Below are 115,343 nucleotides of genomic sequence, written 5' to 3' on the forward strand. Positions count from 1 at the left end.
GTTGCAGGACGCGGGGGGCATCCTCCTCTCCAACCCGCCCTACGGCGAGCGGATGCTGGGCCCGGCCCAGGTGAAGGCCATCCACCAGGCGCTGGGGAAGATGCACCGCTACAACAACCTCAAGTCCTACATCATCACCAGCGCCCCCCACTTTGAAGAGCAGTTCGGCAAGACCGCCGACCGCCGCCGCAAGCTCTACAACGGCGAGCTCAAGTGCCAGCTGTACATGTACTACAAATAGGGCGGGGCGGGCATAAAAATGGCGTGAAGAAGAGGGCCGAAAAGGGGACAATTTACAGATTGTTCACACCTGTCCTCTCCGCTCCCGTATAGTAGATAACAGAGCGAGAAAAGAGTTTGAAAAGCGAGGTAAATCATGGTCAAAACCAAACACAAGGTGTGGACGTATGCCGGCATCACCCTGCTGGTGATCCTCTACGTCCTCATCAACAACGTCAACCTAAACCCCCTCTACCAGGGCAGCGCCCTGTTTTACGCGGTGGTCATCACCCTCTACGTGGGCGCCTGGGGTGTTTTGAAGCTGGGCGGAATGCACTTTGTGCGGGACGAAAACAGCCCCCGGGTCAACGTGCAGTTCGGCGACAACCAGAAGTTCCCCAAGTGGGCCAAGTGGCTGCTGATCGCGGTCTGGGCCTTTCTGATCGTGGTCACCATCGCCTCCAGCGTCATCTTCAACGTCAACGCCTACAAAAACCAGATGACCGAGCCGATCGTGGGCGAGTTCACCGACGACATCCAGCCCATGGACCTGGCGAACATCCCCATTGTGGACAAGGAGCTGGCCAAGAAGCTGGCCGAGAAGAAGCTGGGCGAGAACCCCTCCCTCGGCAGTCAGACCCACATCGGCACCCCCACCATCCAGCAGGTCAACGGCAAATTGATCTGGGCGGTGCCCCTGCAGCACTCGGGGCTGTTCAAATGGCTGTCCAACCTGGACGGCACCCCCGGCTACATCATCGTCTCGGCCACCGACACCCAGGACGTGCAGTTGGTGGAGGGGCACAAGATCAAGTACCAACCCGACTGCTACCTCTTTGACGACCTGGAGCGGCACACCCGCTTCTTTGGCGGCGGCCTCTTCACCGGGATGACCGACTACTCCTTCGAGCTGGACGACGACGGCAACCCCTTCTGGGTCATCACCACCTACAAAAACCTGCGGGGCTTCGCCCTGCCCGAGGCCACCGGCGCCATCCTGGTCAACGCCACCACCGGCGAATCCCACACCTACACCCTGGCCGACGTGCCCGAGTGGGTGGACCGGGTGCAGCCCGAGAGCTTCGTCCTCAACCAGATCAACAACCGGGGCGAATACGTCCGCGGCTTCCTCAACTTCTCCAACAAGGACAAGTTCACCGCCTCCGACGGGCACATCATCGTCTACAACGACGGCAACTGCTACCTCTTCACCGGCCTGACCTCGGTGGGGGCGGACGACAGCACCATCGGCTTTATCATGGTGGACATGGTCACCAAGGAGAGCTACCAGTACAACCTGGGCGGCGGCGCCACCGAGGAGGCGGCCCAGAAGTCGGCTGCCGGCAAGGTGCAGCAGTACGGCTACTACGCCTCCTTCCCGCTGATCATCAACATCAACAACACCCCCACCTATTTCATGACCCTCAAGGACAACGAGGGGCTGATCAAGCAGTACGCCTTCGTCTCGGTGAAAAACTACCAGATCGTCGGCGTGGGCGAGACCATCTCCGCGGCCCAGAAGGACTATGTCAGCGGCCTCACCGCCGCTGGGTCTGAGGACTTGAAGGGGGACGAGACGACCCAGGAGGAGAAGGTATCTGGCACCGTCACCCGCATCGCCTCTGAGGTGAAGGACGGGCAGACCACCTACAAGTTCCTGCTGGACACCAGCGCGGGGACGATGTACATCAGCTCTGCCAATGTCAGCGAGGAGCTGGCCCTCACCAGCGCAGGCGACGCGGTGGAGGTCACCTTCTCCGGCAAGGTGGACAATGTGGTCACCGTGGTGGGCTTTGACAACAAGGCCATTGGCTAAATAAGCGCAAAAAACAGGGGAAGGCCGGACGGCCTCCCCTGTTTTTTCTGTCTGCAAAGTTCCCTGGACTGTTTTGTTTGAGGGAATAAAAGGAGCGGCAGGAGACGGGACGGTCGCGTGCGGGAGAGTTTGTTGCGGTGTGGCTTGCCCTGACCGCCCCCCGCCATCTGCGGTGCAGAGGGGAAGGCTGCTGTGTGTGGAGGGCCTGTTGCGGCGATGCTTGCCGACCGTCCTTCCTTGTCGTCTGCAGCGCAGAGGGGAGGTGGGGTAGAAGGGGGAACGGCTGTGTGCGGAAGGGGCCTGTTGCGGCGGGGTTCGCCGCCCATCCTTTCCCGCCGTCTGCGGCATGGGGTGGATGGGCGAGGTAGAACGGGGCGGCCGTATGAGAGAGACTTGTTGCGGGGGAACACGCCATCTAGTCCTTCCTGTTGTCTGTGCGGCAGAGTGGGGGCGGGGTAGAAGGGAGGACAGCTGCGCGTGGAAGGGCTTACTGGGTCAGAGGATTTTCTGCCTGTTCCTCCCCGCCGTCTGCGGCGCAGAACGGGGATAAGGGAGAAGGGGGGACGGCCGAATGTGGTAGGTTTGCTGCGATGGGGCCCCCCTGCTCATCCCCCCTTTTCGCTGTCTGCGGCGCGGAGTGGAGGTGGAGCCGAAGGGAGAACAGCCGTGCGTAGAAGGGCCTGTTGTGCCGGGATTTTTTGTCTACCCCTCCCCGCCGGCGGCGCAAAGTAGGGCGGGGCAGAAGAGAGGCGGCCGTGTGCAAAGGGGTTTGCTGTAGCGGGCTCCCCGATCACCCCTTCCCGCCGCCTTTGGCGCAGAGTGGGGGCGGAAGGGGGAACAGCCGCGTGCTGGGGGCTTGTTTCAGCGCAGAGCAGGCCGGACACTTGCGGCCCGGCAGAAAGAATTTGTGATTTTTGAAATCTTCTGCCCACGCGGGTTTATTGGCGGCCCCTTTTTTGGTATGATAGTACCGTAGTCAACTGCCCGCAAAAGGGCGGCTCTATTTTCCGCCCTCGGGGAGAGGGCGAGACGGCGCGGCAGCGCAAAGACGCCCCGACAAGCTGCTGCCCAACGAGGAGGAACGCGCTCATGCCCGCATTTGTCACCCATCACCTCTTTGCCGACCAGGTGTTTCACGCCCTGCCCGAGGGACAGACCAAGACGGCTGTCCGCCGCAACTACGACGCCTTTTTGTGGGGGGCCCAGGGGCCGGACATCCTCTTTTTCAATAAAATTTCCACCGTGCTCCCCCTCTGGGGCTCGGTGATGCACCACAAAAAGGTGAAGGAGAACTTTGCCGCCATGCAGCGCTACCTCATCCGCACCCGGCAGGGGCTCTTCTTTGAGGCGCAGCTGGCCTACGCCCTGGGCTTTTTGTGCCACTACGCCCTGGACAAGACCTGCCACCCCTACGTCTACTGCGTGCAGGCGGCCTTTCAGGAGGACCCGCGGGTCAGTTCCGGCGCCCACAACCGCATCGAGTCGGACATCGACACCGCCCTCTACCGCCGCCTCACCGGCCGCAGCGTGCGGGAGTACGCCATCCCCCAGTCGATGTTCGCCCCCCATGTGACCAAGGCCATCGCCCTCTATTTGAGCTATCTGCTGCGCGCGGTCTACGGGGCCAAGACCTCGGTGGAGAAGGTGGAGCAGAGCTTTCTCTGCGACGACTTCTTCATCTCCCTCTTTGTGGGGAAGGCGGCTTTCTCCCACAGGGTGGGGCTGGGGCTGGACAGGCTCACCGGCCGCCGGTACGCCTTTTCCGGCTACATGCGCCAGGAGCGGGAGAGCTGGGACTGCCTCAACCTGCGACACCAGCGCTGGTGCAACCTGCAGCGCCCGGTGGAAAAGAGCCGGGAGAGCGTCCCCGAGCTGATGGAGCGGGCACGGGGCGAGGCGGCGGAGATGATCGACGCTTTCTGCAAAAATGTGGCGCGGATGCGCCCGCGCACCATCTGCGGGGACGAGACCTTCGACAACGGCCACCCGGAGCGAAAGACCCTGCGGGAGGCCATCGAGGAGCGGGAGCTGACCCGGTGATTATCCCCATTTTTTGCGCGGGGAATCCGGCAGTTTGCTCTCTTGCAATCCCCTGGGGCATCGGGTAAACTAGAATCATCAATGATTGGGTAAAGGAGCCGTACTATGAAAATATTGGATTTTGGTTCGATCAACATCGACGAGGTCTTTCAGGTAGACCACTTTGTCCGCCCGGGCGAGACCATGTCCACCCTGGGGTACGCCAAGAACTGCGGCGGCAAGGGGCTCAACCAGTCCATCGCCCTGGCGCGGGCCGGGGCCGAGGTCTATCACGCCTGCATGGTGGGCGAGGGGGCCGACTTCCTGGTGGAGACCATGCGGGAAAGCGGGGTCGACGTCTCCCTGATGAAGAAGATCGACGCGCCGGCCGGCCGGGCCATCATCCAGGTCAACGAGAGCGGGCAGAACTGCATCCTCCTCTTTGGCGGTTCCAACCACCAGAACACCGAGGAGTACATCCGCTGGGTCATCGACCAGTTTGAGGCGGGGGACATCCTGCTTTTGCAAAACGAGCTGAATCTGACCGACACCATCATCAACTGCGCCGCCGAGAAGGGGATGCGCATCGTCCTCAACCCCTCGCCCATGAACGAGGCTCTGACCAAGGCCCCGCTGGAAAAGGTGGAGTACTTCATCCTCAACGAGGTGGAGGGCGAGGAGATCGCCGGCGGTCAGAAGGACCCCGAGGCCATCTGCGACGCGCTGCTGAAAAAGTACCCCGGCTGCAAGGTGGTGCTGACCCTGGGCAAACACGGCGTCATGTACAAAGACGCCGAGACCAAGGCCACCCACGGTATCTACGACGTGAAGCGGGTGGACTCCACCGCTGCCGGCGACACCTTCACCGGCTACTTCCTGGCCTGTTTGGCCGAGGGGCTCTCCATCGACGTGATTTTGGAAAAGGCGTCCAAGGCCTCCTCCATCGCCGTGGGCCGCCCGGGGGCCGCTCCCTCCATCCCTACCCGGCAGGAGGTGGACACCACCAGCATCGAGCCGCTCAACCTGTAAGGCGGCGCTATCTCTCACTGTCTTTTTGGCGGCCGCGGAGAGGAGGATTTTCCCCTCTCCGCGGCCGCTTTGCGTCCAAATAGGGCCACCCTTGAAAAGAGGAATCGAAAAAGTATAGATTTTAAAATTTGCGAAGGGTTGTGCAAAGGGGCGCAGTGTAGTAAACTAAAGAAGAACGAGTGTGTGAGAGAAGGGATGAGGAGAATGGATTTGACACTTCGCAGCTACCGGCCGGAGGACCTGCCGGAGATGATAGAGATTTGGAACCAGGTGGTGGAACAGGGGGACTCCTTCCCCCAGGACACCCCGCTGGACGCGGCTTCGGCCGATGCTTTTTTTGCCGCCCAGACCGACACGGTCTGCGCCCTGGACGGGGAAGGCCGGGTGGTGGGGCTCTACATCCTACACCCCAACAGCGAGGGGCGCTGCGGCCATGTGGCCAACTGCTCCTACGCGGTCAAGGCCGACTGCCGGGGGCAAAAAATCGGCCGCCAGCTGGTGGAGGACTCGCTGAAGCGGGCAAAAGAGGCGGGCTTTTTGCGGCTGCAGTACAACGCGGTGGTGGTGACCAACGAGCGGGCCATCGCCCTTTACGAAAAGCTGGGCTTCACCTGCATCGGGCGGGTGCCCAAGGCCTATCGGGCCAAAACCGGCGAGTACCGGGACACCTATATCTTCAACCGGGCCCTGTAAGGGCGCCCTGACGAAAAGGGGGAAACGACTGTGCAGATGGCGATCATCATTCTCAGCCGCTTTGAAAAGTTGGAGGAACTGCTGTTTTGTCTGGCAGAGGAGGGGGTGCGCGGCGCCACTGTCATCGAGTCCAGCGGAATGGCCAAGGTGCTGGGCCGGGAGGGCGGCCGCTTCTTCCAGAGCCTGCACCTCTACATCCCCGACCGGGAGGAAAACCGCACCATCTTCACAGTGGTGCCGGACGAGCAGGTGCCCCTGGTAGAGCGGGTGCTCACCGAGGTGGTGGGCGACCTCTCAGCGCCGGACACGGCGGTCCTCTTCTGCGTGCCGGTGGGCTACACCGCCGGGCTGGGGGAGAAAAAAGAATAGAGACAGACTTTATTATACTTGCGAGATGTTTTTATGAAAACGTTGGCGATAGTAAAAAAAGCAGATGGTGAGGTGCGGAGAATATCTGCTTTTCAAGCATATAGAGAAGAGCGGTTTCAAGGCAAAAGGCATGTCTATTTTTCAATCTACTACCCCGATGAAGAAATGACGCTTGTATATCTAAAAAATACAAAAACTGCTTTTTTTAGGTATAAAAAGGGGTCTAACTTTGCCGTTTCTAAAAACAACTCTCCTGATAATGGAGAAGGGGAAAGCTCTATACACTACATCGCTAAAGAGGCTTTATCTAGATTGACAAAGCTCACATTGGTCTCTAGTCAGACAACAATTACAGCATTTGTGTCAGGGAAGGCAACAGTTGAAAAAAGGTTTGATCTAGAGAATAAAACGTATTTCGCGGATGTTTATTTTAATTTGGAAAGGACAGAACCTAAAGAATATCGCTATAGATGGTATGATCAAATTGCTTTAGAAATATGTATTACACATAAAGTAGAACTGGAAAAGGCTGCAGATTTTGAAAAAAACATAATCCCACTATTTGAAGTTACACTGCCTAAAAAGACTTGCGAAAAATTTGATTTAGATAAAGCCAAAAGCGAGTATAGTGACAATGAGATTGAAAGTAGAATAGTCAATATGCAAAAAATGTTTGAGAAACAGATTTTTGGCTGTTTTCTTTCCAATCCCTTTTCGATGGAGTATTTAGAGATGCAACGGTATAAAAGTGAAATAGACAAATTTAAATCAAAACGAGATGAAATATATGATATAGTTAAAAATTTAGAACAAATAGTAGAGCCTTTAGGCATCAGAGTTGCAGATATAGCGCAAAGAGTGGAGCCTTTGGACGTTAAGACTATAGATATAACACAAAGAATAGAGTCTTTGGACGCCAAGGTTGCAGATATAGAGCAAAGAGCAGAGTATTTATCTACTGGAGGTACGGGCCTATGCCAGGGGCAAGAAAACTTGCTCTTTGAGAATGACCATTCTATTTTAGACCAAGAAAAATTGTTTAAAACGAAATGTAGCTGTACAGAACTACAGTATGGAGAAAACACTTCAGTTGGAAAAAAAGACACTAAACGAGGTGTCTTAGTACGCTTGTCCAACTGGATAAAGAGAGTTCTCGAAAAATAGTAAATCGAATTGGCTAATTAATACGGACAACTCGCCCCCGCATATAGATGGAAAAGCGGCCCATTTGCCGCCATCTCATCGAACAGGAGGGGGCTTTTTCATGTATACCGCACTGGTTTGTCTGGTTTTGGCAAACCTCTTGTACTTTGCGCTCCACATCTCCTCACAGGGGACTTTTCCCAAGCCCCTGGACAAGGAGGAGGAGACCGAGCTGTTTCACAAATTTGCCGCCACCGGCGACTTGGAGGCGCGCAACACCATCATCGAGCACAACCTGCGGCTGGTGGCCCACATCTGCAAAAAGTACTATGCCGCCGGGCAGGTGGACCAGGACGACCTGGTCTCCATCGGCACCATTGGGCTGATCAAGGCGGTGAGCACCTTCAACTGCGACAAGGGCATCCGCTTCGCCACCTATGCCGCCAAATGCATCGAAAACGAAGTTTTAATGAATTTCCGCTCCCAGAAAAAGACAGCGGGGACCCTCTACATCAACGACACCATCGAGTCCGACGGGGACGGCAGCTCCCTGACCTACCTGGACGTGGTGGCCGACTCCACCGACATTGTGGACACCATCGACCTGGGGCTGCGCTCGGCCGCCCTCATCGAGGGGGTCAACACCGCCCTCACCCCCCGGGAGCGCATCATCGTCAAGCTGCGCTACGGGCTGAACAACCAGCGCCCCAAAACCCAGAAGGAGGTCGCCAAGCTGCTGGGCATCTCCCGCTCCTACGTCTCCCGCATCGAGAAAAAGGCATTGGGCAAGTTGGAGCGGGCCCTCAAAAAACGGGGGGAGAAGGAAGAGGGATAAAGGGAAAAAAGGGAGGGCCGGTACGGCCCTCCCTTTCCATTCCCCCGGAAATATGGTATCATCGTCACAGACTGAAAAGAGAGGGGAGGGGCGGCCGATGGCCAAAAGGCAGACGCGCTATGTGGTGTTGGAGGCCCTGCGCCAGCAGGGCGGGGAATTTCTCTCCAGCACCGCCCTCACCGAGAAATTGGGGGTCACCCGGGCCGCCATCTGGAAGGCGGTGGTCGCCCTGAAAGAGGAGGGCTACCCCATCCGCTCGGTGACAGGGGAGGGCTATGCCCTGGAGGGGGAGGCGGACGTGCTGTCCGAGCGGGAGATCGCCCGCCGCCTCGCCACCCACTGGCTGGGGCGCGCCCTCTGCTGCCAGCCCCAGATGGAGTCCACCAGTGCCCACCTCAAGGCGCTGGCTGCCGGGGGCGAACTCCGCCACGGGCTGGTGGCGGTGGCGGGGGAACAGACCGGTGGCCGGGGCCGGGGCGGGCGCAGCTTCTATTCGCCCCCGGGCGGCCTCTACTTCTCGGCGGCCCTGCAACAGCCCCTCCCCCTCTCGGCGCTGCGGCTGTTGACCCTGGCGTCCGCGGTGGCCATCTGCGAGGGGATCGCCGACTGCTGCGGCCTGCAGGTGGACATCAAGTGGCCCAATGACCTCTACTGGGGGGGGAGGAAGCTGGGCGGCATCCTCACCGAGTGCTCCCTGGTGGGGGAGAGCGGCGAACTGGAATACGCCGTCTGCGGCGCGGGGCTCAACTGCGCCGCCACCCCCTGCCCGCCGGAGCTCCGGGGGGAGATCGTCTCCCTGGAAGAGGCGCTGGGCGGCCCTCCACCGGCTCGGGCAGCCCTGCTGGCCGCCCTTTTGCAGCGGCTGGAAGGGGCCTTTGACCAGCTGCTGCAAGGGGAGGGGAGCCGGTCCCTGCTGGAGGGGTACCGCGCCCGGCTCCTCTGGGTCGGGGAGACGGTGGAGGTCTCGCGGGGGAGCGAGCGGTACCGGGCGGTCTTTGAGGGGGTCGACGGCGAGGGCCGCGCCCTCCTGCAAACGGGCGGGGAGGTGCAGGCGCTCTCCAGCGGGGAGATCCGCCTCAAGAAGAGATAGCAGAAAGAGAGAGGAGCGGCAGCTGTGGCTGGATTGGGATTTTACCCGGGGGACATCTATTTCCCCCTTGTGGAGGAGATGGAGAAGTGGAGCGTGGTGGCCTGTGACCAGTACACCGCCCAGCCCGACTACTGGAAGCGGGTGGAGGAGCGGGTGGGGCAGGCCCCCTCGGCCCTGCGGATGATCGTCCCCGAGTGCTACCTGGGCACCCCGCAGGAGGGGGAGCGGGTGGCCGCCACGGCCGCCGCCATGCGCCGGTACGTGGAGGAGGGGGTCTTTCGGGCCGCCACCGGCTTTGTCTACCTGCGCCGCACCCTGCGCTCTGGTCGGGTGCGCCAGGGGTTGGTGGGGCTTTTGGACCTGGAGCAGTACGACTACCGCCCCGGCGCCCAGTGCCCGGTGCGGGCCACCGAGGGCACGGTGCTCGAGCGCATCCCCCCGCGGGTGGCGGTGCGGCGGCAGGCCCTGCTGGAGTGTCCCCACATCATGCTGCTGGTGGACGACCCGGAGGGGACGGTGGTCGAGCCCACGGCCCGGCGGCTGGGGGACTTGAGCCAGGTCTACGACTTCGATTTGATGGAGGACAGCGGCCACCTACAGGGGTTCCTCTGCGATGACGACGAGGCGGTGCGGGTGATGGGCGCCCTGCGGGCCCTGTCGCTGAAATCCCCCTTCCTCTTTGCCGTGGGGGACGGCAACCACTCCCTGGCGGCCGCCAAGGCCCATTACGAGGAGATTAAACGGTCCCTGCCCGCCGGGGAGGCGGCGGTGCATCCGGCCCGCTATGCCCTGGCAGAGGTGGTCAACCTCCACGACCCGGTCCTGGACTTTGAGCCCATTCACCGGGTGGTGTTCGATGTCGATGGCGAAAAACTGCTGGCCGCCCTGCGGGAAGAGCTGGCCGCCGCCCCCGGCGAGGGGGGCCAGGGCGTCACCCTCTGCCTGGCGGGGCGGGAGGAGCGCTTTGCCTTTGGCAGACAGCTGGCCAACCTGTCGGTGGGCACCCTGCAGGCCTTTTTGGACGGGTATCTGGCCCGAGAGGGGGGCCGGGTGGACTACATCCACGGAGCGGACGTGGTCCGCCGCCTGGCCCGGGACGAGGGGTGTGTCGGCTTTTTGCTGGAGGGGATGGAGAAGGAGTCGCTCTTCCCCGCCGTGGCGGCGGACGGCGCCCTTCCCCGCAAGACCTTTTCCATGGGCGAGGCGTGGGACAAGCGGTTTTACCTGGAGTGCCGCCCCATCGCCGCGGGATAGATCGGAGGGACAAAGCCAGGGGGCGAGACCCGGTGCACCGGGTCTCGCCCCCTGGCTTTGTTTGCGCAGAAGTCTTTTGCCGCGAAGGGGGGAGGGGGGCTGACCGGGCGGGGAGAGGGACTTACCCGCCGGGCTTGCGAAAGACGGCGGTAAAGGCCATCTCCCCCTCCCCCGCCTGGGCGAAGAGCTCGCCGTCCATCTTCGCCATCAGCTGGCGGCAGATGGCCAGCCCCAGCCCGCTGCCGGGCTGGTCTGCGGCGTTGGAGCCCCGCCAGAAGCTGTCGAAGAGATAAGGCAGCTCCCCCTCGGGCAGGGAGGAGCCGCTGTTTTTTACGGTGAGGAGGAGACAGTCCTCCTCCCAATCAAAGGAGAGGGCGACCCAGCCGCCGTCCCCGTACTTGATGGCGTTTTCCAGCAGGTTTTGTGCCACCTCCACCGCCCGGTCCAGATCCCCTTTCAAGAGGCAGTCGCTCCAGGGACCCACCCGAAAGTCGGTCTTTTGCAGGGCCAGCTTGTCCGGGTAGTAGGCGGTGAGTGCGCCGACGAGTTGGCGGAGGTAGAACTCGCCCGGGCGCACCTCCAACTGCAGCAGGTTTTCGCTGGAGGCGGTGACCAGCTGGGAGACAAAGGACTCAATCTCGTCCGCCTTTTGGCCGATGCGCCCGGCGATCTCCCCCCGCCGCTCCGGCCCGTAGAGGTCCTGGCGCAGGGCCTTGGCGTAGAGCTTGATGGCGCTCAAAGGGGTCTTGATGTCGTGGGAGAGGGAGAGGAGGAGGGACTTTTTCTCCCGCTGCAGGGAGAGTTCCGCCGCCCGCCGCCGCTCCAGCTCCTCCCGCAGCAGGTCCAGCCCCCAGAGAAAGCGCCCAAAGAGGCGGCCCCGGCTCTCGGGCAGGGGGGATGACAGGTTGCCCTTGGCCAGCTCAAAGGGCAGTTCGCGCAGCCGCTCAAAGGGTCGCAAAACGAGCCGCCAGACGACAAAAAGGAGGGAGAGCGCCAGGGCCGCCATGGCGATCATCCCCCCGTTGGCAGCCCAAAAGAGGGTGCTGTCGCCGCCGGTGGGGAGGCGGTAGTCGAAGCGGTAGCAGGTGTCGCCGATTTGGCGGACGGCCGCGTCCAGGTTTTCGCCGGCAAAGAAGGCGGCCGCGTCCTCCCCGGGCAGCAGGGGGGTCACCCGGGTGACGTAGCGGCAGTCTGTGAGGTCGACGGCCCCCTCGCCCCCGGCGGCGATCGCCCGCGCCAGCCGGCTGATCTCCACCTGGTGGGGGCGCGCCCCGCCGCCCCCCTCCCGGGCGGGGAGGAGGAAGGCCAGGTTGACGCCCAGAATGAGGGCGGCCAGCCCCAGGGCGACGGCGAAAAACAGGCGGCTAAAGCGCTTCATCGGCTTCCCCCTCAAAGCGGTAGCCCACCCCCCAGACTGTCAGGATGCGGGCGGGGTGTCTGGGATCGCGCTCGATTTTTTGGCGCAGCCACTGGATGTGCACCGTCAGGGTCTGGGGCTCGCTGAAGCTGTCTGTTCCCCAGATGCGGTCAAAGATCCACTCCTTGCGCAGGGATTTGCCGCGGTGCTCCACCAGCAGCCAGAGGAGGTCGAACTCCTTGGCGGTGAGGGCCAGGGGCCTTCCCGCCAGGGTGGCGGCGCGGCGCTGCCGGTCCAGGGCGAGGTCGCCGTCGCGCAGGGCGGTGCGCTCGTACCGCCGCTGAAAGATGCCCCGGATCTTGGCCAGGAGGATGTCCACGTCGTAGGGCTTTTCGATGTAGTCGTCCGCCCCCAGGCGCAGCCCGGCCAGTTTGTCCTCCTTTTCCGACCGGGCGCTCACCACCAGGATGGGCAGGTCCCCCTCCTGCCGCAGGGCGCGGCAGACGGCGAGGCCGTCCATCCCCGGGAGCATGACGTCCAGCACCGCCAGCCGGGCCCCCTCCCGGCGGGCCAGGGCCAACCCCTCCTCCCCGGTGGGGGCGAGGGCGGTCTGGTAGCCCTCGGCCTTTAAAAAGTCGCAGAGCAGTTCCCCCAGCTCCCGGTTGTCCTCCACCACCAACACGTCGATCACGGCGCGCCCTCCTCTCTTCTGCGGGGTTTACCAGCCCATCTCGATGAGCCAGTTGCTCAGTGCCCGCTCTCTGGCGCGGGGCTGGCTCTCCTCAAAAGTATACTCCCCTTTGATGTTTCCATCAACGAGGTAGACCACCCGGCCGCAGCGGGAGGCCACCTTCACGTCGTGGGTCACCAGCAGGAGGGTGGTCCCCTCCCGGTTGATCTCCTCCAACTTCTCCATCACCCCGTCCGAGGCGGCGCGGTTGAGGGCGCCGGTGGGCTCGTCGGCAAAGATCATCTTCGGCCGGTTGATGAGGCTGCGGCAGATGCAGGCGCGCTGCAGCTGTCCCCCCGAGACCTCGCTGATGTCGCTGTCGGCGGTCTCGACAATGCCCAGTTTGCGCATCAGGCCCTCCCCGCGGGCCACGATCTCCCGCCGGGGGCTCCGCTCCCTTTTGGACTGGCAGGCGGGGAGGATGATGTTGTCCAGTACCGTCAGATTTTTGAGCATGTACATCTGCTGGAAGATGAAGCCCATCTCCTCGAGCCGGGTGTCGGCCAGCTCCCGGGGGCGCATCCCCGCCAACTCCCGCCCGAAAAAGGAGACGCTGCCGGCGGTGATCCGGTCCATCCCCGAGACGGCGTAGAGGAGGGTGGACTTGCCCGAGCCCGAGGGGCCCATCACCGCCACCATCTCCCCCTCCTCCACGGTGAGGTCGACGTTTTTGAGGATGTTGTTCTGCCGCTTGTTGACAATATAGGTCTTGCAGAGGTCTTTGGTTTGCAGCGCAGTAGCCATGGCCGTTCGCTCCTTTTATTCAATGTTGTTGGTCTCGCGGGGGGAGATGCGGCGGATGGGGAGGGCCGCCAGGGCGCTGACGGTCAGGGTGACGGCCAGCACCAGCAGGGGGTAAAGGAGATAGACTTCCAGCGGGTGGACGACGAATTCGATGTGGCTGGCCCCCATCATCTCAAAGGCCTTGGCCGCCGAGAGCTGGGCGATGGGCCCCGAGAGAGCCGCCCCCAACAGGGTGGCCGCCGCCAGGATGATGCCGATGCGCAGCACCTGCCAGGCGATGATGGCCCCGTCCCGAAAGCCGATGCTCTTGAGCATCCCGATCTCGCCCTTTTCCCGGGTGAGAAAGCTCTTCATCATCAGCAGGGCCACCAGGGCGTTGATGGCGAGGATGACCGCCACGATCAGCTGCTTGACCTGGTCGACCTGCTCGGCGGTGTCCCCGATCATATAGCTGACGTATCCGGCCCCGGTGTAGATGCGCTCGCGCGGGAAGAGCTCTTTCAGCCGCTGGGCCCGGACGGCGATCTCCCCCTCGCCGGGGTGGTCGCGAAAGGCCACCTGGGTGGCAAAGCCGCCGAACCCGTAGTGGTAGTCGAGATCCTCCTTTTCCGAGAAGCGGATGCCCTCGCCCAGATTGTTCATCGACTGGTAGATGGCGGTGACCAGGAAGGACTTCTCCTCCCCGCCGATCTTGATTTTGACCCGGTCGCCGATCTGGGCGCCGACGGCGTCGGCAGTGATGTGGGTGAGGGCCACCTCGCCGGGCCCGGCGGGGGCGCTGCCGCTGGAATAGGTGTAGCGGCCGGCGTCGACACCGGTGCCTTGAATGGCAAAGGCGGAGGTGCTCTCCTCCCCCAGGGAGATGCGAAAGCGAAAGATGGTCTCGGCCCAGCAGTCGGCGGGCATCCCCTCCTGGGCCAGCGTCTCCTCGGTCTGGCGCAGGTGGGCGCGCAGCTTCTCCCGCCCGCCGGGGACCAAAAACTCCATGGTGCGCTCGTCGCTGTTCAGGTAGAGGTCGCTCTCGACCATCCCGAACAGGTCGATGAGATGGCCGCTGCCCAGTGTGTTGACGGTGTTCACCGGCACGATGATGAGGACGATGCCGATGGTGAAGGTGACCAGCAGGGCCGCAAAGCGGCGAAAGCCGCTGAGGATGTCCCCCAGGGCCAGAAAAGGGAGGACCGGCATCCGCCCGCGGGAGAGGCGCAGCGCCCCCTTGCGGTGGAACCGCTCGCCGCTCTTCCCGCTGCGGATGGCGTCGATGGGGGAGAGGGAGCCGATGCGCCGGGTGCAGAGGGAGCAGAAGGAGACGACCACCGCCACGATGAGGACACAGCAGAGCAGGTGGAGGAGGACCCCGCCGCCCCCGGCGGCGGGAAGGACGATGTTTTTGCCCACTCGCTCCAAAAAGAGGTTGCCGAAGGGGATGCTGGCGAAGAAGCCGGCGGTCGCCCCCGCCAGGGCGATGGCCAGGTATTTGACCAGGTAGAGGCCGCGGATCTTGCGGGCGGGGATGCCGATGGCCTTCATGATACCGATTTCGCGGTACTCCTCCTCCAGGGTGAAGGTGATGGTGAAGCGGAGGATGACCAGGGAGATGAGGATGAGGCAGGCGCTGACGGCCAAGAGGGCTGCGGCGACCACCATGTCCATGACGTAGGTGGTGGCCACCAGAGAGCGGTCGCAGGCCACCACCGCGGGAAAGCCCAGGCGGTTGTACGCCCGCTGCAGCGCCGGGGCGTCGCCGGTCTTGACCGAGTAGATGGCCCCGGTCTGGTTGTCCCAGTCGCCCTCCCGGGCAAGGGTCTGGTAGTCGCCCCGGCTGATGAGCAGCCGGGAGGAGCCCATCATGGAGGAGCCGAGAAAGGCGTCTTTGACGTTGCCGGCGACGGTGAAGTCCATCTCCAGCGCCCCGGTACGCAGGGTGATGGTGTCGCCCCGGACCAGACCGGCGTCCTCCATCACCTTGAGGGGGAGGTAGATGGTCCCGTCCTCGATGGCGGTGAGGGGGCGGTCGCCGCTGTCGAAGAGGGTCAGCTGGGCGTCGAGGGAGCTGAGGAAGCCGGTGTTTTGCAGTTCCAGCGCCTCGCCGTTTCGCCAGAGGTTTTGCCCCAGGTAGAGGTGCTCGCTGCGGCCCCAGCTCTCCACCAGTTCGCTCTCGTTTAAAAAGTCGATCAACTCGCCGTCATTCCCGCCGTTGTTGGCGGTGACAACCGTAAAATCCCCCAGACCGGCCCTGTCAAAATAGCTGTCCAGGGCGGTGGAGATGGCAATCAAGTTGCCGGTGCTGCTGGCGATGAAGGTCGCCGCCAGGGCGATGAAGACGAGGAGGATGGCGTTCATGGTCTTTTTGCGCCGCAGGTCCTTTTTTAAGATGTGCAGGTACATGAAAAAGCCCCTTTCTGCTCTCGGTAAGACCGAGTATAGGGCAGAAGATATTAAAGAATCCTTAAATCCCAAAAGGGCAGAAAAAAAGAGGGCGGCATCGCCCTCCCCCCTTTACGCCCGGCCCAGCCACAGCCAGGCGGCCATCCCCGCCAGCCAGAGCAGACTGAGGGCCGGGACCCCCCAGGTGAACTTTCTGTGGCGGGTCTTGTGGTGAAACCAGTGCATCCCCAAATAGAAGCCGGGCCCGCCCCCCAGCGCGCAGAGGGTGAGCAGCGCCCGCTCGGATATGCGCCAGCGGCCCTTGACGGCGGCACGCTTGTCCGCCAGGCAGGCAGAGAGGGCCGCCAGATTGACAGCGGCCAGATACCACCAAAAAAAGACCGACACAGCGCTCGCCCTCCTTTATAAAAGAGATGGTTTTTTACAAGTATACCAGAGGGGGGAGAGGGGGACAAGGGGACAAGGGGGAAATACCGGCAGCGGCGCACGGAGGGACGGAGGAGTAAACATTTGGAGATGGAGGAATATTTGACCATTTATCTTGACAAAATCTTCAAAAAGAGGTATGGTGATTGTGCAAAAGTGTAAGTTTTCGTTCTTTTTAAAAACATATTTTGTTTATTTTTGTATGCCAACTTGTGTTCGTCACAGGTTGGTTTTTTTGTTTGTTTCAGCCAAAACGGCGGGGCGAACGACAACCTACACCTTTTTAGCAGGGGGCGGCCGCTGCGGCCGCCCCCGCCAACAAACTCATTTTACAGGAGGGAAACCATGAAGATGAAGAGAGTGCTGTCGGTCCTGCTGAGCCTGGGACTGGTGGCGGCAGCGGTCCCCGCCCAGACCCTGGCCAAGGGGGAGGAGACGGTCCGCATCTCCAGCTCGCAGGAGCTGGTGGAGGCCATCCACAACCAGAAAGACGGGCAGACCTGGGTGCTGGAAGCGGGCCTTTACGACCTGGGAGACGACTGTCTGGACGTTGTGGCAAACATCAATGGGGTGGAGAAGGGGTTTGTGTTCCCCCTCTTTGCCAATGATTTGAGCATCCGCGGCGAGGGAGAGGTGTCGATCACCAGCTCATACGACCCCGCCACCGGCAACTGGGCCGGGCAGAACTTCGTCACCGTCGGCGGCAGCGGCGTCACCCTGGAGAACCTGACCCTCAAGGGGAACCCCAACAGCTTTTACGACAGCCAGTGCAACAAGGCCATCGAGCTGATGGGCGGCAAGGACCTGACCCTGAAAGACATTGCGCTGGGCGCGCTCCAAGCCCCTGACGGCTCTGTCAGCAGCGGCTCCATCTACATCAGCAGCGCCGATGCAGGCAACACCGTCATCGAAGGGGTGGAGATGGCTTCCTGGATCAGCGCCAAGTCGGTCACCTCGGGCTCGGTGGCGGTGAAAAACGTGACCCAGGACTTTGCCAACAACACCTATGCGGGCTATTCCGACGAGGTGTACGGCTACGCCTGGAACCCCGGCGTGAGCGGGGACAAGGTGTCCCTGGAGGGGCTGACCATCAAGGTCGACAACAAGTCGAACTTTGTCAAGCAGATTTCGGACAACCTGCGCCCCGGCACCACCGTGGAGCTGACCGAGGACATCGCCGTGAGCGAGATGGTCTACCTCCGCGCCGACGGGGTGAGCATCCGCGGCGGCGGCCACACCATCACCGCGGCCGGCAATTTCCAGATGGGGAGCCACGGCCAGATCAACCTCGTGAAGGTGGAGGCCGACGGCGTGACCCTAGAGGACTTGCAGCTGGTGGCTACCGCGGCCAACAAACACGCCCTGGACATCTGGGGCGCCGACGGGGTGACCCTGCGCAATGTGGAGCTGGACCACAGCGCCGCCAAGACGGGGGCGCCGCTGGTCAACAACAGTTCCAACGTGACCATTGAGGGGACCTTCCGGGCCGTGACCGGGGAGAACTCCTGGTACGGCGTGAACCTGGACGACAGATACGGCAAAGCCACCCTCACCTTCGCCGAGAGCGCGGCGGTCAGCTACGAGAGCAAGGCGGCGGGGGAAAAGCCCTTTGTCTACCTGGAACTGGCCACCACCAAGCCCAGCGAGGCCATTGTCAACCCGGAAAACGGCGGTCTGCTGCTGGACCCCGAGAACGGCCAGTTTGTAGAGCACAGCCACCAGTACGGCAGTTGGCAGAGCGATGAGGCCGAGCACTGGAAGAGCTGCGAGTGCGGCGCCGAGAGCGAGCGCGCCGCCCACACCTTTGTCTGGGTGCTCGACAAAGAGGCCACCGAGACCGAGGCCGGCAGCAAGCACGAGATGTGCAGTGTCTGTGGCTATGCCCGGGCGGCGGTGGAGATCCCCGCCACCGGTTCCCAGACCACCCCGCCGAACGAGGAGGAGCCCGGCGACACCCCGGCGGAGCAGCCCGGCGAGGGGGAGAAGGCCGACACCCCCACCACCGGCGACAGCGCTATCCTGCTGGGGGCCGGCCTGGCAGCCGCCCTCGGCGCGGCGGCCCTGGTGGTGCTGAAGAAGCGGAAGGCCAGCGCCCGCTAGGGAGCGGACAGACAGAGAGCCATAGAAAAGAGAAGGGGGGCGGCCGTCCCCCTTCTTTTTTTGCACAAAAACGGAGGAGGAGGGCGCTTTACATTTGAAAAACGGGGTCTTATAATACATGTGAACAATACGTTACAGCGAGAAAGACAGGTGATGACCCCGTGGCAAGCGGACCGTCCGGCGCGACACAGGACCGCGCCCAATTCCTCAAGATGACCACCGAACCGGTGGGATGGCTCATCGGCAAACTGGCCGTCCCCACCATCATCAGCATGCTGGTGACCTCCATCTACAACATGGCGGACACCTTTTTTGTCAGCCAGTTGGGCACCAGCGCCACCGGCGCCGTCGGGGTGGTGTTCTCCCTGATGGCGATCATCCAAGCAGTTGGCTTCACCCTGGGCATGGGCTCGGGGAGCAACATCTCCCGCCTGCTGGGGCAGGAGAAGAAGGACGAGGCCGACCGGGTGGCCTCCACCGCCTTTTTTACTGCCCTGCTCCTGGGGCTCTGCATCACGGTCATCGGCCTTCTGTCCATGAAAAACCTGATGCGGCTGCTGGGCGCCACCGAGACCATTCTGCCCTACGCGCAGGACTACGCCCGCTACATCCTCTTCGGCGCGCCCATCATGTGCGCCTCCTTTGTGATGAACAACGACCTGCGCTCCGAGGGGAAGGCGGTGCTGTCGATGATGGGGATCGCCACCGGCGGGGTGCTCAATATCGCCCTGGACCCCCTCTTCATCTTTGTCTTCGACATGGGCATCTCGGGGGCGGCCATCGCCACCCTGCTCAGCCAGTGCATCAGCTTTTGCATCCTCCTCTCCAACTACCTCTTTCACCGCAGCACCGTGCGCATCGCCATCCGCAAGGTGAGCCTGCGCTGGGACCTCTACCAAAAAATCGTGGTCACAGGCATGCCGTCCTTTTTCCGGCAGGCGCTGGCCTCCTTTGCCTCCATCTCCCTGAATGTGGCGGCGCGGGCCTACGGCGACCCGGCGGTGGCCGCCATGTCGGTGGTGGGTCGGGTGTTCATGTTCATCCTCTCGGCCATGTTGGGCTTTGGGCAGGGCTTTCAGCCGGTCTGCGGCTACAACTACGGCGCGGGCCGCTACGACCGGGTGAAAAAGGCCTATCTCTTCTGCCTGAAGGTGGGCTTCTGCGGGCTGCTGGTCCTCTCGGCGGCGGGCTTTGCCCTCGCCCCCAAAATCATGGCCATCTTCCGCCGGGACGACCCTGTGGTCATCGCCATCGGCGCCCTGGCCTTTCGCCTGCAGTGCTGCAGCCTGCCCCTGCACTCCTTCATCGTCATCAGCAACATGCTCTTTCAGTCCCTGGGCAAGGCCCGGCAGGCCACCTTCATCTCGGTGGCCCGGCAGGGGCTGTTCTTCCTCCCCCTCATCTACACCCTGCCCTCCCTCATCGGGGTGCTGGGGGTGCAGTGCAGCCAGCCCATTGCCGACCTGGTGACCGCCCTGGCCTGCGTGCCGATCGTCCTCCTCTTCTTCCGGCAGCTAAACGCGCAGATCGCCGCCATGCTCCGAGAGGGAACGGCTTCCCCGCAGGGAGAGCCCGCACCCCAGGTCCAGAAGGCCGATTGACCCGCCGCACAAAAAGAGTGAGAGCGCCCCGACAGTCTGTGTCGGGGCGCTCCTGTTTGTCCTTGACTCCCCCTTAAAATGGTGTAGAATGGCCTTGCGGGGATAAAAACACGGCCTGGTCGGGTAGTCCAGGCGCGGCGCAAGCCGTCAGTAACCTGCCTCCTTTGGTTGTCCCTTCTCCGCCGGGCGCGCCGACAGGCGCCCCGCAGGATATTCTCTTTAAAGGAGGGATCGTCTGTGGTACAGACAAGGGCGAAACTGACCGTGTACTTTGAAGACCCGTTCTGGGTCGGGCTCTACGAGCGGTGGGAGGATGGCCGGGTAGAGGTCTGCAAGATCACCTTCGGCGCCGAGCCCAAAGACTACCAGGTCTACGAGCGGATGCTCGAGGGGTGGAGTCGGCTGCGCTTCGGCCCCCCGGTCGCGGGGGAGGGCCCGGCGGACGACAGGCGGGTGAACCCCAAGCGGATGCAGCGGGTCATCCGCCGCGCGCTGGAAGGGCGGGGGAGCGGCACCAAGGCCCAGCAGGCGCTGCAACTGCAGCGGGAAGCGGGCAAGAAAGAGCGCCGCACCTCCACCCGCCAGCAGCGGGAGGCCCAGCGGGAGCGGCAGTTTGCCCTGCGCCGGGAAAAGCGGCGGGAGAAACACCGGGGCCACTAGGGACCCGCGCCCACAGGGCAAACGCGCCCGGCGGAAAAGGACCGCCGGGCGCGTTTCCGTCCCCTTTTGGGGGGCGGGGGATACAAAAAGGGCCTGCGCAATTTTGCGCAGGCCCTTTGTCGCACGAAAGGGGAAGGTTACTTGTTCAGGTTCTCCTCCAGGATCTCCAGCTGGTGAGCCAGCTCCTTGGGCAGGTGATCGCCGAACTTGCCGTAGAACTCGTGAATGCCCTTGGCCTCCTCTTTCCAGAGGTCCACATCCACGCTCAGCAGGCCCTTCAGGGTCTCCAGGTCGATGTCCAGGCCCTCGAGGTTGATGTCCTCGGGCTTGGGCTCGTAGCCGATGGGGGTCTCAACGGCGTCGGCCTTGCCGTCGCAGCGGTTGATGATCCACTCCAGCACCCGCATGTTGTCGCCGAACCCGGGCCAGATAAAGTGGCCTTCGTCGTCGGTGCGGAACCAGTTGACGTTGAAGATCTTGGGGGCCTTGTCGCCCAGCTTCTTGCCCATCTCCAGCCAGTGGGCAAAGTAGTCGCCCATGTGGTAGCCGCAGAAGGGGAGCATGGCCATGGGGTCGCGGCGGACCACGCCGACAGCGCCGGTGGCGGCGGCAGTGGTCTCAGAGGCCATGATGGAGCCGACAAAGACGCCGTGCTCCCAATCTCTGGCCTGGTAGACCAGGGGAGCGGTCTTGGCGCGGCGGCCGCCGAAGACGATGGCGGTCACCGGCACGCCCTCGGGGTTGTCGAACTCAGAGCTGATGCAGGGGCAGTTGATGGCGGGGGCGGTGAAACGGCTGTTGGGGTGTGCGCCCTTGACGCCGCTCTCGGGATCCCACTTGTTGCCCTTCCAGTCCAGGGCGTTTTTCGGCGGGTTCTTGTCCAGGCCCTCCCACCAGACAGTGTTCTCGTCCAGGTTGTGCACCACGTTGGTGAAGATGGTGTCTTTCTGGGTGGAGATCAGGGCGTTGGGGTTGGACTTCATGTTGGTGCCGGGGGCGACGCCGAAGAAGCCGTTCTCCGGGTTGATGGCCCACAGGCGGCCGTCGTCGCCGATGCGCATCCAGGCGATGTCGTCGCCGACAGTCCAGACTTTGTAGCCCTTCTGCTGGTAGAGCTCGGGGGGGATGAGCATGGCCAGGTTGGTCTTGCCGCAGGCAGAGGGGAAGGCGGCGGTCACGTACTTGACCTCGCCCTGGGGGTTCTCAAGGCCCAAAATGAGCATGTGCTCGGCCATCCAGCCCTCGTTTTTGCCCTGGAAGGAGGCGATGCGCAGGGCAAAGCACTTTTTGCCCAGCAGCACGTTTCCGCCGTAGCCGGAGTTGATGGACCAGATGGTGTTGTCCTCGGGGAAGTGGACGATGTAGCGCTTCTCCTCGTCGATGTCGGCTTTGGAGTGCAGGCCGCGGACAAAGTCGTTGGACTCGTCGCCCAGGTGATCCCAGGCGGCCTGGCCCATGCGGGTCATGATGGCCATATTCAGCACCACGTAGGTGGAGTCGGTCAGCTCGACGCCGACTTTGGACAGCTTGGAGCCGACGGGGCCCATGCAGTAGGGGATGACATACATGGTGCGGCCCTTCATGACGCCGTCAAACATGGCGCCCAGCTTCTCGTACATGACCTTCGGGTCCTCCCAGTTGTTGGTCGGACCGGCATCCTCTTTGTTGCGGGTGCAGATGAAGGTGCGGCCCTCGACACGGGCCACGTCGTTTTCAGCGGTGCGGTGAATATAGCAACCGGGGAGTTTTTCCTCGTTGAGCTTGACCATCTCGCCGGTGGAGACGCTCAGCGCGCGGATCTCTTCGAGCTGCTCCTTGCTGCCGTCGATCCAGACAACCTTGTCCGGCTTGCACAGCGCAACCATCTCGTCGACCCAGTTCAAGACATTCTTGTTGTTCGTCATAGGTGATATGCCCCTTTCTAAAGTGCGGTTTCGGTTGTAAAAAAACAACTTTTCCTGTTTACCATTATAGCGAAGAAAAAGCGAGATTTCAACTTGAAAACGCCGTTTTATTAGGTGAATTTGCATAATTATAGGAATTGCACATTGTGGTAAACGACGAACATGACGGTCATTGACAGAAAATTAACAGCATTCAAAAAATGCTTCTGGCTTTTTGGGGGCGTCTGTGATAAACTAAAAGTTATCGAAAAAACACAGGCGGCCAGGCCCGCCCTGCAAGGAGGACAACCCGTGCTACCCATTTTGTTGGCCGTTGCCATGGCCACCCTGGGCTATCTCACCCAGACGGGCAAACTCACCCTGTTTGTCACCTACTACAACCCCGACATGAGCGAAGAAGAGATGCAGGAGATGGAGGCAAAGCGCAAGACCAGCGCCGTGCGCAGCCTCTACCTCATGGGGGCGGCGGCCGCCGTCTCGGGGGTGCTCTCCCTGTGCAACCTCTACTTTTATAAAGAGCTGTTCATGGGCATCTACCTGGGGCTGTTTGTCCGCTTTCTCTGCAAGACCTTTGTCAGCGCCGGCACAAAGACCATGAAGCTGGTCTTTGTGCTGGCGGGCATCCTCACCGGGTTTCTCTACTTCTCGGTCAGCTTTACCTTTGCCTTTTCCCCCAACAGCTACACCGTACAGGACGGCACCCTGGTGATCGCCGGGGGCGAAAAGGGGGAGGTGCCCCTCTCTGGGGCCAAAATCACCCTGCAGAGCGAGCTGCCCCAGCGCCAAAAGGCCGAGAGCCAGGTGAAGGAGTTCAACGGCACCTTCCGCGGCCAGTACCTGTTGGCAAACGGCGAGAGCGCCCACCTCTACCTCAACGGCGGCAGCGGCTGCGCCGTGCGGCTGGAGGGGGAGAGCGGCATCTACTACTTCACCGGCGCCAGCGACGAGGAGACCAAGGAACTCTACGCCCTCCTGGGGGGCACCATCGTAGAATAGACGCCCAGTGCGTGGGGGAGGCCGGCCGCAAGGTCGGCCTCTCTTTTTGTAAAATGGGCAGCGGCAGGGGAAAATAGGCGGTGGAAGAAAAAATAGCAGGCGCCCCTTTCGGAACAGGCGGCCCAGTTGTGGGATGGGCTATCGGGTGCGCCTGCTGAAGCGGGTTTGGGCGGCGCGCTGGCCACCGTGAGCGCGGCGGCACAGGGCAAGGCCTCCAGAAAAGAGCCTGGGGCGGGCCTTTGCCGCCCCGGGGGCGAGCATCGAGCGCCGGCCGCCGGGGGAGGACTGCCCCCTGTCGGTGGGCATGCCCCGTCCCCTTTATCGCTGGGGGGACGAGTGGGGCTGGCGACAGCTGATTAGAAAAAACAGAGAGATCGCCCAAGCCCCGGACAGCAGACCGTGAGCAGAGCGGGCCATCCCGGCCCCGGCGCGGGGCGGCTGTAAACGGGGCCTCATCCCTTGCTTTGGCCGTCATCTCCCCTGCCGCAAACGGGAGGGGCCCAGGGGCGCGCCGGCCGGCAGGGGAGGAAGCTTGCAGACAGCGCCTCTCCCCCTGCTCTGGTCGCCGTCTCCCCTGCCGCAAACGGGGGGGGGGCCCAGGGGCGCGCCGGCCGGCAGGGGAGAGGGCTTGCAGACAGTGCTTCTCCTCCTACCCTGACAGCCATCTCTCCTGCTGCAAACGAGGGGATCAGGGACGCGTCGGATGGCAGGCGAGAGGGCTTGCAGACAGTGCCTCTCCTCCTACTCTGACAGCCATCTCTCCTGCTGCAAACGGGAGGGGCCTGGGGCGTGCCGGCCGGCAGGGGAGGGGGCTTGCAGACAGCGCCTCTCCCCCTGCCCTGGTCGCCATCTCTCCTGCCACAAACGGGAGGGGCCCAGGGGCGCGCTGACCGGCAGGCGAGGGGACTTACAGGGCCTGGGGTCGCCATCTAAATTCCCGATGGGAAAAGCGATTGCTTCTCCGCCCGGGTCGGGGTATCATGGGGGAGAGGGCCCGCAAGACCGTCGGCCCGCAGAGAGGAGAGATATTGTGTACTACACCTGTGGAAGTTGCACCGTTCACGGCTGCCAGTCCGGCGACTTTGAAAAGCTGCCCAAAAACTGCCCCATCCGCAACACCCCGCTGATGGAGGCCGCCTTCGCCAAGTACAGCGAAGAGGAAAACCACAAGTTCTACCTGGAGAGCTCCAAGATCGAGGCCACCGGCTACGGCCGCTGGCCCCGGGTGCGGGAGATCACCGAGTTTTGCAAGGCCATGGGCTACCAGAAGCTGGGGGTGGCCTTCTGCGGCGGACTTAAGGAAGAGGGGCGGGTCGCCTGCGAGATCTTTCGCGCCCATGGATTCACAGTGGTGTCGGCCATCTGCAAGGCCGGCGGGGTGCCCAAGGAACAGGTGGGCCTGGGGGAGGAGGACAAGGTCCACCCCGGCCGGTTTGAGCCCATGTGCAACCCCATCGCCCAGGCCATGCTCTTAAACGAGCAGCAGACCGAGTTCAACATCGTCATCGGCCTCTGCGTGGGGCACGACTCCCTCTTTTACAAATACGCCCAGGCGCCCACCACCACCCTGGTCACCAAGGACCGGGCCCTGGCCCACAACCCGGCGGGCGCCCTCTACTGCGCCCACTCCTATTTTAAAGACAAGGTCTAGCGCCGTTCCCAGGCCGCTGCCCCCCTGGGCGGCGGCTTTCTTTGTCCTAATTTTGATAAATTGCATATAAAATTGATATTGACTGATTGAAATATATAAAATATAATGGTGATAACACAAGTGAAGAGTGGAGGGATCGGTTTGCGTTATTACCAGAGCAAACCCGACTGGGACGAGACGGGGCGGCTGCGCCACATCGGCCTTGCGCGGGGAGAGGTGGCGCCGGCGGTGCTGATGCCGGGGGATCCGGGCCGGTGCGAGGCGATGCAGAGGTTGTTTGCTGCGCCCCATTTTGTGGGGCAGCGCGGCGCCTTTGCCACCTATACGGGGGAGACTTCGGGGGGCGCGCCCATCTCGGTCATGTCCTCGGGGATGGGTTGCATGAACGTCTCCCTGGCACTGGAGGAGCTCTCGCATCTGGGGGTGGACACAGTGATCCGGGTGGGGACCGGCGGGGCGGTACAGCTCCCCTTCTCCCCGGGGACGCTGGTCATCGCCACCGGCTGTGTCCGGGGAGAGGGGGCCTCGCAGGAGTACCTGCCCCCCGAGTTCCCCGCTGTGGCCGACTACCGGGTGGTGAGCGCCCTGCGCCGGGCCTGCCGGGAGCTGGAGGAGGAGCCGGTGGTGGGCCTCTACCGCTCGCACGACTGCTTTTATATGGAGTCCCCCGGGGCACACCCCGGCCTTTTTGAGCGCATTCAAATCTGGCGGGACACCAATGTGCAGCTGCTCGAGAACGAGAGCGGCACCCTGTTTTCCCTGGGGCACCTGCTGGGGATCAAGACCGGCTCCATCTGCATCGCCATGGGCAGTCTCTTTGACGAGCACCGGGAAGAGGCGCTGGCGGCCGCCGCCCAAAAAGACCCCCAGTGGCTGCAACGGCGGGTGGAGGTCGCCACCAGGGCGTCGATGCGGGCCGTCGAACTGCTGCGAGAGGGAGAGGGGGAGTAGACCGTGCCGTTTGCCAGCAAAAAATTGATGGACGAGAGGGGCAAGATCCACCATCTGGGCCTGGGGGTGGGAGAGGTGGCCCCGTCGGTGATCCTGACTGCGGAGATGGAGCAGGTCCCGGTGATCGCTGGGCTGTTGGAGGGCGCCGTGGAGATCGGCCGCAACCGGGAATACCTGACCTACACGGGGACGGCGGGCGGGGTGCCCGTCAGCGTCATGTCCACCGGGAACGGGTGCATGCCCATGGCCATTGCCGCGGAGGAGCTTTTTCACCTCGGCTGTACCACCCTGCTCAAGGTGGGGGCAGGCTTTGCCCTGCAGCCCGACTGTGCCCCGGGCGCGCTGCTGACGGCCACCGCGAGCGTGCGGGGAGAGGGGACCGTCAGGGAGTACGTGGGCCCCGAATATCCCGCCGTCAGCGACCCGGAGCTGTGGGAGGAGATCTTGGCCGCGGCGGGGGAGCGGGGGGAGCGCCTTCGCTCGGGCATCTTCCGCAGCCACGACGCCTACTACCTGGAAAGCCCCTTTGCCCCGGACGGCGGGGAGCGAGCGGCTCGGTGGCGCGCCCTCGGGGTGGAGCTGATCGAGCACGAGACCTCCGCCCTGTTTGTGTTGGGCACCATTTTGGGGATGCGGACGGGGGCCCTCTACGTGGCAAAGGGCAACCTGTCGGGGGGCGACGCCCTTTCACCGGCGCAGTTGGAGGGGCGGCTGCACACCTGTTACGAGATCGCCGTGCGGGCGATAGAGAGGATGGCGAAGAGAGATGGATAGGGGAACACTGCTCATAAAAAACTGCAAACTGGCTCGGTTCGACGACCTGACGGCGGCGGATGCGGACATCCGCATCGCGGACGGAAAAATCGCCGCGATCGGCCCCCTGACCCCGGGGGAGGGGGAGACGGTGCTGGAGGCGGGGGGGATGCTCTGCATGCCGGCCTTTGTGGACACCCACACCCACCTGGTGCAGTCCCTGCAAAAGGGGCACATGGACGGGCTGGCCATCACCAACTGGCTGGTGAAGATGCTCACCACCGAGCAGAGCTTGAGCGAGGAGGAGTACTTTTACGGCACCCTTCTGGGCCTTTTGCAGGGGCTGCGCTTTGGGGTGACCACCTTTCACGACATGATCCAATACCCCTGGGTGGATGCCGCCGCCGAGGCGTACAACAGGGCGGGGCTGCGGGTGGTGATGGGGCTGGGCGCCACCGATGTCGCCGAGAACGAAAAGACCTACATGGTGGGGCTGGACAACTCCCTGCGGCAGGCGGAGGACATCTACACTCGCTTTCACAACACGAACGGCGGCCTGATCCGGACCGATGTGGCACCGCTGGGGCTGCCCGCCTGCAGCAAGGAGCTGATGCAGGCCCTCAAGGCCTTCTCCCGGGATCGGGAACTCACCTTCCACACCCACCTGGCGGAGGGGCGGATGGAGACGGAGCAGATCCGCGCCCGCACCGGCTGGGGCGAGGGGGAGGCCCTCTACCGCTACGGCATCCTGGACGAAAAGACCATCCTCGCCCACAGCATCTGGCTGGAGGAGCGGGAGCTGGACATGATTGCCGAGAGCGGGGCCACCGTCGCCCACTGCCCCTGCACCAACATGAAGATCAGTGACGGCATCCCCCCCATCGACCGGATGGCGGCCAAGGGGGTGCACCTCGCCCTGGGGTGCGACGGCGAGGCGTCCAGCTCCAACCGGGACATGGTGCGGGAGATGCACGCCGGGGCGCTGCTGCAAAAGGTGGTCACCGGCCGGCCGCAGGCCCTGCCGGAATCCCTGTGCTACCGGATGATGACCGAAAACGGCGCCCGCGCCCTCGGCTTTGACGACCTGGGCCGGGTGGCGGTGGGCAACCGGGCAGATTTGATTTTGGTGGACATGCAGGAGGTCTCCCTGGTGGGGGAGGAGACACAGCTCTCCAACTTCCTGCACGCGGGCACCGGTTTTCAGGTGGACACGGTGCTGGTGGAAGGGGCGGTCCGCTTACGGGGCAAGCAGTTTGTGGACATCGACGCCGAGGCGATCATGGCCAGGTGCGAACAGGTGATCAGGGGGATCTATGAGAGACAGTGAACTGCAGAGACTGCGTCTGGACGAGGTGGACCGCACCCCCCTCTACCTGTTGGCCTACCGCAGGCTGCGGGAGCTGATCGCCTCCGGCGCGTTTGCCCCGGGCGAAAAGCTGATGAGCGAGGCGAAGCTGGCCGAGGCGATGGGGGTGGGGCGGACCTCCCTGCGCACAGCGCTGGTGCTCCTGCAGGAGGACGGCTATGTCAGCACCCGCCACGGCAGCGGCACCTTTGTCACCCAGCGGCTGCCCAGCCCGGAGGATGCGGCCCCCGCCGCCTGCCTGACGGTGCGCGAGCGGCTGGAGCGGTTACACCTCCCTCTGCAGGTGCAGCCCGGCCCGGTCCGGCTCGGCCAGCGGGACGACTTTTTGGACAGCCAGTTGGAGGCGGGCGGCGAGAGCCTTGCCATGGTGCCGGCTGCCTACTTTTTGGACGGCCAACTGGCGGTGGAGAGCCAGCTCTACGCCTGTGAGCGGGTGGCCCGTTCCCTCGCGGAGCTGGAACTGCTCTTTCACACCCGGGTGGATCACCTGACCAGCAGCTTTTCGGTCACCCATTTAAAGGGGGTGGAGTTTCACCACTCGCCCCTGTGGGGGGAGAAGCCGGCGCTGCTGATCTCCTCTCTGTGGTTGAGCGCGGACAACCGGCCGATCTGCTTTGAAAAGGACTATGTGGACACCGACGTCTTTCGCTACAAGATCCGCCTCGGCAGACAGTCCCCGTAGACAAAAAAGAGAGAGGGGCGGCGCAGCATTGCTGCGCCGCCCCTCTCTGACTGCCTTGGGGCAGGGGAGGCCGTATCGGGGGAGGGAGTCACCCCACAAAGGGGAAGATGAAGGCGCCCAGGACCCCGCAGCCCACCATCACCCAGATGGGGTTGGGTTTCCACTTGCGCAGGACGAAGAGGGCGGCGGCAAACATCGCGGCGCAGATCCAGTCGACGCTGGCGGGCGACCAGCTCACCGCGCCCCCCTGCCAGAGGGAGAGGATGAGGATGGACAGCCCCGCCGAGGCGATGAGGGCCACCACCGCCGGCCGCAGCCCCTTTAAAATCGCCTGCATGGCGTCGAGCTGGCGGTATTTGGTGTAGATTTTGGCCAGGGCGATGACAATGATGCAGGAGGGGATCACGCAGCCGATGGTGGCGACGATGGAGCCCCAGAACCCGGCGATGTGGGTGCCCACGAAAGTGGCCGAGTTGATGGCCACCGGCCCGGGGGTCATCTGGGAGATGGTGATGATGTCGGCAAACTGGGTCATGTCCAGCCAGTGGTGCAGGGTGACCACCTGGTTTTGGATCAGCCGCATGGAGGCGTAGCCGCCCCCAAAGCTGAACAGGCCGATTTGAAAGAAACTCCACAGCAGCTGCAGGTAGATCATTTGGACACCTCCCCGCTCTTTTTCTGCCGGAAGCAGAGAAAGCCGATGAGGCCGCAGGCCAGCACGATGAAGGCCACGTTGACGTTGAAGACGTAGGTCGCCACAAAGGCGGCCGCCATCATCAGGATGGAGAGGACGTTCTTCTCCTTGGCGACCCCCCAGCCCATGGTGACGGTGACGTCGACGATGACCGCCGCCACCCCGGCCTGCATCCCCCGCAGAACGTTGGCCACCACCTGGTTGGCCCGAAACGCCTGGTAGAACAGGGAGATCACCGAGAGGATGATCAGGGGGGGCAGCACCGTGCCCGCAATGGCCACCAGGGCCCCCAACATCCCCGCCAGGCGGTAGCCGATGATGATGGCCGCGTTGACGGCGATGGGCCCGGGGGAGGACTGGGCGATGGCCGTCAAGTCGAGCATCTCGTCCTCCTCCAGCCAGTGGTACTGCTGCACGAACTTCTTGCGCATCAGGGGGATGATGACATACCCGCCGCCAAAGGTAAAGGCGCTGAGGGTGAAGGTGGAAGAAAACAGCTTCCAGTAAAACCGCAAATCTCTCTTTGCCAACTGCATGGCCTCCTCTTTCTCTTTTCACCCCCAGTATACGCCTTGCATTTTAATAAGTAAAATAATATAATTTTATAAGATAAATATCGAATTGCTTATGAAAAGGAGGGGAGCGGGATGACCCTGCGCCACCTGCGCATCTTCACAGCGGTCTGCCAGTGCGGCAGCGCCACCGAGGCGGCCCGCCGCCTCTACATGACCCAGCCGGCGGTGAGCCTGGCCGTCTCGGAGTTGGAGAGCCACTACGGCGTCCGGCTCTTCGACCGCATCTCCCGGCGGCTGCACATCACCGAGCCGGGGCGGCAGTTGCTGGCCCGGGCCGGACAGATCCTCGACCTCATCGACCAGCTGGAGGAGGAGATGCCCGGCGGCCGGGGCGGCCGGCTGCGCATCGGCGCCAGCATCACCGCCGGCAGCGAGTTCCTCCCCGGCTGCGTGGAGCAGTTTTCCGCCGCTTGGCCGGAGGTGGAGGTGCAGGTGCGGGTGGACAGCAGCGAGACCATCGAGGATCTCTTGCTGGAAAACCGGCTGGATCTGGGGCTGATGGACGGCCCCGCCCGGGACGGCCAGCTGGCCGCCCACCCCTTTTTGGAGGACGAGCTGGGCCTTTTCTGCTGCCCCGGGCACCCGCTGCTGGCCCGCCAGCCCCTGCCGCCGGCCGAGCTGGCCCGCCAGCCCCTCCTGCTGCGGGAGGCGGGCAGCGGCGCCCGCAAGGTCTTTGAGAGCGCCCTCATCACCCGGGGGATGGAGGTGAGCCCCGCCTGGGAGTCCAGCTCCACCCGGGCGCTGAAGGAGGCCGCCCGCCAGGGGCTGGGGATTGCCGTGCTGCCGGTGCGGCTGGCCGCAGAAGAGCTGGCCTCCGGCGCCCTCTGCCGCCTGGCGGTGGAGGGGATGCCCCTGGTGCGCAACCTCTGCGCGGTCTACCACAAAAACAAGTACCTGACCCCGGCGGCCACCGCCTTTTTGGAAATCTGCACCGGCGCAAAAAGCGGCCCGGCCAAAGGGCCGGGCCGACAGGGGGACGGGGAGCGCAATCAGCTGGAATAGTCCTGCAACAGGCCCTCCAACTCCTGGCGGCTCTCCGCCCAGACGCCCTGCAACAGGTGTTGTTGCTCCTCTTCCGGCAGGGCGCTGAGGGTCACCTCCCCGCAGAGTTCGGGCTGTCCGGAGCCGCCGGTATAGACGGCCAGCTGCCCGTTCTCCACCCGCAGAAGATAGCGGGAAGGGGCCTCGGCCTGCATAGAGTCGGCGCCGCGGTGCCATCCTACCAACAAGCTGGAAAGAAATAGGGCCGCGCAGCAGAGAAAAGCGGTCACGGTCGAGAGAATCCACCGGTTTTTCGTCACATCAATCACCTCTCGAGTCCAGTATTCTCTTAAAAATAAATGAATATGCAGGAAAATCGGTTTAACAAAATCGACGGTATATGCTATAATAACTTACCATTGGAAGGAGGTTATGCTTGTGCCCAACCAAAAATCGCCGGACGGCGGCAAGTCCCCGTCGGAGAAAAAGAAGGGAACCACCAAGCAGACCGCCGCAAACGCCGCCTCGAAAAAGGGCCAGAAGGGCCCCAAGCGGAAACTGCGGGAGAGAAAATGGTTCAAGGTCTGCCTGACGGTATTCTTTATTCTGGTGATCGTGGTGTCCATTGCGGCCACCTCTTTTATGATGTACGTCTTCAGCACCATGAAAAACGACGACCAGATCTTGAGCCTGGAAAATGTAAAGCTGGCCTTTACCACCATTGTATACGGCAAAGACGGGTCGGGTGAAGAGGTGGAAGTGACCCGCCTCAACTCGGCCGAAAACCGCATCTGGGTGGACTATGAGAACATCCCTGAAAACATGATCCACGCCGTGGTAGCGGTGGAGGACGAGCGCTTTTACAAGCACCACGGGGTGGACTGGAAGCGCACCATCGCCGCCACCGTCAACGAGGTCATCCCCATCTACAAGGGGCGGCCGGGCGGTTCCACCATCACCCAGCAGCTCATCAAAAACATCACCCACGACAAGTCCACCAACTTTTTGGAGGGGTATGCCCGCAAGGCGCGAGAGATCTTCCGCGCCCTGAACCTGGAGAAGATGTACTCGAAAGAGGACATCCTGGAGGCCTACCTCAACACCTTCCACCTGGGCAACAACACCGACGGGGTGCAGGCGGCGGCCTATGTCTACTTCGGCAAGGACGTGTCTGAACTCTCCCTGGTGGAGTGCGCCGCCATCGCCGGCATGACCCAGAGCCCCACCGAGTACAACCCCTTTATCAACCCCGAGAACAATAAGACCCGGCGGGACTACGTGCTCAGCAAGATGCTGGAACTGGGCTACATCACCCAGGAGGAATACGACGAGGCGGTCAACACCGAGCCCGAGTTCAAGAGCGAGGAGTACGCCGCCAACGCCCAGAAGATCGAGAGCTACTTCACCGACTACATGATCGACGATGTCATCGATCACCTGATGGAGAAATACGGCTACACCAAGGAGGAGGCCACCAACTACCTCTACACCGGCGGCCTGCGCATCTACTCCACCGTGGACACCTCGATCCAGGGCACCCTGGAGTCGGTTTACGAAAACGACAAGAGCTTCCCCAACGTGTCCAGAAAAGAGACCGTCACCGACGAGGAGGGCAACAAGAGCGAGGTCACCATCCGCCCCGAGTCGGCGGCGGTGGTGATGGACTTCGAGGGCAACATCCTGGGCCTGGTGGGCGGCCGGGGCGAAAAGACGGTCAATCGGGCCCTCAACCGGGCGGTGGTGGCCGGCCGCTCCAACGGCTCCACCATGAAACCCCTGGCGGCCTACGGGCCGGCCATCGAGCAGGATCTGATCACCTACTCCACCGTTATGGACGACTCCCCGGTCAAGACCCTCAATGGCCGCCCCTGGCCCAAGAACTACTACGCGGGCTACAAGGGTAAGATGACCGCCGAGACCGCCCTGAAAAAGTCGGTCAACACCGTGGCGGTGCGGACCATCCAGAAAGTCGGCGCCAAAAACAGCTATGAGTTCTTGAAGGAAAAGCTGGGGATCACCACCCTCACCGAGAGCGATGTGGACGACAGCCTGGCCCTGGGGATGCTGACGGACGGCATCTCCCCCCTGGAGGTGACGGCCGCCTACGCCGTCTTCGGCAACGGCGGGGTCTACTACGAGCCCCGCACCTACACCCGGGTGGAGGACCAGTTCGGCAACGTGGTGCTCGACGGCAGCGAGTTCGGCAGCAACCGCGCCTTCTCCGAGTCCACCGCCAAGGTGACCAACCAGATGCTCCAGCAGGTCCTGCAGTCGGGGGGCACTGCTGCCTCGTTCCGCTACGGCTCCATGCCCTTGGCGGGCAAGACCGGCACCACCGACTCCGACACCGACAACCACCTGCCCCGGGACGTGTGGTTTGTGGGGATGAACCCCTACTATGTGACCGGCGTCTGGTGGGGTTACGACTCCAAGTACGGCGTGTCCGAGAGCGGCTATCCCCCCGCCGCCGTCTGGAAGAACATCATGAGCCAGATCAGCTCCGGCAAGGCCTACAAGAACTTCCCCAACGCCTCCGGCGTGGTGCAGAAGACCTACTGCGTCAAGAGCGGGCTGCTGGCCTCCGACAAGTGCACCGAGACCGCGGTGGGCTGGTACAAGACCTCCAACATCCCCGAGACCTGCTCCGGGGTGCACGAGGGCGATCCCCCGGTGGAGGAGGAGCCAAAGCCGCAGAGCAGCTCGGCGGCCTCGTCGAGCGGGTCCAGTTCGGCCAGTTCCAGCGCCTCCAGCTCTTCCAACTCCTCCAGTTCGGCCAGCTCTTCCAGCAAGCCGGTGGTGCCGCCGGTGAGTTCCAGCCAGGCGGCCCCCAAACAGTGATTTTTCCCGTCTGGAAGCGGTCGGCACACAGCTGAAAATGTTTTGAGGACCGGGCGGCAGCCAAGCCGCCCGGCCCTCTTTTTTTGCAGCCTTGGCCCCCAAAATCTCCGCCCCCGCCAGGGGAGACAGGTGCTTTGGCACAAGGCCTCCTGAAAAGAAGGGCGCCGATGCAAAAGAAAGGCATTCTTTGGGCATGGACGACGCGGAGTAAAACCCGACAGGAACGGTTTACCGGCGGCGGTGCGATGTGGGATTTCGATGCCCCTTGAGGGGCGAAGTCCGTGTCCTGCCCTTTTCGGGCTGGTGAGTCGCTGGTTTTACTGGGGGGGATTTATCGGGAGCCCCCGACGGTGATACCGCCCGTCCTCACCCCCCAATCCGCCATTTTTTTGGGGGAATCGCCGAAGTCAACAAAAGGAAACGAGTTTTGGAGGGTTTCGGCAAAAAAATGGTTGTCAATTTGGGCAGATGGCGCTATACTGTATCTTACAGAAAAACAACAGTGTTTGTGAGGTGGACTTATGCAGGACACACCTAAGTTTCTGCTGGTGGACACCGGGGCCCTGCCCCCGGTGTTTTTAAAGGTGGTGGAGGCCAAGGAGATGCTGGCCCAGGGCCTTGCCAAAAATTCCAGCGAGGCGGTGAAGAAGGTGGGCATCTCCCGCAGCGCCTTCTACAAGTACAAAGACCGGGTCTACCGCCCGGCGGGGGACAGCCGGCAGCTGTGCACCTTCTCCTTCTCCCTGCGGGATGAGCCGGGGGTCCTCTCCCGGGTCATCAACACCATCGCAAACAGCGGCGCCAACATCCTCACCATCAACCAATCCATCCCCATCGACGGGGTCGCCCCGGTGACCATCTCCTTTCGCATGGGCAGCGCCTGCCTCCCGCTGGAGGAGCTGACCGAGGAGATCGGGCAATTGGGTGGGATCGTGGAATTAAAGCAATTGTTAGGAGAGTAGCAAATGATACAGGTAGCAATCATCGGGTACGGCACCGTTGGCTCCGGCGTGGCCGAGGTCATTGAGAGAAACGCCGAGGGCATTGCCCGCAAGGCTGGGCAGCCCATCGCCGTCAAATACATCTGCGACATCCGCGACTTCCCCGGCGACCCCAACGAGGGGAAGCTTTGCAAGGATTTCGGGGTGGTCTTAAAAGACCCCGAGGTCTCGGTGGTGGTGGAGTCCATCGGCGGGCTGAAACCCGCCTACCAGTTTGTAAAGGACAGCCTGCTGGCCGGCAAGAGCGTGGTCACCTCCAACAAGGAGCTGGTGGCCACCCACGGCTGGGAGCTGCTGCAGATCGCCAAGGAGAGGGGGATCCAGTTCCTCTTTGAGGCCAGCGTGGGGGGCGGCACCCCCATCATCCGCCCCATCTACCAGTGCATGGCGGCCAACGAGTTCACCGAGATCGCCGGCATCCTCAACGGCACCACCAACTTCATGCTCACCAAGATGAAGCGGGAGGACCTCTCCTTTGACGAGGCGCTGAAGCTGGCCCAGAGCCTGGGGTACGCCGAGACCACCGACCCCTCGGCCGACGTGGACGGACACGACGCCTGCCGCAAAATCTGCATCCTCGGCTCCCTGGCCTTTGGGCGGCACATCTTCCCCGCCCAGGTGCCCACCGAGGGGATCCGCGCCATCACCACCGCCGACATGGCGGCCGCCGAGCGCCTGGGCTACGCCATCAAACTCATCGGCCGGGCCAAGCGGCTGGAGGACGGGCGGGTGCTGGCCGAGGTCTGCCCGGCCCTGCTGCCGGGGGAGAGCCAGCTGGCCTCGGTGAGCGACGTGTACAACGGCATTCTGGTGCGCTCTGACATGCTGGGCGACGTTCTCTTTTACGGCCGGGGAGCGGGCAAGCTGCCCACCGCCAGCGCCGTGGTCAGCGACATCATCGACTGCGTCAAGAGCGAGGACGTCCACCGCACCCTCTTCTGGGTCAAGAGCGAGGAGGAGTTCCTGGCCGACCCGGCGGAGGACGTGCTGCGCCGCTACCTGCGGCTGGAGGGCGGCTCACAGGAGGCCCTCTCCAAGGCCGTGGCCGCCGCCTTTGGCGCGCCCGAACTGGTGCAGCCCAGCGGGGAGGGGATCGTCTGCATCCTCCCCGCCCAGAGCGGCAAGGCATTTGCCACCGGCATCGCCGCCCTGCCCGATTGGGCCAAGGTGGCCACCGCCCTGAAGGTGCTGCCCTACTGATCCGGCGCCCCGCGAGGGGATGCAAATTTTGACCATTGGAGGGACTCATTCGTGATCCACATCACCGTGCCGGCCACCAGCGCCAACATCGGCGCAGGCTTTGACTCGCTGGGGCTGGCCCTCAATTTGCAAAATGAAATTTATATGGAGGAGTGGGACGGCCCGGCCATCTCCTCCCGCGACGGGCGGCCCGTCCCCACTGGGGAGGACAATCTCATCTACCGCACCGCCAAGGCCCTGTATCAGCGGGTGGGCCGCCCCTTTCGGGGGCTGCGCATCGAGCAGGTCAACAACATCCCTATGACCCGGGGGCTGGGCAGCAGCTCGGCCTGCATCGTGGGGGGGCTGTTGGGGGCCAACACCCTGCTGGGCGAGCCCCTCGCCAGAGACGAGCTGGTGGACATGGCCGCCCACCTGGAGGGACACCCCGACAACTCCACCCCGGCCATCCTGGGGGGCTTTGTCTCCGCCGTGCTCGAGGAGGAGCACGTCTACTACGTGAAAAAGGAACTGGACGAGGGGATGCACTTTGCGGCCTTTATCCCCAATTTCAGCCTCTCCACCGAGGTGGCCCGGGCGGCGCTGCCGCCCCAGGTCAGCCACAAGGACGCGGTCTACAACCTCTCCCGGGCGGCGCTGATGGCCACCTCCATCTGCACCGGCAAGCTGGAAAACATCCGGGTCGCGGCGGGGGACCGGCTGCACCAGCCCTACCGGCTGGGGCTGATCGAGGGGGGACAGCGAGTCTTCGACATCGCCTACGAGTGCGGGGCCCTGGCGGTCTTTGTCAGCGGCGCCGGCCCCACCATCCTCGCCCTGGTGGATGCGCAGAACGCCGCCTTTGGCGACCGGGCGGCCGCCCTGCTCCAGGCCCAGCAGGAGACCCGGGCCTTTGAACTGGTCAAACTTCGCCCCGACAATCAGGGGGCAACGGTGCGCGTCTGCGAATAGATATAAGAGTGATGAGAAGAAAGAGGAGGGATTCCCATGGCTTTGGTCGTGCAGAAATTCGGCGGTAGCTCGGTGCGGGATGCCGAGCGGGTGCGCAATGTGGCGCAGATCGTCACGGACACTTACAAGGCGGGCAACAGTGTGGTGGTGGTGGTCTCCGCCCAGGGGGACACCACCGACGACTTGATCGAAAAGGCGGCGGAACTCAACCCCAACGCCTCCAAGCGGGAGATGGATATGCTCCTTTCCAGCGGGGAGCAGCAGAGCTGTGCCCTGCTGGCCATGGCCATTGAGGCCATGGGCTACCCGGCCATCTCCCTGACCGGCTGGCAGGCGGGCTTTTTCACCACCAGCAACTACTCCAACGCCCGCATCCACCGGGTGGACACCGAGCGGCTGCAGGCCGAGTTGGACCGGCGCAGCATCGTGGTGGTGGCCGGCTTTCAGGGGCTCAACAAGTTCGACGACATCACCACCCTGGGCCGGGGCGGGTCGGACACCTCGGCGGTGGCGCTGGCGGCCTCGCTCCACGCCGACACCTGCCAGATCTACACCGACGTGGACGGGGTCTACACCGCCGACCCCCGCAAGGTGAAAAATGCAAAGAAACTCGACGAGATCTCCTTTGATGAGATGTTGGAGCTGGCCACCCTGGGCGCCCAGGTGCTGCACAACCGCTCGGTGGAGATGGCGAAAAAATTTGGGGTGCAGATCGAAGTGCTCTCCAGCCTGAGCCGGGTGCCGGGCACCATTGTGAAGGAGGATGTAAAGATGGAAAAGATGTTGATCAAGGGCGTGGCCAAGGACGAGCACGTGGTGCGCATCACGGTGGACGGGGTGGCGGACCAGCCGGGCACCGCCTTCAAGATTTTCTCCCTGCTCTCCAACCACAAGATCAACGTGGACATCATTTTGCAGACCCCCCCGAAGGACGGCTTCCAGGCCATCAGCTTCACCATCTCCGACGACCAGAAGGACGAGGCCCTGGCGGTGCTGGAGCGGCACGGCCACCGCTACCCCGGCGCCAAGATCTACAGCGAGGACGACATCGCCAAGGTCTCCATCGTGGGGGCGGGGATGCAGTCTAACCCCGGCGTGGCCGCCGACATGTTCGCCGCCCTGGGGGATGCAGGCGTCAACATCAAGATGATCTCCACCAGCGAAATCAAGATTTCGGTCATCATCGACCGGGCGGACGCCGACCGGGCAGTCTCCGCCATCCACAGCGCCTTTTACGACTGATCGGGAGAGAAAAGAGGGGGGTACCCCCCTCTTTTTTTGTGGCAACTCTAGCCCCCCAACCCCCGATTTTGCCGGGGAGACAGATCGCTTTCCGCACAGGGCTCCCTGAAAGAAAGGACCGGAGGTACAAAAGGAAAAGCGATTTTGGGGATGGATGGCGCAAACCGGCATCCGAAATTGCCGGTTTGCCGGCGGCGCGCGCAGTGCAAACAAAAATCTGCGATGCCCCCTTGCGGGGCTGAGCCGGTGTGACGCCCCAACGGGGCCGATGCAAGCCGTCCATTTTACCGGTGGTTTCGATTGGCAAAATGCCCTCTTGCGGGCAGGGCGCTCACAGAGAGGAGAGAGATGAAAGGGGCGATATAGACTGTTGGCGGTGGGTCTATCGCCGTGCTGGAAGGGGCGCAGGGGGCCATCTGTGACCTGCCGTCCGCCCGGGACGTGATTGCGGCGACGGCAATTGGGGTGGGGTGTCACAGGCTCGCCATCGAAAAGGGAGCCCTCGCCGGATTTTTTTTGACCTCCGCACCGGATTGGCGGGCGAAGTGTTGAAGAAGTTTGTCCAGTACCGGGTGCAGGTGGCCATCTGGGGGATCATTCGGGGTATGCCGGAAAGGCCCTGAGGGACTTTATGCGCGAGAGCAACCGGGGGAGAGCGGCTTTTTTTGCCGACAGCGGGGAAGGGCCCCCTGTGCAAACTGGGGTAGCCCACCTCGGAGAGATAGAGCGGCCGTCTTTGCCGAAACAAAAAAGCCACCCGGATGGGTGGCTTTTTTGCGATTGGGAGGGGCCGAGCGGCCGCCGCCCTTTTTCGCTGGTTTTTCAGGCTCTGGAGCGCGGCCCCGCAAACGGGCTCCGTTTGCTTGGCGGCATCGGCCTTGCCAAAGCGCTGCGCTGGCATTTGCTCTGCAAACCGGCCGCTGCCCTTTCGCTAGTTTTTCAGGCTTTGGAGCGGGGCCGGGATGCGGCCGCCGCGGGCGATCATCTTGGCGGGGGAGGCGTAGTTGACCTTCATGATGGGGGCGCTGCCGAAGAGGCCGCCGAATTCCAGCTCTTCGCCCTCCTTTTTGCCGATGGCGGGGATGATCCGCACGGCGGTGGTCTTGGAGTTGACCATCCCGATGGCGGCTTCGTCGGCGATGATGGCGCTCAAGATGTCGGCGGAGGTGTCGCCGGGCACGGCGATCATGTCCAGCCCCACCGAGCAGACGGCGGTCATGGCCTCCAGCTTTTCCAGCAGCAGGCAGCCCGAGCGGGCGGCGTCGATCATCCCCGCGTCCTCCGACACCGGGATAAAGGCGCCCGAGAGGCCGCCCACGGCAGAGGAGGCCATGACCCCGCCCTTCTTCACCGCGTCGTTGAGCATGGCCAGGGCGGCGGTGGTGCCGTGGGCGCCGCACTGCTCCAGCCCGATTTCCTCCAGGATGTGGGCCACGCTGTCCCCCACCGCCGGGGTCGGGGCGAGGGAGAGGTCCACAATGCCGAAGGGCACCCCCAGGGCGCGGGAGGCCTCGGCCCCCACCAGCTGGCCCATGCGAGTGATTTTAAAGGCGGTCTTTTTGATCAGGTCGGCCACGTCGGTCAGGTCGCCCCCCTCCATCTTGGAGAGGGCGGCCCGCACCACGCCGGGGCCGGAGACCCCCACGTGGATGACGCAGTCGGGCTCGCCCACCCCGTGGAAGGCGCCGGCCATAAAGGGGTTGTCCTCCGGCGCGTTGCAGAAGACCACCAGTTTGGAGGGGCCCACGCAGTCGCGGTCAGCGGTGTTCTCGGCACTCTGGCGGATGATCTGGCCCATCAGCCGGACGGCGTCCATGTTGATGCCCGCCTTGGTGGAGCCGATGTTGACCGACGAGCAGAGCCGGTCGGTGACCCGCAGCGCCTCGGGAATGGACTCGATGAGCTCCAAATCGCCGGGGCCAAAGCCCTTTTGCACCAGGGCGCTGTACCCGCCGATGAAGTTGACCCCCACCGTCTCGGCGCAGCGCTGCAGGATGCAGGCGTACTTCACCGGGTCGCCGCCGCTGGCCCCCAGCAGCATGGCGATGGGGGTGACCGAGATGCGCTTGTTGATGATGGGGATGCCGTACTTGCCCTCGATCTCCTCCCCCACCTTGACCAGGTCACGGGCGCGGGTGGTGATTTTTTGGTAGATCTTTTCGCAGGAGCGGTCGATGTCGGAATCGGCGCAGTCCAGCAGGGAGATGCCCATGGTGATGGTGCGGATGTCCAGGCTCTCCTCCTGGATCATCTTGATGGTCTCGAGTATTTCGTTGGTGCTGATCATGAGCCGCCCTCCCTAAATGCGGTGCATCGAGTTGAAGATGTCCTCGTGCATCAGGTTGATTTGCAGGCCCCGCTCCTGGCCCAGGGTCTCCAGGCGGGCGCGCAGCTCGGAGAGCTCCAGGTTGCACTTGGAGATGTCCACCACCATGATCATGGCGAAGATGTCCCCCAGGATGGACTGGGTCACGTCCTGCACGTTGGCGTTGGCCTCGGCGCAGACGGTGCTGACGGCCGCCAGGATGCCCACGGTGTCCTTGCCGATAACAGAGATAACAGCTTTCATCTTTTCTTCCTCACTTTGCTTCTATTTTGAAAGGCCGCTCGCCGGGGCGGCGAACAGACGGGTGACGGGGGTCAGACCGAAATGGCCTCCACCGCCTCTAAAAAGGTTTTGGAGCCCATGTCGCCGGGCATGGCGAAGGCCCCGCCCGAGAGGGTGACGTCGGTGATGACGGCGCACTCGGGGGCGCAGACCCGCTTGAACTGCGAGGCGCAAAACCGCTTGTAGAAGAGGCCCAGCTTCTCCTTGATGTAGGCGCCGGTATAGCGCTCGCCAAAGGCCGCGCAGGCGTAGTAGAAGATCTTCTCCGGCGACAGGCCGTAGCGCAGATGGTGGTAGAGGATGAAGTCCAGCAGGTCGTACTCCCCCAAAATCTCCTCGGTCTTCTGGGCGATGTTGCCGAACTCGTCGGGGGGGAGCAGCTCCGGGCTGACCGGGGTGTCCAGGATGTCCTGAATGAAGGGGGCGGCCTTGGCAAAGCGCTCCTTCAGCCGCCGGCAGACGGCCCGCACCAGGGTTTTGGGCAGGCAGATGTTGACGTTGAAGTTGGCCAGGGCGTCGCCGCCAAAGGTGCAAAAGCCCAGCGCCGCCTCCGACAGGTCGCCGGTCCCTACCACCAGGGCCCCGGTCTCGTTGGCGATGTCCAGGCAAATTTGGGTGCGCTCCCTGGCCTGGGCGTTTTCAAAGGTGACGTTGTGGCTTTGGGGGTCGTGGCCGATGTCGGCAAAGTGCGCTTCCACCGCCGGACCGATGGGGATTTTGCACAGTTTTGCGCCCACCGCCTCGCAGAGCTTTTCGGCGTTTGACTTGGTGCGCTGCGAGGTGCCAAAGCCGGGCATGGTCACCGCGGTGACGGCCGAACGGGGCAGCCCCAACCGGTCGCAGGCCCCGGCGGCCACCAGCAGTGCCAGGGTGGAGTCCAGCCCGCCGGAGAGGGCCACCACCAGCCCCTTGATACCGGTGTTCTCCATCCGCACCGCCAGGCTTTTGACCTGCAGGGAGAACAGCTCGTCGAGCTGCTCGGGGCGGGTGATGAAGGGGTTTTGCCCCAGGGGGCGCAGCAGCTTTTTGCCGCCGGTGCGCACCGGCACCGAGAAGGCGGGCTCAGGCCGTGGGAAGGCGGGGAGGGTTTGCCCCCGCCGGTACCCGGCGATGATGTCCAGATCCACATCGCAGACGGCCGCGGGGGGCCCGCTCACCGCCTGGGCAAAGGCCAGCAGCCGGTCGCATTCGAAGACGGCGGTCTGGGCGGTGTAGAGCCGGGGGGCGGACGAGTCCCCCTCCCCCCCCTGGGAGAGGACACAGCAGACCCCCAGGGCGGCGCTGACCTCCTTGATTTGGCGCAGCACCCGGTCGCCGTAGCCCAGCCGGTCGGGCTCGCAGGCGCAGAGGAGGAGGAGGTCGGCCCCGCTCTCCGCGATCTCCCGCGCGTAGAGGGAGAGGTGCGCCGGGTCGCCGAAGAAGAGGGCGGCGGTGCCGCCGCCCACCGAGAAGGTGGGGAGGGGACGGCCCAGTTCGGTCTCGGCGGGGAGGTCCAGCAGTAGCTGTCCCTCCCGGTAGAGGTAGGCGCGCTCCCCGCCGGGGGCGGGGGCGGTGAAGAGGAACAGCCCCCCCAGCGCCGCCAGCTTGGCGCCGAGATAGGGGTGCAGCTCCCCGGCCGTCTTGGCGAACTGGCCGTTTTGGGCCAGGTCGCCAAGCGAGCCGCCGGTGAGGGTGTATTTGGGCAGCAGCACCAGGTCGGGGGCGCGATCCCCCAACTGCTGGGCCGCCTCGATCAGGGCCTCGGCGCTTTTGTGCATGTCCCCCAGGGAGATGCGGGAGGTGAGCGCCGCCACCCGTACAATGCTTTCCAAAAAAGAGACCTCCTTGCCAAAAAGAGATGGGGCCCCCGGCGCAGACAGCGCGCCCGCGGCGGGGGGAAAGGGGGGCCGTGCGCCGGCGCGCCGCCCCGCCAAAACAGGGGGGAGGGGCAGCCGGCTGCCGGGCCCGCCCCGGCGAATATCGCCATGCGGCCATTATAGCATATTTCCCCGCCCAAAAACACCGTGCAGGGGCAGAAAAATGCGCCCGGCAACGGGTTTTTGCCCGGCGCGCCCCCCTTGTGCGGAGGGGCAAAAGGGAGTATACTGTTTACTCAATCGGCCCCTTTTACCGGGGGGCGGAAAAAAAGACGTGAAGGAGTGAGTGACGGATGGACAAATTACTGAAGATCTTACGGCGCAACGGCATGATGGAGGTGGCGCAGCTGGCGCTGCTTTTGGACCAGAGCGAGGCGGAGGTGGAAGAGCGGCTTCGCCAGCTGGAAGAGGACGGGGTCATCAAGGGCTACCGGGCGGTCATCGATTTTGAGGAGACCGAGGAGAACCATGTGGAGGCCCTGGTGGACCTGAAGGTGACCCCCCGCAAGGACTGCGGCTTTGACTACGTGGCCGACAAGATCGCCCAGATGAAGGAAGTGGATTCCCTCTACCTGATGAGCGGCGGCTACGACCTGTCGGTCCACATTTCCGGCAAGACCTTTCAGGACATCGCCATGATGGTGGCCAAAAAACTCTCCACCATCGACGGGGTGACCGGCACCGCCACCCACTTTGTCCTCAAGAAATACAAGGAGGACGACATCCTCTTTTGCGGTGAAAAACGCGATGAAAGGGGACTCACCAACCTGTGATCGACTACAACAAAATCCTCTCCAACAAAATTTTGCAGGTGAAGCCCTCCGGCATCCGCAAGTTCTTCGACATCGCCGCCGAGATGGAGGGGGTCATCTCCCTCGGGGTGGGGGAGCCCGACTTCGACACCCCCTACTCAGTGCGCCAGGCCGGCATCAAGAGCCTGGAAGAGGGCAAGACCTGGTACACCGCCAACGCCGGCCTGGCCCCCCTGCGGGAGGGGATCGCCCGCTACCTGCAGCGCCGGTTCGACGGCCTCACCTACGACCCCAGCGACGAGATCCTGGTCACGGTGGGCGGCAGCGAAGCCATCGACATCGCCATTCGCACCCTGGTGGATCCGGGGGACGAGGTGATCATCCCCGAGCCCAGCTTTGTCTGCTACACCCCCATCGTCCAGCTGGCCGGCGGGGTGCCGGTGCCCATCCCCACCAGGGAGGAAAACGAGTTTCGCCTCACCGCCCAGGAGCTGAAGGACGCCCTCACCGAGCGCACCAAGCTGCTGGTGCTGCCCTTTCCCAACAACCCCACCGGCGCGGTGATGGAGCGGCGCCACCTGGAGGAGATCGCCCAGGTGCTGCGGGGGACCGACGTGATGGTCCTCTCCGACGAGATCTACGCCGAGCTGACCTATGGCGGGCTGAAACACACCCCCTTTGCCGCCATCGAGGGGATGTGGGAGCGCACCATCACCGTCAACGGCTTTTCCAAGGCCTTTGCCATGACCGGCTGGCGGCTGGGCTACGCCTGCTGCCCGGCCCCCATCCTCGCCCAGATGAAAAAGGCCCACCAGTTCGCCATCATGTGCGCCCCCACCGTCAGCCAGTACGCCGCGCTGGAGGCCATCAACAACTGCGACGACAGCATCGAGGAGATGAAAGAGGAGTACGACAGCCGCCGGCGCTACATCGTTGACGCCTTCAACAGGCTGGGGCTGCCCTGCTTCACCCCCAAGGGGGCCTTCTACGTCTTCCCCTGCATCCGCTCCACCGGGATGTCTTCCGCCCAGTTCTGCGAGGAGCTGCTCTACTCCAAGAAAATCGCGGTGGTGCCGGGGGACGCCTTCGGCGAGAGCGGGGAGGGCTTTATCCGGGTGAGCTACTCCTACTCCCTCTCCCACCTGAAAAAGGCGATCAAGCGCATCGGCGAATTTCTGGAAGAGCGGCAGGGGTGAGGACGCCCCGCCAAAAAACCAAACGGCACGGGCCGCGACCGAAGGGGCCGCGGCCCGTTTTGAGAAATGGGGGATCGGAAGATGTCTGCTGAACTGGTTTCGGTGATAAAGACCCCGCGCTACGGGCGGGAGGAGGCGGTGGCCGCCGTCCGCCGCCACTTTGCGGCCCTGGGGGTAAAGGAGCAGGTGGGCCCGGCCACCCGCGCCCTCGTCAAGCCCAATTTGCTGATGAAGCGGGCCCCCGAGGGGGCCACCACCACCCACCCCGACTTGGTCTACGCGGCGGTGGTCTGCCTGCAGGAGCTGGGGGTGCGGGAGATCGTCATTGCCGACAGCCCCGGCGGCCCCTACACCGAGAGCGCCCTGCGGGGCATCTACCGCGCCTGCGGGATGGAGGAGGTGGCCCGGGACACCGGCGCCCGCCTCAACTTCGATTTGGGGGAGGGGGAGCGGGAGAACCCCGCCGGGGTGAAGGCCAAGAAGTTCGCCGTCATCGCCCCCATCTGCCGGGCCGACTTCATCGTGGATGTCGCCAAGTGCAAGACCCACTGCATGACCACCCTCTCCGGCGGGGTGAAAAACCTCTTCGGCAGCATCCCCGGCTTGCAAAAGCCGCGGATGCACTACCGCTTCCCCGAGACCGAGGACTTCTCCCAGATGCTCCTGGACCTCTGCGGCGCGGTGCGGCCCGATCTGGTGCTGGTGGACGCGGTGGAGTGCATGGAGGGGGACGGCCCCTCCAGCGGGGTGAAAAAGCAGGTGGGGCTGACCCTCTGCGGCTGCAGCCCCTACGCCGTGGACGAGTGCCTCTGCCGGCTGATGGGCTTTTCCCCCGAGCAGGTGGCCACGGTGCGGCTGGCCCGGGAGCGGGGGCTCTTTGGCGGGGAGGTGGCGCTGACGGGGGACGAGGGCGCCCTGCAAAACCGCCATTTTCAGCGGCCCCGCTCCTCCACCGTGGACTTTATGGCCGGGGTGCCCGCCCTCCTGCGCCGCCCGGCCAGGTGGGTGATGCGCACCCTCTTCACCCCCCGGCCGCTCATCGACACCGCCGCCTGCGTGGGCTGCGGGAAGTGCGCCGAGAGCTGCCCGCCCCAGACCATTGTCCTGGAAGGGGGGAAGGCCCGCATCCAGAGGGAGCGCTGCATCCGCTGCTACTGCTGTCACGAGATGTGCCCGGTGGGGGCCATCCGCGTCTCCAAAAACATCCTCACCAAACACTAAAAGCGAGAGGAGGGCGCGCCCATGGACGGTTTGCACCTGCGGGCCAACGCCAAAATCAACCTGTCTCTGGACATCCTCGGCCGGCGTCCGGACGGCTACCACGAGATGGACATGGTGATGCAGACCATCACCCTCTGCGACGAGATCACCCTGCGCCGGACGCCGTCGGGCATCTCCCTCACCGGGGACGACCCGACCCTGCCCTGCGACGAGCGAAACATCGCCCACCGGGCCGCCCGCGCCTTTTTTGAGCGGACCGGCCTGACGGGCGGCTGCGCCATCCACATCCAAAAGCGGATCCCCGCCCAGGCGGGGCTGGGGGGCGGCAGCAGCGACGGCGCGGCGGTGCTGCGGGGGCTGAACGCCCTCTACGGCGCGGGGCTCACCACCCCCCAGCTCTGCGAGGTGGGGGCCGGGGTGGGGGCCGACATCCCCTTTCTGGTGCTGGGGGGCACCGCCCGGGTGGGGGGATTTGGCGAAAAGCTGACCCCCCTTCCCCCGCTGGGGGACTGCTTTCTCCTCCTCTCCAAGCCGGAGGAGGGGGTCTCCACCGGGGCGGCCTTTGCCGCCTTTGACGGAGCGGAAGATCCCCCCCGCCCCGACATCCAGCGGCTGTTGGCCGCCCTGGCGGCGGGGGACCTGCTCGCCCTGGGACAGGCCCTGAAAAACGCCATGCAGCTGCCGGGGGTGGTGCCGCCGGCGGTCTGGGAAATCGCCCGTCGGATGGAGGAAGGGGGGGCGCTGGGGGCCTGCATGAGCGGCAGCGGCTCGGCGGTCTTCGGCCTCTTTGACCGGGAGGGCCCCGCCCGCCGGGCCGAGGCGGCGCTGCGGGAAGTCTACCCCCAGACCGCCCTCTGCCGCCCCGCCCCCTTTGGGGTGACCGACCGCCGGGGACAGCCGGTCTAGGGACCGACGGGGGCCGGGCCGGGCGCGCGCCCTCAACGGTCCAGCGGCAGAAGGGCCCCCCGCACCGGCGAGGGGCAATGGCCGCCGATGGGGCGGGGAAGGCCCCCGGCCCCCTTCTCCATCTTCATCCCCTGCTCTGCCGGCGGCAAAATAAATTTGATTTTCCAGGTATAATTTGAAAAAGAGCGCTCCATACTCTCCCCAGACAAATCGGAAGGGGCGTTTTCAGTGAAGCGTTTTGCAAAAGTCCACAAGTGGGAGTGGGCCCTGGCTCTGGCCTCGGTCCTCTGCATCTTCTACGCGGCGGTGTCCGCAGAGGGGGAGTCGGTGGAGGCCATCCGCGAGAACACCGTGCGGCTGCACATCGTGGCCAACTCCGACTCGCCGGAGGACCAGGCGCTCAAGCTGCAGGTGCGCGACGCGGTGCTGGCCCGCTCCGACGAGCTCTTCGGCGATCTCGAGGACAAGGAAGAGGCCCTGGACGCCATCCGGGAGAAGCTGCCCGCCATCGAGGAGGCCGCCGAGGCGGCCCTGCGGGAAAACGGCTGTCAGGAGCCGGTGCGCGCCGGGGTGACAAACCTCTACTTTGACATCAAGCGCTACGGCGACCGGGCGATCCTCCCCGCAGGGGAGTATGACGCCCTGCAGCTGGTCATCGGCGAGGGGCAGGGCCACAACTGGTGGTGCGTCATGTTCCCGCCCCTCTGCGTCCCCACCGCCAGCGAGCAGACCCCCGACTCGGTCTACGGCGAGGCGGCGGGGGAGATCGACCCCGCCCAGGGGGTGGAGGTCAAGTTCAAGGTGGTGGAGTGGTTTGAGGGGGTGCAGCGCTTCTTCTCCGGCGAGAAGAGCGCCGAGCACTACACCCACTAGAGTGGGTCCAGGGCGGGCGGCCGCAGCGGAAAGATCTTCCGTCGCGGCCGCCCGCCTTTTTGCGCCCTGCGCGGGTTGCCCGGCGGGCCAAAACGTGTTATCCTGAAAGGCAAACGACACCCCCTCCCACCGCCCCTTTTGGGCGGCGGGAGGCCGGGCCGAAAGGGGGGACGAGAGATGCTGCAACTGGTGCTGGGCCGGGCCAAGACCGGCAAGAGCACCCTGCTGGAGAGCCGGGTCGCCCAGCAGGCCGCCCAGGGGCGGGAGGTGCTGTTCCTGGTGCCGGAACAGGCCTCCTACCAGACCGAGAGCCGCCTCTTTTCCGCCCTGCCCCACGGCGATTTCAGCCGGGTGCAGGTCCTCTCCATCACCCGGCTGTGCGAGACCATCTTCGCCCAAAACGGCGGCCTCTCCGTCCCCGATCTGACCGGGGTGGGGGCGGCCTCCCTCATGGCCTCGGCCTTTTACGAGACCAAAGACCAGCTGCGCCTCTACGGCGGCCAGCCGGTGACCGAGGGCTTTCTCTCGGCCCTCATCGCCGCCCGGGAGGAGTTTCAGAACATGGGCCTCTCGCCCCAGGCCATCGACGAGGCCGCCCAGGCCCTGGGGAGCCCCGCCCTGCAGGACAAGCTGGGCGATTTCTCCGCCGTCTTCGCCGCCTTTGACGCCCTTTTGGACCGCAGCTTCACCGACGAGCCGGGGAAGATCTACCGCGCCATCGACCGGCGGGGGGATTTCTTTTTGGGCAAGTCGGTCTTTGTCGACGCCTTCACCGGCTTCACCAAGCCCCAGCACGACCTGCTCGACTGCATCCTGCGGGAGGCGGAGGAGGTGACGGTGGCCCTCTGCTGCGACGACCCCTGGCAGGGGGACGGGCGGGAGCTCTCCCCCTTTTACGAGGCCCGCAAGACCGCCCGCCGCCTGGCCCGCAACTGCCGGGAGATGGGGGTGGCGGTGGCCGAGCCCGAGCGGCTGGACACCCCCCGCTTTGCCTCTGCCGACCTCTGCCAGATAGAGGCGGCCTTTGCCGGGCGCCGCCCCGCGCCGCTGGAGGAGGGGAAGGTGCGGGTCTTTGCCGCCCCCGACCGGTTTGCCGAGTGCGACTGGGCTGCGGCCGAGATCGACCGGCTCTGCCGCCAGGGCTACCGCTACCGGGAGATCGCCGTCCTCTGCCGCCGGGCCGACGACTGTGCCGTGGCCATCCGCCAGGCGTTCGACCGGCGGGAGATTCCCTATTTTATCGACGAGAACCAGCCGGTCTACGCCAAGCCCACCGTCAGCCTGGTGCTGGCCATCTTGCGGGCCCTCACCCGGGGGCTGGACGCGGACGGCCTCCTCCTCATCGCCCGGCAGGGGCTGGCCGACGCCGACGAGGAGACCCTCTGCGACCTGGAAAACTACCTCTACACCTGGAACCTCTCGGGCGCGGCCCTCAAGCGGCCCTTTGAAAAAAATCCCGACGGCTTCGGCGGCCCCCTCACCCCCGAAGGGGCCGAGACCCTGCGCCGGGTCGAGGCGCTGCGCCAGGCCGTCTGCGCCCCCCTGTTCGCCTTTGAAAAGAGCTGCCGCCGCAGCACCGGCGGGAAAATCGTCAAGGGCCTCTTTTCGCTGTTGGAGCGATACGGCGCGGCCCGGCTGGGGGAGCGGCAGGTGGCCCGGCTGGACGAGCTGGGGGAGAGCGCTTTGGCCGACGACTTTGTGGCCCAGTGGGACGCCCTGGTGGCGGTGCTGGACGAGCTCTATCTCACCCTGGGGGACCAGCCGCTGGACATCGACCGGTTTGCCGAGATCTTTCGCCTCTCCCTCAAGGCGGGGGATTTTGGCGCCATCCCCCGCAGCCTCGACCAGGTCATCGTGGGCTCGGCGGACAAGACCCGGCTGGAGGGCTGTCGGGTCTGCTTTGTGCTGGGGGCGACCTTTGGGGCCTTCCCTTTGCAGGAGGACCCGCCGGGGCTGCTGACCCAAAAGGAGAAAAACGCCCTGGCCGAGTGGGGCCTCGCCTACGCCGTGGACACCGGCGAGGCGGTGAGCCGGGAGCTGGGCTACTGCTACAATGCGGTCTGCGCCCCCAGCGAGCGGCTCTACATCGGCTACCACACTGCCTCGCTGAAGGGGGAGCAGTTTGAGCCCAGCGAGTTGGTGGAGACCGCCCTGAAGATCCCCGGCCTCAAGGTGGAGGCCGGAGAGCTTCCGGGGGAGGAGGCCGTCTCCAACCGGGAGACCGCCTTTGCCGCCCTCTGCGCCGGGGAGGACCCGGCCCTGGCGGCCGCCCTGGCCCAGGCCCTGGGCGAGCCGGAGCGCCGCCGGTTGGAGCGGGTGCGCCGCAGCGGCGAGGGGTACCGCTTCACCCTCGGGAGGGAGGCCAGCTACCTCCTCTTCGGGCCCAAGCTGAACCTCTCCCCCACCGGGCTGGAACAGTTTGAAAACTGCCCCTTCTCCTTCTACCTCAAGCGGGGGCTGGGGCTCGCCCCACCCCCCAAGGGGGAGGTCTCCCCCCTGGAGACGGGCAGCTTTATCCACTACCTGCTGGAACAGGCCCTCAAGACCTACGGGCGGGCGTTCCCCGCCGTCCCCAGAGAGGAGCTGGACGGCTTTGTGGACACCGCCGCCGCCCGCTACGGGAAGGAGCAGTTGGGGGAGGAAAACCTCACCAAGCGCCAGCAGTACCTGCTGCAAAAGGTGCGGGAGAACACCAAGCTGCTGCTGACCCACCTGCAGAGGGAGTTGGCCCAGAGCCGGTTTTTCCCCGCCGCCTTCGAGCTGCCGGTGGGGGAGGGGAAGGACGCCCCGCCCCTGCGGGTGCAGGCCGCTGACGGCACCGAGGTGGCGGTGCAGGGGTATGTGGACCGGGTGGACACCTGCGAGATCGACGGCCAGCCCTACCTGCGGGTGGTGGACTACAAGTCGGGGGGGAAGGCCTTCTCCCTGAGCGATGTGTACAGCGGGCTGAACATGCAGATGCTCATCTACCTCTTCTCCCTCTGCCAGGGGGAGGGGCCCTTTGCCGGCAGCCTGCCCGCCGGGGTCCTCTACATGCCCGCCGCCGTCACCTATTCCGACGTGGAGGGGGAGCCGGATGAGGGCTCCGCCGCCCTCTTTTCAAAGGGGCTGACCCAGAGCGGGCTGGTGCTGCGGGACCTGGAGGTCGTCCGCGCCATGGAGCCGGGGGTGGCGGGGGACTTCATCCCCGTCAAGCAGAACAAGGACGGCACCTTCAGCAAGTACAGCCGCCTGGCGACGCTGGAGCAGATGGGCCAGATCGAGGGGCACATCCGCCGCACCATGGCCGGGCTGGTGGACGCGCTGCGCCAGGGGGAGATCGGCGCCGTACCCCTGCAAAAGGACCAATTCCTCCCCTGCACCTACTGCGACTACCGCCGGGTCTGCCTCATCGAGGAGAAGGACGAGCGGCGGGAGTGCCCCAAGCTGAAGGGGGACGCCGAATTTTACCAGAGGACAAAGGGGGAGTGACAGATGGCTGAAAAGCCCCGCTTTACCAGGTGGCAGCAGGCCGCGGTGGACGACCGGGGCGGCACCCTGCTCGTCAGCGCCGCCGCCGGCTCGGGCAAGACCTCGGTCCTCACCAGCCGGGTAGTCTCCCTCCTGGCCGACGAGACGGCCCCCGTCAGCCCGGAGGAACTGCTCATCGTCACCTTCACCAACGCCGCCGCCGCCGAGATGAAGCAGCGCATCTACACCGGCCTGGCCGCCGAGATCGCCGCCCGGCCGGGCAGCGCCTTTCTGCGCCGCCAGCAGGCCCTGGTCTCCCGCGCCGACATCTGCACCATCGACTCCTTTTGCATCAAGCTGGTGCGGGAGCACTTCTCGGCCCTGGGCATCCGCCGGGACTTCTCCATTGTGGAGGGGGCCCAGGCGGGGCTGCTCAAGCAGCGGGCCCTGGGCGAGACCCTGCAGGAGCTCTACGAGGAGGCGGAACCCGCCTTTTTGCAGATGGCCGAACTGGTCAACGCCGAGCGCAGCGACCGGCGGCTGGAGGACATCCTCTTAAAGCTGCACGACTTTCTCCAGTCCCTGCCCTACCCCCAAAACTGGCTCGACAGCGCCCTGGCCCTCTACGACGGGGACCAGCCGGCGGGGGAGAGCGTCTGGGGCAGGGCCCTCCTCGCGGGCGCGGCGGAGATGCTCTCCTTCTCCCTCGCCCAACTGGAGAAGATGGGCGACCTCGCCGCCGGGGACGGAAAGCTGTCCGCGGCCCTGGCTCCGGTGCTCGAGAGCGACCGAACCCTGGTGCAAGGCGCCCTGGCCGCGGCCCTGGCCGGGGACCTGGGCGGCCTGGAGGAGCGGCTGCGGGCGGGCGGCTTTGCCCGTTTCCCCACGGTGCGGGGCTATGCCGACGACCCGCTCAAGGTGCGCGTCAAAGAGCTGCGTGACGAGGTGCGGGCCGACTGGGCCGAGTGGCGGGACAAGCGCCTCTGCCGCACCCCCGCCCAGCACCGGGAGGACGTGGACGCCCTGCGCCCCCTGGTGGCCGCCCTCTACGGGGCGGTGAGCCGCTTTGGCCGCAAGTTGGAGGAGCGCAAGCGAGCCGAAAACCAGTTTGAGTTCTCCGACTTGGAGCAGTACGCCCTGCGGCTGTGCACCACCACCGACGGGGTGCAGATCCTCCCCAGCGAGCTGGCGGGGGAACTGTCGAGCACCATCTCCTTTATCATGGTGGACGAGTACCAGGACACCAACGGGGTGCAGGACGCCCTCTTTCAGTCCCTGTCCAAAAATGGGGAGAACCTCTTTTTGGTGGGGGACGTCAAGCAGAGCATCTACCGCTTCCGCCAGGCCAAACCGGAGATCTTCATCGCCAAGAAGGAGCAGTTTCACCCCTACGACGGCAGCGCCTACCCGGCCCTCATCACCCTGGGCCAAAACTTCCGCAGCGCCAAGGGGGTCACCGACTTTGTCAACTTCCTCTTCTCCCGGGTCATGAGCCGGGAGGTGGGGGAGATCCCCTACGGCGAGGGGGAGGAGCTGGTCTACTCCGGCGGGTACGACGGCGCGGCGGTGGACGACGCGCCCGAAATCTACCTGGTGGACGGCAGCCCCGAACAGCCGGGGGAGGGGGAGGAGCCGCCCCCGCCCGACCGCCGGACCCTGGACGAGCGGGAGGCCGACTTTGTCGCCCAGAAGATCCGCTCCATGGTGGAGGGCGGGTTCCTGGTCAAGGACGGCCCGGTCACCCGCCCCGCCCGCTACGGCGACTTTGCCGTGCTGCTGCGCTCGGCCAACACCCTGGCTCCCCTCTATCTCGAGCGGTTGGAGCTGGCGGGGATCCCGGCCGGCGGCAGCGGCAGCCAGGGCTTTCTCGGCCGCAAGGAGATCGGGATGCTCACCGACTTGCTCAAGTGCATCGACAACCCCAAAGACGACGTGGCCCTGGCCGGGGCCATGCTCTCCCCCCTCTACGGCTTCACCCCCGACGAGCTGGCCGAAATCCACGCCGGCGCGCCCAAGGGGGCGGGGAAGAGCCTTTACGCCCGGCTGCTGGGGGCGGCGCGCACCCCCAAGCTGGACGGGTTTTTAAAGGACCTGCGCTACTTCCGCGAGCTGGCGGCCGTCCTCCCCGCGCGGGAGCTGCTGGGGCGCATCTACCTGGCCACCGACGTGGAGAACCTGGTCAGTGGGCTGGCAAACCCCGCCCCCCGGCGGGAAAACCTCCGCCTCTTTCTCACCTATGCCCAGGAGTTTTCCCAGTCCGGCTCGGCGCGGGAGTTCCTGCGCTATCTGGAGCGGGTGGCCGAGGGGGGGGACGACCTGCCCGGCGCCCAGTCCGGCGGCGGGGGCAACGGGGTGCAGGTGATGAGCATCCACCGCTCCAAGGGGCTGGAGTTCCCCGTCTGCTTTGTCTCCCGGCTGGGGGGCGGCTACAACCTGAAAGACGCCCGGGCCCGGGCCCAGGTCTCCCCGGCCATGGGCTTTACCTGCTACCGGCGGCGGGAACACTTTCTGCAGCACTCCACCCTGATGCACGAGGCGGCCAAGTGGGAGGCGGTGCAGCAGTCGTTGAGCGAGGAGATGCGGGTGCTCTACGTGGCCCTGACGAGGGCCAAGCAGAAGCTGATCCTCACCGCCGCCCAGAAGGACCCCCAGAGCTATGCCCGCGCCTGCTGGGCCCGGGGCACCAGCCCCTACGCCGTCCGCCGCAGCGGCTGCTTTGCCGACTTTGTGCTGGCGGCCCTGGCCCAGCACCCGGGGGCAGATGGCCTCTTTCGGGGGGCGGGGGTCCTCCTCCCGGCGGGGGAAGCGCCCTTCCCCCTGGTGACGGCGGTGGTCCGCCCCGCCCTGCCCGCCCCGCGGGAGACCGCGCGGGAAGAGGTGCCGGCCGACCCCGCCCAGGTGGCCCGGCTACGGGAGAAGCTCGCCTACCAGTACCCCTACCGGGCCCTGACCGCCCTGCCGGCCAAGGCCTCGGTCTCCCAGCTGGCCAAGGGGCGCAAGAGCTGGCTCAACACCCGCCCGGTCTTTACCTACCAGGGGGGGCTCACCCCCACCGAGCGGGGCAACGCCCACCACAAGTTCATGCAGTACTGCGACTACCGGGCCGCCGCGGTCGACCCCGAGGGGGAGATCGCCCGCCTGAGGGGGGAGCAGTACCTCACCGGCCCTGAGGCCGACTGCATCGACCCCGCCGTCCTGCGCAGCTTTTTTGCGGGGCCGGTGGGCCGGCGCATCGCCCGGGCCGACCGCCTCTACCGGGAGCTGCGGTTTTTCACCCGGATGGACGCGGGGGAGTTGGACGGCGAGGCCGCCGGCTTTGGGGAGACGGTGCTGGTGCAGGGGGTGGCCGACTGCGTCCTCGAAGAGGGGGGCGAGCTGACCATCATCGACTACAAGACCGACCGGGTGAAGGACCTGGCGGCCCTGGGCGAGCGCTACGCCGTGCAGCTGCAAGTCTACACCAAGGGCATCGGCGACCTGCTGGAAAAGCCGGTGCGCCACAAGATCCTCTACTCCTTCTACCTGCAAAAGGCGCTGGAGCTGGAGTAGGGGAAGGCCGCCGCCCGCCGCAAAAAAACAGTTGACAGGGCGGGGTGGGGCTGCTATACTAGTTTAGACAACAAAGTAGAACAACATCTGCCGTTCTCACCCACCGGCCTTCTGTGGCGGTGCGGTCAATCAGAAAAGGGGCGTCTCCCCACAGGGGCGGCGCGCGTTTGGGCGATTGGTCAAGTGCGGCAACGGTGTTGTCGCACTTTTGTAATTTCAGGGCTTATGGAGGTGTATGGGCAATTAAGAAAGACATGCTCATCAATGAGAGTATTCGAGAAAAAGAGGTTCGGGCGATCGATTCCGACGGCAGCCAGCTGGGCGTTCTCCCCACCCGTCAGGTGTTGGAGATGGCGTACAGCCGCGATCTGGACTTGGTCATGATCTCCCCGACGGCACAGCCGCCGGTCTGCAAGATCATGGACTACGGCAAGTACCGCTTTGAACAGTCCAAGCGGGACAAAGAGGCCAAAAAGAAGCAGAAAATCGTCGAAATCAAAGAAGTTCGCATGTCTTTGAACATCGATACCCACGATCTGGAGACCAAGATCGGCCAGGCGAACAAGTTTTTGGGCCAGGGCAACAAGGTCAAAGTGTCCATCCGTTTCCGGGGGCGCGAGATGGCCCACAAAAACCTGGGCGTCGAACTGATGAACCGCTTTATTGAGCTCATCGGCGACGAGGCCGTGGTCGACAAACCGTCCAAGATGGAAGGGCGCAGCATGGTCGCCTTTCTGTCCCCCAAGCCCGTGAAGTAACATTTTAAGGAGGAGCATATAAGATGCCGAAGCTGAAGACGCACACCGGTGCCAAAAAACGCTTTAAGCTGACCAAAAACGGAAAGGTGAAGCGGGGTCACGCCTACAAGTCCCACATCCTGACCAAGAAGGACACCAAGAGAAAACGCGGCCTGCGCAAAGCGGCTTACGCCGACAAGACCAACGTAGAGGCCATCAAGAAACTGCTGCCCTACGCCTAAATAGAGGCCGGAATTTTTGAAGGAAACCTAGGAGGTATAAGGATATGGCTCGTATTAAGAGAGCGACCATGACGCACAAGAGAAGAAAAAAGGTTCTGAAGCTGGCCAAGGGCTACTACGGCGCCAAGAGCAAGCTGTTTAAAACCGCCAAACAGGCCGTGATGAAGTCCGGCCAGTACGCCTACATCGGCCGCAAGCAGAAAAAGCGCGACTTCCGCAGGCTGTGGATCACCCGCATCTCCGCCGGCTGCAAGGCAAACGGCATGAACTACTCCACCTTTATCAACGGCCTGAAAAAGGCCGGCATCTCCCTCAACCGCAAAATGCTGTCGGAGATCGCCATCCATGACGCCACCGCCTTCACCGCCCTGTGCGAAAAGGCCAAGGCCGCTCTGTAAAGGGGCGTAATATGCGCATCTGCCGCCCGGTCAAGCCATTTGACCGGGCGGTTTTCGTACCGCCGCGGGCGGCAAAAGGAGGGAACTGCTGTGTCAGAACACATCACCAGCCGGGACAATCCCCGCGTCAAGGCGATCTGCCGCCTGCGCTCGTCGGCCAAGGCCCGGCGGGAGGCGGGCCTCTTTCTCTGTGAGGGGGCCCGTCTCTGCGCCGAGGCCGCCGCCTCCGGCGCGGTGGAGAGCGCCTTTTTCACCGAAGAGGCCTGCACCCGCTGGCCCGACGTGGTCGCCGCCCTCGAGGGGGCGGCCCGGTCGACCTTCTGCGTCAGCGACGGGGTGATGGCCAAAATCAGCGGGGTCGAGAGCCCTCAGGGGGTGCTCGCCGCCTGCCGGGCGGGGCTGGTCCGCCGCCGGCTGGGCCCCATCGACCCCGGCGGCCACTACCTCCTCTTGGACGGAGTGGCCGACCCGGGCAACCTGGGCACCATCGTCCGCAGCGGCTGCGCCTTCTCGGTCACCGGCATCATCGCCGGGGAGGGCGGGGCCGACTTTCTGGGCGACAAGGTGGTGCGGGGGGCCATGGGCGCCATCTTCAAGGTGCTGCTGACGGTGGTCCCCGACCTGGCCGAGGCGGTGGGGGAACTGCAGGCCGCCGGGCTCCCCGTCTACGGCTCCGCCCTCCACCGGGAGAGCGTGCCGGTGGGGCAGATCGACTGGAAGTCCCCCTGCGCCCTGGTGGTGGGCAACGAGGGGGCGGGCATCTCCCCCCAGGTGGCCCAGCGGTGCGACAAACTGGTGGAGATCCCCATGGCGCCCGGCTGCGAATCCCTCAACGCCGGGGTGGCCGCCTCCCTCTTCCTGTGGGAGATGGCCCGTTGAATCCGGCCCTCTGGCTCTACCGGGGGCTGGGCCCGGCCAACCCCCGGCTAAAGGCGGCGCTGGCGCACTTTGGCTCCCCCGAAGCCGTCTGGCAGCGGGGGCGGGAAGACGGCTTTTTCACCGCGCGGGAGCGGGCGCGCCTCTTCTCCCGCGACCCGGCGGACGAGCCGCCCTTTTCCCGCCGGGCCCTCTGCTGGGGCGGGGAGGACTACCCCGCCCGGCTGTCGGCGCTGCCCGACCCGCCGGGCTTTCTCCTCTGCGAGGGGGACCCGTCGGCCCTTGCGGGCCCGGCGGTGACGGTGGCCGGGTCCCGCACTCCCGACGCCTACGGCGCCGACTGCGCCCGCGCCTTTGGCAGGGCCCTGGCCCAGGGGGGCGCGGCGGTGGTGGCCGGGGTGGCCTACGGGGTGGACCAGGCCGCGCTGGAGGGGGCCCTCTCCGCCGGGGGAAGGGCGGTGGCCGTCCTCCCGGCGGGGTTTGGCCACCTGACCCCCGCCGGCTGCCGGGACCTCTGTGAACGGATCGCCCGCGCCGGGGGCGCGGTGGTGAGCGAACACCCCGACGACTGCCCGGTCACCCGCCAGGCCTACCACCAGAGGGCCCGGCTCCTGGCGGCGCTGGGGGACCGACTCTTTGTCCCCCAGTGCGCCCAGAAGAGCGGCGCCCACCTGGCGGCCGCCGCTGCCCGGGCCCTGCAAAAACCGGTCTACGCCCTGCCGGGGGATATTCGCACCCCCTTTGCCGCCGGTTTTTGGCGGCTGCTGCAGGAAGGGGGGCAGGTCTGTGTATATCCCCACCAGTTGCTGGACCATCCTCAAGGAGAGCCGGCCGCTCCGCCGCCCCCGCCGAGAGAGGTGCCGGCCGGTCCGGCCGGGGCGATCCTCGCCCTGCTGCACTCGGGCCCCGCCCCCCTCGAGGGGATCTTGGCCGGGGTGCAGGCCCCGCCCCCGGTGGTGCTGGCGGCGCTTTCAAAGCTGGAACTGGCCGGGCAGATTGCCCGGGGGGTGGACGGGCGCTATCGGAGGGTGCTATAATGAAGTATTCGCGGCGAGGGCCGTGCAAAACCCACTCGAAAAACGAGGAGTGAATGGATTGTCGAAACTGGTTATAGTGGAATCGCCTGCCAAGGCAAAGACCATTAAAAAATATTTGGGCCGGGGCTACAGTGTCGTGGCCTCCATGGGCCATGTGCGCGACCTGCCCAAAACCAAAATGGGGGTGGACTTCGAGCACGACTTTGCCCCCCAATACATCAACATCAAGGGCAAGGGCAAGCTGATCAACGAGCTGAAGGCCGCCGCCAAAAAGAGCGACAAGGTCTACCTGGCCAGCGACCCCGACCGGGAGGGGGAGGCCATCTCCTGGCACCTGGCGCAGATTTTGAGCCTGGATGTGAGCGAACCCAACCGGGTCTCCTTCAACGAGATCACCAAGACCGGCATCCAAAACGGGATGAAGGCCCCCCGCACCATCGACATGGACCTCTTCAACGCCCAGCAGGCCCGGCGCATCCTCGACCGCATCGTCGGCTACAAGCTGAGCCCCTTTCTCTGGCGCAAGGTCCGCAAGGGCCTCTCTGCCGGCCGTGTCCAGTCGGTGGCGGTGCGGCTGATCGTCGACCGGGAAAAGGAGATCCGCGCCTTTGTCCCCACCGAGTACTGGAGCGTGGAGGCCCGCCACCGGGTCGAGGGCTCCCAGGCCGCCTTCTCCTCCAAATTGGTGGGCAAGGGCGGCAAGAAGATCGAGATCCCCGACGAGGCGGCCGCCCAGGCCATCTACCAGGACATTGTCGGCAGGGAATTCGTCATCGACTCCATCAAAAAGGGCAGCCGCAAGCGCAATCCCTCGCCCCCCTTCACTACCTCCACCATGCAGCAGGAGGCCTCGCGCAAACTGGGCTTTCAGTCCCGGCGCACCATGCAGGCCGCCCAGCAGCTCTACGAGGGCATTGAGATCGAGGGGATGGGGGCCGTCGGCCTCATCACCTATATGAGGACCGACTCCCTGCGCATCTCCAAGGACGCCCAGGACGAGGCCACCGCCTTCATTGAAAAGCAGTACGGGAAGGACTACCTCCCCGAAAAGCCCCGGGCCTACTCGGCCCGCAAGGGGGCCAACACCCAGGACGCCCACGAGGCCATCCGCCCCACCATGCCCTCCCTGACCCCCATGCAGATCAAGGACTCCCTGAGCCCCGACCAGTACCGGCTCTACAGCCTCATCTGGAAGCGGTTCATCGCCAGCCAGATGGCCTCCTCCCTGCTGGACACGGTGACGGTCAACCTGCTGGTGGGGGGGTACAACTTCCGCGCCTCCGGCTTCACCGTCCGCTTCGACGGCTTCACCAAGGTCTACATCGAGGGGAAGGACACCGCCGAGGACGACGAGAAGTCCCTCCCCCCCATCCGCAAGGACTCGAAGATCCTCACCGACAAGATCGATTTGGGCCAGCACTTCACCGAGCCGCCCCCCCGCTACACCGAGGCCACCCTCATCAAGGCGATGGAGGAAAACGGCATCGGCCGCCCCAGCACCTACGCCCCCACCATCACCACCATTTTGGGCCGGGGCTATGTGGAGCGCCAGCAGAAGATGCTGGTCCCCACCAGCCTGGGGGAGGTGACCACCCAGCTGCTGGAAGAGCACTTTCAAAACATCGTCGACGTGAAGTTCACCGCGGGGATGGAGAGCAGCCTCGACGAGATCGAGGAGGGGAAGGCCGACTGGGTCAAGGTCCTGCACGCCTTTTACGGCGAGTTTGAGGAGACGCTGGACAAGGCGGAGAAGGCCATGGAGGGCACCCGCCTCAAGGTGCCCGACGAGGAGACCGACATCGTCTGCGAACTCTGCGGGCGCAAGATGGTCATCAAGACCGGCCGCTACGGCAAGTTTTTGGCCTGCCCCGGCTTCCCCGAGTGCAAAAACACCAAGGCCATCACCGTGGAGACCGGCGGGCTCTGCCCCCTCTGCGGCGGCAAGATGTTGGAGAAGAAGTCCAAGCGGGGGCGGAAGTTCTACGGCTGCGAGCACAACCCCAGCTGCTCCTTTATGACCTGGGACCTGCCCATCCCCGAGACCTGCCCCAAGTGCGGCGCCACCCTCTTTAAAAAGACCGGGCGGGACGCCAAGATCTACTGCGCCAAAGAGGGCTGTGGCTACGAGCGGGAGGACCGGGCAGAATGATCCGGGTCATCGGCGCCGGTCTGGCCGGCTGTGAGGCGGCCCTGCAGATCGCAGACGGGGGGGAGCGGGTGCTCCTCTGCGAGATGAAGCCGCAAAAATACACCCCCGCCCACCAGTACCCCGGCTTTGCCGAGCTCATCTGCTCCAACTCCCTGAAGGCCGAGCGGGTGGAGAGCGCCGCCGGGCTGCTCAAGGCCGAGATGCGGCTGCTGGGCTCGGTGGTCTGCCGGGCCGCCGACGAGACCCGGGTCCCCGCCGGGGGCGCCCTGGCGGTGGACCGGGTGCGGTTTTCCGATTTGATCACCGAGGCGGTGCGCCGCCACCCCAACATCGAGGTCGTGGAGGGGGAGGTCACCGCCATCGACCCGGACGAGTGGACCGTGGTCGCCTCGGGCCCCCTCACCTCCGACGCCCTGTCGGCGGCCATCGCCGATTTGATTGGGGAGGACTATCTCAGCTTTTACGACGCGGCGGCCCCCATCGTCACCGCCCAGTCCCTTGACCGGGACCGGGTCTTTGCCGCCGCCCGCTACGGCAGGGGGGATGCCGACTACCTCAACTGCCCCATGAACAAGGAGGAGTACGACGCCTTCATCGACGCCCTGGTGTCCGCCGAGCGGGCCCCCCTGCACGACTTTGAACAGGTGGGGGTCTACGAGGGCTGTATGCCGGTGGAGGTGATGGCCGCCCGCGGCCACGACACCCTGCGCTTTGGGCCGCTGCGGCCGGTGGGGCTGCGGGATCCGGCCACCGGGCACCGTCCCTGGGCGGTGGTGCAGCTGCGAAAAGAGGACGTGCAGGGCAGCCTCTACAACCTGGTGGGCTTTCAGACCAACCTCAAGTTCCCCGAGCAAAAGCGGGTGTTCTCGCTGATCCCCGGGCTGGAAAAGGCCGAGTTCATGCGCTATGGGGTGATGCACCGCAACACCTTCCTCAACTCCCCCAAACTGCTGTGCCCCACCCTCTGCCTGCGGCGCCACCCCAAGGTCTTTTTTGCCGGGCAGATCACCGGCACCGAGGGCTATATCGAGAGCGCGGCCGGCGGCATCCTGGCGGGGAAAAACGCCCTTCGCGCCGCCCGGGGCCGGCCCCTGCTGGAACTGCCCCGCGACACCATGCTGGGGGCGCTGACCCACTATGTCAGCGACGGGGGGAACGCAGACTTTCAGCCCATGGGGGCCAACATGGGGGTGCTGCCCCCGCTGGAAAATCGCGTCCGCGGCAAGCAGGAGCGCTACGGCGCCCTGGCGGCCCGCGCCCTTTGCAGCCTGCGCGGCTATCTGCGGGCGGCGGGCGAGGCCGAGGCCACACAGAGCTAGAGACGGGAGGAATGGACCATGCGAATCATCTTTGACGCCATGGGCGGCGACAACGCCCCCGACGAGACCCTCAAGGGGGCCCGGCTGGCCCGGGACGAATACGGGGTGGAGATCACCCTGGTGGGGGACGAGCCCCTGCTCACCGAGCGGGCGGCCGCCCTGTCGGTCGACCTGGCAGGGCTGGACATCCGCCACGCCCCCACCCAGATCTCCATGGAGGACGAGCCCACCGCCGTCTTGAAGGAGAAGGGCGACTGCTCCATGGCCGAGGGGCTGCGGATGCTCAAATCCGGCGAGGGGGACGCCTTTGTCTCCGCCGGGAACACCGGCGCTCTGGTGGTGGGGGCGACCATGATCGCCGGGCGGCTCAAGGGGATCAAGCGGGCGGCCCTCACCACCGTCATCCCCTCGGCCACCGGCGCCTACCTGTTGGCCGACGTGGGGGCCAACGCCGAGTGCCGCCCCGAGATGCTGGTGCAGTTCGGGGTGATGGGGTCGGCCTACATGGAGAAGATCATGGGGATCGCCGCCCCCAAGGTGGGGATCGCCAACATCGGCACCGAGCCCCACAAGGGCACCCCCTTGCAGCAGGAGACCTACCGGCTGATGCAGGACGCACCCCTGCACTTCATCGGCAACGCCGAGGCGCGGGACATCCCCTTCGGGGTGGCCGACGTGGTGGTCTGCGACGGCTTTACCGGCAACATCATTCTCAAACTCACCGAGGGGCTGGCCAAGATGATGGCCGGCGAGGTGAAAAAGGTGATGTTCAAAAGCCCCCTCACCAAGCTGGGCGCCCTGACCATGGCCGGGGGGATGAAGGGCTTTAAGGACAAGATGGACTACTCGAAGTACGGCGGGGCCCCCCTGTTGGGGCTAAAAGCGCCGGTGATCAAGGCCCACGGCAGTTCGGGGGCCGAGGCGTTTCAGAACGCCATCCGCCAGGCCAAGACCATGGTGGAAAACGGGGTGATCTCCACCATCGAGACCGCCCTGGGCGAGATGCGGCAGAAGGCCGCCGAAGGGGGCGAGGCGTAATGGAAAAACTGGAGCGGACCCTGCACTACAGCTTTCTCGACAAGCAGCTCATCGAGACGGCCCTCACCCACTCCTCCTTTGCCAACGAGCGGGGGCCCGGCGTGCAGTACAACGAGCGGCTGGAGTTTTTGGGGGACGCGGTCCTCTCCATCGTGGTGAGCGACTACATCTTCAAAAACCTCACCGACATGCCCGAGGGGGAGCTGACCCGGGTGCGGGCCACCCTGGTCTGCGAGAAGTCCCTCTGCGACCTGGCGCGGGCCATCCACCTGGGGGACTACCTGCGCCTGGGCCGGGGGGAGGACCTCTCTGGCGGCCGGGACCGGCCCTCCATCCTGGCCGACGCCTTTGAGGCGGTGATCGCCGCCATCTACCTGGACGGGGGGATGGAAGCGGCCTCCGCCTTCATCCTGCGCAACATGTCCTCCCTCCTCTCCAACCGCACCTACACCCCCTTTGTGGACTACAAGACCCGCCTGCAGGAGATCGTCCAGCAAAACCCAGAGGACCAGCTGGAATACCGCCTGGCGGGGGAGGAGGGGCCCGACCACGCCAAGATTTTCACCGTGCAGGTGATTTTGGACAACAACGTCTTCTCCACCGGCCGGGGCCGCAGCAAGAAGGCGGCCGAGCAGGACGCCGCCAAAGAAGCCCTGCGGCTGATGGGGGAAGAGTGAAACACGGCAACATCGGCATCTTCATCCCCCACCTGGGCTGCCCCCAGCGGTGCAGTTTCTGCAACCAAAACCGCATCTCCGGGGCCGCCCGCGCCCCCTCCCCGGAGGAGGTGGCCCGGCTACTCGAAGGGGCGGTGCGCGCCCCCGGCTTTGACGGGGCGCACTGCGAGATCGCCTTTTTCGGGGGCAGTTTCACCGCCGTCGACCCGGCCTACCGGGAGGCGCTGCTGGACGTGGCCGAGCCCTTTGTCCGCCGGGGACAGGCGGCGGGCATCCGCCTCTCCACCCGGCCCGACTGCCTGGACGGGCCGATGGCCCGCCATCTGGCCGCCCGCGGGGTCACCGCGGTGGAGCTGGGGGCCCAGTGCATGGACGACGGGGTGCTGGCGAAAAACCGGCGGGGCCACACGGCGGAGGATGTCCGCGCCGCCTGCCGGGCCGTCCGCGCCGCCGGGCTGGAACTGGGGCTGCAGATGATGACCGGCCTCCCCGGCGCCGATCGGGAGACCGACCGGCGCACCGCCGAGGCGTTTGTCGCCCTGGCCCCCGACACGGTGCGCATCTACCCCACCCTGGTGATGCGGGACACCGAACTCTGCGCGCTCTATGAAAAAGGCGCATACGCGCCCCTTTCGCTGGAAGAGGCAGTGGAACAGACCGCCGCGCTTCTGCGGCTTTTTGACAGCGCGCGCATCCGGGTCATCCGGGTGGGGCTGCACCCGGACGAGAGCCTGGCCGAGGGCTGGGTGGCGGGCCCCTTTCACCCGGCCTTTCGGGAACTCTGCGAGAGCAGGCGGTACGCCGCCCTGCTGGGCGAAGCGCTGGCCGGCCTCCCCGCCGGGGAGTACCGGCTGGGGGTGGCCCCGGGCCACGCCTCCAAGGCGGTGGGGCACCGGGGGGAAAACCGCCGGGCCCTGGCCGAGCGGGGGCAGCGCATCAAGGTATACGAAGACGGGGCGGTGGCGCCCTACACCATCCGGAGGATGTGAGAGTTTGTTTTTAAAGGCACTGGAAATTTACGGGTTCAAGTCCTTCCCGGACAAGACCCGGCTGGAATTTGACCACGGCTTCACCGCCGTGGTGGGGCCCAACGGCAGCGGCAAGAGCAACCTGTCCGACGCCATGCGCTGGGTGCTGGGCGAGCAGTCCAGCAAATCCCTGCGGGGGGCCAAGATGCAGGACGTCATCTTCGGCGGCACCCAGGCCCGCTCCCCCATGGGGTTTGCCCAGGTGGCCCTGGTCATCGACAACGCCGACGGGAAGCTGGCGGGCATGCAGGCCGAGGAGGTCACGGTGCTGCGCAAGCTCTACCGCTCGGGCGAGAGCGAGTACCGCATCAACGGCCAGGCCGTCCGCCTCAAGGATGTGCACGAGCTGTTCATGGACACCGGCCTGGGCAAGGACGGCTACTCCATCATCTCCCAGGGCAAAATTTCTGAAATCGTCAGCGCCAAGAGCGAACAGCGGCGGGAAATCTTTGAAGAGGCCGCCGGCATCGCCAAATACCGCTACAAGAAAAATGAGGCCGAGCGTAAGTTGGAGCGGGCCGAGGAAAACCTGCTGCGGCTGCGGGACATCCTGCAGGAGGTGGAGAGCCGCCTGGAGCCCCTGCGGGTGCAGAGCGAAAAGGCCAGCCAGTTTCTGCAGCTGGCCGGGGAGCGGCGGCAGCTGGAGGTCTCCCTCTGGGTCTACACCCTGGCCAAGTCGCGGCAGCTGCTGCGCCAGCAGGAGGACAAGCTCCTCCTGGCCCAGCGGGACTTTGAGACCATGCAGCAAAAGATCGACGGCATGGACCAGAAAAACGAGGAGCTCTACCGGCAGATGAACCGCTGCGCCTCGGAGATCGAGGAGGTCAACGCCGACATCGCCGAGCTGGGCGCCCAGATCAACCAGAACGAGGCCAGCGTGCTGGTGCTGCAAAACGAGCAGAAGCACGCCGGCGAAGAGGTGGAGCGCCACCGGCGGGAGATGGAGGACCTGGCCCGCCGGGGGGAGGACATCGACCAGAAGATCACCGACAAGCAGGCCCTGATCGAGAAGAGCCGCGCCCTGGCCGCCCAGCGGGAGCGGGAGATCGCCGAGCGGGAGGAGACCCTCTCCGGGCTGGTGCTGCAAAATTCCTCCACCCAGGAGCGGGTGGAGGAGCTGACGTCCGCCCTCTCGGGCTACTCGGTGGAACTCAGCGAGATCAAGGTGCGGCTGCACGCCGGGGCCGACAACCGGGCCCGCTCCCAGGCCGTTTTACAGGACCTGGGGGAGAAGAGGGAGCTCTTGACCGGCGAGATGCAGAAGGCCGAGGCCGAACGGAAAGAGGTCGCCCAGCAGCTCTACCAGGTGGTGGAACAGCTGACCTCCGCCCAGAACACCAAGGACGGCTACGCCCTCAAGTGGGAGAGCCGCCAGCAGCAGCACCGCCGGGCGAAAGAGGAGCTGGACCGCCTGCGGGCCGCCTGCACCGACGCCCAGAACAAGATGAAGGTCCTGCAGGACCTGAAGGACAACATGGAGGGCTTTGCCCACAGCGTCAAAAAGGTGACCCTCTCGGCCAAGGAGGGGAAGCTGCGGGGCATTTTGGGCCCGGTGGCCACCCTGCTCAAGGTCGAGCGCGCCTATGCCACCGCCATTGAGGTGGCCCTGGGGGCCGCCGCCCAGAACATCGTCTGCCAGGACGAGGGGGCGGCCAAGGCGGCCATCCAGTTTTTGAAACAACAGCGGGGGGGCAGGGCCACCTTCCTCCCCCTGACGGTCATCCGCGGCCGCTCGCTCAGCGAGCGGGGGCTGGACGACTGGGACGGCTACGTGGGGGTCGCCAGCGAGCTGGTGGACTGCGACGAGCGGCTGCGCCCCATCGCCGAAAACCTGTTGGGCCGCACTGCCGTGGTGGAGGATCTGGACACCGCCGTGGCCCTGGCCAAGGCCTTTGGCTACCGCTTCAAGGTGGTCACCCTCGACGGCCAGGTGGTCAACGCCGGGGGCAGTCTCACCGGAGGCTCCCTCTCCAAGACCACCGGCGTCTTCTCCCGCGAGAGCGAACTCACCGCCCTGCGGGAGGGGGCGGCCAAACAGCAGGCCCGCCTGGCCGAACTGACCGGGGAGGAGCGGGAGCTGCGGGAGGAGCTGGCCCGGCTGCAGGCGGTGATGGAGGGCGCCCAGAGCGAGCTCATCACCGCCGGGCAGGACAAGATCCGCTGCGAGGGCGAGCTGGCCCGCATCGGCCAGTACCTCGAGCAGGCGGGCAGCCAGTTGGAGGGGCTGGAGCGGGACGCCCTTGCCCAGCGCACCTACCTGGAGAAGTTGGAGGGGGAGATGGACGCCCTGCTCACCGAGCAGGAGCAGACCACCGCTCTCTACCAGAAACTCGACGGCGAGTTGGCCGCCCTCTCCACCTCCGCCAAGGCCTTTACCGACGCCCGGCAGGCCATCCTCGACGAGATCGCCGAGCAGAAGATGGAGATCGCCGGTCTGCAGAAGGACACCCTGATTTGGGGGAAGGAGATCATCTCCCTGCAGCAGACCAAGCTGGGCAGCAGTAAGCAGAGAGAGGAGATCCTCGCCCAGATCGAGGCGGCCAAGGCCCGCAGCGAGAAGATCGACCGGGACATCGCCGAGCTGGCCGAGCAAAACAGCGACCTCATGGGGCGGATCGCCGAGCGCCGCGCCGCCATCCACCAGATCTCCCAGCGCCGCCAGTCCCTGGAACAGGAGGCGGTGCAAAACCGCCAGGAGCAAAAGTCCATCCAGTCCGACAAGGACGGGGTGGCCAGGGAGCTAGCCCGGCTGGAGGAGCGCAAGCAGACCATGCAGCAGGACTACGACAAGATCGTGGCCGACCTCTACGACCAGTACGAGCTGACCCGCAGCCAGGCCGAGCAGGAGGCCCGCCCCCTGGAGGACGAGGGGGAGGCCAAGCGCCGCCTGGCCTCCCTCAAGGGGAAGATGCGGGCCCTGGGCTCGGTCAACCTGGACGCCATCGAGGAGTACCGGGCCGAGAAGGAGCGCTTTTCCTTCATGAGCGCCCAGATCGCGGACGTGGAGGAGAGCAAGAACAGCCTGCACAAGCTGATCGCCGCCCTCACCAAGGAGATGATCGCCCGCTTTGAGGAGAACTTCTCCCAGATCAACCGCCACTTCAGCCGCATCTTCGTCGACCTCTTCGGCGGGGGAAAGGCGGCCCTCAGCCTCACCGACCCGGAAAACGTCCTCGAGTCGGGCATCGACATCCAGGTGGCCCCGCCGGGGAAGATCATCAACAACCTCCAATCCCTCTCCGGCGGCGAACAGGCCTTTGTGGCCATCGCCATCTACTTCGCCATCCTCACCGTCCACCCGTCGCCTTTCTGCATCCTCGACGAGATCGAGGCTGCCCTGGACGACGTGAACGTCAACAAGTACGCCGCCTACCTGCGCACCATGTCGGGGGAGACCCAGTTCATCTGCATCACCCACCGCCGCGGCACCATGGAGGAGGCGGACGTCCTCTACGGCGTCACCATGCAGGAGGAGGGGGTCTCCAAGCTGCTGAAACTGGACGTCTCCGAGGTGGGGTCCGAATTTGTGAACTGACCGGCGGCTTTTTCCCCGGGAAATACATACCATAAAAGGGGTGGGCAGATGAACTTTTACCAGACCGTCTACGCCCTGGCCCGACAGATCCCCCGCGGCCGGGTGGCCACCTACGGCCAGCTGGCCATTCTCGCCGGCAGCCCCCGGGCCTCGCGGGTGGTGGGCGGCGCTATGCGCCGCTGCCCCGCGGGCGCCGGCGTCCCCTGCCACCGGGTGGTGGGGAGAGAGGGCCGCCTGGCGCCGGAGGGGACCTTTGGCCCCCTGGACGAACAGCGCCTCCTGCTGGAGGCGGAGGGGATCGAAATCACCCCTGACCGGCGGGTGGATCTGCAGAAATACCGCTGGGATGGTACCCTGAAGACCGAATGAGTGCAACCGCTTGAGAGGAGGCGCAGCATGGGGCTGTTTGACAAATTTAAAAAGGGGCTGCAAAAGACCCGGGATTCCTTTGCCGGTGCCCTGGGCGGCATTGCCGCCAGCTTTACCAAAATCGACGAGGACCTCTTCGAGGAGATCGAAGAGACCCTCATCATGGCCGACGTGGGGGTGGACACCTCCCTCAAGATCGTGGAGAAACTGCGGGAGGCCGTCAAGCGCGACCGGGTCACCGACCCCAAGGAGATCCGCCGCTACCTGAAGGGGGTCCTGCTGGACATCCTCCAGGGCGACACCGCTTTGGAGATCACCACCAAGCCCACAGTGCTGCTGGTCATCGGGGTCAACGGGGTGGGCAAGACCACCACCATCGGCAAGCTGGCCGCCCTGCTCAAAAACCAGGGGCACACGGTGCTTTTGAGCGCGGCCGACACCTTCCGCGCCGCGGCCATCGACCAGCTACAGGTCTGGGGGCAGCGTAGCGGCTGCGACGTCATCGCCCACCAGGAGGGGAGCGACCCCGCCGCCGTCATCTACGACGGGGTGGCCGCCGCCAAGGCCCGGGGGGTGGACGTCCTCATCTGCGACACCGCCGGCCGGCTGCACAACAAGAAAAACCTCATGGACGAACTGGCCAAGATCAACCGGGTCATCGACCGGGAGGCCGCCGACAGCAAAAAGGAGACCTTCTTGGTGCTCGACGCCACCACCGGCCAGAACGGGGTCAACCAGGCCAAGCAGTTTATGGAGGTCACCGATCTGACCGGCATCGTCCTCACCAAGCTCGACGGCACCGCCAAGGGCGGGGTGGTGGTGGCCATCAAAGACCAGCTGGGCCTGCCGGTGCGGTATATCGGGGTGGGGGAGCAGGTCGACGACCTGCAGCCCTTTGACGCCCAGACCTTTGTGGACGCCCTCTTCTGCGAGGAGTAGCGCCCCAGACGACAACAAATAGGAGGACAGAGGCTGTGAAATTGCTCATCGCCACCAACAACGACAAAAAGGTGCGGGAGTTCCACCGCATCCTGGAGCCCTACGGGGTGGAGTGCGTCTCCTTAAAGGAGGCCGGCATCTGCCAGGAGATCGAGGAGACCGGCACCACCTTTGAAGAGAACTCCCGCATCAAGGCCCAGACCATCTGCGACTTGACCGGCCTGCCGGCGGTGGCCGACGACAGCGGCCTGTCGGTGGACTGCTTGGACGGCGCGCCGGGGGTCTATTCGGCCCGCTACGCCGGGGAGAACGCCACCGACGACGAGAATGTGGACAAACTGCTGGCGACCCTCCAAGACGTCCCCGACGAGGGGCGCACCGCCTGCTTTGTCAGCGTCATCACCATCGTCTTCCCCGACGGGCGCAGCTTTCACACCCGGGGCGAGTGCGTGGGGCAGATCGCCCACCAGCGCATCGGCTACAACGGCTTTGGCTACGACCCCATCTTCCAGGTGGGGGAGGGGCGGAGCTTTGCCAGCATCCCCCCCGAGGAGAAGGACGCCATGAGCCACCGGGGCAAGGCCCTGCGGCTCTTTGTGGAAGAGCTGAAAAAATACCTGTGAGCCGCGCCGCCGGCCCGGCCCGTGAGAGATAGAGAGGAACAGCGACCATGTTGACAAGCAAACAGAGAGCGTATTTGAAGGGCCGCGCCAACGGCCTGGACACCATCGTCCAAATCGGCAAGAACGGGGTCGAGCCGGCGGTCACCAAGCAGGTGGCCGACGCCCTGGCCTCCCGGGAGCTGATCAAGGGCCGGGTGCTGGAAAACAGCCCCTACACCCCCCGCGAGGCGGCGGCCGAGCTGGCCGAGTACACCAAGAGCGAGGTGGTGCAGGTCATCGGCACCAAGTTCGTCCTCTTCAAGCAGAAGAAAAAGGACTCCGCCTATACCCTGTAGGGCGAGGGAGGACGCGAGCGAGATGGATACGGCGATTTTTGGCGGCACCTTCAACCCGCCCCACCGGGGGCACACCCTGCTGGTGGGGGCCATCTGCCGGGCGCTGGGCCTTGCGCGCTGCGTTGTGGTGCCCACCTTTCAGCCCCCCCACAAGGCCCCGGCGGCGGGGGCCAGTCCCGCCCAGCGGCTGGAGATGGCCGCCCTCTGCGACTGGGGGGTCCCGGTGGAGATCAGCGACGTGGAATTGCGCCGGGGCGGGCGGAGTTACACCTTCGACACCCTGGCGGAATTCCACCGCCGCTGGCCCGAAGACCGGCTCTTCTTCCTCATGGGCAGCGACATGCTCTTGAGTTTTCGCCAGTGGCACCGCTACCGGGAGCTGCTGGGGATGGCGATCTTCTGCGTGGCCCCGCGGCGGGAGGACGACCGCGCCGCCCTGCAGGGGGCGGCCGACTCCCTGCGGGCCGAGGGGGGGACCTTCCTGTTGGTGGACACCCCCCCGCTGGAGGTCTCCTCCACCTGGCTGCGGGCCCGGCTTGCGGCCGGGGAGGACGTGTCGGACTATTTGGACCCGGCGGTGCTGCGCTACATCGAGGAGCGCCGCCTCTACCGAGGGGAGGATGGAAAGTGAACCCCTATAAACCCTACCGCGAGTACGTCAAGGCCCACCTCTCCGACGAGCGCTACCGCCACACCAAAAACGTGGTGGAGCAGGCCGGCGCCCTGGCGCGGCACCACGGGGCCGACGAGGATGTCTGTCTGCGGGCGGCCTGGCTGCACGACTGCATGAAGGAGGAAAGCCTGGACACTTTGTTGCATTGGTGCAGAGAGTTTGCTATAATAAACAATGCCTTGGCCCGCAGCAGCCGCGCGCTGCTGCACGGGCCGGCGGCGGCAGCTTTTGCCGGGGAGCACTTCGGCGTCACCGATGCCCGGGTGCTCGACGCCATCTTCTACCACACCACCGGTCGGCCCAACATGTCGGCGGAGGAGAAGATCGTCTTTCTGGCGGACATGACCGGCCCCGAGCGGACCTTCGCCGGGGTGGAGCAACTGCGACAGCTCTGTTTTACCGATTTAAACCGCGCTATGGCCTGGGCCCTGCAGAACAATTTGATCTATCTGGCCCAGAGGGGCCGCCCCATCTTCGAGGGGTCGGTCACGGCGTATAACCACTACATCAAGGGAGAGTAACATGGCAAAGAGGATGCGGGAGACCCCCCACAAAGGCAAGAAGACCGGCAGCAGAAAAAAGAAGATCGCGCTCATCGTCACCACGGTGGTTTTGGCCCTGGTGATAGCGGGGGGAACAGCGGTGTACGTGCTGCTGCACTCCAACCTCTTCGGCGGCGCGGACATGTCCGAATACGGCAACTCGCAGGCGGTGCAGGAGAAGTCGGTGAACATCCTCATCGTCGGCACCGACAATGACACCTCCCGCCCCGAATACGCCGATCACGAACTCACCGACGTCATCATGGTGGTCAACTTCAATATGGAGGACGGGACCGCCCACATCCTGCAGATCCCGCGGGACACCTACGTGGGCGACAACATCCCCTCGGGCAAGATCAACGCCGTCTTCTCCCGCGGGGAGAACAAGGACAAGCACATCCTCAACCTGGTCAACTACATCACCACCCAGTACCAGCTACCCATCGACCACTACATCACCATCACCATGCAGACCTTCATCGACGCGGTGGACGCCATCGGCGGCATCGAGATGAACGTCCCCTACGACGTGACCATTGTCGAGGAGGGGCTTGAAATCAAGGCCGGCCAGCAGACCCTGAGCGGCGAGCAGGCCCAGTGCTTTGTCCGCTCCCGCGAACTCTACGCCGAGGGCGATTTGGGCCGGGTCAAGGCCCAGCGGCTCTTCATCGCCGCGGGGATGGAGAAGATCACCAAGCTCTCCACCAACGAGATGATTAAGCTGGTGGGGCTGTGCTACGACAAGGTCGAGACCGACCTGACCGGCGCCGACATCCTGAACTACGCCCAGAAGGCATCCAAACTGGACCTCTCGCAAGTCGAGATGTACATGGTGCCCGGCGAGCCCGCCTACTCCAAGGCGGGGCTGTCCATCTACTCGGTGCACAAGGAGGAGCTGGCAAACCTCCTCAACGAGAAGTTTCGCCCCCACACCGAGGCGGTGCCGGCCGAAGAGCTGACCTGCCCCGAGGTGGCCAACTCCTCTTCCTGGTACGACAAAAACGGCAACACCATCGACGACCTGTTGGGCGGGGCCAAGCCGGGCAAAGACACCATTTCCGGCAAGGAGAGCAGCAGTTCGGCCGCCTCCTCCAGCTCCTCCAGCGGCAAGTAAAGACCAACTGATAAAAAGGGAGCAGAGAATGACTGCAAGAGAGATCGCCGCACTGGCTGTGCAGGCACTAGAAGACAAAAAAGCCGGGGACATCAAGGTCCTCGACATCTCCAAAGTGTCCACCCTGGGGGACTACTTCGTCCTCTGCGAGGGCACCAGCACCACCCAGGTGAAGGCCCTGGCCGACCAGGTGGATTTCTTCCTGGGGCAAAACGGGGTGGAGCCGGACCGGATCGAGGGCTACCAGTCCGCCGGGTGGATCGTCTTGGACTACGGCGACGTGATCGTTCACGTCTTTCATAAAGAGTCCCGCGAGTTCTACGGGCTCGAGCGGCTCTGGGCCGACGGCAAGCCGGTGGCCATTGACGAACTGAAAAAATAAGGCAGCCAAAAGCCGCGGGAGACCGCGGCCTTTGGGGCGTTTTGAGGGAGGATACAGTTTTGAGCTACGATTTCAAACAGATCGAAAAGAAATGGCAGGACCGGTGGGACGAGGAGAATGTCTTTGCCGCCACCACCGACTTTTCCAAACCCAAGTTTTACCCCCTGGTGGAGTTCCCCTACCCCTCGGGGCAGGGCCTGCACGTGGGGCACCCCCGCAGCTACACCGCGCTGGACATCGTGGCGCGCAAGCGCCGGCTGGAGGGGTACAACGTCCTCTACCCCATGGGGTGGGACGCCTTTGGCCTGCCCACCGAGAACTACGCCCTCAAAACCGGCATCCACCCCGAGATCGTCACGGCCAAAAACATTGCCCACTTCAAAGAGCAGCTCAAGTCCCTGGGCCTCTCCTTTGACTGGAACCGGGAGGTCAACACCACCGACCCCAGCTACTACAAGTGGACCCAGTGGATCTTCCTGCAGCTGTACAAGCGGGGGCTGGCCTACAAAAAGGAGATGGCCGTCAACTTCTGCACCTCCTGCAAGGTGGTGCTGGCCAACGAAGAGGTGGTCGGCGGCGTCTGCGAGCGCTGCGGGGGCGAGGTCATCCGCCAGGTCAAGAGCCAGTGGATGCTGAAGATCACCGAGTACGCCCAGCGGCTGATCGACGATTTGGAAGAGGTCAACTACATCGACCGGGTCAAGAGCTCCCAGATCAACTGGATCGGCCGCTCCACCGGCGCCGAGGTGGACTTCACCACCACCGCCGGCGAGAAGCTGACCGTCTACACCACCCGCCCCGACACCCTGTTTGGGGCCACCTATATGGTCCTCTCCCCCGAGCACCCCTACATCGACCAGTGGGCCGGGCAGATCACCAACATGCCCGCGCTGCTGGAGTACCGCGAGAAGGCGGCCCGCAAGTCCGACTTTGAGCGCACCGAGATGCAAAAGGAGAAGACCGGCGTCGAGATCCAGGGCGTGCGGGCCATCAATCCGGTCAGCGGCAGGGAGATCCCCATCTTCATCTCCGACTACGTGCTCATGAGTTACGGCACCGGCGCCATCATGGCGGTGCCCGCCCACGACACCCGCGACTACGACTTCGCCAAGGCCTTTGACCTGCCCATCGTCGAGGTGGTGGCCGGCGGCGACGTGGAGAAAGAGGCGTTCACCGATTGCGCCACCGGGGTGATGGTCAACTCCGGCTTCCTGGACGGAATGAAGGTGGAGGAGGCCAAGAAGGCCATCATCGCCTGGCTGGAAAAAGAGGGCAAGGGCCACCCCAAGGTCAACTTCAAGCTGCGCGACTGGGTCTTCAGCCGCCAGCGCTACTGGGGCGAACCCATCCCCATGGTCTACTGCGAGAAGTGCGGCTGGGTGCCGCTGCCCGAGTCCGAACTGCCCCTGAAATTGCCCGAGGTGGCCGACTTCCACCAGACCGAGGACGGGCAGTCCCCCCTGGCCAAGCTCGACGACTGGGTCAACACCACCTGCCCCCACTGCGGCGGGCCCGCCAAGCGGGAGACCGACACCATGCCCCAGTGGGCGGGTTCCTCCTGGTACTTCCTGCGCTACTGCGACCCCCACAACGATCAGGAGATCGCCAGCAAAGAGGCGCTGGAGTACTGGCTGCCGGTGGACTGGTACAACGGGGGGATGGAGCACACCACCCTGCACCTGCTCTACTCCCGCTTCTGGCACAAGTTCCTCTACGACATTGGGGTGGTCCCCACCAAGGAGCCCTATGCCAAGCGCACCAGCCACGGCATGATTTTGGGCGAGAACGGGGAGAAGATGTCCAAGTCCCGCGGCAACGTGGTCAACCCCGACGACATCGTCGACCAGTACGGGGCCGACACCATGCGGCTGTACGAGATGTTCATCGGCGACTTTGAGAAGGCCGCCCCCTGGAGCGCCGACTCCATCAAGGGCTGCAGCCGGTTTTTGGACCGGGTCTGGGGGCTCTCCAAGCTGCTCATCCCGGGCGAGGGCTACTCCAAAGAGCTGGAGGTCAGCTTCCACAAGACCATCAAAAAGGTGACCGAGGACATCGAGAACCTCAAGTTCAACACCGCCATCGCCGCCATGATGGCCCTCATCAACGAGATCTACGCCAAGAAGGGGATCACCAAGGACGAACTGCACGACTTCCTGGTCATCCTCAACCCCTTCGCCCCCCACCTCACCGAGGAGATGTACGAGAAGCACGGCTTTGGCCCCATGCTGGCCAAGGAGAAGTGGCCGCTCTTCGACGAGAGCAAGTGCGTCGACGAGACGGTGGAGCTGGCGGTGCAGGTCAACGGCAAGGTGCGGGCCAAGATCGTGGTGCCGGTCAACTGCGACAAGGAGACCGCCATCCAGATCGCCAAGGACAACGCCGCCATCGCCGAGGCGCTGGTGGGGAAGATGCCCATTCGCGAGATCTACGTACCCGGCCGGTTGGTGAACATCGTCATCAAATAGGGAGTTTTTTGCTGGAAACCGCTTGCTTTTTGAATTTTTCCAACTTGCCCCCTGCAAGCTATTGACAGCCCTTGGCAGGGCATTGTATAATAGTCTCTGTTATACAAGTTGCGCCTGCCGGTACAACTTGTAGCGGCCAGGTCCACGGGCGAGAGCCCTGGGCGGCGGCATCTTACGGGGCGGTCCCTGCGGGGGCGCAGCGCCGTAAACTCCTGCCGCATGGCGGAGGGAGGGGAAGTAAATGTCGGAAATTCGCGTCAAAGACAATGAGAGCTTGGACAACGCGCTGCGGCGGTTCAAACGCCAGTGCGCCAAATCGGGTGTCTTGCAGGAGGTTCGCAAACGTGAGCACTACGAGAAGCCCTCTGTAAAACGCAAAAAGAAATCCGAAGCGGCTCGCAAGCGCAAATTCAAAAAGAGATAAGCTTGCAGGTCCATCGGTACGGCGAACAAAAGATAAAAGCGGGCTTTGCAGCCCGCTTTTTCATTTGCCGGCTTCAATTTCTTTGCAATTTTGAAACAATTTTTTGAGATACTAAAAAGGCGGCTGCGGCCGCCCGAAAGGGGGAGCGAGCAGGTGCTGAGACCGGACTACATGCAAAAGAGCGTGCAGGGGGTGACCCTGCAATTTCTGAAGGCCGCCGGCATCGGCGGGCTGATCGTCGACATCGACAACACCCTTGCCAAACACGACGACCCCACCCCGGCGCCGGGGGCGCGCGAATGGGTCGAGGCCATGCGGGCGGGGGGGATCAAACTCTGCATCATCTCCAACAATGGGGAGGAGCGGGTGCGCCCCTTTGCCCAGCTGCTGGGCCTGCCCTATGTCCACAGCGCCAAAAAGCCCCTGCCGAAGAGCTACCGCCGGGCGGTGGCGCTGCTGGGGCTGCCCCGAGAGGTCTGCGCCATGGTGGGCGACCAGCTCTTCACCGACATGCTGGGGGGAAACATCGCCGGGGTCAAGACCATTTTGGTCAACCCCATCGACGGGCAGGAGCTGGCGCAGATCCAGTTCAAGCGCAAGCTGGAACGGCTGTTCATCAAGCGGGAGGAGGACTGAAATGGCGGCAAAATTCGGCCCGGCGGGCAATTCCCAGAGCTTTAAAGACCAGGGGTACAAGGCCACCATCCAGGCCCCCGGCTATGTGGAGAAGATGGGCCTTGACTGCTACGAGTACCAGTGCGGCCACGGGGTGCGCATCAGCCCCGAGGCGGCGGCCGCCTTTGGCAAAAAGGCGGTGGAGCACGGCATCTCCCTCTCCCTGCACGCCCCCTACTACATCTCCCTCTCCTCGGTGGAGGAGGAGAAGCGCCAGAAGTCGGTGGAGTACATCCTCCAGAGTGTCCGCGCCGCCGCCGGCATGGGGGCCGACCGGGTGGTGGTCCACTCCGGCTCCTGCTCGAAAATCAGCAGGGAGGAGGCCCTGGCCCTGGCCGGCGACACCCTGCAGCGGGCCCTGGCGGCCATGGACGAGGAGGGGCTGGGCCACGTCCACCTCTGCCCCGAGACCATGGGGAAGATCAACCAGTTGGGCACCCTGGACGAGGTGCTCTCCCTCTGCTGTCTCGACGAGCGGCTGATCCCCTGTATCGACTTTGGCCACCTCAACGCCCGCACCCTGGGCGGCGTCGCCCAGAAGAGCGATTACGAGGCCATCCTGCTGGCGGTGGGGGAGCGGCTGGGAGAGGGGCGGATGAAGGGATTTCACGCCCACTTCTCCAAGATCCAGTACACCGAAAAGGGGGGCGAAAAGGCCCACCTGACCTTTGCCGACACCGTTTACGGCCCCGCCTATGAGCCGCTGATGGAGCTCATCTGCCAGTACGGCAGCAGCCCCACCTTCATCTGTGAGTCCGCCGGCACCCAGGCCGAGGACGCCCGCACCATGAAAGACTACTACCGCTCCCTGCAAAAGTGAGCTCTGTCCCGCCCGGCAGGGCGGAAAAAATAAAGAGGGGTGGATCCACGTGAAAAAGACCATTGCCATCATCAACGGGCCCAACATGAACCTTTTGGGGGTGCGGGAACCGGGCCACTACGGGCTGGAAAATTTGCAGACCGTGGAGGAGTCCTGCCGCCAGAAATGCGCCGAGCTGGGGCTTTCCTGCATCTGTTTTCAGGCAAACGGCGAGGGCGAGCTCATCGACTTCATCCACCGGGGCCTGACCGACTTTCAGGGGATCGTCATCAACCCTGGCGCCTACACCCATTACAGCTACGCCATCCGCGACGCGCTGGCCGCCGTCAAGCTGCCGGCGGTGGAGGTGCACATCTCCAACGTCCACCAGCGGGAGGAGTTTCGCCACCGCTCGGTGACCGCCCCGGTCTGCGTGGGCCAAATCTGCGGCCTGGGCACCCAGGGCTATCTGCTGGCCATCGAGGCCCTGGCGGGGAGGGTGTAGCCATGCGCGTCTGTGAACTGCTGCCCCAGGGCATTGACGCCGCCCTGGTGGACGATGAGAAGAACCGCCAGTACCTCACCGGGGTCCGCTCCTCGGCGGGCACTGTCGTCGTCACCCGGGAGGAGACCTACCTGATCATCGACTTTCGCTATATTGAGATGGCCCGGGCCGCCGCGCGGGATTGTCAGGTGCTCTTGCAGGACAAACTCTGCGCCCAGATCGGCGAGCTGTTTGCCCGCCACGGGGTCCGGTCCTACGGGGTGGTGGACTCCCTCTGCTCCCTGTCGAAGGCCCGCGGGTGGATGGAGAAACTCCCCGCCCAGCTGGTGGACGGCAGCGGCTTTGAAGAGGTGCTGGGCGGCCTGCGGATGCGCAAGAGCGCCGCTGAGATCGCCAAGATAAAGGCCGCCCAGGCCCTCACCGACGAGGCCTTCCAGCACATTCTCGGCCACATCGCCCCGGGGAAGACCGAGCGGGAGATCGCCCTGGAGATGGAGTTTTTCATCCGCCGCCAGGGGGCCGAAGGGGTCTCCTTCGACTTCATCGTGGTGGGGGGGCAAAACTCCTCCAAGCCCCACGGGGTGCCGGGGGACTACGCGCTGCAGGCGGGCGATTTCCTCACCATGGACTTTGGCTGCACGGTGGACGGCTACTGCAGCGACATGACCCGCACCGTGGCCCTGGGGAAAGTCAGTGAAAAACAGCGCCAGATCTACGACATCGTTCTCAAGGCCAACGAGATCGGCATTGCCGCCGCCCAGGCGGGTGTCGTCTGCGAGGAGGTCGACCGGGCCAGCCGGGACTACATCGCCTCCTTCGGCTACGGGGCTCAATTCGGCCACGGCCTGGGCCATGGGGTGGGGCTGGACATCCACGAGGAGCCCCGCTTTTCGCCCGGCTGCAAGACCGCCCTCGAAGAGGGGATGGTCATCACCGTGGAGCCGGGCATCTACCTGCCCGGCGAGTTCGGGGTGCGCATCGAGGACATGGTGGTCATCACCCCCCAGGGGACCGAGGACATCACCCGCTCCCCCAAGGAGCTGCTCCTCCTCTAAACCCCGGCGCCAGGCGGAAAAAGAACTTGAAAAATAGACGGTGATAGGATAGAATGGATAAGAACTAATGATTTGGAGGATGGATCATGATTTCTGCGGGAGATTTTCGCAACGGAGTTACTTTTGAGATGGACGGCACCGTCGTGCAGGTAGTGGAATTTCAGCACGTAAAACCCGGCAAGGGGGCCGCCTTCGTCCGCACTAAAATTAAAAACGTCATCACCGGCGGGGTTTTGGAGAAGACCTTCAACCCCAACGACAAATACCCCACCGCCTTTATCGACCGGCGGGACATGCAGTACCTGTACAACGACGGCGACCTCTACTACTTCATGGATGAGGAGACCTACGAGCAGCTGCCCATCAACAAGTCTATCCTCAGCGACAACTTCAAGTTTGTCAAAGAGAACACCGTGGTCAAGGTGCTGTCCTACAAGGGCAACGTCTTTGGCGTTGAGCCCCCCTTCTTTGTCGAGCTGGAGATCACCAAGACCGACCCCGGCTTCAAGGGCAACACCGCCACCAACACCCTGAAAGAGGCCACGCTGGAGACTGGCGCCGAGATCCGCGTCCCCCTCTTCCTCAGCGAGGGCGACCGCATCCGCATCGACACCCGCACCGGCGAGTACATGGAGAGAGCGTAGGACAGAACCACTCTGCCCGCCCGCTCTTTCCCCAATTGATTTGAATAGGAGAGACAAGCTATGACCATCGGCGAAAAAGTATCCTACCTGAAGGGCCTCATCGAGGGGCTGGACATCGACAAGGGCAAGAAGGAGTCCAAGATCATCCTGGCGATGGTCGACATCATCGAGGACCTGGCTCTGACTGTCGACGACATCGAGGAAGACCTGGACGAAGTGATGGACTTCGTGGAGGAGCTGGACGAGGATCTCTCCGATGTGGAGGACGACCTCTACGGCGACGAAGACGACGACGATGATGACTGTTGCTGCGATGAGCCCATGTACGAAGTGACCTGCCCCACCTGCGGCGAGACCATCTATGTCGACGAGGACACCCTGACCGACGTGGGTTCCATGCCCTGCCCCAACTGTGGCGAGGAGCTGGAACTGGATACCGACTTCGCCTTTGACGACGAAGAGGAGTGCGGCTGCTGCGATTGCGGCTGCGACCATGAGGAGAAGGAGTAGCCCCCTTCAAGCGACTGCGATCGAGAGCTGCCCGGTGTGTGCCGGGCGGCTCTCTTTTTTTCTTTTGCCGGGCCGGCGCCGCCCGCCCGACATACACTGTACCAGCGGCCGCGAAAGGCCGCAGAGAGGAGGGGAGACCCTGTGATGAGCGCACTGACTGCCCGCGCGAAAAAGCGGCGCAAGGGGTTCCCCCTTCGCCGCCCCTGGGGGCGATGTCTCCGCCCGTGACAGCCGCCGTTCAACCGGCCGCCGCCTGTTCGGCGCGGCCCGCTGCCACAGGAGGAAAGTTCCATTGAAATGGCTTGAAGACGCCCGCTCCATCTTAAAAAAAGACCCCGCTGCCAGAAGTCTGGCCGAGGTCATCTTGCTCTATCCCGGCTACCACGCCCTGTTGTGGTACCGGCTCGCCCACCGCCTCTACCGGCGGCAACACTTCTTTCTCGCCCGGCTGTTCAGCCAGCTGGGGCGGAGTTTTACCGGCATTGAGATCCATCCCGGGGCCCAGATCGGCCGCGGCCTCTTCATCGACCACGGGGCCGGGGTGGTCATCGGCGAGACCGCCGTGGTGGGGGACAACTGCACCATCTACCACGGGGTCACCCTGGGAGGCACCGGCAAGGGGGAGGGCAAGCGCCACCCCACCGTGGGCAACGACGTGTTGCTGGGGGCCGGCGTCAAGGTGCTGGGCCCCATCGAGATCGGGGACGGCAGCCGCATCGGCGCGGGCAGTGTGGTGCTGCGCCCGGTGCCGGCCGGGGCCACCGCCATCGGCATTCCCGCTGCGGTGGTCCGCCAAAACGGCCGTCGGGTCGGCCCGCCAGCCAGCGAGGCCCTCAACCAGCGGGACTACCCCGACTTGCTGCACAACCAGTTGGCCCACCTGGCCCGCCGCCTCGACCGGCTGGAGGGGGAGTGCGGCCGGGGGAGGAGTGCCCGCTGACCGGCTGCTCCATTTCAAATGCTGCCGCCGGCGATTTTGCCGGGGCCACCGGCGGTCTGCTCACTGCCGCCGGTCGGCTGCTATAGGGCCGGGGACATACCGCTCGCCGGTATGCCGCTTTTCTATGCAGGGCGGGAAAAGCACAGCCTTTTCCTGCGCGCAGGCGCTTTGCCCGCGGGCGAGAGGAGCATTCTGCAAAAGAGCCCTCTTACCTGCGGCGCAGGAGCGGAGCGAGAGAGGGGATGGGCTTGCCGGTCGACGGAGTGCGCGGGCGCTGCCATCGCGATTTTGCGGCGTCTCTCCGGCCCGACCACCAGCGCCGTCTAGCCGGTTTTGGGCCAGATGGTGTCCCCCTGTCTCGGTGCAGGGGGGAGCAACGCCGAGAGCTGTGTTACAGAAAAATAGTTGTTCCCCGCTCTTTTGTCACCCGTAAAAGGGAGGGACAAAGGGAAGCAGGGGAGGAGAGAAGAAGTGGCCAGTCAAATGAGGGCGCTTAGACGCCGCTGTCCGCAAGTCCAGCTCCCGCGGGGTATTGGTTTGCCTGTCAGCGCGATTTGGCTGGTTTTCCGACCCACCGGTGTCCCTCCGCCTCGGCACAGAGGGAGTGCACAGGTGCCCAGCCGGCGCAGCGGGTAAAGTTGTCCTTGCTTTCTGCTGCCCACAAGAGGGGGAGGGCAATGCGTCTGCCCGGCGGAGAAGGGAAGACAGAGTTGCCGGTCAAATGAGGGCGCTTAGGCGCTGCCACTGGCGATTTTTTGGCATGCCAGTGGCCTGGTCATCGCCGCTGTTTTGCCCCATTTTCCAACTCGCCGGTGCCCCTTTGCCTCGGTGCAGAAGAAAATGAACAGGGGGAGCAGCAGTTGCAGAAGTGGCAAAATTGTCTCCGCCCCCCTGCCACTCAAAAAGGGCGGGCAATGTGTCTGCCCGGCGAGGGAGGGGAGCTGGCTTGGCCTATGTCAAACCCGTTCCCAATGAAAAGAGAGGGGGGAGCATCGCGCTCCCCCCTCTCTTTTGGACTGTTTGTGGGGACGATTTTGCAAACAGGTCCCTCTTGGCTTTCGGTGCGGCAAAAAGGGCGATTTTTCCCAGCGCGGAATCGGCTACCCCCGCCCGGTGTATTTTTTTGCCTCTTTTTTTACCTTGCCGAAAATCCAGAACCGGCTGACAATGTAGTTGATGGTGGCCGAGAGGGCAGAGGCCCCGATTTTCACCGGGTTTTGGGGCAGCCCCAGCCCTGAGACCAGCAGCGCCATGATGGCGGTTTCCAGCACACAGGTGCCCAACCGGCAGCTGGCAAAATCCCGCAGCCCCCGCCAGACAGCCCTCGCCCCGCCCCCGCGCTGGCGAAAGACAAACCAGCGGTTGGAGAAGTAGGCCGCCACCACATAGATCACCCAGGCGGCCACGTTGGCGACGGCGTAGTTCCAGCCGCACCAGTTGGCGAGGGCGAAAAAGAGGCAGAGGTTTAAAAAGGCGGTAATGGCCCCCCAGAACACATAGTGGGCAAACTGCCGCCAGTTTTTGACGATGTCGCCAATCAGGGCTCGTATCCAGTGAAGCAACCGCTCTCCCCCCTCTCAAATGGGCGGAAAATACTGGTGCATATGCGCCCTTTCTGTCCTATTTTACACCCAAATGGGGGAAAGGGGAAGGCGAGGGGGGGCGGAATTTCCCATTCGTTGCATATCTTGTATGGTTTTTTGTTTACAATTTGGCCAAATTCACTATTCGTTTCACCACTTTTCACCGCTAAAATAAAAAATGTTACAAAACTGTGACCGACCCGGTGACAAGCCTCTGGGGCCGTGCTATAATGTGTATCAAATCGACGGGGCCCCCAACGGCTTTCGTCAAATTCGATTTAGGAGGAAATCTGATGACAACAATTTGGACACCGCTGTTCTCGTTTGTCGTCTTCGTGGTCGTCTTCGCCCTCGGCGACATCGTGGCAGAGAAAACAAAAGGATTGATATCCGCTATTATCGTGGGGTGCTTTGTCTACCTCGTAGGGTTCTGGACTGGCATTATCCCGGCCACTTCGGTTGCGGATAGTACCCTGCCCGGCATGATGAGTGCCTTCGGCATCGCCGTGCTGCTGGTCAACCTGGGCACCATCCTCGACCTGGAGTCCCTGCTGAGAGAGTGGAAGACTGTTGTCATCGCTCTGATTGGCCTGGTCGGCCTGGCCCTGGTCAGCTTCACCATCTCCACCTGGCTCTTCGGCAAGGAGTACGCCCTCAGCGCCGCCTCCCCCATCGCGGGCGGCCTGATTGCCGGCATCATCACCAATGACGCCGCCGTCGCCGCCGGCAAGCCCGCCCTGGGCGGGTTCGCCATGCTGGTCGTGGCCTTCCAGATGTTCGTCGGCATGCCCATTGCCTCCTTCTGCCTGAAGAAAGAGGCCAATAAGATGGTCAAAAACGGCGTTGTCGCCGAGAGCGCTTCCACCGGCAAGAAAAAGAAGATCAACCTTCGCTTCCTGCCTGAGGGCCCCAAGTGCCTCAACACCCCCACCGCCATCATCGCCAAGCTGGGCATCGTGGCCTTCATCGCCTATGTTGTGGCCATGCTGACCGTCATCCCCAATTCCAACCCGGTCAACTACATCCTCAACCCCAACGTGGCCTACCTCCTCTTTGGCATCGTCTTCTGTGAGATCGGCTTCCTGAACAAAAACGCCCTGACCAAGGCCGGCGCCTACGGCTTCTTCAGCATCGCCCTGCTGGCGGTCCTGCCCGGTTCCTTCACCTCGGTCACCCCGGCTGCCTTCCTCGACATGATCCTGCCCCTGATCGGCACCCTGGTCATCGGCGCTGTCGGCATCGGCATCTTCGCCATCGTCATGGGCAAACTGCTGGGCTACAGCCCCCTGGTCTCCATTGCCATCGGCATGACCGCCCTCATCGGCTACCCCGGCACCCAGGTCATCACCGACGAGGTCGTCGCCGGCCTGGACGCCAGCGACGAGCAGAAGGCTGCTGTCTCCGCCGTGATCCTGCCCAAGATGCTCGTCGGCGGCTTCACCACCGTCACCATCGCCTCGGTGGTCTTCGCCGGCATCATCTCCCCCTTCATCTTCTCCTAAGGGAAGAGCGGGAGAGCGCGCATTCACAAAAGCGGTTTCTGTTGGGAAAAATTGCGTCTTGTGAGTTTGAAAAGAAGGTTTTGCGAGTTGACCGCCTGCTTTTGCAGGCGGTTCACTTGCAGAAAGGGGTCGCTTTAAACCGTTAAAGTGCCCCCGGCAATACAACATTGTACAGACGTGCTGTCCACCGGTTTTTCTGGCAGGCAGCCCCTCAAATAAAAAAGGAGTGGATGATTGTGAAAAAAGTGATCAAATGCGGCAAGTTTTTCAGCGCGGTGGACGACAAGGTCCTGGAGAACATCGCCATTGTCATCGACGGCAATAAAATCGAGTCGGTCGGCCCCATCTCCGGGTGCAACTGCGACGGCTGCGAGGTCATCGACCTGTCCGACAAGTTTGTCATGCCCGGCCTGATCGACGCCCATCTGCACACCCTCATGAACGGCGAAGTCACCTGCATGGACGACATGGGCAAAAAGACCATCGGCGACATGACCATCGACAGCATGAAAAACGCCCAGTCCGACCTGATGGCGGGCTTCACCACCGTGCGGGACGAGGGCTCTTACGGCTTTGCCGACATCGCCGTGCGCGACGCCATCAACGCCGGTAAGATCACCGGTCCCAGAATGTTTGTCTCCGGCATCCCCATCGGCACCACCGGCGGCCACTGCGACTCCCACTACAACCCCTACATCACCGGGCAGCACAGCATGGGCCAGGTCATCGACAGCCCTGACGCCGGCCGCAAAGCCGCCCGTTACACCCTGAAATACGGCGCTGACCAGATCAAGGTCATGGCCACCGGCGGCGTCATGTCCATCGGCGACGAGCCCGGCGCCCCCGAGTTCACCTACGAGGAGATGAAGGCCATCCTCGACGTGCCCAACTCCCGCGGCAAGATCTCCACCGCCCACGCCCACGGGGCCGAGGGCATCAAAATCGCCATCCGCGCCGGCATCACCTCCATCGAGCACGGGATGCTGATGGACGAGGAGTGCATGGACATGATGGTCGAGCACGGCACCTACCTGGTCCCCACCATCATCGCCGCCGAGCGGATCGTCGCCATGGGCGTTGAGAACGGCCTGCCGGCCGAGGCGGTGGGCAAGGCCCAGCGCTGTCTGGAGAACCACGGCAAAAACCTGGAGAAATGCCGCGCCAAGGGCGTGAAGATCTGCTTTGGCACCGACGCCGGCACCTACTACAACCGTCACGGCGAGCAGACCCGCGAATTTGGGCTGATGACCGAGTACGGCAAGTTCCCGGTGGCCGAGTGTCTGATTGCCGCCACCCGCACCAACGCCGAGCTGATGAAGTGGAGCGACAAGGTCGGCACCATCGAGGCCGGCAAGCTGGCCGACGTGGTGGCCTTTGACGAGAGCCCCTTTGACAACATCGAAATCATGAACCACTGCTCCTTTGTCATGAAGGACGGCGTGGTTTACAAGGGCTAAAAATACTGGTATAATCTGATAAGTGGCTGTGTGAGCAGCCACTTATCGTTGCTTTATTCGCTTTCGTGCTTTAAACTGCAATTCGCAACAAATGGCTTGCCTGCGCGATTTTGGCGAACAGAGAGGGAGGAATTCCATGAAAAAAGTGCTCTTTTGCGGCCAGCTCTTTCCCGCCACCGGGGAAGAGGTGCTCCGCGACCAGGCCGTTTTGATCGACGGCGAGACCATTGAGGCGGTGATGCCCCGCACCCAGTTTGGGGGGGAGGACTACCAGGTCATCGACCTGTCGGACAAATTTGTCACCCCCGGCCTCATCGACGCCCACGTCCACACCAACATCGACGGCGAACTCAACTTTATGGAGCAGATGATCTCCGAGACGGTGGGGGCCTGCACCATCCGCTCCCTCTGCAACGCCCGCAGCGATTTGATGGCGGGCTTTACCTCCCTGCGGGACATGGGCTCCTACGGCTTTGCCGACATCGCCCTGCGCGACGGCATCAACGCCGGCAAGGTGGTGGGGCCGCGGATGCTCTGCTCCGGGCTCTGCATCGGCTCCACCGGCGGCCACGCCGACTCCTGGTTCAACCCCTATATCACCGGGATGCACGAGTACGGCTATGTCATCGACGGCCCCGACGAGGCCCGCAAGGCCGCCCGGCTGATGTTCAAGTACGGCGCCGACCAGCTCAAGATCATGGCCACCGGCGGGGTGGGTTCCCCGGGGGAGCCGGGCGCGCCCGAACTCTCCTTTGAGGAGATGAAGGCCATGCTCGACATCGCCAACAGCCGGGGCAAGCTCTCCTCGGCCCACGCCCACGGCGCCCAGGGGATCAAAAACGCCATCCGCGCTGGGGTGGCCACCATCGAGCACGGGATGCTGATGGACGACGAGTGCATCGACCTGATGGCCGCCCACGGCACCTACTTGGTCCCCACCATCATCGCCGGCGACCGCATTGTCGAGTACGGCACCGACGCCGGCATCCCCGCCTCGGCGGTGGAGAAATCGGCCCGCTGCCTGGAAAACCACCAGAGAAACCTGGCCAAGTGCCGGGAGAAGGGGGTCAAAATCGGCTTCGGCACCGACGCCGGCACCTTCTTCAACCACCACGGCGAGCAGACCTATGAGCTGGTGCTGATGGTCCGCTACGGCTTTACCCCCGCCCAGGCCCTGCTGGCGGCCACCAAGGTCAACGCCGAGCTGATGCGCTGGTCCGACCGGGTGGGCACCGTGGAGGCCGGCAAATTCGCCGATTTTGCCGCCTTTGACCAAAACCTGTTGGAACACATCGAAGCGGTGAGCGACTGCTCCTTCGTCATGAAGGGCGGCCAGGTCTGCAAGGGGCAGGCTCCCGCCGAATGACAACTGAGATCGCAAATCCATACATACAGATAAAAGGAGAATGGTAAGATGAAACAAGTCCTGCGCTGCGGCCACCTGTTCGACACCGACACCAAGCAATTCGTCGAGGGGGTCGACCTCTACATCGACGGCAACAAGATCGAGGCCCTGTCCACTGGCGCCTCTCTGAAGGAGGGCTATGAGGTGGTCGACCTGTCGGACAAATACGTCCTGCCCGGCCTCATTGACTGCCATGTCCACGTGAACATGAACGGGGAGCCCGCCACCGACTACATGAGCAAGCAGACCATCGGCGACTCCACCATCACCGCCATCTGCAACGCCCAGTCCGACCTGATGGCCGGTTTCACCACCATCCGCGACGAGGGGTCGGTCTTCTTCACCGACATCGCCGTGCGCGACGCCATCAACGCCGGCAAGATCGACGGCCCGAGAATGTTCTGCTCCGGCATCCCCATCGGCACCACCGGCGGCCACGCCGACAGCAACTTCAACCCCTACATCACCGGCGACACCAGCATGGGCTTCATCATCGACAGCCCCGACGAGGGCCGCAAGGCCGCCCGCAAGGACTTCAAATACGGCGCCGACCAAATCAAATTGATGGCCACCGGCGGTGTCCTCTCCTTTGGCGACGACCCGGGCGCCCCCGAGTTGACCTTTGAGGAGATGAAGGCCGTCATCGACGAGGCCAAGGTCAAGGGCCGCATCACCTCCGCCCACACCCACGGGGCCGAGGGGATCAAGATGGCGGTGCGCGCCGGCATCACCTCGATCGAGCACGGCACCATGGCCGACCAGGAGGCCCACGACCTGATGCTGGAAAACGGCACCTGGCTGGTCCCCACCCTGCAGGCCCCCTGGCACATCATGAAAAACGGCACCCAGATGGGCATTCCCGCCCCCCTGGTGGAGAAGTGCGGAAAGGTGATGGAGACCCATTTTGCCACCTTTGCCCGCGCCTACAAGATGGGCATCAAAATCGCCTTTGGCACCGACACCGGCACCCCCTTTGCCACCCACGGCAGCCAGGCGCTGGAGTTTGAGCTGATGGTGAAACAGGGCATGGACCCGGGCGACGCCATCCTCTCGGCCACCAAGTGGGCCGCCCAGCTCATCCGCTGGGAGGACCGGGTGGGCGCCCTCAAAGAGGGGCTGCTCGCCGACGTGGTGGCTGTGGACAGCGACCCCCTGGCCGACATCACCGCCCTCAAAGCGGTCACCTTTATCATGAAAGACGGCAAGGTCTACAAAAACTAGACATCTACTAAATGTCATAAAGGCGTCGCCTCCATCCTGTAAAAGGGTGGGGGCGACGCCTTTTAAGGTCCGCTTTTTCTCCTCTTTGTAATGGGGAACCCTGTCGAAAGAATACAGGGGGTAGAGCCCTTGTCGAAACGAAACCACCCGCGTGACTAAGCCATTTATTTCAAAGTTGTAAAGATGCGTCCATCCCTCCAAAATCGACAATCTGCGCCGTTTTCCAGCCCTATAATGAAGCTAAACCAGTCACATCGGGACGGGAAACGTCGCAGACAGCACGAGCTCTGTCAAACCAGAGGGGAATGCGCAACGCCCCCTCGAAAGGAGAAAAAAATGGATGCTTTTGAAAAGGATTTTGGACAGTTTATTGACAGCCTAAAGTACGACGAGTTTGAGGGGATTCTCTTCAACTTGGTGCGGGACGCCTACATGGCCGGTTACCGCAAGGCAGGGGGGACGGTTCCCGCCAACCAGCCGGTCTTTCGCATCATCGCCGACTTTCAGACCAGCAGCCCCCGCCTCTAGAGAGTACATATCCCCGCCCGCCGAACGGCGAGCGGGGGAGAGGGGCAAATCTTTTTTCTCTCCCTTCGGCCCACCCCCGCCAAATCGTGGTATAATGGGGGCAACCGCAGCCACCCCTGCCGTGCGGCGGGCGGCCTGCAAAGCTACTTGAAGAAAGAGGGAACTTGTCATGCTGGAAAAATTGCCCCAGACCTTCCTCGACTATGTAGAGGAAAACCGCCAGGTCTTGATCGACCTGATCGCCGACCTCTGCGCCATCCCCGCCCCCTCCCACAACGAAGGGGCCCGGGCCGACTTCTGCAAGCGCTGGTTTGAAGCGCACGGCGCCCAGGGGGTGTACATAGACGAGGCCCTCAATGTGGTCTACCCCTACGGCTGCAAGCCGGAGGGGGACGTGATGATCTTCATGGCCCACACCGACACCGTCTTCCCCGATTTGGAGCCCTTTGCCCCCCACTGTGAGGGCGGCAAGATGTACTGCCCCGGCGTGGGGGACGATACCGCCAACCTGGCCGTGCTGATGCTGCTGGCGGCCTATGTCACCCGCCAGGGGCTGCAGGCCGACTGCGGCGTTCTCTTTGTGGCCAACTCCTGCGAGGAGGGGCTGGGCAACCTCAAGGGCTCCCGCCAGCTGGCAAAGGACTACGCCGGGCGCATCCGCCAGGTGGTCTCCTTTGACGGCTACTACCTGATGCTCTGCAACGGTGCGGTGGGCTCGCAGCGCTACCGGGTCGAGATCAAGACCGAGGGCGGCCACTCCTACGGAAACTTTGGCAACCGCAACGCCATCGCCTGCCTGGCCTCGATGATCGACACCCTCTACACCGTCAAAGCCCCCACCGGCGGGCGCACCACCTACAATGTGGGGACCATCTCCGGCGGCACCTCGGTGAACACCATCGCCCAGAACGCCGAGATGCTCTACGAGTTTCGCTCCGACTGCCGGGAGGACCTGGCCTTCATGCAGAACTTTTTTGAAAAGACCGTCGAGTGCTACCGCGCCATGGGCATCGAGGTGGAGGTCGAGCTGCTGGGCGAGCGCCCCTGCACCGGCGATGTGGACCCCGCTGCCCAGCGGGAGCTGGAGGGCCGCTGCCTCGACGCCATCGAGCAGTTCACCGGCAAGCGCGTCGAGATGCTGGCCTCCTCCACCGACTGCAACATCCCCCTCTCCCAGGGGATCCCCGCCGCCTGTTTCGGGGTCTGTACCGGGGGCGGCGCCCACACCCGGGGCGAGTGGATCGATTTGGAGAGCCTGCCCACCGGCATGAAGATCGCCGGGTCGCTGGTGCTCTCCTATTTCCACAACTGATATTGAAAACAGAGAGAGGGCCGGCCCCAATCGGGGCCGGCCCTCTTTTTTTGGCTGTCTGCACTCAACTGGCCCGGCTCTCATCCTCGCCCGACTGCTGCCGGATGAGGGAGATGACCTGGTCGATGGACATCCCCGAGTCGGAGATGGTCTGATAGACAGCGCTGAGCTCTGATTGCTGCTTTTCGCGGACGATCTGCTTGCGGGTCTCCTCCAGCTCCACAATGGTGTTCTTGTGCCGGGTGATCTGGGCCTCGACCTTCATCAGCTCTTCGTCGAAGTTTCGCGCCTTCTTTGGACGTGCCATATTGCGCCCCCTTCCTTCGGATAGCGGTATAGTTGCATTATAGACCGCATTCCGGCGCGATATGCGCCCTTTTTTGTCGCCGCTGGGATTTGGGGGCCGACCCCTAGCGGGCGGTCAATTTCTCCACCAAAAGCCCCGTCAGGGCGTCGACCCCGGCGCGGTCGGTGCCCAGGGCGTAGAGGGCCTCGGCCTGCCGGTGTGCCTCCTGGGCCTCGGCGCAGAGGCGAGCGGCCTCCCGCACCAGCTCTTTGGCCGCCTTTTTGTTGAAGGAGAGGCGGTTGCGGTAGGGGTAGAGGGCGTCCAGATCGGTGAAGCGGCGGCTGTACACGTGGCGAAAGGGGGTGGGCAGCGCCTGAGCGTAGGCGTTTTGCCGCGGTTCGCTGACAAAACAGAGGTCCGCCTCGGGCAGGACCAGGTGTTCCAGCTTGTCGTAGGGGGAGAGGGGGGAGTAACAGGCGTAGACGTCGTACCCGGCGGCCAGGGCGATCTTGGCCATCCGCTCCAAAAAGAGGGGGGCCGCCGTCTGGTAGCTGTCCTCCAGCAAGATGACCCGGCCAAAGCCCGCCGCTGTCTCGCAGAGGGGCTGGGGCCCGGACGGCGTCAGGTGGGAGAGGAAGCGGTCAAAGGTCCGCCCCGCCTTGTCCAGCGGGGGCAGCAGCCGCTTGGCGGTGGAGAGGGCGTACCGCTCCAGCTTGGGCAGGTCGAGACAGGGGGTCACCACGGCGCTGTTGTCCCGCAGCAGCGAGGCCGCCGCCGAGAGGAAGCGGCCGGAGCGCCGCTGCAGCCGGGCGCTCTCGTCCAGCCGGGCGGTGATCTCCTCCCGGTGGGGGGCGATCGCCGCCGGGTCGGTGAAGCGGTAGAGGTCGACAAACTGCTCTGCGAGGGCAGGGTAGCGGGGGACCATCCCGTGGGGCGGGGTGCCGTCCACCACCCCCAGGTGCAGCCCGGGGCAGAGAACGGCGTCGTAGGAGCCCGGGTCGGAGGCGCAGTGGATGAACTCCACCGTCTCCCCCCGGTCGAGCAGGGCCTCCCCCACCCGGCGCAGCAGGGTGGACTTGCCGCAGCCCGGGCAGCCGCCCAGTATGTAGGTGGTAAAGGCCGGGTCGCCCCCGTCCAGGGCGCCAAAATAGCTGGCAAAGCCCACCGGGCTGTTGGCGGCCAAAAAGAAGTCCAGCCGCTTTCCCTTGTGATCCATCATGTCAAAACCCCTTTTCTCCGGCGAGGGAAGGTCGGCGGCGCGCCCCGCCCCTCTCGCCGGAAGGGGGGCAGGGGAAAAAGCGCCGCCGGAGCGGCCGCTCATTTTGCCGCAGGGAAATGGTAGGGCATTCTATTCCTCCCCGGCCTTTTTTGACACCGTCCCACCGCCGTCCTTTCCCGAAAAAATCCCTCTTTTTCCGTTGCAAAGCCGGCGGATTGTGATACAATAAAATAGAGTGTAGAGGCGACTGCCGCCCCCTTTTGAAAGCGGGGGACCGCCGCTTTTTGCCGCCGCCCGCCGGGCGGATGTCACAGCTATTTCGCCGGGTGCGCCCCGGCAGTCAATTGGGAGGATTGCACGATGAAAAAATTCCTGGTGGAGATGTCTGCCCGCCACGTTCACGTGACCGAGGCCGACCTGGAAACGCTGTTTGGCAAGGGCGCCAAGCTGACCCCCAAAAAGGATCTGTCCCAGCCCGGGCAGTTCGCCTGCGAGGAGCGGGTCGACGTGGTGGGCCCCAAGGGCACCCTGCCCCACGTCTCGATTTTGGGCCCCACCCGTTCGGCCACCCAGATCGAGGTCTCGGCCACCGAGGCCCGCAAGCTGGGCGTCGCCGCCCCGGTGCGGGAGTCCGGCGACGTGGCTGGCAGCGCCCCCTGCAAACTGGTGGGCCCCGCGGGTGAGGTCGAGCTGAGCGAGGGCGTCATCGTCGCCAAGCGCCATGTACATATGACCCCTGAGGACGCCGCCGCCTACGGTGTTTCCGACAAGGAGATCGTTCAGGTCAAGGTCGACACCCCTGAGCGCTCCCTCATCTTTGGCGATGTGGTGATCCGCGTCAGTGACAAGTTTGCCACCGCCATGCACATCGACACCGACGAGGCCAACGCCGCCGGCAACCCCCGCGAGGGCGAGTTCGTCAAGTAGGCGTTTTATCCGAAAAAAAGAGCCATTCCGCCCACAGGCGACCCTGCCGGAATGGCCTCTTTTTTACTCCTATATGTCAAAGAAATAACGAGCTGCCGACAGCGTCTTTTCGCTGTGGAAGATAAATTTTGAGGAGGATATGTAACTGTGAGCAGATTTATTGCGGAATTTGCGTGCAACAAACCCGACGACATGATCAAGTTCATCTCGGAGGACTTCTTTTTGAAAGAGGGGTTCGAGGTGGCCAATGTCAAGGGTGAGATCGTCTGGAAGAAGGGCGTCGGCATGATGACCGCGCCCCAGTTTGTCAAGCTGGTCTACGGCGGCGGCAAGGTCCACATCGAGGCCTGGCTGAAATACGCCATCCTCCCCGGCGTCTACGCGGGGGAGATGGGGCTGGACGGCTTTATAGGCGCCCTGCCCAAGGCCAACTTGAAAAAGCGGGTGGACACCCTCATCGGCCTGCTCAACCAGGTCACCCCCGCCGACGCGGTGCCCCAGGGCGCCCCCGCCGCTGCCGTTCAGGGCGCTGCGGTCCCCCCGGCGGGCGCTCCCCAGGGCGCGCCCCAGGCGGCTGTCGCCCAGCCCGCCCCGGTGCCGGTGGCCGTTCACAACCCCACCAGCAAGGCGGTGCTGGCCCTGGTGGTGGGCATCCTCTCCATCCCCGTGTCCTGGTACTTCTCGGCCCTGCTGGGCATTGTCCTGGGGATCGTGGGCATCACCGCCGGCATCACCGGCATCAAGTCCACCTCCAAGGTGATGGCCATCTTCGGCCTGGTGCTGAGCATCATCGGCGCCGCTCTCGGCGCTGTGGGCTGGATTTTGAACATCGTGTTGCTGGCCGCCTAGTCTCCCGTTTGGCCGCGGCCTATTTCCCGCCAAAAAAGGGCGCTCCCGCTGTTGGAGCGCCCTTTTTCGTGGTATAATAGCCACAAAGTGGCGGTGATACCGGGGATGGCCGGGCAGATGCGCAGACGCCGTTTGCCCCCTGCTCTATGGCCAGAGCCCGCTGCGCGGCTGCAGTGGCGGGACGGCCGGTCGGGCCGTCTTTCCCTGTCCGCCCCGCGCCGGTAAAAACTGCCGCCGCCCCCGTAAAACCACAGCCGCGGGCGGAAAGCCGCCCCCCACTACAAAAAAACGAGGAGGGAACCCCCTTTGAAACTTGTCACCTGGAACGTCAACGGGCTGCGCGCCTGTATCACCAAGGGCTTTTTTGACTTTTTTGCGGCGGCCGACGCCGACCTGTTCTGCATTCAAGAGACCAAAATGCAGGAGGGACAGGTCCCGATAGAGACCCCGGGCTATGCCCAGTACTGGAACAGCGCCCTCAAAAAGGGCTATTCCGGCACCGCCGTCTTTGCCCGCACCGAACCCCTGTCCTTCACCCGGGACATCGGCATCGACACCCACGGCACCGAGGGGCGGGTCCTCACCCTGGAATACCCCCAGTTCTACCTGGTCAACGTCTACACCCCCAACTCCAAAGAGAAGCTGGCCCGCATCGACTACCGCATGCAGTTTGAGGACGATTTTCGCGCCTACCTGCACGCCCTGGACGAGAAGAAGCCGGTCATCGTCTGCGGCGACATGAACGTCGCCCACCAGGAGATCGACCTGAAAAACCCCAAGAGCAACCGGGGGAACGCCGGGTTCTCCGACCAGGAGCGGGAGAAGTTCGGCGCCCTTCTCGACAGCGGGTTTACCGATGTCTTTCGCGCACGCAACCCCGACTTGACCGGCGCTTACAGCTGGTGGAGCTACCGCTTCAACGCCCGCAAGAACAACGCCGGGTGGCGCATCGACTACTTCTTGGTCTCTGCGCGCATTGCCGGGGCGGTGAGAGACTGCATCATCCACAGCGACATCTTCGGCAGCGACCACTGCCCCGTCTCGCTGGAAATCGACCTCTGAGCAGGCCAAAAAGGGAGGGCTGACCGTGGAGAAGATCGCCCTGTCCCCCGCCGCCGCGGCCGTCCTCGAGCGGCTGGAGGCGGCGGGCTTTCCCGCCTATGCGGTGGGGGGCTGTGTCCGCGACAGCCTTCTTGGCCGCCCGCCCCACGACTGGGACGTGACCACCGCCGCCCGGCCCGAACAGGTGCTCGCCCTCTTTGGCGACTGCCACCCCATTCCCACCGGCATTGCCCACGGCACAGTCACCCTCTTTTGGGAGGGGGAGGCCGTGGAGGTGACCACTTTTCGCGTCGACGGGCCCTACCGCGACCACCGCCACCCCGACAAGGTCGCCTTTGCCGACCGCGTCGAGGAGGATCTGGCCCGCCGGGACTTCACCGTCAACGCCCTGGCCTACTCCCCCCGGCGGGGGCTCTGCGACCCCTTCGGGGGGCGGGCGGACCTGCAAAACCGCCTCATCCGCTGTGTGGGCAGACCCGCTCGCCGCTTTGAGGAGGATGCCCTGCGGCTGCTGCGGGCGGTCCGCTTTGCTGCCCAGCTCGGCTTTGCCATCCACCCCGCTACCGCCGCCGCCATGGACGCGGCGGCCGGGCTGCTGTCCGGTGTTTCGGGGGAGCGGGTGCTGGCCGAGTGGCGGCGGTTCCTCCCCTGTCCCGGGGCGGGGGCGCTGTTGGCCCGGTTCGGCTCCCTCTTCTGGGCCGTTGCCCCCGCCCTCCGCCCCGCTGGGGGAGAGGAGGGCGGCTGGCTGGCCGCCGCCGAAGCGGTCGAGGTCGCCCCGACCGACTTTTTCCTCCGCCTGGCCCTCCTCTGTCTGGCCGGGCCGGCGGGGGGGGCCGTCGGACGCGCCGAGGCACTGCTTGCCCGCCTGCGTCCCGACCGCCGCACCGCCGGGGAGGTGACGGCCCTGGTCGCCGCCGCCTACGCCCCCATTCCCCGGGAAACGCCCGCCCTCTGCCGGCTTTTGGCGGACAGGGGGCGGGAGGGGGCCCTCCGTCAGGTCGCCCTCTGGCGGGACACAGGCCGCCTCTCTGGCGGGGAGACCGAACAGCTCACCGGCGGACTGCTGTCCCTGCTGGAGCAGGGGGTCTGTCTCACCGTTCGGGAGCTGGCCCTTTCCGGCGGCGACCTGCTGGCCCTGGGGGCCGTCCCGGGCCCCCAGATGGGCCGGTTGCAGCGGGCTTTGTTGGAGGGGGTCTGGACCGGGCGCGCCGCCAACACCCGGGCGTCACTGGAACCCCTGGCCCGGGCGCTGCTGGAAGAGGAGGCCCCCCTCCCATAAGCGCAAAAAAGAGAGGTGTCGCATTGAGCGACGCCTCTCTTTTGGCTGTCTCTATTTTTTCTCCACGGCGACCCAAATTTCGCAGCAGTAGTCGGGGGAGTCCACCTGGTCGGACGGGTAGGCCTCGAAGTCGGGCCCCCCGCAGGGCTGGTACTCGCTGGCGGGGAAGAACTCGCTGTAGATCCGGCGGTAGAGGGCTTGAAATGCGTCGGGCATGGCCCCGGTGCAGGGGAAGACCACATAGGTGTGGGCGGGGATGTCCTCCAGCGTAAAGTCCGCCTCGGCGATGGGGGCGCCGTTGTAGACCCCGCCGATGCCGTAGGGAAAATCCCGGTCGGCCGCGTCCTCGCCGAAACTGGCCCCCAGCAGCCGCTGGCCGAAGGGGCTTTTCTGGTCGGTGTAGCGGCAGAGGGCGGGGATGGTGCCGTCTGCGCCGCACTGCCGCCAGAATGCCGAAATCTCGGCGGCGGTGGTCTCCTCCCCCCGCGGCACCCGCTTCTTTTTGGCGATCATCTGAAAGGGGCCCTGCTTTACAATGCGATAGTCCATGGTCGTTCCTCCGTCTAAAATCAATTTTGCGGAGAGGGGGGAGAAGGTCTTGAGAACGGCGCCACCGGCCTTGGCCTGAGAGGGGGTCACCCCGTGAAAGCGGGTGAAGGCCCGGGCAAAGCTCTCGGGGGTGTCGTAGCCGTATTTCAGGGCGATGTCCAGCACCCGCCGGCCGGTGCCGACCAACTCGCTCCCCGCCAGGGAGAGCCGCCGCCAGCGGATGTACTCCCCCAGGGTGAAGCCGCAGAGGATGGCGAACACCCGCTGAAAGTGAAAGCTGGAGGACAGCGCCCGCTCGGCCACCTCCTCGTAGTCCACCGGTTCGGTGAGGTGTTCCTCCACATAGTCGATGGCCCGCTGTATCCCGGTGATCCAGTTCATCTCCACACTCCCTTCCGCATGAGACCATGATACCCCTTGGCGGCGCCGGGTTCTTGACTTTCCCTGCGCCGGGGTGTCAGACAATTCTTTCTCCCACTCTACCACACCTGGCCGCTGTGTGGCAAAAAAGGGCCGGCGCAATGGTGCGCCGGCCCGTGAACACGCCCTTTATTTTCCCATGTGGGGCACGTCTTCGCTGTTGCGGGAGAATTTGCGCTTGAACAGGGCGATGAAGCCCCGCAGCGAGAAGGGGAGCACCGGGTAGAAGTACCGGTTCCCGGTGACAGTGGGGTTGGAGTAGGCCAGCCAGAGACAGAAGACCAGCACCGGCAAAAAGCCCCAGATCCCTCCTGCCCAGGCCCCGATCAGCAACAGCATCCGGCAGAACTTGATGGAGTACCCCAGCTCGATGCTGGGCTGGGAGAAGGTGGCGATGGCCACAAAGGCCATGTAGAAGATGACCTGGGGCACCACCACCCCCGACTGCACCGCAAAGTCCCCCAAAATCAGCCCCCCCACAATGCTCAGGGAGCTGGCCAGCGCCGTGGGGGTGTTGACCGAGGCCAGCCGCAGCCCGTCGATGGCGAACTCGATGAGGAGCAGCTGCAAAATCAGGGGGATGCCGGTGTCGTTTTGCACCTTGAGAAAGGAGAGGAGGGGCGGCAGGGCGTCCTGGTAGTGCAGCAGCACCAGCCAGAGGGGGGTCACCAGCATGGTCAGCAGGGAGGTGGCGATCCGGATCAGCTTCATGTACCACCCCACCAGGGGCGGGAAGTAGAAGTCGTCCGCCTCCTGCGAGAAGTCGGCCAGCCAGGTGGGCAGGATGATGGCGGTGGGGCAGTTGTCCACGATCAGCACCACCCGCCCCTCCACCAGCTGGGCGGCGGCCACGTCCGGCCGCTCGGTGTTGCGCACCTTGGGAAAGGGGTTGGTGGAGGGCTTTTTCAGCAGCAGCTCCACCAGGTTTTGCTGGTTGATGACCATGTTTTTGGGGGTGAGGGCCTTGATTTTCTCCCGCAGCTCCCCCACCAGCTTGGGGTCGGCCACCCCGTCGATATAGCCCAGGGCCACGTCGGTCTTGGAGGACTCGCCCACCGACAGCATCTCAAAGGTCAGCCGCGGGTCGCGGATGCGCCGGCGGATGAGGGCGGTGTTGAAGACCACCGTCTCGGAGAACCCATCCCGCGAACCCCGCAGCACCTTGTCCTTCTCCGGCTCGTCGATGCCCCGGTTGGGGTAGGTGCGGGTGTCCATCACCACCGCCCCGGCAAATCCCTCGATCACCAGGACAGAGGGGCCCGACAGCACCGCCTGGGCGGCCTCCTCCGGGCGCTCGGTCACTGCGTATTCGGTGTAGGGGAGAAAGCGGCGGCAGAAGTCCTCCAGGTCCTCCAGGGCGTCCATCTGCTCCGGGGTGATGGAGAAGAAAAACTGTAGGATGCGCTGGAAGAGGTCGTCCTTCATGAACCCGTCTAAAAAAAAGACCGAGCACTGCCGGCCGCCGATGACCACCGGCTTTTCCAGCAGGTCAAAACTCTCTTTCAGGGGGAGCAGGCGGGCAATTTCCTCACGCTTCAAAACGATCACCTCAATTTCCCCATCAGTGTTCCCCAAACGCGGCTGTTTAACCCATTTTTTCTGTGACCTCTTTTCGCCCTGCGCCGGCGGGGGCCGCGCTGCAAAAAAGAGAGGTCGCCTCCCTCTGCGGGGCGACCTCTCTTTTCAAGGCTTTGTCTGGGGTCCAAATGGAAAGTCAACCGACTTTTGCAAGGCTATTGGGCCGCCTTGTGGCCAATAAGTCGCATTAAGCTAACCTATATAAGTTAAAATCTTACTGATTCAACCGTTTTTCTTCTTCAGCAAAGAAAAAAAGTGATTTTTTCTCTCGCTCACACGGGCGCTTTCGCTTGGACTCTGCGTGATAAGCTCTGCAAGCATCGCAATCACCGTGCCGTTCACAATCCTTCTTTTTGCACGGACAATCTTCCTTATACATTATTGCCTCCACAAGTCACGACTTATCGAGTGCGCCTTCTCACCCAAAAGCACACCGCTCTTTTCACCACCGACCATATCGCCCTCTTTGTTGCAAGGGGTCTGCGGGGACTCATCTCGGCGACGAGGCTCAGAGAGGGGCGTCGCCCCTTCCCCTGTTGACAGCCACCCCCACTTGCCGTACACTGAAAAAGCCCCCTTGCGGGCGGAAAAGGAGTGGATGAGAGATGGCAAAACCCAGCGACCGCTTTATCGTTGTCTACAAGCAGGGCACCATGAGCGTCACCCAAATCTGGGTGGACCGGGCGACGGGGGTCAACTACCTCTTTCACCAAGAGGGGTACTCCGGCGGGCTCACCCCGCTGCTGGACCGCTACGGCAAGCCGGTGATCAGCCCCATCCCCTTCCCGGAAGGACAGTAAAAGAGCCCGCCCCCCTCCAAGGTCGAGAGGTGCGGGCTCTTTTTCAGCGGGAGAGGCGGCAGAGGGCCCGGTGGGCCAGATACCCCAGCAGCAGTGCGGCCGCTAGCCCCCACAGCGGGGGATGAAAGAGGACGTGGGGGAGGAGAAAGCGGCCCACGGCCGCCAAAGCTAGGCAGAGGACCATCACCCCTGCCCCCATGCCAAAAGAGAGGGTGCGCCGGGTCGTCCCCCTCTCCGCCAGGGGGGTGCGCCCCACCCAGAGGTAGAGGCCCGCCACCGCGGCCGCCAGCACCCCCCAGGTGAGCAGGTCGCCCGCGGTGATGGCCCAGCGCCAGTCGTACGCGCTGCCGTGCAGCAGGGCGTTTGCCGCCTGGCCGATTGCCCCCGAAAAGAGAAAGTCGAGCCCCACCAATAGCAACAGGCCCAGCAGCACCGTGTCCGCCCAGTCGCAGAGGACGGCCCTCCGCCGCTTGCGGCCGGCCCCGGCCAGAATGTCGTCGCAGAAAGCCCGAAAGTCCCGCCCCAGCACCTGCTGCGGCCCCTCGCCCCGCTGTTGGGCCTCCCAGAACATGGCCTTCAGGTCGTCGGCCACCGCCTCCAGCTCTCCCTCGTCCATCTGCTTGAGCCGCAGATAGGTGAGGATGTCGGCCAGGTAGCGCTGGCCCTCCTCGGTGAGACAGGCGACCTCGCTATCTCTCTTCATCTCTGTTTCCCCCTCTCAACAGGCGGCCCACAGCCGCCGCCATCTCCTGCCAGTGCCCCTCGAAGAGGGCCAATTCCGCCCTCCCCGCCGGGGTGATGTGAAAGTACTTTCGCCTGGGCCCCGCAGGGGAGACCCGGTGGGTGGCGGCAATCAGGCCGCCCCTTTCCAGCCGCAGCAGCAGGGGGTAGATGGTCCCCTCTGAGATGTCGGTCAGCCCGTACTGCCGCAGCTTCTGCGAGATTTCATACCCGTAGGTCTCCTCCCGGGAGATGACCTTGAGGACACAGCCCTCCAAGGTCCCTTTGAGCATCTGCGAAGGAATCATCACCTGGCCTCCCTTTTGGTATCTTGCAATGCAATGTACAGAGACTACATTGTATTGCAAGATACTGCTTTTGTCAACCCCTTGCCCCCAAAAGGACAGTGATGCCGATCCCCATTGGGAGAGAAGGTTTGCCAGTTTGTCCAGCCGCCTTGAGGCGCGCGCATGGGTATAGTATGATGGAAAGAAAATGGGTGCACCCCGGGCGGACAAGGGGAAACCACAAATTGAAATCGGTCGAGATGAAAAAAGAGGGGCGTGTCTGCGGATGGAATACAGGGAACAAATTCACTCTGAACTAAGGCGGATTGCAAGAAAGGTGCCCTATAACCGGGCGGTGATCGGGTGCGCCAACCTCTTTCAGGGGCTGTCCTTTCGCCTGACAAAACTCCCGAGGGGGGTGACCAGCAGACAGGTCGTGATAAAAGGGCACAGGGGGCTTCCCTTAAAGGTAGAGATATTTGAGCCGGAGAATAGAACAGAAAAGCTGCCCTGCTTGATTTATGTGCACGGAGGGGCGTTTAGCTATAAAGCTTCCGCCTATCACAAAAAACTCGCGTCGCTCTATGCGGGGAAGGCGGGGTGCAGGGTGTGTTTTCCAGACTATCACTTGACGCCGAAATACCCCTATCCAGCTGCCTACGACGATGTTTTGGCCCTGTACAGATGCGTTGTGGACCGTTCGGGGGAGTTTGGCGTGGACAGGGGGAGGATCGGCGTGGCGGGGGACAGCGCCGGCGCGTCGATTGCCGCGCTGATTTGCAACCGCTGTGAACGGGAAGGGCTGAAGCCGCCCTGTGTGCAGATGCTGGTGTACCCTGTGACAGATGTGGAGATGCAGACGGATTCGATGAAACGGTTTTCGGATACGCCGATATGGAATTCCAAAAACAACAGGCGGATGTGGTCGTATTACGGCAAGACCTTGAAGGCGGAAGAGAGGTATGACGCCTCGCCGATGCACAGCCGCTTGCCCCAGGTCATCCCCGACACCTATATTGAAACGGCGGAATACGACTGTCTGCACGACGAGGGCGTTCTGTACGGAGAGAGGTTGCGAGAGGCGGGGGCGAATGTGGAGATAAGCGAGACCAGAGGGACCATTCACGGATACGACTGCGCCATAAACACCAAAATAGCGACTGAAAATATCGAAAAGCGCATCCTGTTTTTGAGAAAAGGGTTTGGCGGCGGTCCCCCGGCCTGATTGGTTCCAATTTGCAAGGTCGCCTCCCCGCATGGAAACGGGTCGTTTCCGAGCGGGTGGGAACATCGGCAAAGGCCGCGGCTTAAAAGGGGTCTGCCCGCCTGTTTCCCCATTTTGGCGAAGGCGGGTTTGCCAAATCCCAACAGCAGCGCCTTCACTGCAATGGGGGCAAAAAAAGGCCGCTCCGATGAGGAGCGGCCCTTTTTACTGGCAGGGAGCAGGCGGTTACAAAACACCCAAGGCGTTGCAGACGGTCATGCCGAGCATCACCGCCAGGGTGAGGATGGTGCCGGGGGCCGACAGGTAGACCCCCGCCTTCTGCGCCGGGGTGAGGACGGTGCAGGGGTTTTCCAGGCGGAAGGTGTCCTTGTGGTTGACCGCCTCGATGACAAAGAGGACAAACCCGCTCACCGCCGCCGCCAGGCAGAGCAGGGAGAGCAGCAGGATCGGCAGCAGGTAGGGCAGCTTGGAGAGGAGGTAGGTCATGACATAGCGCTCGCTGCCCCCGCCGGTGAGCACCGACAGGTCGATGTGCCCGGCCAGGATGGACTGGGTGGCACCGATGAGGTTGATGGAGAGGTGGATCCCCAAGGCCGGCCAGATGGACTGGGCCTTGACCGCCACAAACCCGGCGGCGATCCCCATCATGATGGCGTAAAACAGCTGCTGGTAGTTCATGTGGGTCAGCCCGAAGGAGACGCCCACCACCACAATGGCAAACCAGCTGCCAAAGGGCAGGGTGTGGCAGAGCAGGGTCCCCCGGAAAATCAGCTCCTCCATCAGCGGGGCGGCCAGAGCCATGAAGAAGAAGGAGATGAGGGCGTTGGCAAAGCCGGTGTCGGTCACCAGGCTGGGGGCCGCGAGCTCCACCCCGAACAGCAGCTGGATGATGGTGAAGAGAAAGTTGAAGACGTAGCTGACGCCGTAGGTCAGCCCCACCCCGATGAGGGTCCACTTGGCGATCTCCTTGCCGCTGGCCTTGGGCTTTGTAAAGTAGGTGCGCACCTTGTGGGGCTGGCCGGCGTTGCCGATGAGCAGCAGCAGGGGGGCCATCACCAGGTAGAGCGAGCCGTAGGAGATCAGGTTGGCCACGGTGTCAAAGGCGGTGGTGCTCATCCGCACCCCCAGCAGCTTCATCGCCATCAGCACCCCCAGGGCCACCAGGTTGGTGCCCACCACCAGCAAGAGCAGCAGCAGGCTGTTGCGGTTGGAACAGCGCCGCAGCGCCTTTTTGGCCTGTTTTACGGGGGAGAGAGGGGGGGCGACCGGCGGCACAGGGGGTACCTCGCTCCCCGCGGCGGGGGGCGGGGTGAAGTTGGCGCCCCCTTCGGGGCAGTCAAAGGCCGGGGCGGGGGAGGGACTCTCCGGCGCCCCCGGCGCGCCGCCCGCGTCAGGCTGTTCCCCCGGCTGGGGGGAGAGAGGGGACTGTGGGGTGAAGTTGGTTTCTTCCATCAGTTATGACCACCTTTGTTGCGGAAAATAAAGTTGTGAGAAAACGCCCTTTTGCGGGCGGTTTTGGCATTTGTCCCCTATTGTAACACCCAAATGTGAACAAGTCCAGAAGATGGGGGAAGTCGTGAAAAACGGCCTGAAAGGGGCTTGTGATGGGCCGCGGCGGACCCTGAGGGCCCGGGGGAGAAGAGAGGATTTTGTAAATTTTTTTTGGCGGGCCCCGCTATTTTTCGGGGAGAGCGGCGGGGGAGTCGGGCCCTTCGCTCCCCTCGACGCGCAGCTTTTCGCCCTGGCTCTTGCTGACGATGTCGGTCTTTAGCAGGGAGGCAAAGGAGAGCGCCCCCTCCCCGTATTTGGAGCGCACCCTGTCCATGGCCGTTTCCAACTGGCGCTGCTTCTCCCGCTGGGCCAGGACCGCCTGGTCGGCAAAGAGGGAGAGCTGCTCCCCGCTGTCCCTCCCGCCCAGCCCGGCGGCGGTCACCGTCAACATCCGGATGGGGGCGCGCAGGTCCCAGTTCTGCCGCACCAGCTCCATGGAGGCGGCAAACAGCTCCCGCGAGAGGTCGGTGCCCCGCTCCAACTGCCGCTGGCGGGAAATCACCTTGAACTGGGGCGACTTGATCTGCACCTGCACCGTCTGGCAGCGAAGGCCGTAGCGGCGCAGCCGGGCCGCCACCGTGTCGCAGAGCATCAGCAGCCCGGCGCGCACGTCCTCCTCCCCCTCCAGGTTGCGGCGGAAGGTGATGCCGTTGCCCACGCTCTTGACCTCCCGCTCGGCCCCGGCGGGGCGCACCGGCTCCTCGTCCTCGCCCCGGGCGTACAGCTGCACCGCCATACCGGCCTTTCCCAGCAGCCGCTCGATCAGGGCCTCGTCGGCCTGGGCCAACTGGCCGATGGTGTCGATCCCCGCGCGGGAGAGCTTTTCCGCCGCCACCTTTCCCACGTAGATCATCGAGCTCACCGGCAGCGGCCAGAGGATCTGCCGGTAGTTTTCCCGGGTGATGAGGGTGGTGGCGTCCGGCTTTTTGTAGTCGCTGCCCAACTTGGCGAAGATTTTGTTGAAGCTCACCCCCACCGAGATGGTCAGGTCGGTCTCCTTTTTCACCCGGCGGCGCAGCTCGTCGGCGATCTGTACCCCGCTGCCAAAGAGGGTCCGGCTGCCGGTCACGTCCAGCCACGACTCGTCGATGGAGAAGGGCTCCACCAAATCGGTGTACTGGCAGTAGATGGCGTTGACCGCCTCTGAAAATTCCCGGTATTTTTTGTGGTGGGCCGGCGCCAATACCAGCTCTGGGCACTTTCGCCGGGCCTGCCACACCGTCTCCGCCGTCTGCACGCCAAAGGCCTTGGCCAGCTCGTTTTTGGCCAGAATGACCCCGTGGCGGCTCTCCGGGTCGCCGCAGACGGCCATTGGCACCGATCGGTAGGCCGGGTTGAGGGCGCACTCCACCGAGGCGTAAAAGCCGTTGCAGTCGCAGTGCAAAATCACCCGGTCGTCCATCCGGTGCGCCCCCTTTCCCCGGGCGGCTCGCCGCCCTTTTTTCACCCCTTATGATACCACAAGCGCGCCGGTTTTGCCCGTAAAAAATAGGGGGCTGTCTTGCCCCCTGTTCGCCTGCGCTCAAAATTCCCAGTGGCAGTCCGCCTCCCGCTCCAGTCCCAGCAGGCGGTAGATCCGCTCTACCTGGGCCACCAGCGCCGCTCCCGCCGGGTGCGGCTGGTCGGCCAAAAGCACCTCAAACCCCGCGATAAAGCAGAGGGGCAGCCAACTGCGGAAACAGCTGGTCAGCACCCCTTGCAGCCCTTGGTACGCCTTGCGCGCCTGCGGGGCGAGCACGGCGCGAAAATCGGCCTCCGCCACCGGCCAGCGGGCCAGCGCCTCCCGGTCCAGGGAGTCCGCCTTCCACAAAATGGCGTCGCGCAGGGCGGCCCGCCCGCCCTCGTCGTCTGCAAACGGGGCCAGTGCCGCCCCCTCCCCCCCAAAGGCGGCCACTTCCTGCATCCCCGCCAGAATGGCCCCGGCGCTGTACAGGTAGCAGAGGTGGGCCAGCCGCTTTTCAAACAGCGCGCAGTACGCTCCGGTCAGCGCCCCCTGTTTTCCACCTGGAGGCGAAAGGCAGCCCAGTCCCGACCAAAGCGCTGCCGCCGGGCGCAAAAGCAGGCGTTGCGCTCGTCCAGGTAGCAAAGCGGCTGCCGGAAGGTTTCCGGCGGAAAAAAGTCTGCCGCCGCGGCCGCGACCGCCTGGGCTGCATGCCGCCTCCGCTTTTTCCCGCGAAAGGGCCCCCGGTGACGCCAATATCCTTTCAACATCTGCAAATCCCCCGCATTCGACAATATTTTTATTATTGCGCTAAAAAGCAGAGAAAGTACAATTAATATTACGAGTAAATAGTCATAGATATATTTAAGGGGCGATTTGTTTCATCTACGCTTTATAAGTCAATAGTATTTAAAGTAAAGCGTGGACTGTTATATGTTGAAAAGAAAATTGTTGGGTAAGCGTTTGCAGAGAATTAGAAAAGCACACGGCATGACGCAGAAAGAACTTGCTCGTGCGCTTGGTGTAAAAGCGCCTACCGTCATCAAGATGGAGGCGGGGACAGGTGGGCCGCAGTTTGATACTTTCGTAAAGTTGACAGAAGTATATCCAGATGTTGCTGTCGAAGAGATTTTGTGCGACTCTCTGGATGCCGCCGTTATCTTTAGAATCAAAGAGCTTTCTGAGCGCATGGACCATTTGACCGAGGAGGAAAAGAAATACCTCCGCGATGTTGCACGGTATTTTCAGGACGTCATGCAGAAGGAGAGTACAGCAAATGAATAAGCAAGAGTTTGGAAGACGGCTCAATGACGCCCGTAAAAAGATAGGCATGAAAACAGAGACCTTAGCCGAAGAAATAGATGTTAGTGTCGGCTTTCTACACGACATATTTCGGGGCAGAACTTACCCCAGCGTGGAGACCTTTGTCAAGCTGGTCAACGCCCTGGGCTGCTCGGCCAACGAACTGCTCCGGGGCGAGCCCTGGCCGGTGGACGAGACCGCCGTCGATTTGCGGCTGCTTTCGATCAGGGAGCTGCCGCCGGATCGGGCCCGCCACGTCTGCAACGTCCTCGACGCCATCCTGACCGATTTGGCCAAAGAGCGCGCCCCTTCCGAAAAGTGAATAGCGGCCGGTGGGGAAGCCCCGCCGGCCGTTTTTTGCGCTCCTCCCCCTTTCGCCCCCAGCGGAGAGGGGAGGGTACAAAAAAAGAGGGAAACTACTGCCCGGGGAAGGCAGCCGTTTCCCTCTCAAGAGAAAAAGCAAATCGTTCAGGAAAAACCGATGGGGGAAGCTTAGAAGAATCTCTTCAGCAGCCCGGCGAAGCCGCGGCCGTGGCGGGCCTCATCCTTGCACATCTCGTGCACGGTGTCGTGGATGGCGTCCAGGTTCAGCTTCTTGGCCAGGGTCGCCAGCTCTTTTTTGCCCTCGCAGGCGCCGTGCTCGGCGTCCACCCGCATCTCCAGGTTCTTCTTGGTGCTGTCGGTCAGCACCTCGCCCAGCAGCTCGGCAAACTTGGCGGCGTGCTCGGCCTCTTCAAAGGCGTATCTCTTGTAGGCCTCGGCGATCTCGGGGTAGCCCTCGCGGTCGGCCACCCGGCTCATGGCCAGGTACATCCCGACTTCGCTGCACTCGCCGTTAAAGTTCTGGCGCAGGCCCTCGATGATCTCCTCGGGAGCGCCCTGGGCCACACCCACCACGTGCTCGTCGGCGTAGGACAGCTCGCCCTCGGCCTGTTTCTTGAACTTCTCAGCAGGGGCGCCGCAGACCGGGCACTTCTCGGGAGCAGCCTCGCCCTCGAACACATAACCGCAGACGGTGCAAACAAATTTAGACATTTTTCGTTCCTCCTACTTCAAAATGAAATTGTTGTTTTGATTGTTTTTCTGGGGTTTCTTACCATGGCTTAACTATACCACGAGCATCCACTTACGTCAATAGGTTTTGCGAAAAAAATAATAACAATTCTCATTTTTGTTTTGGGCGGCCCTTCCAGGGGACGGCGGGCCATGACTTCCGACCCTGCAAGTGGTACAATAGAGAGAGCCGGGAGAGGCGCCCCTGACGCCCTCCTCCCGCTGTCGATTTTAGAGAGATGAGGGGGACCCCGCCCATGCTTTCCACCCTGTTGGTGGCCGTCAACGCCAAGTACACCCACACCAATCTGGCGGTGCGCTATCTCGCCGCCTGTGCCCGCCGTGCCGGCGTAAAGGGCTGCGGCTTTGCCGAGTACCACATCAACCTGCAGCCCGACGAGGTGACCGCCGCCATCGCCCGCCTGGCGGGGGAGCGGGTGGCCTTTTCCTGCTATATCTGGAACCGCTCCTTCATCGACCTGGTGGCCCGGCGGCTGCGGCTGGTCCGCCCCGAATTGCGCCTCTACTGCGGCGGCCCCGAGGCCGAGTGGGACCCCCAGTTTTTGGAGCGGCACCCCTGGTGCGACGGGGTTCTCTGCGGGGAGGGGGAGGGGGCCTTCCCCCTCCTCGCCGCCGGCCGGCCCGAGGGGGAGGTCCCCGGCCTCCTCTACCGCGCGGGGGGGAGCTTCCACCGCAATCCCCCCGCGCCGCCCCTTCCCCTGGAAGAGCTCCCCTTTGTCTACGGCGAGGGGGAGCTGCCGCCCCACCGCCACATCTACTACGAGTCCAGCCGGGGCTGCCCCTTTTCCTGCCACTACTGCCTCTCGGGGGCCGGGGGGCGGGTGCGCTTCAAACCCCTGGAACAGACCTTGCAGGAGCTCGACTTCTTTTTGGAGCAGCGGGTGGTGCGGGTCAAATTCGTCGACCGCACCTTCAACTGCGACCGGCAGCGGGCCAGGGCCATCTGGCGCCACCTGATGGAGCGGGACAACGGGGTGACCAACTTTCACTTTGAGCTGGGGGCCGACCTGTTGGGCCCGGAGGAGGTGGAGCTGTTGCGCGCCGCCCGCCCCGGCCTCTTTCAGTTTGAGATCGGGGTGCAGTCCACCAACCCCCAAACGGTGGCCTCGGTGCAGCGGGTGCACGACTTCGCGGCCATCTCCCGCGCGGTGCGGGGGCTTTTGGCGGGGGAGAACATCCACCTCCACCTGGACCTCATCGCCGGGCTCCCCTTTGAGGATAAAAAGACCTTTGGCCGCTCCTTTGACCAGGTATATGCCCTGGGGCCCCACCAATTGCAGCTGGGCTTTCTCAAACTCCTCCACGGCAGCCGCCTGCGGGCGGAGGCGGGGGACTACGGCATCGTCTTCTGCCCCGACCTGCCCCCCTACGAGGTGCTGAAAACCCGCTGGCTCTCCTACGAAGACATCTGCGCCCTCAAGCGGGCGGAGGGGGCGCTGGAGACCTTTTCCAACAGCGGTCGCTACCGGGCGTCGATCGCCTACCTGGCCGCCTGCCAGGGCAGCCCCTTCGCCCTCTTCTGCCAGATGGGGGATGCCCTGGCGGAGGAGCCCGCCCTCTCCCGGGAGGGGAAGCACGCCTTTCTCTGGCGCTTTGGCAGGGGGCGTCCCGGGGTCGACGAACAGCGGCTGCGGGAGGCCCTGCGGCTGGACTGGCTCTGCTGCGAAAAGCCCCGCAAGCGGCTGCCCTTCCTCGACGACAGCAGCCTGACCCCCCGCTACCGCCGCGCCGCCGGCGACTTCTTTGGGGACGGGGAGAAGGTCGCCCGCTACCTGCCCTCCTACCTGGGCGAGCACCCCGGCCACATCGCCCGCACCGCCCACCTGGAGGTGTTTGCCCGCCACCCCCTCACCGGTGCCCCCGGACCGGTGGCTATCGCCTTTGACTACCGGCGGCGGGATATCTGGGGCGGCGCTCGCTGGCAGGTGGTCCCCCTGGAGGGGACTGTTGGCACAACTGCCTAAAAACCCCGCCTGAAACAGGGCATTTCCCCAAAAAGGGCCGTCTCTCCTTGACCGGCCAAAAGGGCTTTTCTATACTAATATCGGAAAGTGAAAAAGGGGCCCCAGGGCCCAGAAGGGAACTGTCCATGCATTTAAACACCACCGGCGGAGAGACGGGGGTCACCAAGCGCGAGGCGCAGATTTTGACCATCCTCCGCAAAAATCCCACCATCTCCCACAAAGAGCTGGCCGAGCGGCTGGGCATCACCCGCTCGGCGGCGTCGGTCCACCTGACCAACCTGGCCAAAAAGGGAAAGATCATCGGCCGGGGCTACATCCTCGAACAGCCCAACTACGCCGTGGTCATCGGCGGCGCCAACATGGACGTCAACGGCTTCTCCTCCGGCCCCCTGATCCCCCAAAACTTCAACGCCGGCAAAATTCGCCTCGAGCCGGGCGGCGAGGCCCGCAACCTGGCGGAGAACCTGGCCCGGCTGGGGGTGGGGGTCAAGCTGATTTCCGCCATCGGCGGCGATGTTTTCGGCGAGAAGATCCTCGCCGACTGCCGCTCCCTGGGCATCGACGTCACCGGCTGTCTCATCCTCCCGGGGGAGAACTCCTCCCTCTTCATCGGCATCGTCAGCCCCGACGGGGAGATGGCCCTCGGCCTGTCGGACATGACCATCGAGCAGTGCATTACCCCCGCCTTTTTGGAGGGGCGCTGGGGCGCCCTGGCCGGGGCGAAGGTGATGTCTGTGGGCAGTGGCCTGCCGGTGGAGAGCATCGAGTACCTCCTCACCGCCTTTGCCGGCAAGGAGATCGTCGTCGACGCCGGGTCGGTGGCCAAACTGTCCTCCATCCGCCACCTGATAGGCGCCATCCCCACCCTGCAGCTCAACAGCGCGGAGGCCGAGTACCTCTCCGGCATCGCCATCAGCACCGAGGAGGACGCCCTGCGGGCGGCCAAGCAGATCGGCCGGATGGGGCCCAAGCGGGTGGTGGTCACCATGGGGCCCCGGGGGGCCGCCCTGTCCACCGCCAGCAGCGAGGGGATCTACCGCACCCGCCCGGTCAAGCCGGTGAGCGACGCGGGGGTGGGCACCGCCTTTACCTCCGGCCTCTGCTACGGCCTGGCCTACGACTATTCGGAAGAGGACACCATCTTCCACGCCCTGGCCTGCGCTGCCCTCAATTTGGAGGGGGAGAGCGCCGTCAACCACAACCTCAGCCTCAAGAGTGTGCAGGACTTGGCGCAGCAGCTGAGCCGGGAACAGTGAGATCGCCAAAAGAGAGGGTCCAAACCCGCGGGGACAGCCCGGGTCTGGACCCTCTTTTTGTTGTTTTAAGCCAGTTCTCTTAACTCCGCTCGCAGCCGCTCCAAAAGGGGTGCGCCCCCTTCCTCCAGCAGGTCGCCCAGCCGCTGCCCCTCCGCGCCGTGGCGGCGGTAGAAGGCCAAGATCCGCCCCACCGCCTCCACCAGGGCGCTTTCCGGCAGCGCAAACCCCAGCTCGTCGCCCAGGCGGGGGCGGCGGCCCATCATCCCCCCGACAAAGAGGAGGAACCGCCCCGCCTCGCCGGGGGCGGGGAGGATGCCCACGTCCTGTCCGCGGGCCTTCCCCAGGCTGTTGGGGCAGCCGTAGACCCCGATTTTGAACTTTTTGGGCGCGGGGGTCCCGAAGAAGGCCCGGTCCAGTTGAAGGGCCAGCCGGTGGGTGTCAAAAACGCCCCGGCGGCAGTCGGTACCCTTGCAGGCGGTCACCGCCCGCACGGTGGCGCCGGTGCCCCCCCATTTCAGCCCCAGCTCCCCGGCCAGGGCCACCGCCTCGTCCAGCCGCTCGGCGGGGATGCGGTCGATTTCCAGGGTGCCCCGGCTGGTGGCGGTCACCCGCCCGCCGCCGCAGCGCTCGGCCACCAGGGCCGCCGCCCGCAGCGCGTCGGGGGTGAAGACCCCGCAGCTGCCCACCACCCGCAGGGCGTACCGGCCGCCCTTTTGGGGGAGTATCCCGTTTTGCACAGCGATCTCTCCTTTTTCTCTGCTAAAAAGTCTATATGCCCAGCTGGGCGAAGATGTCCCCCAGCCGCCCGGGCAGGTCCCGGGGGAGGGTGGAGCGGGCCGAACGGTCCGCCTGACAGAGGTCCCCCGCCCGGCCGTGGAGCCAGGCGGCGCAGACCGCCGCCACAAAGGGGGGCGTGCCCTGGGCCAGCAGGGCCGCCAGGATGCCCGAGAGGGTGTCGCCGCTGCCGGCCTTGGCCAGCCCCGCCCCGCCGGTGGGGTTGACGGCCAGGGCCCCGTCCGGCCCGGCGATGGCGGTGTTGTGCCCCTTGAGCAGCACCACCGCCCCCCACTCGGCGGCCCAGCGGGCGGCGCAGGCCAGCGGGTTTTTGCCGATTTCCCCGGCGCTCTCGCCGGTGAGGCGGGCCATCTCCCCCAGGTGGGGGGTGAGCACGGTGGTGCCCCGCCGCTTTGCCAGCCACTGGGGGTGGCGGGCGAGGTGGTAGAGTCCGTCGGCGTCCACCAGCACCGGGCCCGCAAAGCGCCCCAGCAGTTCCCCCACCAGCTCCCCGACCCCCTCGCTGCGCCCCAGGCCGGGGCCGATGAGCAGGGCGTTGGCCCCCTCCACCCCCGCCCAGAGGTCGGTCAGGTCGCCGGGACAGAGTTGTCCCTCCCCGCCCCCGGACAGGGGGCGCAGCACCGTCTCCGGCGAGCGGAGGGAGACCAGTTGACAGACGCGCTCGGTGGAGCAGAGGGTCAGGTAGCCGACCCCCGTCCGCAGGGCCGCCTCGGCGGCCAGGGCGGCGGCCCCCCGGTAGAGGTCGCTGCCGCAGACAGCCGCCAGCCTGCCGTTTGTCCCCTTGTGAGAGAGGGGGGAGAGGGGGGCGAGCTGCGCCCGCAGGTATCCCTCGTCAGCCGTCTCTGCCGCGCGGGTGAGGGCGGCCAGACATCCCTTTTCAATGCCGATGTCCAGCACGGCGCACTCCCCCATCCACTCCCGGCCGGGGCGGAGGAGGGCGGCCTGTTTGGCGGCGGCAAAGGCGGCGGTCAGGTCGGCCCGCAGGGCCCCGTCGGCCACCAGGCCGGTGTCCGCCTCCACCCCGGAGGGGATGTCCAGCGCCAGCACAAAGGGGGCGGCTCCCCGCGCCCAGGCAAACAGGGCCCGGTGAAAGGGGTCCAGTTCCCCCCGAAAGCCGGTGCCGTAGACCCCGTCCACCAGCAGGTCAAAGCGCTCCCCCTGGGGCACCTGCTCCAGCGGGGTGGGGGAGACCGCCCCCGCCAGGTTTTGCAGGGCCTGTTTTGCCTCGGCGGTGCGGGGGGCCCCGTCGGTGAGGTAGAGACAGACCTCGGCCCCCGCCCCTGCCAGCAGCCGGGCCATGACCAGGGCGTCGCCCCCGTTGTTCCCCCTGCCGCAGAGCAGGCAGACCCGCCTGCCCGGCAGGGAAAATCGCCCGGCCAGCAGCGAGAAGGCCGCCTGCCCGGCGTTTTCCATCATCTGGTAGTAAGAGAGCCCCGCCGCGTCGGCGCGGTGCTCCGTCTCTTTCATGGAGGCGGTGTCGATCAGCTTCACAAAAAATCCCCCCTGTGCGGCAACTTGGTACCAGTATAGCACAAGGGGGCGGGAGTTGTCAGTCGTCGGGCAGGGCGTTTTGGCAGATGTTGAGGGCGTCCTCTACGTGGTAGGGGGCGCTCTGGTGGGAGCCGGGCGCCCCCGCCGTCACCAACAGGTAGCGCCTGTCCCCCTTTTGCAGCAGGGTGGCCAGGCAGAGGCCCGCCTCTTCGGTGTAGCCGGTCTTGCCCCCCAAAATCGCCCCGCCCCCCAGCTGGGCGGGGATCCCCACGTCAAACAGGGTGCTGGTGAGGAAAAGGCCGTCGGGGTGGGCCGAGCTGTGGGCGGTGGTATAGCTGTGGGCGGTAAAGACGCGGCAAAACGCAGGGTTTTGCAGGGCGCTGTCCAGCAGCAGGGCGATGTCCGCCGCGGTGCTGTAGTGGTCGGGGTGATGCAGCCCGTCGGCGTTGACGAAGTGGGTGTCCTCCATCCCCAGTTCCCGGGCGCGCCGGTTCATCCGCTCCACAAAGGCCGGCTCCGAGCCGCTGACGGCGGTGGCGATGCCCAGGCAGGCGTCCGCCCCAGAGGGGAGGAGGGCGCCGTAGAACAGGTCCGCCACCCGCACCTCCTCGCCGGGGAGGAACCCGGCCATCGAGGCGTTTGCCGCATAGAGGGGCTGAAAGTTTGAGGGCAGGCGCACCGCCGCGTTCCAGTCGGGAAGGGCCTCCATCCCCAGCATGACCGTCATGATTTTGGTGAGGGAAGCGGGGTAGATGTGCGCCTCCCCCCGCTGGGAGAGCAGCACCTGTCCGCCCCCGCACTCCACCAGAAAGGCGACCGGGCTGTAGAGCTCCAGGGGGGTGCCCGCCCCCCGGTCGTCAAAGCGGGGGGCGCTCTGCACAGGGGTGGGGCGGGGCTGCGCGTCGCCCCCCACGGCGCGCAGGGCCAGCCCGCCCCCCAGGGCCGCCAGCAAAACGGTGGCTGCCAGCATCGCTCTCCCTCTCCTCTTCTTTCCCTGTCTTGTCATTGGCAACGCAGCTCCTTTCTCCCCTCCATCAAACCAGAAAAGAGCGGGGGGAGCTTGAACTCTTTCTGGCGCATTTCTTGAGAAGTGATGGAGAAAACATTGCAGTTTTGAAAGAAACGGAGCCGCAGGGGGGATGGCGGTCCGCTTTTTGCGGGCGGGGCGACAAAAAAAGCCCCACTGAAAGATGTGGGGTCAGCGCGCAGTGAAATGCGCCGGATGAGCTCATACGAGCAAAAGAAGGGGATAGGGAACAGCTATTTGGCTAGAACTATATGATGTAGAGCAGACGGCGTCCGTACTGTGTCGTCTTAATGACTGTTATGGTTTTTTGGCAAGACAATATGCTTTGAACATGAGGTATTGTGAAAAGCTACTTGCCTGCGGGGAATTGTAGTATATGCATCGAGACAAAAAAGGAGGGCGAGGCAGATGCCTCGCCCTCCTTTTTTATCGGGAAAGAGCGGCCCTTCACAGGCCCCGCTCTTTTTTGTACTCCAAAAACTCCTCATAGCTGCCCTGGCGGTCGAGAATGCCGTCGGGGCGGATCTCGATGATGCGGTTGGCCACCGACTGCACCGTCTGGTAGTCGTGGGAGGCAAAGAGGAGGATGCCCCCAAAGCTCTGCAGCCCCTTCTGCACCGCGGTGATGGACTCCAGATCCAGGTGGTTGGTGGGCTGGTCCAGCAGCAGCACGTTGGCCCCGCCTAGCATCATCCGCGAGAGCATGCAGCGCACCTTCTCGCCGCCGGAGAGGACGCTCACCGGCTTGTACACGTCGTCGCCCGAAAAGAGCATCCGCCCCAAAAAGCCCCGCAGGTAGGTCTCGGTGGTGTCCCCCAGGGAGTACTGGGCCAGCCACTCCACCAGGTTTTTGTCCTCCCCCTCGAAGTAGGCGGTGTTGTCCTGGGGGAAGTAGCTGCGGCTGGTGGAGACCCCCCACTTGAAGCTGCCGCCGTCGGGCTCTTCCTCCTCGGTGAGCACCTTGCACAGGGCGGTGAAGGCCAGGTCATTTTCGCCCACAAAGGCGATTTTGTCCCCCCGGTTGACGGTGAAGCTGACCTCCTGCAGGGCGGGCACCCCCTCCAGCGATTTGGAGAGGCGGTCCACTGTCAGGATCTCCTTGCCCGGCTCCCGGTCCATGGTGAAACCCACAAAGGGGTACCGGCGGGAGGAGGCGGGCATCTCCTCCACCGTCAGCTTGTCCAGCAGCTTCCGGCGAGAGGTGGCCTGCTTGGCCTTGGACTTGTTGGCCGAAAAGCGGGAGATAAAGTTCTGCAGGTCCTTGATCTTCTCGTCCCGCTTGCGCTTTTGGTCGTTTAGCAGCCGCTGCATCAGCTGGCTGGACTCATACCAAAATTCGTAGTTGCCCACGTACATCTTGATTTTGCCGTAGTCCACGTCCACCATGTGGGTGCAGACCACGTTGAGGAAGTGCCGGTCGTGGGAGACCACGATTACCGTGCCCACAAAGTCCAGCAGAAAGTCCTCCAGCCAGTTGATGGCGTCGATGTCCAGGCCGTTGGTGGGCTCGTCCAGGAGGATGATGTCCGGGCGGCCGAAGAGGGCCTGGGCCAGCAGCACCTTGACCTTGACCTTTTCGGCCAGGCCGGCCATCCCCTCGTAGAGCAGCTCGGCCGACAGGCCCAGCCCCTGCAAGATCTGCTGGGCCTCGGTCTCGGCCTCCCAGCCGCCGAGCTCGGCGAACTCCCCCTCCAGTTCGGAGGCGAGGATGCCGTCCTCCTCTGAGAAGTCGGGCTTTTGGTAGAGCTCGTCCTTTTGTTTCATGATTTCAAAGAGCCGGGGGTTGCCCTGCAAAACGGTGTCCAGCACGGTGAACTCGTCGTAGGCAAAGTGGTTTTGCTTCAGCACCGACATCCGGGTGCCGGGGGGGATGATGATTTCCCCGGTGGAGGGCTCCAGCTCCCCCGAGAGGATGCGCAGGAAGGTCGATTTCCCCGCGCCGTTGGCCCCGATGATGCCGTAGCAGTTTTCGGGGGTGAACTTCAGATCCACATTTTTAAAGAGATTCTGCCCGCCGAACTGCAGGCTGACATTTTGTACGGTAATCATAAAATCCTCCGCGTTGGCATACTCCTCGGCATCCGCCGACGGTTGCCATTCTACCATATACTGCCGCAAAAAAACAGGGAAAATTCCCAAAAGGGGGCAAAAAAACTTGTTCCCCACGCCGCTTTTCAGTATACTGGATACATTGGAGTACCGACAGGCCGCCCTCTGCCCACCCGGCGGAAAGGGCCGCCTGAAAATGGAGGTTTCAGAGATGGACACCAGATATTGCCCCACCTGCGGCGCCGTCGCAGAGGTGGGGGCCCGCTTTTGCCAGACCTGCGGCGCGGCGCTGGACGGCAGCACCCCGCCCCAGGACCCCAGCGCCGCCGCCAACCGGCCGGCCTACGCCCCGCCACCCCCGCCGCCGCCCGCCACCTATGTGGGCGACCCCTATGCGGGCAAGCAGGCGCAAAATGACCAGCCAAACTACCAGTACCCGCCCTCGCCCCCGCAGCAGCCGCCCTACCGGCAGATCCCTCCCCAGC

General features: G+C 64.2%; 105 protein-coding genes (2 of these 105 running past the window's edge). 78 read left to right on the top strand and 27 right to left on the bottom strand.

Annotation, left to right across the window (positions count from 1 at the left end; translation table 11 throughout):
• The 10 genes from KQI11_RS08120 to KQI11_RS08165 form a co-directional block, all read left to right on the top strand.
• Positions 1-241: the 3' portion of a THUMP domain-containing class I SAM-dependent RNA methyltransferase gene (locus KQI11_RS08120; RefSeq protein ID WP_216401763.1), read on the top strand. Its footprint begins 872 nt before the window's first position; 241 of the gene's 1,113 nt are visible here — the last part of the coding sequence; its start codon lies beyond the left edge, outside the window; its stop codon occupies positions 239-241.
• A gap of 135 nt (positions 242-376) precedes the next feature.
• Positions 377-2,035: a hypothetical protein gene (locus KQI11_RS08125; RefSeq protein ID WP_216401764.1), complete on the top strand. Its 1,659-nt coding sequence runs from the start codon at positions 377-379 to the stop codon at positions 2,033-2,035.
• Positions 2,036-3,124: 1,089 nt separating this feature from the next.
• A complete protein-coding gene (locus KQI11_RS08130; protein WP_216401765.1) occupies positions 3,125-4,075 on the top strand; it encodes a zinc dependent phospholipase C family protein in 951 nt (316 codons plus the stop codon).
• Between the two features lie 105 nt (positions 4,076-4,180).
• Positions 4,181-5,083 carry a ribokinase gene (locus KQI11_RS08135; RefSeq protein ID WP_185914845.1) on the top strand — a complete coding sequence of 301 codons (903 nt, stop codon included), beginning with the start codon at positions 4,181-4,183 and terminating at the stop codon, positions 5,081-5,083.
• Between the two features lie 204 nt (positions 5,084-5,287).
• Positions 5,288-5,776, top strand: a complete 489-nt coding sequence (locus KQI11_RS08140; protein ID WP_185914846.1) for a GNAT family N-acetyltransferase — start codon at positions 5,288-5,290, stop codon at positions 5,774-5,776.
• A 36-nt stretch (positions 5,777-5,812) separates the two neighbouring features.
• A complete protein-coding gene (locus tag KQI11_RS08145) occupies positions 5,813-6,145 on the top strand; it encodes a P-II family nitrogen regulator (RefSeq protein ID WP_185914847.1) in 333 nt (110 codons plus the stop codon).
• Positions 6,146-6,178: 33 nt separating this feature from the next.
• Positions 6,179-7,309, top strand: a complete 1,131-nt coding sequence (locus tag KQI11_RS08150; RefSeq protein ID WP_216401766.1) for a hypothetical protein — start codon at positions 6,179-6,181, stop codon at positions 7,307-7,309.
• A 100-nt stretch (positions 7,310-7,409) separates the two neighbouring features.
• Positions 7,410-8,123 carry an RNA polymerase sporulation sigma factor SigK gene (gene sigK, locus KQI11_RS08155; protein WP_216401767.1) on the top strand — a complete coding sequence of 238 codons (714 nt, stop codon included), beginning with the start codon at positions 7,410-7,412 and terminating at the stop codon, positions 8,121-8,123.
• 97 nt (positions 8,124-8,220) lie between these two features.
• The gene (locus tag KQI11_RS08160) at positions 8,221-9,213 is read left to right on the top strand and encodes a biotin--[acetyl-CoA-carboxylase] ligase (RefSeq protein ID WP_216401768.1); all 993 of its coding nucleotides are present in this window, start codon (positions 8,221-8,223) and stop codon (positions 9,211-9,213) included.
• A 24-nt stretch (positions 9,214-9,237) separates the two neighbouring features.
• A complete protein-coding gene (locus tag KQI11_RS08165; protein ID WP_353653945.1) occupies positions 9,238-10,467 on the top strand; it encodes a DUF1015 domain-containing protein in 1,230 nt (409 codons plus the stop codon).
• Positions 10,468-10,588: 121 nt separating this feature from the next.
• Here the strand turns inward: KQI11_RS08165 and KQI11_RS08170 are convergent, their stop codons facing one another.
• The 5 genes from KQI11_RS08170 to KQI11_RS08190 all read right to left on the bottom strand — a co-directional run bounded on the left by KQI11_RS08170 (position 10,589) and on the right by KQI11_RS08190 (position 16,073).
• The gene (locus KQI11_RS08170) at positions 10,589-11,845 is read right to left on the bottom strand and encodes a sensor histidine kinase (RefSeq protein WP_216401769.1); all 1,257 of its coding nucleotides are present in this window, start codon (positions 11,843-11,845) and stop codon (positions 10,589-10,591) included.
• The gene (locus tag KQI11_RS08175) at positions 11,832-12,515 is read right to left on the bottom strand and encodes a response regulator transcription factor (protein ID WP_216401770.1); all 684 of its coding nucleotides are present in this window, start codon (positions 12,513-12,515) and stop codon (positions 11,832-11,834) included. Before KQI11_RS08175 ends, KQI11_RS08170 begins: the two co-directional genes overlap by 14 nt.
• Positions 12,516-12,542: 27 nt before the next feature.
• The gene (locus tag KQI11_RS08180) at positions 12,543-13,298 is read right to left on the bottom strand and encodes an ABC transporter ATP-binding protein (protein WP_216401771.1); all 756 of its coding nucleotides are present in this window, start codon (positions 13,296-13,298) and stop codon (positions 12,543-12,545) included.
• Positions 13,299-13,313: 15 nt separating this feature from the next.
• Positions 13,314-15,686, bottom strand: coding sequence for an ABC transporter permease (locus tag KQI11_RS08185; protein ID WP_216401772.1), 2,373 nt, complete (start codon positions 15,684-15,686; stop codon positions 13,314-13,316).
• 111 nt (positions 15,687-15,797) lie between these two features.
• Positions 15,798-16,073 (bottom strand): DUF1294 domain-containing protein, encoded by a 276-nt coding sequence (locus KQI11_RS08190; protein WP_216401773.1) that lies wholly within the window; start codon positions 16,071-16,073, stop codon positions 15,798-15,800.
• Between the two features lie 384 nt (positions 16,074-16,457).
• Between KQI11_RS08190 and KQI11_RS08195 the strand changes: the two genes are divergently transcribed.
• From KQI11_RS08195 to KQI11_RS08205, 3 genes are all read left to right on the top strand, one after another.
• Positions 16,458-18,212: a right-handed parallel beta-helix repeat-containing protein gene (locus KQI11_RS08195; protein WP_216401774.1), complete on the top strand. Its 1,755-nt coding sequence runs from the start codon at positions 16,458-16,460 to the stop codon at positions 18,210-18,212.
• A gap of 161 nt (positions 18,213-18,373) precedes the next feature.
• Complete coding sequence (locus KQI11_RS08200; RefSeq protein WP_353653946.1) at positions 18,374-19,813, top strand: MATE family efflux transporter; 1,440 nt, start codon at positions 18,374-18,376, stop codon at positions 19,811-19,813.
• 237 nt (positions 19,814-20,050) lie between these two features.
• A complete protein-coding gene (locus KQI11_RS08205; protein ID WP_216401775.1) occupies positions 20,051-20,473 on the top strand; it encodes a YjdF family protein in 423 nt (140 codons plus the stop codon).
• Between the two features lie 137 nt (positions 20,474-20,610).
• Here KQI11_RS08205 and KQI11_RS08210 read toward each other — a convergent pair whose 3' ends face one another.
• Entirely contained in the window at positions 20,611-22,377 is a 1,767-nt protein-coding gene (locus tag KQI11_RS08210; RefSeq protein WP_185914858.1) for a phosphoenolpyruvate carboxykinase (GTP), read from the bottom strand.
• Between the two features lie 291 nt (positions 22,378-22,668).
• Here KQI11_RS08210 and KQI11_RS08215 point away from each other — a divergent pair, with 291 nt between their 5' ends.
• The 6 genes from KQI11_RS08215 to KQI11_RS08240 all read left to right on the top strand — a co-directional run bounded on the left by KQI11_RS08215 (position 22,669) and on the right by KQI11_RS08240 (position 28,776).
• Positions 22,669-23,373 (top strand): hypothetical protein, encoded by a 705-nt coding sequence (locus KQI11_RS08215; RefSeq protein WP_216401776.1) that lies wholly within the window; start codon positions 22,669-22,671, stop codon positions 23,371-23,373.
• A gap of 1,030 nt (positions 23,374-24,403) precedes the next feature.
• The gene (locus KQI11_RS08220; protein ID WP_353653947.1) at positions 24,404-25,024 is read left to right on the top strand and encodes a DUF1847 domain-containing protein; all 621 of its coding nucleotides are present in this window, start codon (positions 24,404-24,406) and stop codon (positions 25,022-25,024) included.
• A 141-nt stretch (positions 25,025-25,165) separates the two neighbouring features.
• On the top strand, positions 25,166-25,975 hold the full coding sequence (locus KQI11_RS08225; protein WP_216401778.1) for a nucleoside phosphorylase: 810 nt from the start codon (positions 25,166-25,168) through the stop codon (positions 25,973-25,975).
• A gap of 3 nt (positions 25,976-25,978) precedes the next feature.
• Positions 25,979-26,749 carry a phosphorylase family protein gene (locus KQI11_RS08230; RefSeq protein ID WP_216401779.1) on the top strand — a complete coding sequence of 257 codons (771 nt, stop codon included), beginning with the start codon at positions 25,979-25,981 and terminating at the stop codon, positions 26,747-26,749.
• Positions 26,742-28,055 (top strand): amidohydrolase family protein, encoded by a 1,314-nt coding sequence (locus KQI11_RS08235; RefSeq protein ID WP_216401780.1) that lies wholly within the window; start codon positions 26,742-26,744, stop codon positions 28,053-28,055. Before KQI11_RS08230 ends, KQI11_RS08235 begins: the two co-directional genes overlap by 8 nt.
• A complete protein-coding gene (locus KQI11_RS08240) occupies positions 28,042-28,776 on the top strand; it encodes a GntR family transcriptional regulator (protein WP_216401781.1) in 735 nt (244 codons plus the stop codon). The genes KQI11_RS08235 and KQI11_RS08240 overlap by 14 nt, the downstream gene beginning before the upstream one ends.
• Before the next feature lie 88 nt (positions 28,777-28,864).
• On the opposite strand, the gene KQI11_RS08245 is transcribed toward KQI11_RS08240, so the two are convergent.
• Positions 28,865-29,431 (bottom strand): chromate transporter, encoded by a 567-nt coding sequence (locus KQI11_RS08245; RefSeq protein ID WP_216401782.1) that lies wholly within the window; start codon positions 29,429-29,431, stop codon positions 28,865-28,867.
• Positions 29,428-30,006: a chromate transporter gene (locus tag KQI11_RS08250; RefSeq protein WP_216401783.1), complete on the bottom strand. Its 579-nt coding sequence runs from the start codon at positions 30,004-30,006 to the stop codon at positions 29,428-29,430. Before KQI11_RS08250 ends, KQI11_RS08245 begins: the two co-directional genes overlap by 4 nt.
• 111 nt (positions 30,007-30,117) lie before the next feature.
• Between KQI11_RS08250 and KQI11_RS08255 the strand changes: the two genes are divergently transcribed.
• The gene (locus tag KQI11_RS08255) at positions 30,118-31,047 is read left to right on the top strand and encodes a LysR family transcriptional regulator (protein ID WP_216401784.1); all 930 of its coding nucleotides are present in this window, start codon (positions 30,118-30,120) and stop codon (positions 31,045-31,047) included.
• On the opposite strand, the gene KQI11_RS08260 is transcribed toward KQI11_RS08255, so the two are convergent.
• On the bottom strand, positions 31,035-31,346 hold the full coding sequence (locus KQI11_RS08260) for a hypothetical protein (protein WP_216401785.1): 312 nt from the start codon (positions 31,344-31,346) through the stop codon (positions 31,035-31,037). The genes KQI11_RS08255 and KQI11_RS08260 overlap by 13 nt on opposite strands.
• A gap of 118 nt (positions 31,347-31,464) precedes the next feature.
• On the opposite strand from KQI11_RS08260, the gene KQI11_RS08265 reads away from it, so the two are divergent.
• The 6 genes from KQI11_RS08265 to KQI11_RS13515 all read left to right on the top strand — a co-directional run bounded on the left by KQI11_RS08265 (position 31,465) and on the right by KQI11_RS13515 (position 38,881).
• On the top strand, positions 31,465-33,864 hold the full coding sequence (locus KQI11_RS08265; protein ID WP_216401786.1) for a transglycosylase domain-containing protein: 2,400 nt from the start codon (positions 31,465-31,467) through the stop codon (positions 33,862-33,864).
• 521 nt (positions 33,865-34,385) lie between these two features.
• On the top strand, positions 34,386-34,826 hold the full coding sequence (locus KQI11_RS08270; protein WP_021661525.1) for an ACT domain-containing protein: 441 nt from the start codon (positions 34,386-34,388) through the stop codon (positions 34,824-34,826).
• Between the two features lie 3 nt (positions 34,827-34,829).
• Positions 34,830-36,065, top strand: a complete 1,236-nt coding sequence (locus KQI11_RS08275; RefSeq protein ID WP_216401787.1) for a homoserine dehydrogenase — start codon at positions 34,830-34,832, stop codon at positions 36,063-36,065.
• Positions 36,066-36,116: 51 nt separating this feature from the next.
• Complete coding sequence (gene thrB / locus KQI11_RS08280; RefSeq protein WP_216401788.1) at positions 36,117-37,016, top strand: homoserine kinase; 900 nt, start codon at positions 36,117-36,119, stop codon at positions 37,014-37,016.
• A gap of 36 nt (positions 37,017-37,052) precedes the next feature.
• A complete protein-coding gene (locus tag KQI11_RS08285; RefSeq protein ID WP_216401789.1) occupies positions 37,053-38,258 on the top strand; it encodes an aspartate kinase in 1,206 nt (401 codons plus the stop codon).
• Positions 38,259-38,728: 470 nt separating this feature from the next.
• Positions 38,729-38,881, top strand: a complete 153-nt coding sequence (locus KQI11_RS13515; RefSeq protein ID WP_353653948.1) for a DUF4180 domain-containing protein — start codon at positions 38,729-38,731, stop codon at positions 38,879-38,881.
• Positions 38,882-39,189: 308 nt separating this feature from the next.
• On the opposite strand, the gene KQI11_RS08295 is transcribed toward KQI11_RS13515, so the two are convergent.
• From KQI11_RS08295 to nadE, 3 genes are all read right to left on the bottom strand, one after another.
• The gene (locus tag KQI11_RS08295) at positions 39,190-40,545 is read right to left on the bottom strand and encodes a PFL family protein (protein ID WP_216401791.1); all 1,356 of its coding nucleotides are present in this window, start codon (positions 40,543-40,545) and stop codon (positions 39,190-39,192) included.
• A gap of 12 nt (positions 40,546-40,557) precedes the next feature.
• Positions 40,558-40,827: an ACT domain-containing protein gene (locus KQI11_RS08300; protein ID WP_021661517.1), complete on the bottom strand. Its 270-nt coding sequence runs from the start codon at positions 40,825-40,827 to the stop codon at positions 40,558-40,560.
• A 71-nt stretch (positions 40,828-40,898) separates the two neighbouring features.
• Complete coding sequence (gene nadE / locus KQI11_RS08305) at positions 40,899-42,677, bottom strand: NAD(+) synthase (RefSeq protein WP_216401792.1); 1,779 nt, start codon at positions 42,675-42,677, stop codon at positions 40,899-40,901.
• A 338-nt stretch (positions 42,678-43,015) separates the two neighbouring features.
• On the opposite strand from nadE, the gene KQI11_RS08310 reads away from it, so the two are divergent.
• The 35 genes from KQI11_RS08310 to epsC all read left to right on the top strand — a co-directional run bounded on the left by KQI11_RS08310 (position 43,016) and on the right by epsC (position 80,699).
• The gene (locus tag KQI11_RS08310; protein ID WP_021661514.1) at positions 43,016-43,495 is read left to right on the top strand and encodes an Lrp/AsnC family transcriptional regulator; all 480 of its coding nucleotides are present in this window, start codon (positions 43,016-43,018) and stop codon (positions 43,493-43,495) included.
• On the top strand, positions 43,492-44,670 hold the full coding sequence (locus tag KQI11_RS08315; RefSeq protein ID WP_353653949.1) for an aminotransferase class I/II-fold pyridoxal phosphate-dependent enzyme: 1,179 nt from the start codon (positions 43,492-43,494) through the stop codon (positions 44,668-44,670). Before KQI11_RS08310 ends, KQI11_RS08315 begins: the two co-directional genes overlap by 4 nt.
• Positions 44,671-44,751: 81 nt before the next feature.
• Positions 44,752-45,891, top strand: coding sequence for a DUF362 domain-containing protein (locus KQI11_RS08320; RefSeq protein ID WP_216401793.1), 1,140 nt, complete (start codon positions 44,752-44,754; stop codon positions 45,889-45,891).
• 21 nt (positions 45,892-45,912) lie between these two features.
• On the top strand, positions 45,913-46,797 hold the full coding sequence (gene ispE / locus KQI11_RS08325) for a 4-(cytidine 5'-diphospho)-2-C-methyl-D-erythritol kinase (RefSeq protein ID WP_216401794.1): 885 nt from the start codon (positions 45,913-45,915) through the stop codon (positions 46,795-46,797).
• 228 nt (positions 46,798-47,025) lie between these two features.
• Entirely contained in the window at positions 47,026-47,670 is a 645-nt protein-coding gene (gene spoIIR, locus KQI11_RS08330; protein ID WP_216401795.1) for a stage II sporulation protein R, read from the top strand.
• A gap of 177 nt (positions 47,671-47,847) precedes the next feature.
• Positions 47,848-51,141, top strand: a complete 3,294-nt coding sequence (locus KQI11_RS08335) for a PD-(D/E)XK nuclease family protein (RefSeq protein ID WP_216401796.1) — start codon at positions 47,848-47,850, stop codon at positions 51,139-51,141.
• 3 nt (positions 51,142-51,144) lie between these two features.
• Positions 51,145-54,669: a UvrD-helicase domain-containing protein gene (locus KQI11_RS08340; protein ID WP_216401797.1), complete on the top strand. Its 3,525-nt coding sequence runs from the start codon at positions 51,145-51,147 to the stop codon at positions 54,667-54,669.
• A 254-nt stretch (positions 54,670-54,923) separates the two neighbouring features.
• Positions 54,924-55,427, top strand: a complete 504-nt coding sequence (infC, locus tag KQI11_RS08345) for a translation initiation factor IF-3 (RefSeq protein WP_185914876.1) — start codon at positions 54,924-54,926, stop codon at positions 55,425-55,427.
• Positions 55,428-55,450: 23 nt separating this feature from the next.
• Positions 55,451-55,648 (top strand): 50S ribosomal protein L35, encoded by a 198-nt coding sequence (gene rpmI, locus KQI11_RS08350; protein ID WP_021661506.1) that lies wholly within the window; start codon positions 55,451-55,453, stop codon positions 55,646-55,648.
• Between the two features lie 44 nt (positions 55,649-55,692).
• Positions 55,693-56,046: a 50S ribosomal protein L20 gene (gene rplT, locus KQI11_RS08355; RefSeq protein WP_216401798.1), complete on the top strand. Its 354-nt coding sequence runs from the start codon at positions 55,693-55,695 to the stop codon at positions 56,044-56,046.
• Positions 56,047-56,136: 90 nt separating this feature from the next.
• Positions 56,137-56,925 (top strand): TrmH family RNA methyltransferase, encoded by a 789-nt coding sequence (locus KQI11_RS08360; protein ID WP_216401799.1) that lies wholly within the window; start codon positions 56,137-56,139, stop codon positions 56,923-56,925.
• Positions 56,922-57,959, top strand: coding sequence for a DNA-processing protein DprA (locus tag KQI11_RS08365; RefSeq protein ID WP_216401800.1), 1,038 nt, complete (start codon positions 56,922-56,924; stop codon positions 57,957-57,959). Before KQI11_RS08360 ends, KQI11_RS08365 begins: the two co-directional genes overlap by 4 nt.
• 58 nt (positions 57,960-58,017) lie before the next feature.
• Positions 58,018-60,108: a type I DNA topoisomerase gene (gene topA, locus KQI11_RS08370; RefSeq protein WP_216401801.1), complete on the top strand. Its 2,091-nt coding sequence runs from the start codon at positions 58,018-58,020 to the stop codon at positions 60,106-60,108.
• The gene (gene trmFO / locus KQI11_RS08375; RefSeq protein WP_216401802.1) at positions 60,105-61,427 is read left to right on the top strand and encodes a methylenetetrahydrofolate--tRNA-(uracil(54)-C(5))-methyltransferase (FADH(2)-oxidizing) TrmFO; all 1,323 of its coding nucleotides are present in this window, start codon (positions 60,105-60,107) and stop codon (positions 61,425-61,427) included. Before topA ends, trmFO begins: the two co-directional genes overlap by 4 nt.
• Positions 61,428-61,445: 18 nt before the next feature.
• Positions 61,446-62,465 (top strand): phosphate acyltransferase PlsX, encoded by a 1,020-nt coding sequence (plsX, locus tag KQI11_RS08380; protein ID WP_216401803.1) that lies wholly within the window; start codon positions 61,446-61,448, stop codon positions 62,463-62,465.
• Positions 62,465-63,142 (top strand): ribonuclease III, encoded by a 678-nt coding sequence (gene rnc, locus KQI11_RS08385; protein WP_021659814.1) that lies wholly within the window; start codon positions 62,465-62,467, stop codon positions 63,140-63,142. The genes plsX and rnc overlap by 1 nt, the downstream gene beginning before the upstream one ends.
• Positions 63,139-64,131, top strand: coding sequence for an elongator complex protein 3 (locus KQI11_RS08390; protein ID WP_216401804.1), 993 nt, complete (start codon positions 63,139-63,141; stop codon positions 64,129-64,131). Before rnc ends, KQI11_RS08390 begins: the two co-directional genes overlap by 4 nt.
• A 4-nt stretch (positions 64,132-64,135) precedes the next feature.
• Positions 64,136-67,705 carry a chromosome segregation protein SMC gene (smc, locus tag KQI11_RS08395; protein WP_216401805.1) on the top strand — a complete coding sequence of 1,190 codons (3,570 nt, stop codon included), beginning with the start codon at positions 64,136-64,138 and terminating at the stop codon, positions 67,703-67,705.
• A 48-nt stretch (positions 67,706-67,753) separates the two neighbouring features.
• On the top strand, positions 67,754-68,074 hold the full coding sequence (locus KQI11_RS08400) for an MGMT family protein (RefSeq protein WP_216401806.1): 321 nt from the start codon (positions 67,754-67,756) through the stop codon (positions 68,072-68,074).
• A 27-nt stretch (positions 68,075-68,101) separates the two neighbouring features.
• Positions 68,102-69,013, top strand: a complete 912-nt coding sequence (gene ftsY, locus KQI11_RS08405; protein WP_021658461.1) for a signal recognition particle-docking protein FtsY — start codon at positions 68,102-68,104, stop codon at positions 69,011-69,013.
• Positions 69,014-69,048: 35 nt separating this feature from the next.
• Positions 69,049-69,636 carry an XTP/dITP diphosphatase gene (locus KQI11_RS08410; protein WP_216401807.1) on the top strand — a complete coding sequence of 196 codons (588 nt, stop codon included), beginning with the start codon at positions 69,049-69,051 and terminating at the stop codon, positions 69,634-69,636.
• A 47-nt stretch (positions 69,637-69,683) separates the two neighbouring features.
• Complete coding sequence (locus KQI11_RS08415; RefSeq protein WP_059004873.1) at positions 69,684-69,971, top strand: YhbY family RNA-binding protein; 288 nt, start codon at positions 69,684-69,686, stop codon at positions 69,969-69,971.
• Between the two features lie 22 nt (positions 69,972-69,993).
• Entirely contained in the window at positions 69,994-70,602 is a 609-nt protein-coding gene (nadD, locus tag KQI11_RS08420; protein ID WP_216401808.1) for a nicotinate (nicotinamide) nucleotide adenylyltransferase, read from the top strand.
• Positions 70,599-71,165: a bis(5'-nucleosyl)-tetraphosphatase (symmetrical) YqeK gene (gene yqeK / locus KQI11_RS08425; RefSeq protein ID WP_216401809.1), complete on the top strand. Its 567-nt coding sequence runs from the start codon at positions 70,599-70,601 to the stop codon at positions 71,163-71,165. The genes nadD and yqeK overlap by 4 nt, the downstream gene beginning before the upstream one ends.
• 1 nt (position 71,166) lies before the next feature.
• Positions 71,167-72,300, top strand: coding sequence for an LCP family protein (locus KQI11_RS08430; protein ID WP_185914889.1), 1,134 nt, complete (start codon positions 71,167-71,169; stop codon positions 72,298-72,300).
• A 28-nt stretch (positions 72,301-72,328) separates the two neighbouring features.
• Positions 72,329-72,682, top strand: coding sequence for a ribosome silencing factor (rsfS, locus tag KQI11_RS08435; RefSeq protein ID WP_059004876.1), 354 nt, complete (start codon positions 72,329-72,331; stop codon positions 72,680-72,682).
• Between the two features lie 59 nt (positions 72,683-72,741).
• On the top strand, positions 72,742-75,147 hold the full coding sequence (gene leuS, locus KQI11_RS08440; RefSeq protein ID WP_216401810.1) for a leucine--tRNA ligase: 2,406 nt from the start codon (positions 72,742-72,744) through the stop codon (positions 75,145-75,147).
• Between the two features lie 241 nt (positions 75,148-75,388).
• Positions 75,389-75,571 (top strand): 30S ribosomal protein S21, encoded by a 183-nt coding sequence (rpsU, locus tag KQI11_RS08445; protein WP_021658453.1) that lies wholly within the window; start codon positions 75,389-75,391, stop codon positions 75,569-75,571.
• A 153-nt stretch (positions 75,572-75,724) separates the two neighbouring features.
• A complete protein-coding gene (locus KQI11_RS08450; protein ID WP_216401811.1) occupies positions 75,725-76,207 on the top strand; it encodes a YqeG family HAD IIIA-type phosphatase in 483 nt (160 codons plus the stop codon).
• 1 nt (position 76,208) lies between these two features.
• Positions 76,209-77,066, top strand: coding sequence for a TIM barrel protein (locus tag KQI11_RS08455; protein WP_216401812.1), 858 nt, complete (start codon positions 76,209-76,211; stop codon positions 77,064-77,066).
• Positions 77,067-77,115: 49 nt separating this feature from the next.
• Complete coding sequence (aroQ, locus tag KQI11_RS08460; RefSeq protein ID WP_021658450.1) at positions 77,116-77,550, top strand: type II 3-dehydroquinate dehydratase; 435 nt, start codon at positions 77,116-77,118, stop codon at positions 77,548-77,550.
• Between the two features lie 2 nt (positions 77,551-77,552).
• Complete coding sequence (locus tag KQI11_RS08465; protein WP_185914893.1) at positions 77,553-78,605, top strand: aminopeptidase P family protein; 1,053 nt, start codon at positions 77,553-77,555, stop codon at positions 78,603-78,605.
• Positions 78,606-78,691: 86 nt separating this feature from the next.
• Entirely contained in the window at positions 78,692-79,249 is a 558-nt protein-coding gene (gene efp / locus KQI11_RS08470) for an elongation factor P (RefSeq protein WP_021658448.1), read from the top strand.
• A gap of 60 nt (positions 79,250-79,309) precedes the next feature.
• Positions 79,310-79,759: a CD1247 N-terminal domain-containing protein gene (locus tag KQI11_RS08475; RefSeq protein ID WP_021658447.1), complete on the top strand. Its 450-nt coding sequence runs from the start codon at positions 79,310-79,312 to the stop codon at positions 79,757-79,759.
• A gap of 292 nt (positions 79,760-80,051) precedes the next feature.
• Positions 80,052-80,699, top strand: a complete 648-nt coding sequence (epsC, locus tag KQI11_RS08480; protein WP_185914894.1) for a serine O-acetyltransferase EpsC — start codon at positions 80,052-80,054, stop codon at positions 80,697-80,699.
• A gap of 1,100 nt (positions 80,700-81,799) precedes the next feature.
• On the opposite strand, the gene KQI11_RS08485 is transcribed toward epsC, so the two are convergent.
• Positions 81,800-82,261, bottom strand: coding sequence for a GtrA family protein (locus tag KQI11_RS08485; RefSeq protein ID WP_216401813.1), 462 nt, complete (start codon positions 82,259-82,261; stop codon positions 81,800-81,802).
• Between the two features lie 314 nt (positions 82,262-82,575).
• Between KQI11_RS08485 and KQI11_RS08490 the strand changes: the two genes are divergently transcribed.
• The 6 genes from KQI11_RS08490 to KQI11_RS08515 all read left to right on the top strand — a co-directional run bounded on the left by KQI11_RS08490 (position 82,576) and on the right by KQI11_RS08515 (position 89,707).
• Positions 82,576-83,784, top strand: a complete 1,209-nt coding sequence (locus KQI11_RS08490; RefSeq protein WP_185914896.1) for a hypothetical protein — start codon at positions 82,576-82,578, stop codon at positions 83,782-83,784.
• A gap of 236 nt (positions 83,785-84,020) precedes the next feature.
• Positions 84,021-85,241 carry a metal-dependent hydrolase family protein gene (locus KQI11_RS08495; protein ID WP_185914897.1) on the top strand — a complete coding sequence of 407 codons (1,221 nt, stop codon included), beginning with the start codon at positions 84,021-84,023 and terminating at the stop codon, positions 85,239-85,241.
• A 136-nt stretch (positions 85,242-85,377) separates the two neighbouring features.
• Positions 85,378-86,607, top strand: coding sequence for a metal-dependent hydrolase family protein (locus KQI11_RS08500; protein WP_216401814.1), 1,230 nt, complete (start codon positions 85,378-85,380; stop codon positions 86,605-86,607).
• Positions 86,608-86,655: 48 nt separating this feature from the next.
• The gene (locus KQI11_RS08505; protein ID WP_216401815.1) at positions 86,656-87,867 is read left to right on the top strand and encodes a metal-dependent hydrolase family protein; all 1,212 of its coding nucleotides are present in this window, start codon (positions 86,656-86,658) and stop codon (positions 87,865-87,867) included.
• 336 nt (positions 87,868-88,203) lie between these two features.
• Positions 88,204-88,395: a hypothetical protein gene (locus tag KQI11_RS08510; protein WP_021658439.1), complete on the top strand. Its 192-nt coding sequence runs from the start codon at positions 88,204-88,206 to the stop codon at positions 88,393-88,395.
• Between the two features lie 169 nt (positions 88,396-88,564).
• Positions 88,565-89,707 (top strand): M20/M25/M40 family metallo-hydrolase, encoded by a 1,143-nt coding sequence (locus KQI11_RS08515; RefSeq protein ID WP_286172653.1) that lies wholly within the window; start codon positions 88,565-88,567, stop codon positions 89,705-89,707.
• A gap of 64 nt (positions 89,708-89,771) precedes the next feature.
• On the opposite strand, the gene KQI11_RS08520 is transcribed toward KQI11_RS08515, so the two are convergent.
• Positions 89,772-90,014, bottom strand: a complete 243-nt coding sequence (locus KQI11_RS08520) for a hypothetical protein (protein ID WP_185914900.1) — start codon at positions 90,012-90,014, stop codon at positions 89,772-89,774.
• A gap of 103 nt (positions 90,015-90,117) precedes the next feature.
• A complete protein-coding gene (locus KQI11_RS08525) occupies positions 90,118-91,209 on the bottom strand; it encodes a hypothetical protein (protein ID WP_216401816.1) in 1,092 nt (363 codons plus the stop codon).
• Positions 91,210-91,572: 363 nt separating this feature from the next.
• On the opposite strand from KQI11_RS08525, the gene pduL reads away from it, so the two are divergent.
• The 4 genes from pduL to KQI11_RS08545 all read left to right on the top strand — a co-directional run bounded on the left by pduL (position 91,573) and on the right by KQI11_RS08545 (position 95,329).
• The gene (gene pduL, locus KQI11_RS08530) at positions 91,573-92,139 is read left to right on the top strand and encodes a phosphate propanoyltransferase (protein WP_021658625.1); all 567 of its coding nucleotides are present in this window, start codon (positions 91,573-91,575) and stop codon (positions 92,137-92,139) included.
• Between the two features lie 147 nt (positions 92,140-92,286).
• The gene (locus KQI11_RS08535) at positions 92,287-92,988 is read left to right on the top strand and encodes a DUF4190 domain-containing protein (RefSeq protein ID WP_216401817.1); all 702 of its coding nucleotides are present in this window, start codon (positions 92,287-92,289) and stop codon (positions 92,986-92,988) included.
• A 306-nt stretch (positions 92,989-93,294) separates the two neighbouring features.
• Positions 93,295-94,050, top strand: coding sequence for an exodeoxyribonuclease III (locus tag KQI11_RS08540; RefSeq protein ID WP_216401818.1), 756 nt, complete (start codon positions 93,295-93,297; stop codon positions 94,048-94,050).
• Between the two features lie 25 nt (positions 94,051-94,075).
• A complete protein-coding gene (locus KQI11_RS08545; RefSeq protein ID WP_353653951.1) occupies positions 94,076-95,329 on the top strand; it encodes a CCA tRNA nucleotidyltransferase in 1,254 nt (417 codons plus the stop codon).
• 51 nt (positions 95,330-95,380) lie between these two features.
• Here KQI11_RS08545 and KQI11_RS08550 read toward each other — a convergent pair whose 3' ends face one another.
• Together KQI11_RS08550 and KQI11_RS08555 are read right to left on the bottom strand one after the other, a co-directional pair.
• Positions 95,381-96,259, bottom strand: a complete 879-nt coding sequence (locus KQI11_RS08550; protein ID WP_216401819.1) for an AraC family transcriptional regulator — start codon at positions 96,257-96,259, stop codon at positions 95,381-95,383.
• Positions 96,260-96,427: 168 nt separating this feature from the next.
• Positions 96,428-97,837, bottom strand: coding sequence for a spore germination protein (locus KQI11_RS08555; RefSeq protein WP_216401820.1), 1,410 nt, complete (start codon positions 97,835-97,837; stop codon positions 96,428-96,430).
• Positions 97,838-98,481: 644 nt separating this feature from the next.
• Between KQI11_RS08555 and KQI11_RS08560 the strand changes: the two genes are divergently transcribed.
• Entirely contained in the window at positions 98,482-98,676 is a 195-nt protein-coding gene (locus tag KQI11_RS08560) for a DUF6440 family protein (protein ID WP_185914907.1), read from the top strand.
• Between the two features lie 43 nt (positions 98,677-98,719).
• Here the strand turns inward: KQI11_RS08560 and KQI11_RS08565 are convergent, their stop codons facing one another.
• Positions 98,720-99,379: a hypothetical protein gene (locus tag KQI11_RS08565; protein ID WP_185914908.1), complete on the bottom strand. Its 660-nt coding sequence runs from the start codon at positions 99,377-99,379 to the stop codon at positions 98,720-98,722.
• Positions 99,366-99,704: a PadR family transcriptional regulator gene (locus tag KQI11_RS08570; protein WP_185914909.1), complete on the bottom strand. Its 339-nt coding sequence runs from the start codon at positions 99,702-99,704 to the stop codon at positions 99,366-99,368. Before KQI11_RS08570 ends, KQI11_RS08565 begins: the two co-directional genes overlap by 14 nt.
• A 265-nt stretch (positions 99,705-99,969) precedes the next feature.
• On the opposite strand from KQI11_RS08570, the gene KQI11_RS08575 reads away from it, so the two are divergent.
• Positions 99,970-100,908 carry an alpha/beta hydrolase gene (locus KQI11_RS08575; RefSeq protein WP_216401821.1) on the top strand — a complete coding sequence of 313 codons (939 nt, stop codon included), beginning with the start codon at positions 99,970-99,972 and terminating at the stop codon, positions 100,906-100,908.
• Positions 100,909-101,133: 225 nt separating this feature from the next.
• Here KQI11_RS08575 and KQI11_RS08580 read toward each other — a convergent pair whose 3' ends face one another.
• From KQI11_RS08580 to KQI11_RS08590, 3 genes are all read right to left on the bottom strand, one after another.
• Complete coding sequence (locus tag KQI11_RS08580) at positions 101,134-102,360, bottom strand: CPBP family intramembrane glutamic endopeptidase (RefSeq protein ID WP_216401822.1); 1,227 nt, start codon at positions 102,358-102,360, stop codon at positions 101,134-101,136.
• A gap of 223 nt (positions 102,361-102,583) precedes the next feature.
• On the bottom strand, positions 102,584-103,861 hold the full coding sequence (dinB, locus tag KQI11_RS08585; RefSeq protein ID WP_185914912.1) for a DNA polymerase IV: 1,278 nt from the start codon (positions 103,859-103,861) through the stop codon (positions 102,584-102,586).
• Between the two features lie 120 nt (positions 103,862-103,981).
• Entirely contained in the window at positions 103,982-104,515 is a 534-nt protein-coding gene (locus KQI11_RS08590) for a hypothetical protein (protein ID WP_216401823.1), read from the bottom strand.
• 321 nt (positions 104,516-104,836) lie between these two features.
• Between KQI11_RS08590 and KQI11_RS08595 the strand changes: the two genes are divergently transcribed.
• The gene (locus KQI11_RS08595; protein ID WP_216401824.1) at positions 104,837-105,184 is read left to right on the top strand and encodes a helix-turn-helix domain-containing protein; all 348 of its coding nucleotides are present in this window, start codon (positions 104,837-104,839) and stop codon (positions 105,182-105,184) included.
• A complete protein-coding gene (locus KQI11_RS08600) occupies positions 105,177-105,524 on the top strand; it encodes a helix-turn-helix domain-containing protein (RefSeq protein ID WP_286172654.1) in 348 nt (115 codons plus the stop codon). Before KQI11_RS08595 ends, KQI11_RS08600 begins: the two co-directional genes overlap by 8 nt.
• 170 nt (positions 105,525-105,694) lie before the next feature.
• Here the strand turns inward: KQI11_RS08600 and KQI11_RS08605 are convergent, their stop codons facing one another.
• Positions 105,695-106,237, bottom strand: coding sequence for an NADH peroxidase (locus KQI11_RS08605; protein ID WP_021658517.1), 543 nt, complete (start codon positions 106,235-106,237; stop codon positions 105,695-105,697).
• A gap of 275 nt (positions 106,238-106,512) precedes the next feature.
• On the opposite strand from KQI11_RS08605, the gene KQI11_RS08610 reads away from it, so the two are divergent.
• Complete coding sequence (locus KQI11_RS08610) at positions 106,513-108,240, top strand: B12-binding domain-containing radical SAM protein (RefSeq protein ID WP_216401826.1); 1,728 nt, start codon at positions 106,513-106,515, stop codon at positions 108,238-108,240.
• A 125-nt stretch (positions 108,241-108,365) separates the two neighbouring features.
• A complete protein-coding gene (locus KQI11_RS08615) occupies positions 108,366-109,496 on the top strand; it encodes a PfkB family carbohydrate kinase (RefSeq protein ID WP_185914918.1) in 1,131 nt (376 codons plus the stop codon).
• 65 nt (positions 109,497-109,561) lie between these two features.
• Here KQI11_RS08615 and KQI11_RS08620 read toward each other — a convergent pair whose 3' ends face one another.
• The 4 genes from KQI11_RS08620 to KQI11_RS08635 all read right to left on the bottom strand — a co-directional run bounded on the left by KQI11_RS08620 (position 109,562) and on the right by KQI11_RS08635 (position 114,858).
• Complete coding sequence (locus KQI11_RS08620; protein WP_216401827.1) at positions 109,562-110,233, bottom strand: ferredoxin-like domain-containing protein; 672 nt, start codon at positions 110,231-110,233, stop codon at positions 109,562-109,564.
• A gap of 31 nt (positions 110,234-110,264) precedes the next feature.
• Complete coding sequence (locus tag KQI11_RS08625; RefSeq protein WP_216401828.1) at positions 110,265-111,782, bottom strand: NAD(P)H-hydrate dehydratase; 1,518 nt, start codon at positions 111,780-111,782, stop codon at positions 110,265-110,267.
• Positions 111,783-111,840: 58 nt separating this feature from the next.
• The gene (locus KQI11_RS08630; RefSeq protein ID WP_216401829.1) at positions 111,841-112,752 is read right to left on the bottom strand and encodes a D-alanyl-D-alanine carboxypeptidase family protein; all 912 of its coding nucleotides are present in this window, start codon (positions 112,750-112,752) and stop codon (positions 111,841-111,843) included.
• Between the two features lie 504 nt (positions 112,753-113,256).
• Positions 113,257-114,858, bottom strand: a complete 1,602-nt coding sequence (locus tag KQI11_RS08635; RefSeq protein ID WP_216401830.1) for an ABC-F family ATP-binding cassette domain-containing protein — start codon at positions 114,856-114,858, stop codon at positions 113,257-113,259.
• A 211-nt stretch (positions 114,859-115,069) separates the two neighbouring features.
• Between KQI11_RS08635 and KQI11_RS08640 the strand changes: the two genes are divergently transcribed.
• A protein-coding gene (locus tag KQI11_RS08640) for a zinc-ribbon domain-containing protein (RefSeq protein ID WP_216401831.1) crosses the window boundary here: on the top strand, positions 115,070-115,343 show its 5' end (the start). 287 nt of this gene lie beyond the right edge of the window; 274 of the gene's 561 nt are visible here — the first part of the coding sequence; it begins with the start codon at positions 115,070-115,072; its stop codon lies beyond the right edge, outside the window.

Origin of the sequence: Acetanaerobacterium sp. MSJ-12, from assembly GCF_018917875.1 — a bacterium.
Classification (GTDB): Bacteria; Bacillota; Clostridia; order Oscillospirales; family Ruminococcaceae; genus Bittarella; species Bittarella massiliensis.

What these genes read in the sequence shown, in the direction of transcription:
- KQI11_RS08125 (WP_216401764.1), top strand. Translation starts at nt 377, where the DNA reads ATGGTCAAAACCAAACACAAGGTGTGGACGTATGCCGGCATCACCCTG.
- KQI11_RS08130 (WP_216401765.1), top strand. Translation starts at nt 3,125, where the DNA reads ATGCCCGCATTTGTCACCCATCACCTCTTTGCCGACCAGGTGTTTCAC.
- KQI11_RS08135 (WP_185914845.1), top strand. Translation starts at nt 4,181, where the DNA reads ATGAAAATATTGGATTTTGGTTCGATCAACATCGACGAGGTCTTTCAG.
- KQI11_RS08140 (WP_185914846.1), top strand. Translation starts at nt 5,288, where the DNA reads ATGGATTTGACACTTCGCAGCTACCGGCCGGAGGACCTGCCGGAGATG.
- KQI11_RS08145 (WP_185914847.1), top strand. Translation starts at nt 5,813, where the DNA reads ATGGCGATCATCATTCTCAGCCGCTTTGAAAAGTTGGAGGAACTGCTG.
- KQI11_RS08150 (WP_216401766.1), top strand. Translation starts at nt 6,179, where the DNA reads ATGAAAACGTTGGCGATAGTAAAAAAAGCAGATGGTGAGGTGCGGAGA.
- sigK (WP_216401767.1), top strand. Translation starts at nt 7,410, where the DNA reads ATGTATACCGCACTGGTTTGTCTGGTTTTGGCAAACCTCTTGTACTTT.
- KQI11_RS08160 (WP_216401768.1), top strand. Translation starts at nt 8,221, where the DNA reads ATGGCCAAAAGGCAGACGCGCTATGTGGTGTTGGAGGCCCTGCGCCAG.
- KQI11_RS08170 (WP_216401769.1), bottom strand. Translation starts at nt 11,845, where the DNA reads ATGAAGCGCTTTAGCCGCCTGTTTTTCGCCGTCGCCCTGGGGCTGGCC.
- KQI11_RS08180 (WP_216401771.1), bottom strand. Translation starts at nt 13,298, where the DNA reads ATGGCTACTGCGCTGCAAACCAAAGACCTCTGCAAGACCTATATTGTC.
- KQI11_RS08185 (WP_216401772.1), bottom strand. Translation starts at nt 15,686, where the DNA reads ATGTACCTGCACATCTTAAAAAAGGACCTGCGGCGCAAAAAGACCATG.
- KQI11_RS08195 (WP_216401774.1), top strand. Translation starts at nt 16,458, where the DNA reads ATGAAGATGAAGAGAGTGCTGTCGGTCCTGCTGAGCCTGGGACTGGTG.
- KQI11_RS08210 (WP_185914858.1), bottom strand. Translation starts at nt 22,377, where the DNA reads ATGACGAACAACAAGAATGTCTTGAACTGGGTCGACGAGATGGTTGCG.
- KQI11_RS08235 (WP_216401780.1), top strand. Translation starts at nt 26,742, where the DNA reads ATGGATAGGGGAACACTGCTCATAAAAAACTGCAAACTGGCTCGGTTC.
- KQI11_RS08240 (WP_216401781.1), top strand. Translation starts at nt 28,042, where the DNA reads ATGAGAGACAGTGAACTGCAGAGACTGCGTCTGGACGAGGTGGACCGC.
- KQI11_RS08245 (WP_216401782.1), bottom strand. Translation starts at nt 29,431, where the DNA reads ATGATCTACCTGCAGCTGCTGTGGAGTTTCTTTCAAATCGGCCTGTTC.
- KQI11_RS08250 (WP_216401783.1), bottom strand. Translation starts at nt 30,006, where the DNA reads ATGCAGTTGGCAAAGAGAGATTTGCGGTTTTACTGGAAGCTGTTTTCT.
- KQI11_RS08255 (WP_216401784.1), top strand. Translation starts at nt 30,118, where the DNA reads ATGACCCTGCGCCACCTGCGCATCTTCACAGCGGTCTGCCAGTGCGGC.
- KQI11_RS08270 (WP_021661525.1), top strand. Translation starts at nt 34,386, where the DNA reads ATGCAGGACACACCTAAGTTTCTGCTGGTGGACACCGGGGCCCTGCCC.
- KQI11_RS08275 (WP_216401787.1), top strand. Translation starts at nt 34,830, where the DNA reads ATGATACAGGTAGCAATCATCGGGTACGGCACCGTTGGCTCCGGCGTG.
- KQI11_RS08285 (WP_216401789.1), top strand. Translation starts at nt 37,053, where the DNA reads ATGGCTTTGGTCGTGCAGAAATTCGGCGGTAGCTCGGTGCGGGATGCC.
- KQI11_RS08295 (WP_216401791.1), bottom strand. Translation starts at nt 40,545, where the DNA reads ATGATCAGCACCAACGAAATACTCGAGACCATCAAGATGATCCAGGAG.
- KQI11_RS08300 (WP_021661517.1), bottom strand. Translation starts at nt 40,827, where the DNA reads ATGAAAGCTGTTATCTCTGTTATCGGCAAGGACACCGTGGGCATCCTG.
- KQI11_RS08310 (WP_021661514.1), top strand. Translation starts at nt 43,016, where the DNA reads ATGGACAAATTACTGAAGATCTTACGGCGCAACGGCATGATGGAGGTG.
- KQI11_RS08320 (WP_216401793.1), top strand. Translation starts at nt 44,752, where the DNA reads ATGTCTGCTGAACTGGTTTCGGTGATAAAGACCCCGCGCTACGGGCGG.
- ispE (WP_216401794.1), top strand. Translation starts at nt 45,913, where the DNA reads ATGGACGGTTTGCACCTGCGGGCCAACGCCAAAATCAACCTGTCTCTG.
- KQI11_RS08335 (WP_216401796.1), top strand. Translation starts at nt 47,848, where the DNA reads ATGCTGCAACTGGTGCTGGGCCGGGCCAAGACCGGCAAGAGCACCCTG.
- KQI11_RS08340 (WP_216401797.1), top strand. Translation starts at nt 51,145, where the DNA reads ATGGCTGAAAAGCCCCGCTTTACCAGGTGGCAGCAGGCCGCGGTGGAC.
- infC (WP_185914876.1), top strand. Translation starts at nt 54,924, where the DNA reads ATGCTCATCAATGAGAGTATTCGAGAAAAAGAGGTTCGGGCGATCGAT.
- rpmI (WP_021661506.1), top strand. Translation starts at nt 55,451, where the DNA reads ATGCCGAAGCTGAAGACGCACACCGGTGCCAAAAAACGCTTTAAGCTG.
- rplT (WP_216401798.1), top strand. Translation starts at nt 55,693, where the DNA reads ATGGCTCGTATTAAGAGAGCGACCATGACGCACAAGAGAAGAAAAAAG.
- trmFO (WP_216401802.1), top strand. Translation starts at nt 60,105, where the DNA reads ATGATCCGGGTCATCGGCGCCGGTCTGGCCGGCTGTGAGGCGGCCCTG.
- plsX (WP_216401803.1), top strand. Translation starts at nt 61,446, where the DNA reads ATGCGAATCATCTTTGACGCCATGGGCGGCGACAACGCCCCCGACGAG.
- rnc (WP_021659814.1), top strand. Translation starts at nt 62,465, where the DNA reads ATGGAAAAACTGGAGCGGACCCTGCACTACAGCTTTCTCGACAAGCAG.
- KQI11_RS08400 (WP_216401806.1), top strand. Translation starts at nt 67,754, where the DNA reads ATGAACTTTTACCAGACCGTCTACGCCCTGGCCCGACAGATCCCCCGC.
- ftsY (WP_021658461.1), top strand. Translation starts at nt 68,102, where the DNA reads ATGGGGCTGTTTGACAAATTTAAAAAGGGGCTGCAAAAGACCCGGGAT.
- KQI11_RS08415 (WP_059004873.1), top strand. Translation starts at nt 69,684, where the DNA reads ATGTTGACAAGCAAACAGAGAGCGTATTTGAAGGGCCGCGCCAACGGC.
- nadD (WP_216401808.1), top strand. Translation starts at nt 69,994, where the DNA reads ATGGATACGGCGATTTTTGGCGGCACCTTCAACCCGCCCCACCGGGGG.
- KQI11_RS08430 (WP_185914889.1), top strand. Translation starts at nt 71,167, where the DNA reads ATGGCAAAGAGGATGCGGGAGACCCCCCACAAAGGCAAGAAGACCGGC.
- rsfS (WP_059004876.1), top strand. Translation starts at nt 72,329, where the DNA reads ATGACTGCAAGAGAGATCGCCGCACTGGCTGTGCAGGCACTAGAAGAC.
- rpsU (WP_021658453.1), top strand. Translation starts at nt 75,389, where the DNA reads ATGTCGGAAATTCGCGTCAAAGACAATGAGAGCTTGGACAACGCGCTG.
- KQI11_RS08455 (WP_216401812.1), top strand. Translation starts at nt 76,209, where the DNA reads ATGGCGGCAAAATTCGGCCCGGCGGGCAATTCCCAGAGCTTTAAAGAC.
- KQI11_RS08465 (WP_185914893.1), top strand. Translation starts at nt 77,553, where the DNA reads ATGCGCGTCTGTGAACTGCTGCCCCAGGGCATTGACGCCGCCCTGGTG.
- efp (WP_021658448.1), top strand. Translation starts at nt 78,692, where the DNA reads ATGATTTCTGCGGGAGATTTTCGCAACGGAGTTACTTTTGAGATGGAC.
- KQI11_RS08475 (WP_021658447.1), top strand. Translation starts at nt 79,310, where the DNA reads ATGACCATCGGCGAAAAAGTATCCTACCTGAAGGGCCTCATCGAGGGG.
- KQI11_RS08490 (WP_185914896.1), top strand. Translation starts at nt 82,576, where the DNA reads ATGACAACAATTTGGACACCGCTGTTCTCGTTTGTCGTCTTCGTGGTC.
- KQI11_RS08500 (WP_216401814.1), top strand. Translation starts at nt 85,378, where the DNA reads ATGAAAAAAGTGCTCTTTTGCGGCCAGCTCTTTCCCGCCACCGGGGAA.
- KQI11_RS08505 (WP_216401815.1), top strand. Translation starts at nt 86,656, where the DNA reads ATGAAACAAGTCCTGCGCTGCGGCCACCTGTTCGACACCGACACCAAG.
- KQI11_RS08510 (WP_021658439.1), top strand. Translation starts at nt 88,204, where the DNA reads ATGGATGCTTTTGAAAAGGATTTTGGACAGTTTATTGACAGCCTAAAG.
- KQI11_RS08515 (WP_286172653.1), top strand. Translation starts at nt 88,565, where the DNA reads ATGCTGGAAAAATTGCCCCAGACCTTCCTCGACTATGTAGAGGAAAAC.
- KQI11_RS08520 (WP_185914900.1), bottom strand. Translation starts at nt 90,014, where the DNA reads ATGGCACGTCCAAAGAAGGCGCGAAACTTCGACGAAGAGCTGATGAAG.
- KQI11_RS08525 (WP_216401816.1), bottom strand. Translation starts at nt 91,209, where the DNA reads ATGGATCACAAGGGAAAGCGGCTGGACTTCTTTTTGGCCGCCAACAGC.
- pduL (WP_021658625.1), top strand. Translation starts at nt 91,573, where the DNA reads ATGAAAAAATTCCTGGTGGAGATGTCTGCCCGCCACGTTCACGTGACC.
- KQI11_RS08550 (WP_216401819.1), bottom strand. Translation starts at nt 96,259, where the DNA reads ATGAACTGGATCACCGGGATACAGCGGGCCATCGACTATGTGGAGGAA.
- KQI11_RS08560 (WP_185914907.1), top strand. Translation starts at nt 98,482, where the DNA reads ATGGCAAAACCCAGCGACCGCTTTATCGTTGTCTACAAGCAGGGCACC.
- KQI11_RS08565 (WP_185914908.1), bottom strand. Translation starts at nt 99,379, where the DNA reads ATGAAGAGAGATAGCGAGGTCGCCTGTCTCACCGAGGAGGGCCAGCGC.
- KQI11_RS08570 (WP_185914909.1), bottom strand. Translation starts at nt 99,704, where the DNA reads ATGATTCCTTCGCAGATGCTCAAAGGGACCTTGGAGGGCTGTGTCCTC.
- KQI11_RS08575 (WP_216401821.1), top strand. Translation starts at nt 99,970, where the DNA reads ATGGAATACAGGGAACAAATTCACTCTGAACTAAGGCGGATTGCAAGA.
- KQI11_RS08580 (WP_216401822.1), bottom strand. Translation starts at nt 102,360, where the DNA reads ATGGAAGAAACCAACTTCACCCCACAGTCCCCTCTCTCCCCCCAGCCG.
- dinB (WP_185914912.1), bottom strand. Translation starts at nt 103,861, where the DNA reads ATGGACGACCGGGTGATTTTGCACTGCGACTGCAACGGCTTTTACGCC.
- KQI11_RS08600 (WP_286172654.1), top strand. Translation starts at nt 105,177, where the DNA reads ATGAATAAGCAAGAGTTTGGAAGACGGCTCAATGACGCCCGTAAAAAG.
- KQI11_RS08605 (WP_021658517.1), bottom strand. Translation starts at nt 106,237, where the DNA reads ATGTCTAAATTTGTTTGCACCGTCTGCGGTTATGTGTTCGAGGGCGAG.
- KQI11_RS08610 (WP_216401826.1), top strand. Translation starts at nt 106,513, where the DNA reads ATGCTTTCCACCCTGTTGGTGGCCGTCAACGCCAAGTACACCCACACC.
- KQI11_RS08615 (WP_185914918.1), top strand. Translation starts at nt 108,366, where the DNA reads ATGCATTTAAACACCACCGGCGGAGAGACGGGGGTCACCAAGCGCGAG.
- KQI11_RS08630 (WP_216401829.1), bottom strand. Translation starts at nt 112,752, where the DNA reads ATGCTGGCAGCCACCGTTTTGCTGGCGGCCCTGGGGGGCGGGCTGGCC.
- KQI11_RS08635 (WP_216401830.1), bottom strand. Translation starts at nt 114,858, where the DNA reads ATGATTACCGTACAAAATGTCAGCCTGCAGTTCGGCGGGCAGAATCTC.